Below are 114954 nucleotides of genomic sequence, written 5' to 3'. Positions count from 1 at the left end.
GGATGATCGAGGCGGTGATGTAGGGCATGATGCCCAGCGCGAACACCGACAGCTTCAGCAACGCCCCACCGGAGAACAGGTCCACCAGCCCGTACAGCTGGTTGGACTTCTTCGCCGCGTCGGCGGTGGACTTCAGGACGGACACGTTGACGTTCGGGGTCGGCAGGTTCTGGCCGATCCGGAACACCACGATCATGAAGATCGTGAAGAGCAGTTTCTTGCGCAGGTCCGGGGTTCGGAACGCCCGGGCGAAGGCCGTGAGCACGGATGGGCTCCATACGGATCAAGCCGCGACGCCTCTCCTGGGCGGCCGCGGACGGGGACAGGGCTGCTACAGATCCGTGCTGGACGGCGGGCCGCGCACCGGGTCGGTCGTGCCGGTTCCGGGTCCGGGCGGCGGACGGTGGTCGCGCGGCGGCGGAACGGGTCGTCCGGCCCGCGCGGCGGACGCCGTGACCGGTCCGCTGACGGCCGCGCGTACGGCGGACACCTCGGGCCCGACCGTCGCGTCCGAACCCGTCCGCGCCTGGTGGCGGGACAGGACGGCCGCATAGTACCGGTGGTAGAAGGCCGCGCCCGCCCGCAGGGCCTCGCTGCGCTGGGCGGCGCGCTGCTGGTCGCAGTGCCGCCCCGCGTGGCTCGCGCACTCCTGCCCGGCCAGGCCGGACGCGGTGGCGGAACTCTCTGGCGAGACCCCGGCCATGCCGCCCGGCAGCGCGGACGCGACGGTCGTGACCAGGCCGAACAGGCCCGCCAGGAGCATGAGCAGCCTGCGGTGACGTGGCGTCGTGCCCTCCACGTCCACCTCCGTCCGCTCGCGTGTCGTCCAGCGCACACCTTAGTGGCGGCCGGGAGCACCGTCCACACAGCCGACCCGCCCGGCGCCGCCCCGTTTCCCGCCGCCGGCCGCCCGCCACCCGCGCTACTCATCGGCCCCCGCCCCACCCCGTCCGAGCCACTACCCGTACACGAACGCCGCCCCGGCCCGCCACCCGAACCGAGCGCCCCCTGGACGAGACAGCCGGACTGCGCGGCATCCCTGGACGAGGAGCCAGATCGGGCGACGCCCCTGGACGGGGAAGCCGTCCGGGCGGCGTCCCTGGGCAGGGAGCCGGACCGGGGCGCCCCTTTACGGAAAGATCGCGCTTCGCTACCTTCCGCGCCATGACTCTGACGCGGAAGATCGTCCGGAAACTCCCGATCGCGGGCCTGGCGGCGGCGACCCTGACCGCGGGCCTCGCCGGGACGGCCCACGCCGCGACCCACGGCAAGGCCCCGCACCTCGGCTGGAAGCTCACCGACACCGGCGTGCAGGCCCGGTTCCGGGGCCTCGCGGCCGTGGACCGGCACACCGCCTGGGCCGCGGGCAGCGGCGGAACCGTCCTGCGCACCGTGGACGGCGGGCGCACCTGGGCCAAGGTCGCCCCGGCGGACGCGGCGGGCCTGGAGTTCCGGGACGTCGAGGCGTTCGACGCCGACCACGCCGTCGTCCTGGCCATCGGGGAGGGCGACGCGTCCCGCGTGTACCGGACGTCCGACGGCGGACGCACCTGGACGACCGGATTCACCAACGACGACCCGAAGGCGTTCTACGACTGCCTGACCTTCTTCGACCGCAGGCACGGCCTCGCGGTCAGCGACCCGGTGGACGGCAAGTTCCGGATCATCTCGACCTCCGACGGCGGTCGCAGCTGGAAGGTCCTCCCGAACGCCGGAATGCCCGCCGCGCTGCCCGGCGAGGCCGCGTTCGCCGCCAGCGGCCAGTGCCTCATCTCCCGCGGCTCCCGGGACGCCTGGATCGCGACCGGCGGCGGCGAGCACTCCCGCGTCTTCCACAGCCGGGACCGCGGCCGCACCTGGACGGTGACGAACTCCCCGCTGCCGAGCGGCGCGTCCCAGGGCGTGTTCGGCCTGGCCTTCCGCGACGCCCGGCACGGCGTGGCGGTGGGCGGCGACTACCGGCCGGGCGAACCGTCCCCGAACGCCGCCGCCACCACGACCGACGCCGGCCGCACCTGGCGCCTGGCCCCCCGTCCGCCGGCCGAGTACCGCTCCGGCGTGACGTACTTCGGCCCCCTCCTCCTGGCGGTGGGCCCGACCGGCAGCGACCTGTCCCGCGACAACGGCCGCACCTGGACCCGCTTCGACACCGGCAGCTTCGACACCGTCTCCTGCACCCCCACCACGTGCTGGGCCTCCGGCGAAAAGGGCCGCATAGCCCACCTCACCCACTGACCCACCCCCGTCCGCCCCGTCCCACCACCCCGCCCGGCTGCGCCGCGACGCTCCGGTCGTCCGGCTGTGGCGCCCGTCCGGCTGCGCTGCTCGGTCCGTCCGGCTGGGGTTGGGGCTGGGCGGCTTTCGGGGACTGCGGCTCGAGAGGGAGACTTGATGAGCGGCTGGGGTCTTTGGGGGTCAGCAGCGCTCGCGGGGGTCTAGGGGTTCTTTGCCGGGGGAGTGGTTGCGGTAGGTCTCGGCAAGGAAGGCGAGAAGGCGGTCCACGTCGGCGGTGTTGGAGGCGACGCCTAGGGACGCTCTGACCGCTCCTCCGCTGGGCAGTCCGAGGTGGTCGAGGTATTCGTCCAGCGTGCGGGCTCGGGTGCGGGCGGCGGCGCGGAGCAGGGGCAGGTCGATGCCGAACGCCGCTTCGCCTGCGCCCGGGTTGCAGAAGCAGCCCGTCCGGATGGAGATGCCGTGCGCGGCCGTGTCGCGGGCCACGACGCGCTCGTCCACTATGCGGCCGTCCGGGTTCAGGACGTTGAAAGCGACCGTTCCACCGCGCCGGCGGACGTCCCCGGGGCCGTAGATCTGGATCATGGGGCGTCCTGACGCGTGCCGAAGGGCGGCCAGGCCGTTCAGGAGGCGGGCGGTCAGGCGCGCCACGTGGGCGTGGACGCGGTCCATGCCGAGTTCGCCGATCCACTCCACGCCCTCCGCGACGTCCGGGATGGAGAGGAAGTTCAGCGTCCCGTCCTCGAAGGCGCTTTCGTCGCCGGACATGACGTGCCAGCCGCCGAGGGCGCTGACGGCCTGGATCGTTCCGCCCGCGAACCAGGGGCGGCGCAGCCGGGCGAGCGCCGCGCGCCGCGCGACCAGGCATCCGACGCCGGTGGGGTAGCCGAAGACCTTGTACCAGCTCACGGGCACGTAGTCGGGTTTGACGGCGCTGAGGTCCAGCGGATTGGCCGGGACGAACGCAGCGGCGTCCAGCAGCACGTCGTAGCCGCGTCCTTGCGCGAGAGTGACCCATTCCAGCGGATGCTGGACGCCGGTGAAGTTGCTTTGCGCCGGGTAGACGAAAAGGCCGGGAGAACGCCGGCGGCGGGGGAGCGCCGATCGGACGGTCGCGCCGTCCGCGCGCAGGTCACCGGGTCGCAGCGGGACGTACCGGACGTGCGCGCCGCGCGCTTTCGCGAATTCCCGAATGCCGTTCACCGAATTGTGGTCGTCGAGCAGCATCACCAGCCGCGCGCCGAGCCGAAAGGGGTACGCCTCGCCGACCAGGCGGCACGCTCCGGTCGCGTTGGGCGTGAAGATCACCGCGTACTCGTCGGGGTCGGCGTTGAAGAACCGCAGGACGGCCGCGCGGGCGTGCTCGACCAGGTCCGTGGACGCTCGGGAGGACGGGTTCTCCGAGTGCGGATTGCCGAAGACGCCGTGCAGATTGCGGTCGTGGTGGCCGTCGATCAGCAGGCGCGGCGCGAGGCCGGCCCCGGTGAAGTCGAGATAAGTCTGGCCCGTGTCGTCCAACCGGGCGAACTCGCGCTTGCGTACCTCGTCGAACACGTCCATCTGGAGCACCTCCGGCACACCGGGACCTGCGCACCTTATGACGATAAAACGGCGGAAATTGTTCAGCTCGCGCGACCCGGCCCATCCCCCCATCCCCGACCGCTTTGTCGCCCCGGCCGTCCGCCAGCCGAAACGCATGGTGGACGGAGGCGCCCAGCAGGCAAACAGTCCGACCGTCCGTGAGGGTGGGCGGTCCCTGGGTGGGCGGTCCCTGGGGGCGGGCGGTCGGCGGGCTCGGCCGTCCGGGAGGTGTGGTCGTTCGTTCGCTTGTGGGCCGTTCGGTGGGCGGACGAAGTTAGCTGGGCAGGGGGGTGGAGGTCGTAGGGAGGCGGGGGGCGCGGTGGGTCACCACTGCTATCGCGGCTGCCAGGGAGGCGACGGTCAGGGCGGCCAGGACGGTCCAGTCGACCCAGAGGGCGCGGTCGAAGGTGGAGCCGTATGACGCGAGCAGCGGAGGACCCAGGGGAGACGCGCCTGATGCCCAGAGGGAGCGGACGCCGAGGCTGTGGCCCAGAGCCTCGAAGGCCCAGCGGTTCGACATGGCGTAGCTGATCCAGCGTCCGCCCGCTGCCATGACCGGAACCGGCAGGATCGCGCCCACGAACAGAACTTGCGGGAAACACAGCATCGGTAGCGCCAGCGTCGCCTGCGAGGGATCGGTGACCGCTGCCGAGATGAGCAGGCCGAGGGCCAGCGCTGCCGCCGACGATAGAGACAGGGTGACCATGACCTCGCCGTACGCGGTCCAGCTCGCGGCGGGCAACCGGTCCAGGCCGCGCAGGACGGCCAGCATCAGCGCGTCCACGACGACCAGCAGCGGCAGCAGCACGCCCGCCTTGGAAAGCACGTACGCGGTCGCGCTCAGCCCGGCGAGCCGTTCGCGGCGCAGCACGGCCGCTTCGGTGCAGATCTGGAGCAGGCCGTAGGTGAGGCCGAAGAAGAACCCGCCGAACGCGATCCAGAACAAGATCATCACGGTCGTGCCGGGGTTCGGGTGCGTGGGGGAGAACGCGCCGGGCTTGAACAGCAGCGCGAACATCGCCAGGACCATCACCGGCGATCCGGCCAGGATCGCCAGCGTCAGGCGGTTGCGGACGAGGATGTCCAGCGTGCGCCGGACGAGCAGCCCGCACTGTCGCGCAGCGCCGATCCTCCGCCCGGACGCAGCCCCGGACGCGGACGCGGGCGGGGATGGAGACGGGGATGCGGACCCTGTGTTGGCGGTGTTGTCGGGGAGGGGCAGGTGCTCGTCCCGGGCCGCGGACGCGCCGGTCAGCGCGGTGTAGATGCCGGAGATCGTCGCCGTCCCGAAGTGGGCCAGGGCGTCGGCGGGGGTGCCGGTGAACGCGAGGCGCCCGTCCGGTGAGAGGACCGCGATCCGGTCGCAGAAGTCCACGTCCGGCGGGTTGTGCGTGGTCAGGACGGTCGTGGTCCCGGACGCCGCGAGCCGGCGCAGCAGCCGCATCACCTCGGCGGCGGTCGCCGGGTCCAGCCCTGAGGTCGGCTCGTCGAGGAAGAGCACGGGCGGACGCGTCAGGAGCTCGACCGCGATGCTCGCCCGCTTGCGCTCGCCGCCGCTGAGCGACCCGACGCGCCGCTCGGCCCGGTCGGTGAGGGCGAGCGCGCTGAGCACCCACGCGACGCGGTTTTCGATCTCCGCGCGGCCCGTCCCGGCGGGGAGCCGCAGCCGCGCCTCGTACCGGAGGGTGCGGGCGAGCGGCAGCTCGCGGTGGACGATGTCGTCCTGCGGGACGAAGCCGACCGGCCCCGCCCCGCCGTCCCGAACGATCTCGCCGTCGTCCGGAGGCCGGATCCCGGCGAGCGACTCCAGCAGCGTCGTCTTGCCCGCCCCGCTGCCGCCGATGATCGCGAGCAGCTCGCCCGGCGCGACGTCCAGGCTGATCCCGGAGAGGATCGGCCGGCGCGAGACCGCCCGCGCCGTGATCCGCGCTCCCGTCACCTCGGTGGTCATGCCCACGAACCTAACCGGCGCGCGCCCGCCGAGGGAGACCGCGCGCCGGTGGCGTCCGCGCCGCCCGCACTCGTCTGTCGCAAGGGCCGGCTGAAGAGGGCGGCCCGCGCCCGGCTAATTAGCCGGGCGCGGGCCGAGGCCGAGGGCGGGGACGGAAGGGGAAGGAGTGGGTCAGTCGGGGAGGGCTAGGAGCAGGGCGGCGGACCAGCTGAAGTTGGGGGAGTTGAGGGGGGCGCCGGTCAGCGGGTCGTAGTTCTCCTGGAGCGGACGGTCGCCGAGCATGCCGGACGCGTTGGTGCGGAGGCGGTCGGCGAGGGTGCGGGCGTCGGCGCGGTAGCCGTAGGCGTGCAGGCCGGTGAGGGCGAAGTACGCCTGGTCGATCCAGACGGGTCCGCGCCAGTACTTGGTGGACTGGAAGTACGGCGAGCTCTTCGAGACGGTCGGGAAGGGGACCTTCGTGGCGAACTCGTTCGGGTCGACCAGCTTGCCGCGCACGGACGCGGCCTGCTGCTTCGACGCGACGCCCGCCCACAGCGGGATGGCGCCCTCGATGCCGCGTCCGCGTCCGGTGAGCGTCTTGCCGCCGTCCGCGGACATGGACGAGTCGTAGAAGAAGCCCGTCTTGGCGTCGTACATGCGCGCGCGCACGAGCCCGGCCACCTTGGCGGAGTCCTTCTCGAAGCGCGCCGCGTCCGACCACTTGCCCAGGCGGGACGCGATGAGCGCCAGGTAGTGCTTCTCGGCCGCCAGGTAGGCGTTGAGGTCCACCGACTCCTGGTTGATCGAGTAGCCGACGACCTTGCCGGACGCGTCGGTGTTGGCGAGCATCTTCACGCCGAGGGACGCGTCGAAGCGCGGCGCGTTGTCCATGCCGCTCTCCCAGGCGGCGGCCTGCCGCCGGTCCTCTTCGGTGGCGTTCGCGGGGTCGACGGTCGCGCCGTATTCGGCGAGGCCGTTGTGGTCGTGGTCGCGGGTCCGGTACCACCAGTCGTGGTAGGCGACGAGCTTCGGGTACATCTCGCGCAGGAACGAGGCGTCGCGGTCCTTGAGGTAGACCTGCCAGACCGACCAGGCGGCGAGCGGCGGCTTGCTGTTGCGCTCGTTCCAGTTGCCGCCGCCCTCGGCCGGGGTGTTGTAGAAGACCGCGTCCGGGATCATGCCCGCGTCCTGCGGCCGGTCCTTGGACCTCGGCGTGATCTGGTAGTCGAACATGGAGCGGATCTGGTCGCGGGCGAGCGCCGGGTCGAACGCGGCCGTCCCGACCGCCTGCTTCCAGGTGTCCCAGGCCCACAGCCCGCTGAACCACTTGTAGGTGACGGACGGCGTGATCCCGTTGTGCTTGATCGCGCCCGCCGGGCCGCGCCAGTTCGACACGAGCGTCTCGACCGACTTGACCGCGAGCCGCCGCCGGTCGGCGGGGAGACCGCGCGTCACGCGCGCCACGTATCCGCGCCACCGCTCGTCGCCGCGCGCGGCGACGCGTTCGGGCGAGCGCAGCATTCCCGCGACGGCCGGGGCCTCCGCGCGCCGCTCGGCGTCGTTGAACGTGTAGGTCTCGGCCCAGGTCAGCGCGCTGGTCCCGCGCGGACGGACGGTCACCGGACGCGCCAGGTCGGTGCTGTACGAGTCGCCGTTCACGGTCGTCCGGACCGGCTCGGCGTGGACGATCTGGAACCGTTCCGTCCCGTCGGTCAGGTAGTCCCACGTCTTGCGGACCTTGGCGAAGTCGACCTGGACGCCGTTCCCGGTGGCCTTGAGCGACGGCGCGCTCTTCATCGGCTCGGCGTCCGGACGGAGCAGTTCGCCGGTCCAGCCGACCCGGAGCGTCCGGGCCCGGTGGCCGGTGTTCTCGACGTACGCGCGGACGAGCGCGGTGTGCGCGCTGCCGAAGCGCAGTTCGAGGGTCAGCTTCAGGCCGTCCAGCTCGTACACCTGCCGCAGCAGGCCGGGCAGGGACGACAGCTTCGGCGTCGTCCGCGACAGGTCGATCGGGCGGCCGTTCTCGCTGAGCCGGATGCGGCTGAACGCCTTGCTCAGCCACCACGGGTACTCCTGCGCGATGTACAGCGGCCCGGTGAAGCCGCCGTACGTCGCCGGGTCCTTCGGCAGGGCGTAGGCGTGCCACGCGCCCTGGTCGGAGAACACGCTGATGTCGTTGAACTCCGGCGGTTCCGAGGTGGTCGGCGTTCCGCGCAGGTCCAGCACGTTGGAGTAGTCACCGCGGTGGGCGGGACTCGCGTGCGCGGGGACGGCCGTCAGGGGGAGGAGAGCGACGACACCGATGGCGGCGCTCAGGGACCTGCGCATGGTCACCTTTCCGAGGCGGGGTGGAGGACCGCCGCGCCGAGCGGGCCGAGCTCCAGCCCGCCCTCGACCGGCGCGCCGGACAGTAGATCAATACCGGACAAACCGCTCACACGCGACACGGCGTCCGTGTGGTTCAGCAGGAACAGGTACGGGCCGCGCCGGGTCGCCTCGACGCCCGGCGGCGTCGCGTGCACCGGCTCGACGCCCGCCGCGTCCAGCACCGGGCCGAGCGCGGACGGCAGGTGGCAGCTCAGGTACCAGCCGACGCCGGCGCCGTGCGCGTTGCGGGTGATCGCGGGCCGTCCGGCCAGCGGACCCGCGCCGTAGGACGCGACGGGCTCGGCGGTCGTGACGTCCAGCCACTCGCTCCACAGCGTCGCCGCGCCGAGCGGGCCGTCCGGGCCCTCGACCGGAACGGACGCGTCGTCGGGCACGGGCCAGAACTCGTCCACGACGACGCCGAGCGCGTCGCGCAGCGGGGCCGGGTAGCCGCCGAGGTGGATGTGGTCGTGCTCGTCCACGATCCCGGAGAAGAACCCGCAGGCCAGATGGCCGCCGCCCGCGACGAACCGGGTCAGCCGCTCGGCCGTGTCCGTCCGCAGCAGGTACAGGTTCGGCAGCAGGACGGCCTTGTACCGGCCGAAGTCGGCGTCCGGCGGGACGAAGTCGACCGCGACGTTCCGCAGCCACAGCTCCCGGTACCAGGACGCGACGATCGCCTTCAGGTCGAGCCGCGCGGACGGGTGGTCCTCCTGCTCCAGCGCCCACCAAGAGTCCCACGACAGGACGATCGCGACGTCCGCCTCGGTCCGGGTGCCGGCGACCGGGCCGAGCCTCGCGAGTTCCGCCCCGAACCGGACGGTCTCCGCCCAGCCGCGCGACGACGTCCCGCCGTGCGGGAGCAGCGCGCTGTGGAACTTCTCCGCGCCCGCGCGCGAGGCTCGCCACTGGAAGTACATGACGCCGTCGGCGCCGCGCGCGACCGTCTGCAACGACCACAGCCGGTGCAGCCCCGGACGCTTCGGCACGTTCACCGGACGCCAGCTCACCGCCGACGGCGCCTGCTCCATCAGCAGCCACGGCCGGCCGCCCTTGAGCGAGCGCATCAGGTCGTAGTTCATCGCGGCCGTGACGTGCGCCTCGGGATCGGCCGGGTCGGGGTAGGCGTCGTCGGACACGAAGTCCTCGCGCGACGCCCACTCCCAGTAGTCCAGCGGCTTGAACATCGACATGAAGTTCGTCGTCACCGGGACGCCGGGGGACACCTCGTCCAGCACGTCCTTCTCGGCCTGGTAGCAGGCGAGCAGCGCGTCGGAGCAGAATCGCCGCCAGTCGAGCGTCTGCGTCGGGTTGACCGGTCCGGGCGCGTCGCGCGGCGGCTCGATCTCGTTCCAGGCGCCGTACCGCTGCGACCAGAACGCCGTGCCCCACGCCGCGTTCAGCGCGTCCAGGTCCGTGTACCGGGCCCGCAGCCACCGCCGGAAGTCCGCGGCGGACTCCTCGCAGAAGCACTCGGTCACGTGGTCGCCGTACTCGTTGTGGACGTGCCACAGCGCCAGCGCGGGATGGTCCCGGTACCGCTCGGCGATCTTCCGCGCCAGCCGGACGGCCGCGTCCCGGTACACCGGCGAGGACGGGCAGTAGTGCTGCCGCGACCCGAACTCCAGCCGCACCCCGTCCGCCCGCACGGGCAGCACCTCGGGATGCGCGCGCACGAGCCACGCCGGGGGCGAGGCCGTCGCCGTGGCCAGGTCGACCGCGAGACCGTGCCCGTGCAGGAGGTCGAGCAGCCGGTCCAGCCATCCGAAATCCCATGCGTCCGGGCCGGGCTGGAGCTTGGCCCAGGAGAACACGCCGACCGTGACCAGGTTGACCCCGGCCTCCTTCATCAGCGCCGCGTCCTCGGCCCACACCTCCTCGGGCCACTGCTCGGGGTTGTAGTCCCCGCCGTACAGCAGCCCCTCCACCCGGGTGAGGCCCCGGTCCCGTGCCGGGCTCATCCCTTCACCGCCCCGCCGAGCAGCCCCGCCACGAACTGCCGCTGGAACACGAAGAAGACGATCATGATCGGGACGGTCGCGGCGAACGACCCCAGCATCAGCCCGGAGTAGTCCACGTGGGACAGGCCGATCATCTGGTTGAGCGCGATGGGCACGGTGAACTTGTCCTCGGTGTTGAGCATGAGCAGCGGCCAGATGAAGCTGTTCCACTGGCTCATGAAGGTGAAGATGACCAGCGCGCCGAGCTGCGGGCGGACGCCCGGCAGCACGACCTGGTAGAAGATCCGCAGGTCGCCCGCGCCGTCGATGCGGGCCGACTCGATCAGCTCGTCCGGGAAGGCGAGGAACGCCTGCCGCATCAGGAAGATGCCGAACGCGTTCGCCAGGAACGGCAGGACGACCGCCTGGTAGGTGTCGGTCCAGCCGAGGTTCGCCATCATCTGGAACAGCGGGACCAGCAGCACCTGCATCGGGATCATCATGGTCGCCAGCACCGCGCCGAGCAGGACGCCCCGCCCGCGGAACCGGTACTTCGCGAGGCCGTAGCCGCACATCGCGGAGATCAGCGAGCTGAGCACGGTGTAGACGACCGCGACGCCGAGGCTGTTGGCGACGACGCGTCCGAAATGGTGCTCGCTCTGCAGCCGCGACAGGTTGTCCATCAGCGCGCCGCCCGGCAGGAACGGCGGCGGCGACCCGAACAGGTCGGCGGTGTCGTGCGTCGACGCGACCGCCATCCAGTAGAACGGCACGAGGCTGACGACCGCCCCGGCGAGCAGCGCCAGGTACGCGCCGGCACGGCCCAGAATGCGCGGGTTCACTTCGACCCCCTTCCCAGGAACCGGAACTGGATCAGCGAGACCAGCCCGATGAGCAGCACGACCACCCAGGCGATCGCCGCCGCGTAGCCGAAGTCCATCTGGTCGAACCCGACCTTGTAGAGGTAGAGGACGGGCGTCATCGTCGCGTTGTCCGGGCCGCCGCGCGTCAGCACGTAGTTCTCGTCGAACAGCTGGAGCGTGCCGATCGTGGAGGTGATCGAGCAGAACAGGATCACCGGCCGGAGCTGCGGCACGATCACCCGGACGAACGTGGTGACCGCGCCCGCCCCGTCGATCGAGGCCGCCTCGTACTGCTCGCGGCCGATCGCCTGGAGGCCGGCCAGCAGGATCACCGCGTTGTAGCCGGTCCACCGCCACGTGATCGACAGGATCAGCGAGATCCGCGCCCAGGTCGCGTCGTTCAGCCAGTCCACGCCGCCGATCCCGATGTCCTCCAGGAGCTGGTTGACCGCGCCGCCGTCGGTCTTCAGCAGCACCCGGAACACCACCGAGTAGGCGACGAGCGTGGTGACGGCCGGCAGGAAGTACACCAGCCGCCAGCCGCCGCGGAACCGCAGCCAGGACGCGTTCAGCACCCCGGCCAGCACCAGCGCCAGCCCGATCATGACCGGCACCTGGATCGCCAGCAGCAGCGCGGTGTTGACCAGCGACTCCAGGAACACCGGGTCGCCGGCCATCCGCCGGTACTGGCGGAGCCCGACCCAGACGGTCGCGCCGTCCTGGTCGGCGGTGAAGCTCTGGTAGAGGCTCGCCGCGAGGGGATAGGCGAAGAACGCCACGAACAGGACGGTCGCCGGGCCGGTGAACCACCAGTGGGCGAGCCGGAACCGGCGGCGGCCACGCCGCCGCGCGTCCGCCGCGGCGGGACGCTGGAGCCTCGCGGGCTCGGTCTGCAGTGCGGCCATGGGCTATCCGGCGGTCTGGCGGCCGGTCGCGGACGCGATCTGCTTCGCCGTCGAGTCGAGCGTGCTCTTGGGGTCCCTGCCGCGAAGCATCACGCCCGCGTTGGCCGACCAGACGAGCTGGGTGGCCTTCGCGCCGTCCTTGGTGTATTCGATCGGCGGGACGGACGGGGACAGGTCGGCGAAGACCTTGTTGACCGCCTGCCCGCCGAAGTACGGGTCGGGCTGCGCGACGAACGGGTCCTTCAGCGCGGGCAGGAACGCGGGGAACAGGCCCTCGTCCTTGAGCATCGACACCTGGTTGGCGCTGTTGGCGAGCATGAACTCGGTGAACGCCCACGCCGTCTTCGGGTTCTTGGTCTGCGAGGTGACCGTGAGCACCGAGCCGCCGTTGTTGGACGTCCGCACCCCGCCCGGCTCGAACGCGGGCAGCGGGAAGACGCCGAACTTGCCGCTCAGCTCCTTCATCTCGCCGGTGAGCGTGCCGCCCCACCAGGCCGCCTGCGGCGTGGTCGCGGACTTGCCGGTCTTGGTCGAGGTGACCGTGGCGTCCCAGCCGCGCGCCCAGTCGACCAGGCCCTTGTCGGACAGCTGCTTCAGGACGGTCATCGCCTTCACGGCCTGCGGCGTGTTCACCGCGACCTTGCCGTCCTTGAAGTAGCCCTGGCCCTGCTGCTGGAGCAGCATCAGGAAGGTGTTGTCCTCGGCCGGGTCGAGGGTGATGAACTTGGTCCCGGTCCTGGCCTTGACCTGCTCGCCGGCCTTGACGTAGTCGTCCCAGGTGTTGATCGAGTTCGGGTCGACGCCGGCCTTGGCGAAGAGGTCGCGGCGGTAGAAGACGCCGACCGGCCCCGAGTCCCACGGCAGCGCGAGCACGCGGCCCTTCTCGTCGGTCGCGGTCTTCCACGCGGCCGCGTTGTACTGGCCCTTGTACTTGTCCGCCAGGGACGTCAGGTCGTAGAACCCGTTCGGGAACGAGCCGACGAAGCTCTGGAACCGCGGGCCCTCGACGGTCGTGATGTCGGGCAGTCCCTTGCCCGACTTCAGGCCGACCGTGATCTTGTCGTAGGCGTTGTCGTAGCCGATGTCGACGACGTTGATCTTCGTCCCGGGATGCTGCCTCTCGAACTCGGGGGCGAGCCGCTTGAGCGCGGTCGCCGCGACGTCCCAGGACCAGACCGTCACGTCGCCCTTGATGTCGCCGGACGCCGCGGCGGCCAGGCTCGGCGCGGCCTTCTTTCCGCTCCCGCCGCCCGCCGCGCAGCCGCTGAGGGCCACCGCGGCGGCGATCGCGCCCGCTAGGAGAACGGACCTTCGTGTCTGTTTCATTCGGTTCATCCGGTTGGTATGCACCCTTGCCTCCTGACACCGGCATGCTGAATGCTGTATACAGCACACCGAATGATGATGATTCGTCAAGAGGGGGAGCATGACCGGCCCGTTCGCACACCCGTACATCCCCAACGCGGCACCCGATGTGAAGCGCGCGATGCTCGACGCCGTCGGAGCCGCGTCGGTGGAGGACTTCTACGCCGACGTACCGGCCGGGCTCCGGCTCGGACGCCCGCTCGACCTCCCCGCGCCGATGCGCTCGGAGGCCGCGCTCGTGCGCCACATGAACGGCCTGCTGGGCCGCAACACCAGCACCCGCGACGCGCTGAGCTTCCTCGGCGGCGGCGTGTACCAGCACCACGTCCCCGCCGTCGTGGACGAGGTCGTGGACCGATCCGAGTTCCTCACCGCCTACGCGGGTGAGCCCTACGAGGACCACGGGCGCTTCCAGGCGCTCTGGGAGTACCAGTCGCTCATGGGCGAGCTGCTGGAGCTGGACGTCGTGAACGTCCCGACCTACGACGGCTACCAGGCGGCGGGCACCGCGCTGCGGATGGCGGGCCGCGTCACCGGCGCGCGCCGGCTGCTGGTCGCCTCGTCCGTCGCGCCCGACAAGCTGTCGAAGATCCGCGACTACGTGCGCCCGGACCACGACGTCGTGGTCGTCCCGGTCGTGGACGGCCGGGCCGACGTCGCCGCCGTCCGCGCCGCGCTCGCCGAGGGCGACGTCGCGGCCGTGTACGCCGAGGCGCCGTCCTACCTGGGCATCGTCGACCCGGCCCTGCCCGAGCTGGGCGAGCTCGCGCACGCGAGCGGCGCGCTGTACGTCGTGAACTGCAACCCGATCTCGCTCGGCGTCGTCGCGCCGCCGGCGTCCTACGGCGCGGACATCGTCTGCGGCGACGTCCAGCCGCTCGGCGTGCACATGAGCTACGGCGGCGGCAACGCCGGCTTCATCGCCACCCGCGACGAGGAACGCCTCGTCGCCGAGTTCCCGTCCCGGCTGTTCGGCGTCACGCCGACCACGGTCGAGGGCGAGTACGGCTTCGGCGACGTCGCCTATGAGCGCACGTCCTTCGCGATCCGCGAGGAGGGCAAGGAGTGGGTCGGCACGGCCGCCGCGCTCAACGGCATCGCCGCCGGCGTCTACCTCGCGCTGATGGGCCCGCACGGCATGCGCGAGATCGGCGAGACCATCATGGCGAACACCCGCTACGCCATCACGCGCCTCGCCGCCGTCCCCGGCGTGGAGGTCCCGCACGCGGACGCGCCGCACTTCGCCGACTTCGCCGTCCGCTTCACCGGCGCCCGCGACGTCGCCGAGATCAACGACGCCCTGCTGGAGCGCGGCGTCTTCGGCGGCCACGCCCTGTCCGACCGCGACGCCCTCTACTGCGTCACCGAGGTGCACACCAAGGACGACATCGACCGCCTCGCCGCCCTGCTGGAGGAACTGGCCAAGTGAGCAGCCACGTCAACGCCGGACCCGTCACGACCGACGACGCGCGGATCGCGCCCAAGCCGCCGCTGCGGCGGTTCCACCAGGCCCGCTGGGACGAGCCGCTGATCTTCGAGCTGGGGACGCCCGGGGCGCGCGGCGTGGGCGTGCCCGCGCCCGAGGTGCCGCTGGACGACTCGCTCCCCGGGGCGCTGCGGCGCAAGGACGCGCCCGGCCTGCCCGAGATGTCGCAGCTGCACGTGCTGCGGCACTACCTGCGGCTGTCGCAGGAGAACCTCGGCGTCGACCTCAACATCGACGTCGGCCAGGGCACCTGCACGATGAAGTACAGCCCGAAGGTGAACGACCGGTTCGTCCGGGACCACCGGGTCTCCGAGCTGCACCCGCTGCAGGACCAGCGGACCGTCCAGGGCGTGCTGGAGGTCATGTACCACCTGGAGAGGATGCTCGCGGAGATCTCCGGGATGGACCGGGTGTCGCTCCAGCCGGGCGCCGGGTCGGCCGCGATCTACACCAACATCGCGATGATCCGCGCCTACTTCGCCGCGCGCGGCGAGCTGGAGCAGCGCGACGAGGTCATCACGACGATCTTCTCCCACCCGTCCAACGCGGCCTGCGCGAAGACCGCCGGCTTCAAGGTCATCACCCTCTACCCGGACGCGGACGGCTACCCCGACATCGAGGCGCTGAAGGCGGCCGTCGGGCCGCGCACCGCCGCGCTGATGATCACCAACCCGGAGGACACCGGGATCTTCAACGCGCGGATCGCCGAGTTCGTGGACATCGTGCACGAGGCGGGCGGCCTGTGCGCCTACGACCAGGCGAACGCCAACGGCATCCTCGGCATCACGCGGGCCCGCGACGCCGGGTTCGACCTGTGCCACTTCAACCTGCACAAGACGTTCTCCACGCCGCACGCGTGCGGCGGCCCGGCGGCGGGCGCGTCCGGCGTGAGCGAGAAGCTCGTGCCGTTCCTGCCCCGGCCGACCGTGGAGTTCGACGGCGACCGCTACCACCTGGACGACGACCGGGCCGAGTCGGTCGGCAAGATCCGTCCGTTCTACGGCGTGGTGCCGAACCTCGTGCGCGCGTACGCGTGGATCATGTCGCTGGGCGCGGAGGGCCTGCGCGAGGTCGCGGAGATCGCCGTGCTGAACAACAACTACCTGATGAAGAGGATCCTGGAGATCCGCGGGGTGTCGGCGCCGTACGCCGAGGGCAAGCGGCGCATCGAGCAGGTGCGCTACTCCTGGGAGGAGCTGAACCGGGACACCGGCGTGCACAGCGAGGAGATCGGCGTCCGCGCCGCCGACTTCGGCACCCACTACTGGACGAGCCACCACCCGTACCTGGTGCCCGAGCCGATGACGCTGGAGCCGACCGAGTCCTACTCCCGGCAGGACCTGGACGAGTACGCCGCGATCCTCGCCGAGGTGGCGCGCGAGGCGTACGAGGAGCCGGAGACCGTCCGGACCGCGCCGCACAACGGGCCGATCCACCAGGTGCGGCCCGCGACGCTGGACGACCCGGAGACCTGGGCCGTCACCTGGCGCGCCTACCGCCGGAAGATCCTCGGCCGGTGAGGTACGGACTGGTGGTCAACCCGGTCGCCGGGCTCGGCGGCCGGGTCGGCCTCAAGGGCAGCGACGGACCCGCCGTCCAGGCCCGCGCCCGCGAGCTCGGCGCGGTGCCGCGCGCGTCCGACCGGGCCGCCGAGGCGCTGTCGGAGCTGACGGCGCGGGTCGGCGCGCCGGTCGTGCTGACCGCTGCCGGACCGATGGGCGAGGACGCCGTCCGCGCGGCCGGCCTGGAGCCGGACGTTCGATACGTCCCGGATGGTCTGGACGGCCCGGACGGCCCGGACACGACGGCGGCCGACACGGTCGCCGCCGCGAAGGCCCTCGCCCCGGACGTGGACCTGCTGCTGTTCGCGGGCGGCGACGGGACGGCCCGGGACGTCCTGGACGCCGTCGGGACGTCCGTGCCCGTCCTCGGCGTCCCGACCGGGGTGAAGATGCACTCGGCGGTGTTCGGCGTCGGGCCGCGCGCCGCCGGGGAGGTCGCGGCCCGCGCCGCCGCCTCGCGCGCCTTCACCGAGGCCGAGGTCATGGACCTGGACGAGGAGGCCGTCCGCTCCGGCCGGGTCTCGGCCCGGCTGTACGGGCACCTGCTCGTCCCGGACGCGCCCGTCCGGGTGCAGCAGCGCAAGGTCGGCAGCTCGGCCGCCGACCCGCACGCCGTCGGCGGCATCGCCGCCGAGCTGGCCGCCCGCGCCGGCGTCGACCCGCTCGTCCTCGGGCCGGGCGGGACGACCCGCGCGATCGCGGCGGCGCTCGGCGTGGACGTCCCCGTCATGGGCGTCAACGTGCTGCGCGCCGGACGGCTCGTCGCCGCCGACGTCAACGCCGCCGAACTGGCCGGGATCGTGACCCCGGACACGTGGATCGCGGTCACCCCGATCGGCGGGCAGGGCTTCCTGCTCGGCCGGGGCAACCAGCAGATCTCGCCGGAGGTGCTCCGCGCCGCCGGCCCGGACCGGCTGCTCGCCGTCGCGACCGAGGCCAAGCTCGCCGCGCTCGGCGGACGCCCGCTGCTGCTCGACACCGGCGACCCCGGGCTGGACCGCGCCCTGGCCGGCCACCGCATCGTGATCACCGGCCGCGGCCGGACCGCCCGCTACCCCGTGCAAGGAGCCTGAACATGATCGACCTGACCGGTAAGCGCGCCGTCGTGACCGGGGCGGCGTCCGGGATCGGCCGCGCCACCGCCGGGCTGCTCGCCGAGCTCGGCGCGTCCGTCGTGCTGGCGGACGTGGACGCCGAGGCGGGGGAGGAGGCCGCCAAGGCCATCCCGAACGCGCTGTTCTCCCGCTGCGACGTCTCGAAGGCGGCCGACTGCGAGCGCACGATCGGCCTCGCCCGCGAAGAGTTCGGGGGCGTCGATGTGCTCTTCAACAACGCGGGGATCATCCGCCGCTCGACCGTGTGCGAGATCACCGAGGACGACTGGGACCTGGTGATGGCGGTCAACATCAAGTCGATCATGCTGATGAGCCGGTACGCGGTCCCGCTGATGGAGGCCGCGGGCGGCGGCAGCATCGTCAACACGGGGTCGGGTTGGGGCATCCGGGGCGGCGCGCAGGCCGTATCGTACTGTGCGTCGAAGGGGGCGGTCGTCAACATGACCCGCGCGATGGCGATCGACCACGGTCCGCGGAACATCCGCGTCAACTGCGTGTGTCCGGGCGACACGGCCACCGGGATGCTCGCCGACGAGGCGCGGCAGCTCGGCGCGCCGGTCGAGACGTTCTACGCCGACGCGGCCGACCGTCCGCTCGGCCGCATCGGCAGCCCGCGCGACATCGCGAGCACCGTGGCGTTCCTCGCCAGCGACGCCGCGGCGTTCGTGTCGGGGGCCGTCCTCGCGGTGGACGGCGCGGGCACGGCCTGAGCCCGCGGCCGGGCGCGCGGCGGCGGCGGGGAACGCCGCCGCGGTCGCGCGCCCGGCCGGCACGGCCGGATCCGGGCACTGGGAAGAGGGAGAACATGCCGATCGAGCGCCGCCCGCTGCGCGAGCAGATCAAGGACGAGCTGCTGGAGCGGCTCGGCCGGGGCGAGTTCGCCGCGGACGAGCCGATCAACGAGAACCGGATGGCCGCCGACCTCGGCGTCAGCCGCACCCCGCTGCGCGAGGCGCTGATCGCGCTGGAGCGCGAGGGGGTGATCCGCAGCGAGCGCGGCAAGGGCTTCCGGTTCGCGCCGCTGAGCCGCAAGGAGTTCCTCGACCTCAGCACGATCGTGCGGGAGATGGAGTCCCTGGCGCTGCGGCTGACCGACCCGGCGTTCCTGGTGTCGATCGCGCCGCGGCTGCTGGCCGAGGCGCGCGGGTTCCCCGACCAGCGCGCCGCCTACGCCGTCCTGGAGCGCTACGACGACGAGTGGCACGAGCTGCTGACCTCCGGCTGCCCGAACGAGCGGCTGCTGGACATGATCGGCTCACTGAAGCTCACCATGCACCGCTACGAGCGGGTCGTGGTCGGGGACCAGGACGTCCTGGAGCGCTCGGCCGCCGAGCACGAGCGGATCGCCGAGTGCCTGCTCGAAGGGGACGTCGAGGGCGCGATCGCCGCGCTCAAGACGAACTGGGCGAGCGGCTCGGAGCGCATCATGGAGCGGTTCGACCTCGACCGCCGCCCCGCCGCCGCTGCCGAGCCGTCCCCGTCCTGACCCGCCGCCGGACGCGCGCACCTCACCGCGTCTCACCGCGCGGTGAGTGCGCGGTGAGGGGTCGGTGAGCGCGCCCCGGCACCGTCTCCTCATCGCCGGAACGCACCGGGTTCCGGCCGGGAACGAGGAGCATCAGATGGGCACGCTGAACGGCAGGACGGCACTGGTCACGGGCGGCTCGCGCGGGATCGGCCGGGCGGTGGCGCTGCGGCTGGCGGCCGACGGCGCGTTCGTGGCCGTCCACTACGGGTCGGACGCGGACGCGGCCAAGCGGACGGTCGCCGACATCGAGCGCGCGGGCGGACGTGCCGTCGCGATCCGGGCACGCTTCGGCGAGGACGACGCCGTGGACCGGCTGTTCGAGGCGCTGATCCCCGAGCTGGACGGCCGCGGCCTGGACGTTCTCGTCAACAACGCGGGCATCGCCTCGGCCAGCCCGGCCGCCGCCCTCACGCCCGGCGAGTTCGACCGCCTGATGAAGGTGAACGTCGCCGCGCCGTTCTTCGTCATCCAGCGCGCGCTGCCGCTGCTCAACGACGGCGGGCGGATCGTCAACATGGGGTCGGTCGCGAGCCGGATGGCCGTGGCCGTCCAGATCGGCTACACCGTGACCAAGGCCGCCCTGGAGGCGCTCGCCCCGACCCTCGCCAACGAGCTCGGCCGGCGCGGCATCACCGTCAACACGGTCGCGCCCGGCGCGGTCCGCACCGACATGACCGCCGGGTACACCGGCATCCCCGAGGCCGTCGCCGCGCTGGAGTCGGTCACCGCGCTCGGCCGCCTCGGCGAGCCCGAGGACGTCGCGGACGTGGTCGGCTTCCTCGCCGGCCCGGACGCCCGCCACGTCACCGGCCAGACCCTCGACGTCTCCGGCGGCACCTGGCTCGGCCCGATCTCCCCGTCCTGACCGTCCGGCCGGATCGCCCGCGCCGCGCCGCGCCGCTGCCGGGGCGGCGGGCCGGGCGGCGGGCGCTTCCCCGGCCTGACCTCCGTCGCTCCCGAGCCGCGCCGGCGCGAGTCGAGCACGTTCCACGGCCTCTCCGAACTGGTCGTGCGCCGGAACCCCCCAGCGGAGCGGGGCGTCGTCCGCATAGCCGGGAAGGGGTTTCGGGACGCGCCAGCGGCTCCTCCCGAGGTTGTCGCGAGAATTCCTCACGTTTTTCTTCTCCGTCCGAGCCGTGTTCTGGAGATGACGTAATCACCGGTATCTCCGACCGAAACATATTGCGGACAGGTCGTGTGATCATGTGAATTGGTACGTTCCATTCGGCCCGGGCCAGGGCGGGGACGGCCTTGACCCGATCTGTCAGCCACGCCCGCCGTCCTAAAAGAACGTCCGATAGAGCCGAATGACTCGGGCCAGAACTCGCGGCCCGGCGGCGTTGTCAATTCTTGATCTTTTGCCGCCGGAGGGCGGCACTAAGCTGGCCCGCGTTTTCGTTCGTCCGCCCTGCCCGGCACGTCCCTCGTGTGCCCGCGGCGACGGCGTTCCCCCAGCTTGGAGCATAAATGCGGTTCCCTCGCGCACTTTCGGCCGTGCTCGCCGCGGCCCTTGCGCTGTCCGCCTGCGGCGGTTCCGGCGACAAGAAGTCCAGCGGCCCGAACGGCCTGGAGAAGACCGACCTCAAGGTCGGGATCATCCCGATCGCGGACGCCGCCGCCGTGCCCATCGCGGTGAACAAGGGCTACTTCAAGGCCGAGGGCCTGAACGTGAAGATGGAGCCGATCCAGGGTGGCGCGGTCGGCAACCAGCGGCTGATGGCGGGCTCGCTCGACATCACGATGACCAACTACGTCTCGGCCTTCCTCGCCCGCGAGAAGGGCACGATGATCAAGATCGTGGCCGACGCCGCCGAGGCCCGGCCCGACCTGTTCCCGCTGGTGGTCACCAAGGACTCGCCGATCAAGTCGGTGGCCGACCTCAAGGGCAAGAAGATCGCGGTCAACACGCTGCGCAACGTCGGCGAGCTGGCCGTCGTGTCCACCCTGAAGCTCAACGACGTGGACGCCAAGGACGTCCACTTCGTCGAGTACGGCTTCCCGGAGATGGCGGGCGCGCTCCAGAAGGGCGCGGTGGACGCGGCCTGGATCACCGAGCCGTTCCTGACCAGCGGGCGCGCCAAGTTCGGGCTGCGCACCATCGCCGACACCATGACCGGCGCGACCGCCAACCTCCCGATGGCGGGCTGGGGCGTCACCGAGAAGTTCGCCAAGCAGAACCCGCACACGATCGCGGCGTTCCAGCGCGCGATCGCCAAGGCGCAGCAGCTCGCCGCGTCCAACCGGCCCGAGCTGAACCAGACCATCACCGGCTACGCCAAGATCGACCCGCAGCTCGTGAAGATCATCACGCTGCCCGGCTACCCGATCACCCTCAACCCGGCCCGGATCCAGCGGGTGCCCGACCTGATGGCCCGGTTCGGCTACCTCAAGCAGTCCACGGACGCCAAGTCGGCGCTCGCGACCACGTCCGGATGAGCCCGACCCCCGCGCCCACCGCCGCCGCCCCGGCCGCCGCCGCGCCCCGCGCGCGGCGCGCCCCGGGGACGGCGGCGCGCCGCCGCCGGAGCCCCGACCTGCTGCGGGGCGCGGCCGGCGTGCTGGTCTTCGTCGTCCTGTGGGAGCTCGCCGGACGCGCCGGCCTCCTGGACCGCAAGGTGGTCCCGCTGGCGTCGGCCACTTTGGAACGTGCCGCGCGGCTGGCGGGCGACGGGGAGTTCCTCGGCGACGTCGGCACGACGCTCACCGCCTGGGCGCTCGGCATGCTGCTCACGCTCGCGATCGCCGTCCCGGCCGGGCTGCTGATCGGCTCGGTGCCCGCCGTGCGGATCGCCACCCGCCCGTTCGTGGAGTTCCTGCGCCCGATCCCGTCGGTCGCGGTCATCCCGCTCGCGATGATGATCTTCCCGGCCACGCTGCACCTGAAGCTGGCGGTCATCGCCTACGGCGCGACCTGGCCGATCCTCGTCAACACCGTCTACGGCCTGCGCGAGGTGGACCCGGTCGCCGTGCAGACGCTGCGCGCGTTCGGTTTCGGACGCCTCGCCGTGCTGTTCCGGGTGGCGCTGCCGACCGTCGCGCCGTTCGTCGCCACCGGAACGCGGGTCGCGTCCGGCGTCGCGCTGATCCTCGCGATCAGCGTCGAGCTGGTGAACGGCGGCACCTCCGGCGTCGGCGTCTACCTGATCGAGGCCGGGGGCAGCGCGGACGGCCTGGAGATGATCGTCGCGGCGTCCGTCTGGGCGGGCCTGTTCGGGCTGCTGTTCGACGTGCTGTTCACCCGCGCGGAGCACCACCTGTTCCGCTGGCGAAGGGCGGCCGCATGACGCCGACGAAGGGTGGCCGCGTGACGTCGGCGAAAGGGGGACGCGTGGGGCCTAGCAGATTCGTGCGCGGGCTCGTGTGGGTGCTGCTGCGAGTCGTGCCCGTCCCGCTGGCGGTCTGCCTATGGGAGGTGCTCGCGCGGCGCGCGGAGAACATCAGCTTCCCGCCGCCGACGCAGATCGCGCACTCGATGCGGCTGATGTGGCTGGGCGGGCCGGCGTCCCACCTGTGGCTCGGGCCGGGCGCGCTCGACAACGTGCCGGGCAGCCTGGAGCGGCTGCTCACCGCGTGGGTCGCGGCGGGCGTGATCGGCGTGCTGGGCGGGCTCGCGCTCGGCCGGTCGCGGCGGCTCTACGGATACGTCCGGCCGCTGATCCACTTCGGCTACGCCATCCCGCCGATCATGCTGCTGCCGTTCTTCCTCGCGCTGTTCGGCGGCGGCACCGAGATGCAGCTCGCCACGATCCTGTTCGGGATCGTCTGGCCGGTGCTGCTGAACGCCGCCGAGGGGGCCCGCTCGGTGGACGCGGCGAAGCTGGACATCGCGCGCGTGTTCCGGTTCTCGCCCGCGCAGCGGCTCGGCCGGGTGCTGCTGCCCTCGGCCGCCCCGAAGATCTTCGCCGGGCTGCGGGTGAGCCTCTCGCTGGCCCTGATCCTCATGGTCGTCTCGGAGATGAAGGGCAGCACCTCCGGGATCGGCTTCCAGCTGCTGGACGAGCAGCGCAACTTCGACAACCCCGGCGTCTGGGGCGGGATCGTCCTGCTCGGCGTGCTCGGCACCCTGCTGAACGCCCTGTTCGGGCTGGCCGAACGCCGCGTCCTCGCCTGGCACGACGCCTCCGGAGGAACCTCGTGACCACGCTCCCTGAAACCCCTTCCGAGCCGGACCCCGCGGCGGACGAGCCGACCAGCGCGATCTGGGAGGCCATCGGCGGCCTGTCCCGGTTCGCGGCGCTCTCCGCCTTCGCCGACCTCGGCGCGGCCGACCGGATGGACGGCCCCGTCACCGCGGCGGAGCTCGCCGACCGGTGCGCCGCCGACCCCGCCGGGGTCGCCCGCGTGCTGCGCGAGCTCGCCGGGATGCGGATCGTCGCGTCCGACGGCGAGGGCCGGTACTCGCTGACGCCGGCCGGCGAGACGCTCCGCGCGGACGCCGAGGGCTCGATGCTCGCGGCGGTCCGGATGAACTCGACGCCGGAGTTCCGGTACGCCTTCGGGAACCTCGCGCACACCCTGCGCAAGGGCCGCTCCGCGTTCATCGAGGAGTACGGCATGCTCTACGACTTCCTGGCGGCGCGTCCCGAGCGGTCCAAGCTGTTCGACGACTACATGACGGCCCGGGCCGTCCCGCACCGCCGGGCCGTCGCGACGATGTACGACTTCACCGGCGTCCGGACGCTGGTGGACGTCGGCGGCGGCAAGGGCCACTTCCTCGCCGCGGTCATGGCCGCGAACCCGCACCTGCGCGGCACGCTGTTCGAGCTGCCGCACGTCGCCGAGCACGCCCGCGCCTTCCTGCCGGACGGCGTCGAGGTCGTGTCCGGGAACTTCTTCACCGACCCGGTGCCGCCGGGCGCGGACGCGTACCTGCTGGCCAGCGTGCTGCACAACTGGTCGGACGAGGACGCGGTGCGGATCCTGCGGACCGTCCGGGCGGGCGTGCCGGACGGCGGGCGGGTGCTCGTCCTGGAGTACGCGCTGCCGGACGACGACCGCCCGCACGTCGGCCTGGACGGCGACATCCGGATGCTCGCGCTGTTCGACGCGGGGATGGAGCGCACGCACGCCGAGTACGCCCGCCTGTTCGAGGCGGCGGACCTGCGGCTGGCGTCCGCGCTGGAGCTCCCGGCGGGCACGACCCTGATGGAGGCCCGCCCGGCCCGATGACCGGGCCGGACCGGGGCGGTCGGCGGGAGTGGCCGGTTCGGGCCACGGGGGACCGCCCGGAGACCGGGTGACAAAACCCGGTCTCCGGGCGTATCAATAGGAAACCTTCTTAATTGATGCGCGGCGGGGGAGCGCTCGGACATCCTCGAGGAGGACTTCCGGAATGACCCCGCCAAGCCCGCCGGGCGCCCCGCTCCCGCGCGCCGGACTCGTCCGCGCGCTGGCCGCGCTCGCCGTCGTCGCCCTCGCCGCCGCCCTGGCCGTCGTGCTCCGCCCCGGCGCGGCGCGGGCCGACGTCACCCGCAACTGGTACGGCGCCGCGCCCTACGTGATGCCGCTGGACAACGACGCGCCCGACCTGTCCCAGGTCATGGCGGCGACGTCGCAGAAGACGTTCGAGCTGGCCTTCATCCTCGCCTCGGGCGGCTCGTGCTCGCCCGCGTGGGACGGCACCGCGCCCGTCTCGTCCGACACGGCCGTCGGCGCCGTGGTGAACAGGATCCGGTCGGCCGGGGGAGACGTCTCGGTGTCGGCCGGCGGCTACAACGGGACGAAGCTGGGCGAGGTCTGCTCGGACGCCGCGTCCACGGCCGCCGCCTACCAGCAGGTCATCACCAAGTACGCGCTCAAGGCGATCGACTTCGACCTGGAGGAGCCCGAGTACGAGAACAGCGCGGCGATCTCCAGGGAGCTCGGCGCGGCGCAGATCCTCCAGCGCAACAACCCCGGCCTCTACGTCTCGGTGACCACGGCCGGGACGGCGCAGGGCACCGGCTGGTTCGGGACGCAGCTGCTGAACACCGCCAAGGGGCTCGGCTTCACCCCCGACAACTACTCGATCATGCCGTTCGACGGCGGGTTCAACGGGTCGTCCGCGCAGATCTCGGCGCTGGAGAACCTGCACTCGCTGCTGATGAGCACCTTCGGCTGGGACAGCGCCACCGCCTACCAGCACGAGGGCTTCTCCGGGATGAACGGCCGCTCGGACTCGGGCGAGTACTTCTACCAGTCCGACTTCCAGGCCGTCCTGGACTACGCGACGAGCCACCACCTCAGCCGCTTCACGTTCTGGTCGGTCAACCGCGACCGCCAGTGCAACCCGCCCGACAACAACGGACGGACGTCCGGGACGTGCAGCAGCGTCCCGCAGGGCGCCTGGGACTTCACCAAGTTCACCGCCGCCTTCGCGGGCGCGACGCCGCCCACGACCCCGCCCACGACGCCGCCGACCACCCCGCCGCCCGGCACCTGCACGGCGCCGCCCTGGAGCGCGACCACCGCCTACAACGGCGGCGCGGTCGTGAGCTACCAGAGCCACAGCTGGAAGGCCAAGTGGTGGACCTACGGCGACACCCCCGGCGGCCAGGTCGGGGTCTGGGCCGACCAGGGAGCCTGCTGACCCGACCGGAAAGCCCGTCGACCCGACCGGAAAGCCTGTCGACCCGACCGGGGAGCCTGCTGACCCGATGAGGCGGGCCCGGCGTCCAAAACGCCGGGCCCGCCTTCGCTCAGCCTTCGCGCGCCTCGCGCTCGATCCGCCCGAACTGCGCGCCCATCGCCTCGGCCAGCGCGTTCGCCCCGGACAGCGGGCGCACCATGACGGTGAGGTCGTCGATCCGGCCGTCCTCGTCGAGGTGGACGAAATCGCAGCCGTGCACCTCGCGCCCGTTCACCGTGGCCCGGAAGACGAACGCGTGGTCGCGCCCGCCGGGCTCGGAGATCTCCCGGACGTACCGGAAGTCCTCGAACACCCGCAACGCCCCGCGCAGGATCGCCGCCGTGATCGGCCTGCCGGTGTAGGGCCGGTGCGCGACCGGGCTGGTGAACACCACGTCGTCGGCGAGCAGCGCCTCCAGCGCCGCGGAGTCTCGCGCCTCGACCGCCTTCCGGAACGGATGCACGCCCTCACCCCTATTCAACGAATTGACTATGCCCGCAGGGTAGCACGCGCACCTAATCAACAAATTGAGTACATGTCCGTATGCGGACGCCTCGGGGAACGTGCCGGCTCCGAACGGGAGGTGGAAGCGGCGTCCGGCGGGGCCGCCGCCCGACTCGCCGGAGAAAGTCGCGGTCGCCGCACACGCCGCCTGTCCAGGACGGCACCGGGGGCGACGGAACGGGTGGTGCGAGCCGCGGAGACCGCCCGCGAACGGGGTGGCGCCCCGCCCTGCCGCGACTGGCCCCCGACCCCTCGTTTCGATCACGATGGCTGCGGTGCGGGGACGCCTGCGCGAGCGGATCACCCGGTCACGACGACGGCGAGCTCGGCCGTGAACACCGAGCCGCGCTCGACCCGCAGCGCGTCGGTCCAGACGTCGCTGTACCGCGCGTTCGCGGGCGAAGGGCTCCAGATCTCGTCCGCCGCCGACGTGGGCGGACGGGGCCGGACGCGGCGGAACGACATCACGATGCCGTCGATCCCGCTGCTCACGAACGGGCGGGCGGCGAGGCCGGTCTTGAATTCGGCCCAGGCGAGCCCGCAGCAGCCGCCCAGGTTCACGTTGAGGGAGAAGGTCCCGAGCTCGACGCCGCCGCTCCGCACCGGGACGGACCGGACGGCCTCGGTCCGCCCGCGCTTGTCCCGGCAGTTCGCGTGGATCGCGTCGGTGCCGTCCGGCAAGAACGTGCGGGGGTCCAGATGGTCCGGGACGTCCACCGCCACGGGCGGGATCTCCACGCGGACCGTGCGCGCGCCGGGTTCGCGTCGCGGGTTCGGGCCGGGCGTCCACACCAGGGTCGGCGGGTTGACGGTCAGCGGGCTCGCCGGGACCAACCAGATCCGCGGCCGCGACGTCCCGTCGGCGTTCGCACCGGCCACCGGACGGGACCGTCCGGATCTCGCTCCCGCGTCGCGAAGCTCGGCGGAACGCTCGGGGCGGGGCTCGGCAGGACGCTCGGGGCGGGGCTCGGCGGAGCGTGCCGCGCGGCGCTGCTCGACGCACGCCTTGCGCAGGCCCTCCCAGTACGCCGTGTCGCGAGGCCGGTATCCGGATTCCGGCGCGACCGGTGATCCGGGCTGTGGGCGGCCGTTGCGCGCCGCCGTCCCTTCGAGCACCTCGACGACCACCGCGAACGTCCTCGGGTCGCTCGGGACGGTCAGGCCCTTGAACCAGTTCTGGAGCGTCGCTACGCCGAGGGCCGTGCCGGGCGCCCTGCGCCGCACCGCGCCGATGATCTGCCGAAGCGACGGGTCGCCCGCGGCACGGCGCAGGCGGCCGAGGTCGGCGGCCAGCCGTTCGATCGCCTCCATGCCACCACACCACGTAATGAAGGGATATCAGAGGGCTACGAACACCCAGGCTACCGCCGCCGCACGAACCCGGCCCCTGCGTTCGCCGGAACGCTCGCGGCCCGCCCCGCCGAACAGTCGCCGAACGCGTTCCATCCCCCTGCGACCTGCGCGGACGCTGTTCGGCCGAACGTTCCCGGGTCGCCGGACGGCGCGCCGCCGGTGCCTACTCGGATCGTCGGCCCCTCGCGGGGCTCATCCGATCGAGGAGAACGAACGCATGAAGCATCTTCTGGTGGTCGCGGCGGCGACCGTCACTCTCGTCCCCACATCAGTGTCGTCCGCCCGGGCGTCCGCGCCGTCCGCCGCCCCGGCGCACGCATCCGCAGCGTCTGCGCAGACCGCGCGGACCGCGCAGACCGCGCGGACCGCGCAGACCGCGCGGACCGCGCGGACCGCGCGGACCGGGCAGACCGCGTCGTCCGGGGTGGGCGGGCGGGGCGTCGTTGCGTCGGGGCCTGCCCGGGCGGACGGGGCGGTCGCCGACGACTACCCGTACCGCGACGGGTCCTGGCACGAGAGCGACCCGTGGAGCTTCTACAAGCGCGAGTGCGTGTCGTTCGTCGCGTGGCGGCTCAACCAGCGCCATGGCGTGCCGTTCACGAACCACTACAAGGGCGCGCACTGGGGCAACGCCGCCACCTGGCCGGCCGCGGCCCGCGCCACCGGCGTGCCCGTGGACCACGCGGCGAAGGCGGGCGCGGTCGCGCAGTGGACGACCGGACGGTTCGGCCACGTCGCCTACGTCGCCCGCGTGGACGGCGGCAACGTGACCCTGGAGGAGTACAACCACACGGGAACGCACCGCTACGACACCCGGACGATCCCGTCCGGCCAGGTGGAGAACTACATCCACATCGCGAACTGAACACCGCCGGCGCATCCCCGCGCCGAGCGGTCCAGGACCGCTCGCCCGGCCCCGGCTCCGGGCCGATCGCTTCCCCCTCCCCGCGGTCGGCCCGGCTTCTCGCACCTGGACGCTTCCCGCGGTGGCCCGAAGAGGTCAGCGCGGGGCGGCCGGTGGAGGTGGGCGACGACACTGGGATCACGCCTCAGCCGGCCCGCCCTGGAGGACGCCTTGGAGCTCCAGCAGCTTCGCTACGCCGTCGCCCTGGCGGACCACCGTTCGGCGCCCCGCGCCGCCGCGTCCCTCAAGGTCGCGCAGGGCGCGCTGGTGCGGCAGCTCCGGCGGCTGGAGGACGAGCTCGGCGCCGTCCTCTTCCAGCGCGGCATCGAGCCGGTCGGCCTGACCCCGGCGGGCGAGGAGTTCGTCGCGATGGCGCGCCACGCGGTCCGCGCGGCCGACGAGGCGGCGGCGAAGGCCGCCGCCTTCGCAGGCGCGCCCCGAGGACGCCTGGCGATCGGGAGCTATCCCGAACCACCGCGTCCGCGCGTGCCGGAACTGCTCGCCGAGTTCTCCAAGCGCTTTCCCGAGGCCGAGGTGTCGTTGCGCGAGGAGGCGAGCGATCCGCTGGTCCGGCTCGTCCGGCGGGGTGAGCTCGACGTGGCGATCGTCGGCACGGCGTCCGGCCAGGTGCTGGAGGACGTCGATCATTTCGAGACGTTCCGCGACGACGTGGCCGCGGTCGTCTCGCTCACGCATCCGCTCGCGGCGCGTTACGGCGTCCGCCTCGCGGATCTCGTGCCGGAGACGTTCATCGACGGGACGCCCGCCACCGGCCTCCGCGCGGTGACCGACGAGGCGTTCCGCGTCCTCGGGACGGAGCGGGCCGTCAGGTACGAGGCGAGCGACGCGGCCACCGTGGCGCGGCTCGCGGGGCTCGGCCTGGGGGTCGGCCTGCTGCCGCGGACGGCGGCGGAGCGCGAGCTGAGGGCGGGCGCGCGCTGCCGGGTCGTCCCGATCGAGAACGCGCCCGTCCACTGCACGTGCCTCGTCTACCGCTCCGGGAGCCTCACCCCGCCCGGGCGGGCGTTCCTCGCGCTCGCGAGCCGGTACGCGCTCGGCTGAGCCCGGCTTACGGCGGTCGCGGGCCGGTACGCCCTCGGCTGAGCCCGGCTTACGGCGGTCGCGGGCCGGTACGCGCTCGGCTGAGGCCCGCTTCCGGTGGTCGCGGGCGTCACCGGGTGGCCGCCGTCCGTTCATGCCGCCGTTGCCGCGCTGACCTGGGAGAACAGCACCGGCCCTGCCATGATCGTTTCCGTTTTGTCATGGAAAGAGCAGTTGGAGGTTCGGTGACCACGCTGGACAGGCGGCGGTTCATGCAGCTGATGGGCGCGGGGACGGCCGCGGCCGGGCTGACGGCGTTCCCGCCCGCGGTGACCAGGGCGCTGGCGATGCCCGCGCTCGGCCGCACCGGGACCATCAGGGACGTCGAGCACGTGGTCATCCTGATGCAGGAGAACCGCAGCTTCGACCACTACTTCGGCACCATGCGCGGCGTGCGCGGCTTCGGCGACCCGCGGCCGCACCTGCTGCCGAACGGCAAGCCGGTCTGGCACCAGCCGGCCGCGAAGGTCCGCACGGGCAACTACCACTCGCGCGGGCTGGCCGACAGCGCCGTCGAGGTGCTGCCCTGGTACGTGGACCCGCAGGAGCACACCGAGGCCATCCCCGGCACCAACCACGGCTGGAGCAGCGGCCACCTCGCCTGGAACGAGGGCCGCTACGACGAGTGGGTGAACCAGAAGCAGGACGTCCTCACCATGGGGCACGTCCGGCGGCAGGACATCCAGTACCACTGGGCCCTCGCCGAGGCGTTCACCGTGTGCGACGCCTACTTCTGCTCGGTCCACGCCGACACCGCGCCCAACCGGATCTACCTGTGGACGGGCACGATCGACGCCCAGAACCGCCTCGGCGCCAAGCCGAACGGCCCCGGCCTGTGGGAGCGGAACGGCACCAACGGCTACACCTGGACGACCTACCCCGAGCGCCTGGAGAAGGCGGGGGTGAGCTGGAAGCTGTACCAGGGCGGCACCGGCATCCCCGGCGACGCCACCGACAACTTCACCGACAACTCGCTGGAGTTCTTCCGCAACTACCAGCGGCAGGAGGGCGCGTCCGGCCCGCTGCCGGACAAGGGCGCCTCGACCCACACGCTGATCGAGTTCGCGGACGACGTGAAGGAGGGCCGCCTCCCGCAGGTCTCCTGGATCGTCCCGCCGTCGATGTACTCCGAGCACCCGGCCTCGACGTCCACGAACGGCGCCTACTACCTGAACAAGGTGCTGGAGGCCCTCACCGCCAACCCCGAGGTGTGGGGCCGGACGGTCTTCCTCATCAACTACGACGAGAACGACGGGCTGTTCGACCACGTCGTCCCGCCGATGCCGCCGTCCGCGAGCGCGCCGGACTCCGGCGGCGTGCTGTCCCGGTCGCTCACCGCGCACCTGGACGACGAGTTCATCGACCTCGACAAGTACCCCGGCGAGAAGGGGCCGCTCGTGCCCGGCGCCGATCCGGGCGGCAAGCAGCCGATCGGGCTCGGACCGCGCGTGCCGATGCTGGTCGTGTCGCCCTGGTCGCGCGGCGGCTGGGTGTGCTCCGAGACCTTCGACCACACCTCCGTCCTGCGCTTCCTGGAGAAGCGGTTCGGCATCGCCGAGCCGAACATCAGCCCGTGGCGGCGGGCCGTCTGCGGCGACCTGACCTCGGCGTTCGACTTCCGCAAGGGCGTGGACCCGCGGCCGGTGACCTTCCCGGTGCCGCCGCCGCCCGCGTCCAAGGGCAAGCCGTACCAGGTGTCCAGCCCGCAGGCGATGCCGGAGCAGGAGAAGGGCGTCCGTCCGGCGCGTCCGCTGCCCTACGACCTGGTGGTCAACGAGGTGCCCGGCAGGGACGGCCGGTTCACGCTGGAGTTCGACAACCGCGGCAAGGCCGGCGCGGCGTTCTACGTGTACGACCGGCTCGCCCCGTCGTCCGCGCCGCGCCGCTACGCGGTGTCCGCGCGGGACGCCGTCTCCGACTACTGGACGGTCGGCGAGTCCTACCACCTGGCCTACTACGGTCCGAACGGCTCGCTGTGCGAGTTCGCCGGGGACTCCGGCAACCGCCTGGTGTCCGAGTTCTCCCACGACGGGCACGGCCGCGTCATGGTCCGGGTCCGCAACAACGGCCGCACCCCGGTCGAGATCACGGCCGCCGACGCCTACGACCGCGCCCGCGAGACCAGGAAGCACAGGCTGCACCCGCACGCCACGCACGTCTTCCACTGGAACGTCGCGGACTCCCGGGGCTGGTACGACGTCAGCCTGAAGGCGGGCGGCTACCTCCGCCGGTACGCGGGTCACCTGGAGAACGGGCGTCCCGCCACCAGCGACCCCGGCCCGGCCGTCCGCTGACCGCCGCTGCCGACGCGGGCGGTGCGGACGCTGCGAGCGTCCGCACCGGTCGCTACCGGTTCGCGGTCAGAGTGACGGCCACCGGGAGGTGGTCGGAGTAGGGGACGGCGAGCTTCGTGGCGTCGCGAGCGCCGAAGCCCGGCGTCGTCAGGATGTGGTCGAGCTGATCGGTCGGGTTCGGCCTGGCCGGATAGGTCCTGAACGGCCGGACGGAAGCGAAGGCGTCGTTCAGGCCCGCGCCCTGGAGGACCTGGAAGGCGCGATCGCCGGGCTGCATGTTCAGGTCGCCGCCGAGGACGACCGGGACGCCGCGCGACGCGACCGACCGCGCGAGCTGCGCGAGCTGGGCCGCCTGGCCGAGGTCGGTCCAGCCGTCCGGCGGCTGGGTGTGCGTGGCGATGAAGACGACCGTCCGCCCGCGCCACCGGACGCCCACTTCGAGAGCCTCCGCTCCGGTGGGCCCGCCCGGCACCAGCACGTGGTTGCGGACGGACACGACCGGCAGGTTCGTCAGCAGCGCGTCGCCCCACACCTCGTCCCCGGCGGGCGCCCAGAGCGGCTTCAGGCCGAGCCGGTCGGACACCAGCCGGAGCTGGTCGCGGCCGCCGTTCAGGAACCAGCCGCGATCGACCTCGCTCAGCAGGACGACGTGCGGGCGCAGCGAGCGCAGCGCCTCGGCCTGCTTGCCGGCGGTCATCGTGCCGTTCATGCCGAAACCCATGCGCAGGTTGTAGGCGGCGACGCGCAGACCGTCGCCCGGTGCGGGCGTCCAGGACGGCGCGCCGGGCCACGAAGCCGTGAGCGAGACCAGAAGCGCCGACACCGCCGCGGCGGCGAGCACGATCCACTGCCGTCCTTCCTCGGGACGGTCCGTCCGGACGAACGAGATCGCCGCGACGGCGACGGCCGCCGCCACCGGGACCCAGCGGTTCGGGACACCGAGGTCGTAAGCCGAGTAGTACGCGAAGAAGAGCACGACGAAGACCAGGAAGCCGGTCGCGGTGGCCAGCCCGCGCCGGGTGGGCCGGTCGGGCGCGGACGAGCGGGCGGCCCAGCCGAGGCATCCGGCGAGCGCGAGCTGGCCCGCGACCTGCGCGACGAGCGTCCAGGCAGGGGAGACGCCGTGGACGCCGTCCACCGTCGCGCGGCCGAGGGCGAACCCGAACGCCGACAGGACGAGCACGACGGCGGGGACGACCGGATGCCGGGTCCAGAACGCGGGCCGTTCGGCGACCGCGACCGACAGCACCGCGCCCGTCGCGACGACGGCGGCGGCCCAGACCGCGCCGTGCGCGCTGGCCTGCGCGTGCGACGTACTGCCGGTGTAGAGCCCCCACAACAGAAGCGCCGGCCCGAGCACCCACCAAACCCGCCCGCCCCGAGCCCCCTCCCCATCGAACCCGCGCCCGCCCTGCTCGGACACGTGGATGCGGAGGGGCTTGGCGAAGAGCGTCGTTGCGAAGGCGGCCAGCTCGGCGAGTAGGACGAGCCACGGCCAGGCGCCGTCCCGCCAGACCAGGTCGATGCCGCCGAGCGCCGCGTGCAGGACGCCGGAGACGGCCAGACCCGCGACGAAGCCGTGCGCGACCGGGCGCGCGTCCCGCGCCTTCGCGGCGGTGGCGACGAGCCAGCAGAGCCCGGCGAGCAGTCCGACGCTGGAGAGGGCGGCCTGCGCGGTGCCGCCGTCCGTGAACTGGAGCGCGGCGCGGGACGCCAGCAGCGCGACGGCCGCGCCGGTGCCGATCCGCGCGAAGGGCGCGGCGGCGAACGCGGCGAGGAACCACACCAGCGCGTACAGCCCGATCAGCTCGGCCGGGGTGCTCCCCGCGTCGCCGACCACCGTGATCAGGGAGGGCAGGAAGACCCGGACGACGTCCAGGAGGACGACGACGCCCGCCACGACGTCGGGACGCACTCGCACCACGCACCTCCGGGGACCGGCGAATGCGAGAGAGTTTCACGTATGCGGCCGGGGCCGCGCAAGAGTCCGGACGCCGATTTCGGTCAGGACGGATCGGGCCTCAAGAACGCCCCGGCTCGCGCGGCGAGGACGGCCGTCCTCGCCGCCTGCTCCGGAAGGTCCGGGTCGGCGGGCGCTCGGAGCAGCACGAGGTGGTGGTAGATCGGCGCGGTCGCCGCGAGGAGCAGCGCCCGGGCGTCGGTGCCCGCGGGGATCTCGCCGCGCTCGACGGCCCGCGCGACGATGGCCTCGCAGCGCGCGTAGCGGTCCTCCCAGAGGTGCTGGACGCCCCGCGCCGCCTCCTCCGACCGGAACGACGCGGCGATCAGCGCGGGCACCAGCGGAAGCTGCGCGGTCAGCGACGACTGGCTCTCGTGGTTCAGCGCCGCCAGGTCGCCCTGGAGGGAACCGGTGTCGGCGGGCTGCCAGTCGTCGGCGCTCGCCGCGTCGAACACGTCCGCGAGGAGTCCGCCGAGGTCGCGCCAGCGGCGGTAGACCGTCGCGCGGTGCACCCCCGCGCGAGCGGCGACCGCGTCCATGCTGAGCGCGTCGTACCCGCGCTCGGCGAGCTCCGCCTGGACGGCTTCGAGCACCTGCTTGCGGACGCGCTCGGTACGCCCGCCCGGCCGCCGCCGGCGCTCGTCCGCCACACCGCCGGAAACCTCGCCCGAAGCCGGGCTGGAAGCCTCGACGGAAGGCCCGCCGGACGGCTCGTCGGCGGTCATCGCGAGGCGCTCGGCCGGCGCGGGAACGATGTCATGACCCCATGTTATTGCATCACTTGTCGCATTAAAGGTCGGGCGGGGATTCGAACCGGGCGGAGCCTGCTGGGCGGCCGTCACAGCGAGGGGGCGCGGTGGGTGACGCGGCCGTCCGTCACCGTGAGGACGACCGGCAGCTCGGCGAGGTCGGTGTCGGGGACGGTGAGCGGGTTCTCGGCGAAGACGGTCAGGTCGGCGCGGAAGCCGACGCCGAGCCGTCCGGCCCGGTCCTCCTCACCGGCGATCCAGGCGGGGGTGAGCGTGTAGCCCTGGAGGGCCTGGAGCGGAGTGAGCGCCTGGGCCGGCCCGTTCGGAGGCTGCGACAGGTCGCCGCTCGGGCGGCGGTGGCGCGCGCCCGCCATGATCCCGGTGGGGGAGTAGGGCGCGATCGGCCAGTCCGAGCCGAGGACGACCTTCGCGCCCGCGTCCCACAGGTCGCGGCAGCGGAAGCCGTGGGACGCGCGTTCGTCGCCGAGGCGGCGCGACCAGTTGTCGGTGCGGTCGGCGCGCGTGTACTCGGTGCAGTGCGTCGGCTGCATGGACGCCGCGACGTCGAGCCCGGCGAAGCGGCGGACGGTGTCGTCCGGGACGGTCTCGATGTGCTCGACGCGGTGGCGCGGACCCGCGCCGTGCTCCGCCCGCGCCTTCTCCACGGCGTCGAGCGCGTGCCGGACGGCGGCGTCGCCGATCGCGTGCGTGGCGGTCGGGACGCCCCGCCGGTGCAGGTCCCCGATGACCCGCGTGTAAACGTCGGGGTCGGGCCAGAACGCGTGCGTGGACTCGCCGTGGCAGTCGGGACGCTCCAGCCAGGCCGTCCCGTTGTCGATGGTGCCGTCCATGAAGAGCTTCACGCCGGCGACCTTCCACAGCCCGCCGCCCGTGCCCTGGAGTTCCACCAGGCCGGCGACCGTTTCGTCGTCCGCGCCCGGCTGGCACCAGGGCGCGACGCGGAACCGCATCGTGAGGTCGCCCGCCGACTCCAGCGCGCTGTAGAGGGCGAGGCTGTCGCCGTTGGCGTCCATGGCGTGGGCGGCGGTCAGGCCCGCCGCGGCCATCTCGCGCAGGACGCCCGCGGCCCGCTCCCTGACCTGCTCGGCGGACGGACGCGGCATGACGGCCTCGACGAGCTCGCACGCCGCGTCCTCCAGGAGCAGTCCGGTCGGCCGCCCCTCGGCGTCGCACACGATCTCCGACGCCTGCGCGAAGCGGCGCGGGCCGTCGATGCCCGCGAGTTCGAGGGCGCGCGGGCTGGCCAGCATCGAGTGCGCGTCGAACATGTCGATCGCCGCCGGAATGTCGGCGAGGACGTCCCCGAGCGCCGCCGTCCCGACGGGCTGGTCGCCGAACGCGTTCGGGTCCAGTCCCCAGCCGCGGAGCCACGCGCCGGGCGCGAGCGTGCGCGCTTCCGCGGCCAGGGCCGCGCGGACGGCGTCGAGGTCGGCGCAGCCGGACAGGTCCACGCCCATCGTCCGCTCGGCTCCCGACAGCGGGTGCATGTGCCCGTCCACCAGGCCGGGCGTCACGACGGCCCCGCGCACGTCGATGACCGTCGTCGCCGGACCGGCCAGCGCGCGGATCTCCCGGTCGTCGCCGAGCGCCGTGATCCGCCCGCCGCCCGCGGCGAGCGCGGAGTGCGGCAGGAGGCCGCCGGTCAGCGGGTCGAGCAGCCGGGCGGACAGCAGGATGAGGTCGGGGTGCAAGAAGGTCTCCGTGGGGGCGTCGGGGCTGGTCGCAGGGGTCAGACCGGGGTGGACGGGGGGAGGGTGAGGCGGCCGTCCGGGAGGCCCAGCTCCCGTTCGGCCGTCGCGGCGGCCATGCGCCGGACGGATTCGGGGTGGATCTCGCGGCCGAGGTTGGCGTGCGAGGCGAGGCCGTCCATGACCACGAGGATCCGCATGGCCGTCAGGTCGGGCTCGGCCGCGCGGAACTCCCCGGCGGCGTCGCCCTCGCGGAGCAGGCCGCTCAGCCGCTCGCGCCAGAGCGACTCCTGGTGCGCGACGCGTTCGCGCAGCGTGTCGCGGTAGCGGCTGAGGTGCCGCGCGTTCAGCCACAGCCTGCTCATGCCGTCGTAGCGCGGCCCCGACGTGAGCGCGAAGAACCGCGCGAGACGGCTCACCGCATCCCGCCCCGCGGCGTCGCCGCTCCCGGTGCCGCCGGCGTCGTGGGTCGCGGCGTCGCGTGCGTCGCTGTCGCTGTCGCGGTCCTCGGTGGCGGTGGCGGGGGCGTCGGTGCCGGGGAGCGGGGCGGTCGCCGGGATCAGCTCGTCCAGCTCGCCGGACGCCGCCGCGCCGAACGCCTCGGCCACCAGGTCCTCGGTGACCGGGAAGTAGTGGCTGATCAGCCCGGGCCGGACGGCCAGCTCGTCGGCCACCCGCCGCAGCGTCACGCACTCCAGGCCCTCGGCGAGGGCGATCGCCGAGGCGGCCGCGACGATCTCGGCGCGGCGTGCCTCGGGCGACTTGCGAACGCGTTTCGGCTGTGGTCTTGACAACACGCCTCCCAAGTTATTGGTTATGCGACCAATAGGACAAGCCCCGGAGGACCCGCATGGCATCCACGATTCCAGACCCGCTGGACGGCGCCCTCCCGGGCGGCGCGTTCACCCCGGCGGACCGTCCCGGCCGCGTCGAGACGCGCGGCATCGACCACATCCCCGACGACGAGCGGCACGGCCGGGCGCGCGGGCTCTTCGCCGTCTGGGCCGCGCCGAACGTCAGCTACCTCGCCCTGGTCGTCGGCGGCGCGCTCGTCCTGACGGGCCTGGACCTGTGGCAGTCGCTCGTCCTGATCGTCGCGGGCAACCTGTTCTGGCTGCTGGTCGGGCTGCTCGCCACGAGCGGCCCGGCGGCGGGCGCGCCGAGCGAGGTGATCACGCGGGCGATGTACGGGGTCCGCGGGAACCGGGTGAACGTCCTCGTCAACGGCTGGTTCGTCTCGGTCTGCTACGTCGCGCTGAACTGGGCCGCCGCCGCGATCGCCGCCTTCGCCCTCCTGGACGACGCCGGGGTGCGCGCCGGCACCTTCGTGAAGATCGCGACGACGGTCGTCATCGCGGTCGCGACGCTGGCCATCAGCGTGTACGGGCACGGCACCATCCTGAAGCTCTACCCGCTGCTGACCTGGGCGCTCACCGTCGCGTTCGCCGTCCTCGCCTGGTACGTCGCCGCGCACGCGCACTGGGACTACCGTCCCGCCCAGCCCCTCCACGGCAAGGCGCTGTGGGCCGCGCTCACCGCCGGGCTCGCGCTCATCGCGTCCGCGCCGCTCTCGTACAACAACAGCGCCGACTTCTCCCGCTACCTGCCGCGCTCGACGTCGTCCCGCGCCGTCGCGGCCTGGACGGCCCTGGGCGCGTTCGTCCCGTCGGTGCTGTTCACCGCGCTCGGCACGCTCGCGGGCACGGCCGTCGACATGACCGACCCGCAGACCTCGCTGGGCGCGATCCTGCCGGGCTGGTTCGAGCCGGTGTTCCTGCTGTCGGTCATCGTCGGCACCATCGCCAACAACGCCATGACGGCCTACAGCTCCGGCCTCGCGCTCCAGGCCGTCGGACTGCGGCTGCGCCGGTCGCGCAGCGTCGCGCTGGACGGCGCGCTCGGCCTCGCCCTCACCCTGTTCGCCCTGCTGGTCTGGGACTTCCTCGACACTGTGAGCAACATGCTCCAGGTCATGGTCGTGCTGCTCGGCCCGAGCATGGCGATCTACGCCGCCGACATCCTCGTGCGCCGCAACCGCTACGACGGCCGCGAGCTCGGCGTCGAGACCCGCGACGGCCGCTTCTGGTACACCGGCGGCGTCAACCGCGCCGGGGCCGTCGCGCTGCTCATCGGGGCCGCCGTCGCGTCCCAGTGCGTCCACACCACGGCCTACACCGGCGAGATCGCCCGGGCCATGGACGGTGTTGATCTCTCCCTTCCCGCGGGAATGCTGATCTCCGCGGGCCTCTACGTCCTGCTCGCGCGGCGCGTCCACGCCGACGGTCCCGCCGCCGCCGACGGTCCCGCCGCCGACGGCCGCGCCGCCACCCGCTGATCCCGACCGATCCACAGGAGACCCCGATGCCCTCGCCGGAACGCTACGGCCCGCAGTTCGGCCCCGACATCACCTTCCTCGGCGTGCCGCGCTGCACCTGGACCGACCCGTCCACCTACGCCGACGCGGACGTGGTGATCCTCGGCGCGCCGTTCGACGGCGGCACGTCCCACCGGCCCGGCACCCGGTTCGGCCCGCAGTACATCCGGCAGACCTGCTACCTGCCGCAGGACGGGTCGCGGCCGTCCCTCGCCCTCCGGGTGGACGGCCTGCAAGGCGACCTCACCGTCTACGACGCCGGCGACGTCGAGATGTACTCGGGCGACGCGGAGCGTTCCGTCCGGGATCTCCAGGAGGCCGTCCACACCGTCACGGCGAACGGCGCGATCCCCCTGATCCTCGGCGGTGACCACACGATCGCCTGGCCGGACGCGGCGGGCGTCGCGCAGCACCTCGGCCAGGGCCGCGTCTCGATGATCCACTTCGACGCGCACGCCGACACCGGCGACGTGGAGTTCGGCTCGCTGGTCGGCCACGGCCAGCCGATGCGCCGCCTGATCGAGTCGGGCGCGCTGCGCGGCGACCGGTTCCTCCAGGTCGGCCTGCGCGGCTACTGGCCCGGCCCCGAGACGCTCGCGTGGATGGCCGGGCAGGGCATGCGCTCCTACGAGATGACCGAGATCGTCGCGCGCGGCCTGGACGAGTGCCTCACCGAGGCGTTCGCCATCGCCGTCGACGAGTGCGACGGCGTCTTCCTCTCGGTCGACATCGACGTCTGCGACCCCGGCCACGCCCCCGGCACCGGCACGCCCGAACCGGGCGGCCTCACCGCCCGCCAGCTCCTGGACGCCGTCCGCCGCATCGCCTACGAGCTGCCGGTCGCCGGGATCGACGTGGTGGAGGTCTCCCCGCCCTACGACCACGCCGACATCACGTCCGCCCTGGCCAACCGGGTCGTCCTGGAGGCGCTGTCGGGGATCGCGCGCCGCCGCCGCGACCACCGCGACGGCACGACCTGGGACCCCCGCCAGCCGCTCCTCGCGGACCGTCCCGCTCCTCCGCATCCCGACCTGTAATCCCCCCGGACGTCCCCGCCGGCCGGTGCCGGGCCGCCGCTGCCGACCGCGCGATGCGTCAGTCGAGGCGGCCCACGCCGCCGAGGAGGGAGTCCGTCCGGGGCGAGAGGTCGTCGGACGGCCGCCACCGCCACGGCCGGACCAGGCCCGGCTCGACCAGCTCGTACCCGTCGAAGAGCCGCTCGATCTCGGGCTCGGTGCGCAGCACGAGCGGGACGGTCGCGCCCGAGAACCCGGCGTACCAGCCCTGCCGCTCGGGCTCGCTCATCCCGTCCGCGCACAGGTGCGAGATCGCCACGTAGGAGCCCGGCGCCTGCCGCTTGCGGAACTCGCCGACGATCCGGGCCGGGTCGTCCTCCTCGGTGATGAAGTGGAACACGGCCACGAACAGCACCGCCACCGGCTCGTCGAAGTCGAGCAGCCCGTTCAGCTCCGGGTCGTCCAGGATGGTCTCGGGACGGCGCATGTCGGCGGTGACGATGCGGGTGTTGTCGTCGGCCAGCAGCGCCCGCCCGTGCACGGCCACGATCGGGTCGATGTCCACGTACACGACGCGGGCGTGCGGGTCGGCCTCCTTGGCGATCTGGTGGGTGTTGCGCACCGTGGGCAGGCCCGAGCCGACGTCCAGGAACTGCCGGACGCCGCACTCGCGGGCCAGGTACTCCACCGCGCGGCCGAGGAACCGCCGGTTCTCCATCGCGGTGTCGCGGACGCGCCGCTCGCCGATGGCCTCGTACAGCCGGGAGTTGGCCGCGCGGTCGACGGCGTAGTGGTCCTTGCCGCCGAGCGCCTCGTCGTACATCCGCGCGGCGGTCGGCTTGCCGAGCGGCACCTCGGTGCGGACGGCGGGATCACCGCCGGGTCGCGGCTCGCGTTCCATCGGGGCCCCCTCCGTCGCCGACTTCACTGATCATCTTACCGAGCGTTCTTCGGACATGCAGGAAATGGTCAGTTTTCTCCCGGTGTCCGAGCGGAGAACGACCTGGTCAGCCCCGCGCACCCCACCCACGCCCCGCAGCGGTCACGACCGCGACGGTGGCTCAACCGCGACGGTTGCTCGACCGCGGCGGTCAGGACCGCGACCGTCCGGTCAGCCCGCGGCGGACATGACGGCGCTGATGCCCTCGCCGCTGGTGACGAGCCGCTCGTACTCGGGACGGCGCAGCTCCCCGCCCATGAACGGGTACGGGTTGCGGTGCACCGCGGGGCTCGGCTCCGGCGCGAGCGCGGCGAAGTGGATCTCGCGCGCGCCGGTCTCGGCGACGACCCGCGCCACGTTGCGGTCGGTGATGCCGCCGCCCGGCATGACGACGATCCGGTCGCCCGCGTGCCGCACCAGGTCGGCGATCAGCGGCGCGCCCTCCAGCGCGCTGGCGTCCTGCCCGGACGTCAGCACCCGGTCCACGCCGAGGTCGATGAGCGTGTCCAGCGCGGCGAACGGGTCGGCGGCCATGTCGAAGGCCCGGTGGAAGGTGACCGCCAGGCCGCCCGCCGCCGCCATGAGCCGCTCGGTGACCGCGCGGTCGACCGCGCCGTCCGGGGTGAGCGCGCCGATCACCACGCCGTGCGCCCCGGCCTCGCGGGTCAGGGCGACGTCGTGCTCCATCGCCGCGATCTCGTGCTCGTCGAAGATGAAGTCGCCGCCGCGCGGCCGGATGATCACGTGCACCCGGATCGACGACACCGCGGCGAGCGCGGCGCGGACGGTGCCGAGCGTAGGCGTGAGCCCGCCGTCGAACAGCGCCGCGCACAGCTCCACGCGGTGGGCGCCCGCCTTCTCGGCCGCGATGGCGCCCGCGACGCTGTCGATGCAGATCTCGTGGATGAGGCTCACTGCTGTCCTTCCGGGGTGGTGCGGATCTCGCCGACGGGACGTCCGCCGCCGAGGACGGGGACGGCGCCGAGCGGCGCGGCGGGAGTGGTGTCGGCGCCGAGCGCGGCGAGCGCGCGCAGCGCGATGGCGGTGGTGGCGCGGGGGCTGCCGTCGATGACCTTCACCGCGACGGCCGCGCCGTCCGCGGTCGCGGCGACGAGGACGCCCTCGGCGCCGCCCTTGGCCACGCAGCCGGGCAGCAGCCGCATGAACTCGGTGTTCGCGTGGCCCGTGCCGCCGACGTACTCGGGGTGGGCGCGCATCGCGTCCGCGACGGCGCGGTACGGGCCGTCCGCGCGGACGAGCGTGACCATCGCGCGGGCGAGGCCGGTCAGGGTGAGGCCGAACAGCGGCGCGCCGCAGCCGTCGACCGCGACGGGCGACGGGCGCTCGCCCGCCGCCTCGCCCATGATCCGCGCGACCTCGCGCTGGAGCGGGTGGTCGGGGTCGAGGTAGGCCCCGGTCGGCCAGCCGTTCGCGGCGCAGGCGGCGAGCATCGCGGCGTGCTTGCCCGAGCAGTTCATCCGCACGCGCGACTCGCCCTCGCCGGCGCGGACGAGCGCGGCCCTCGTCGGCTCGTCCTCGGGCCAGGACGGCGGGCAGCGCAGCGCGTCCACGCCGAGCCCGGCGTCCGCGAGGATCGCCTCGACCGTCTTGACGTGGAAGTCCTCGCCGGTGTGGCTTCCGGCGGCGATCGCGAGCCGCTCGCCGGACAGCGGCGCGCCCGCCGCGAGGCAGGCGGCGGCCTGGAACGGCTTGGTCGTCGAGCGCGGCAGGACGGTCTCGTCCACCTCGCCGCGCGCGTAGGCGACCGTCCCGTCCGGGGCGATGCCGACGACGCTGCCGTAGTGACGGCTCTCGACGAAGCCGTTGCGGACGACCTCGGCCAGCACTTCGTACATCGGGTTCCTCATCATGGTTGGGACGCGTCGGAGGCCGGAGGCCCGGCCGGTCCGGCGGTCTCGCCGGTTCCGGCGGCGCTTTCGGCGGGCTCGGCGTTTTCGGCGGACTCGGCGTTTTCGGCGGGCTCGGCGTTTTCGGCGGGCTCAGCGGTCTCGGCGGCGGTCGGCGCGGTCGCGGGAGCCGCCGCCGGGACGGCCCGCCGGACGGCGCGCGACGGACGCGTCCGCTGCCGCGCCTCCAGCGTCCGAGCGAGCTTGGCCAGCGACGCGTTGATGACCAGGTAGATCAGCGCGATCACCAGGTAGGTCTGGATCAGCAGGTGGTTGTAGTTCGCCAGCACCTTGCCGCTGTAGAGCAGCTCGGCGTAGCTGACGACGTAGCCGAGCGAGGTGTCCTTGAGCAGCCCCGCGGACTGGCTGACCAGCGACGGCAGCACGCGCCGCGCCGCCTGCGGCAGGACGACCAGCCGCATCGCCCGGCCGCGGGTGAGGCCGAGCGCGAGGCCCGCCTCCAGCTGCCCGCGCTCCACCGACCGGATGCCCGCCCGGAAGATCTCGGCGAACGCGGCGGCGTTGGACACCGACAGCGGCACCACGAGCTTCCAGAACAGCGGGAGGTCGACGCCGTAGCGGGGGAGCGCGAACAGGACGATGTAGACCAGCAGCAGCGCCGGGACCGTCCGGACGATCTCGACGTACGCGGCGGACGGCAGGCGCAGCCACCGCGACGGGGACACCCGTCCGAGCGCCAGCACGATCCCGGCCGCCGCCGCGAGCGCGATCGACACGGCCGCCGCCTGCACCGTGGACCACAGGCCCTCCAGCAGGTACCGCCACATCGGCCACGTCCCGTACGGACGCCACCGGTCGGCGGCGAGCTGCCCGTTGTCGGCGAACTGGCGCAGCGCGAGCGCCACCAGCACGGCCCCGGCCAGCACCGACACCACCGTGGCGACGCGGATGCGCCGCCGGGCGCGCGGCCCCGGCTCGTCGAACAGCAACCGCGAGGACGGCGCGCTCATCGCGGCATCCCCCGCTCGCGTCCGGCCGCGGTCGGCGGCGCCGTCCGGTCGCGTCGGGCCGCGGTCGGCGGCGCCGTCCGGTCGCGTCGGGCCGCGGTCGGCGGCGCCGTCCGGTCGCGTCGGGCCGCGGTCGGCGGCGCCGTCCGGTCGCGTCGGGCCGCGGTCGGCGGCGTCGTCCGCCTCGGTTCGGGTGCGCTCATCGCAGGATCGCCCACTTCCGTTCCAGGGCGCCCGTCGCGAGGCCGAACACCCCGGACAGCGCCATGTACGCCAGACCCGCCGTCACGAAGATCCAGATCGGCTTCGCCTCGGCCAGGTTGACCCGGTTCGCCGCGGACGTCAGCTCCACCACGCCGACCGCGGCGGCGAGCGCGGTGTTCATCAGCGTCATGATCGCGATGTTGCCGAGCGGCTGCACGACGGTGCGCAGCGCCTGCGGCAGCACCACCAGCCGCAGCGACTGGGTGAAGGTGAGCCCGAGCGCGCGGGCGGCCTCGCCCTGCCCCGCCGGCACCGCGTTGATCCCGGACCGGATCGCCTCGGCCGCGTACGCGCCCTGGTAGAGCACGATGACGGCGACCGAGGTGGTGAACAGGCCGGCGATCACCCCGATCTCCGGCAGCCCGAACACGGCGATGACCAGCCACACCAGCAGCGGGATGTTCTGCAGGACCTCGACGTAGGCCATCCCCGCGGCGCGCAGCACGCGCACCGGGGAGACCCGCATCGCGGCCACCGCGATCCCGGCGACGAGCGCGCCGGCGAGCGACAGCAGCGTCAGCTCGACGGTCAGCAGCAGCCCGTGGCCGAGCTCGGAGAGATGGTCGGTGATGACGTTCATGGCGGGGCGAGACCCCCTCCTACTCGAAGCTCACGCTCACTGCGAGCCCGGCGCGGACCCGATCGCGGGCGGCTGCGGGGCCTCGCCCTCGACGACCGTCCCGATCGAGTTCTTCCAGACCTTCGCCCACAGGCCCGACGCCTGGATCTGCTTCAGCCAGTCGTTGACGAACTGCTTCATCTGCGCGTCGCCGTGCTTGAGGCCGATGCCGTAGGGGTCGCTGGTGAACGGCTTGCCCTGGATCTTGATGGACGGGTCCTGCTTGGCGGTCGCGAGCAGCACCGCCTCGTCCTGGACGTAGGCGTCGCCGCGGCCCTGCTTCAGCGCCTGGACGCACTCGGGGTCGCTGCCGAAGGTGACGATCTTCGCGTCCGGGGCCACCTTCTTGATGGCCGGGATCGCCGGGGTGTTGGCGCCCGCGATGACCGTCTTGCCCTTCAGGTCGGCGGGCAGGGCGATGCCGGTCTTGTCCTTCTTGGTGGCGATGACGAGGCCGGAGCTGTAGTACGGCCCGGCGAACGCGACCTGCTTCGCGCGCTCCGGCGTGATGCTGTAGGTCTGCAGCACGACGTCCACGGTGCCGTTGGACAGCAGCGCCTCGCGCGTCTCGGACGCGGAGTTGACGATCTTCACCTCGGGCTTGCCGATGATGTACTTGGCCAGCAGCCGACCGAAGTCGGCGTCCAGCCCCTCGACCTTCTTCGTCGCCGGGTTCTGCTGGGACAGCAGCGGCGCGTCCAGCGAGCCGCCGACGATCAGCTGCCCGCGCTTGCGGATCTTCTCCATGGTGGAGCCGGCCGGCAGGTTCGCCGCGACCGGCGCCGCGGCGACCAGGTCGTCCTGCTTGCCGCCGCCGCCGGCGCCCGGCACGGCCGAGCCGGAGTCGCCGCCGGACGAGCAGGCCGCCAGGCCCGCCACCGACAGCGCGGCGACCGCGACCGGCACCGCCCACCGCTTCCGCGCAGAGGTACGCACCATGATCAGTAACCTTTCTCGGTTGGCGCGCCGCGCGGCGCGCCGGGGGTGGAACCGGGCCGGGAGCTGGGAGCCCGCGAACGCGGACGGCTGAACGTCCGCGCCCGCGGGCGGCTGGGAGACCGCGCCGCGAACGGCTGGACCCGCACCGCGAACGGCTGGACCCGCGCCGCGAACGGTGAGGTCCGCACCGCGAACGGCGGGGTCCGCGCCGCGAACGGCTGGGGTCTGCGCCCGCGGACGGCTGGGGCCGCGGACCCGGACGGATCGACGTCCGCGAACGCGCCCGTCCGGCGGACCGGGGACGCGACCCTCGTGAGGTCCGCGTCCGCGCGGACGGCTAGTGGCTGAGGACCTTGGCCAGGAAGTCCCGGGCCCGGTCGGTGGCGGGGGAGTCGAAGAACGCGGCCGGCTCGCCGGTCTCGACGATCTCGCCGTCCGCCATGAAGACCACGCGGTCGGCGACCTGGCGGGCGAAGCCCATCTCGTGGGTGACGACCACCATCGTCATCCCGTCGCGGGCGAGCCCGGTCATGACGTCCAGGACCTCGCCGACCATCTCCGGGTCGAGCGCGGACGTCGGCTCGTCGAACAGCATCGCCTTCGGCCGCATCGCCAGGGCGCGCGCGATCGCGGCGCGCTGCTGCTGCCCGCCCGACAGCTGCGCGGGCAGCTTGTCCGCCTGCGACCCGATGCCGACGCGGTCGAGCAGCTCGCGCGCGTTCCGCTCGGCCTCGTCGCGGGACGTCCCCCGCACCCGGACGGGCGCCAGCGTCAGGTTCTGCAGGACGGTCTTGTGCTGGAACAGGTTGAACGACTGGAACACCATCCCGACGTCCGCACGCAACCGGGCGAGCGCGCGGCCCTCGGCGGGCAGCTCCTCGCCGTCGATGCGGACGACGCCCCCGTCCGGGCTCTCCAGCCGGTTGAGGCAGCGGCAGAGCGTGGACTTGCCCGACCCGGACGGGCCGATCACCACGACCACCTCGCCGCGCGCCACGTCCAGGTCCACCTCGCGCAGGGCCGTGTGCGCGCCGAAGCGCTTGTGCAGGCCGCGAACCTCGATCATTCGGTCACCCTCGATCCAACTTCCTTCGAAATCGAAGTCGAGAGGGACATTAGACCTACAAATCGATGCAAGTCAACGCATTGCTGTACCAAGTCGGCGCATGCTATCTATCTGGGGTGCGGAACAGCAGAGACGACCGACCGGCGGCACTCGTGCGCATGGTCGCCACCGGCCAGGCCGAGTCCCGGGCCGAGCTGGCCCGCCTTACCGGCCTCGCCGCCTCGAGCGTCTCGCTCCGGGTCGAGCAGCTCATCGAGGCCGGACTGTTCGCCGAGGAGGGCGCCGGCGCGTCCCGCGGCGGACGCCGTCCGCGGCGGCTGAAGCTCGCGCCCGCCGCGGGCGTCTTCCTCGTCGCCGACCTCGGCGCCCACCACGCCCGGCTCGCCGCCGTCGACCTCAGCGGCGCGCCCCGCGCGCTCGCCGACCTCGCCTGCGACATCTCCGTCGGCCCCGAGCGGACGCTGACGTCCGTCATCGACAGCCTGCGCGCGCTCGCCGGCGAGCACGGCCTGCGGGACGTGCCCGTCCGCGGCCTCGCCATCGGCATGCCCGGCCCCGTCGACCCCGCCACCGGCCAGGTCGTCTCGCCCTCGCGCATGCCGGGCTGGAACGACTTCCCCGTCCGCGAGTTCGCCGCCGCGCACGCGGACCTGCCCGTCCTCGTCGAGAACGACGCGAACCTGATGGCCGTCGGCGAGCACCGGACGTCCTGGCCGGACCTCGACAACCTGATGGTCATCAAGCTCGGCAGCGGCATCGGCTGCGGCGTCATCGTGGACGGCCGCCTGCACCGCGGCCGCGGCGCGGCGGGCGACATCAGCCACGTCCGCATCCGCTCCGACGCGACCGTCGACTGCTCCTGCGGCCACCCCGACTGCCTGGAGGCCCACGCGAGCGGCGCCGCCCTCGCCGCGTCCCTCGCCGCCCAGGGCATCACCGCCGACTCCCCGGGCGCCATCGTCGACCTCGTCACCGACGGCGTCCCGCAGGCCACCGCCGCCGTCCGCAACGCCGGACGCCTCATCGGCGACGTCCTCACCGCGCTGGTGAACTTCTTCAACCCCGACGCGCTCGTCATCGGCGGCAGCCTGTCCAACGCCGAACCGCTCGTCGCCACGATCCGCGGCGCCATCTACGAGCGCTGCCTCCCGCTCGCGACCCGCAACCTGGAGATCAGCACGTCCCGCTCCGGCCGTGACGCGAGCATCCTCGGCGCGGGCCACCTCCTCCTCGACCGCTCCGACGACTGGATCGACCAAGTCCTGGACCGCTGACCAGGCCCGCTGACCAGGCCGCTAAACCCGCCGCGCGAGCAACGCCCGCAACTCCAGATCCTCGCGAATCGCGGAGACGCCTCCCAGATGGCTGTGGCGCCGGTCGTCGGCCAGGACGCCCCTGATGGTGATGATGTAGCCGCCCGGCAGTTCGCGGACATCATCGAGAGCTCGCGCGGCGGCCGTCGCAAGGGGCAGTGGGCGACCTTCGAGGAGCTCCCTCAGAGGACGCATCAGGACGTGGGTTCCCTCGTCCGGATCGCCCGTGATCCTGATGAGGGCGTGGGCGGCGTGGAAGGCCGTCCAGATCTCAGAGGCCTTGGCCATGAGCCGCAGCGTGGGAACGTACGCGGCTGCATGCGATCCGAGGTCACCGAGGCGCCGGGTGACATGGTGGTCGTCGCCGAGCCGGGGACCGAGCACACGCAGCGCGGGTTCCGGATCGCCGGTCATCCGGAAGTGCGCCCAAGCGGTCTCGACACGCGCCCTCGGGCCACCCGAGCCGAACATCCGCTCCACGTCGGGGACGGCCTGCGCCGCTTCGGGCCCGATCGCGCCCAGTACCGCCGCCGCCCGCCCCCACTCGTCGCGGTCGAGCAGCGCGGCCACCTCCGGGACGAGCCGCGCGACTTCAGCGGCCTGCGTTGCGGCCCACGCGGCGAGCGTCTCCAGCAGCGATTGCCGCATCCCGTCGGTGGCGTCGGCACGCAGATACGGCGAGACAGAGGCCACCAGCGAAGCCGCCCAAGGCGCGCACGGTGTCAGCAGTTCCGCGAGTGAGGGCGAGCTCGGCCAGAAGCCGAACCTTTCCGCGCGCCGTCCGTGCCAGGTGAGCCCCGTCCGGCGGCGGGCGAGCAGGTCGAGCAGGCCGGGGAGGGCGCGGTCATCACCGGACCATGCCAGCCCCCACATCGCGAGCTCTCCCGACGGCCCGTCCAGGTGTGGTGCCATGAGGTCGGCGTCGCGGGGTTCCTCGCGCCGGGCATGTGCGGCGAGGATGGCCAGAGCCGGCGCAGGGTTCTCCAAGGTGCCCACGCACTCGCGTAGCGCGGAGAGCAACTCGGGTGCTCGCCTGCGGGCCAGCACATCGCCCGCCGCCTGGACGGCCATGGCCCGCAGGTGTTCTTCCGGCCGCGTGAGCAGGGCGGCGCAAACCGCCTCGCCGGTGCGCCGGTCGAGATCCCGGAGCACGTCGGTCACGTGGACGGAATCACGCGGAGCCAGATTGCTGTGCGGCAGGGCGACGGCCTCCGCGGCGAGCCCGGCGACGATCGACGCCGCGGGAACCGGACGGCCCGGCAGCGCCGCCGCCAGCGCGAGAGCCGCGTACATCGCGTGATGCGCGTCGGCGCCGTCCGCACGATCGCGCAGGAAGACGAGCGTCTCGGGCAGGACGGCCACCGACAGCCGCTCGGCGAGGTCGCCGAGGGCGAGCAGCGTGTCGATCCGGACCGAGACGTCAGGATCGGGCCACCCGTCGATGAGCGTTCTCGCGACCTCGTCGGGATCTGTCACGTCATTGCTGAGCACCCAGATCGCGCCCGTCCGCACAGCCGGGTCCGCATCGTCCAGCAAGGCGAGCAGCCCGGGATGCGCCCGCTTCCACGCCCGAGGCCAGTCGGGCGCGACCAAACGCGGGGCGACCGTCGCGGCCGTCCTCGCGAGACGCGCCAGGATCACGAGGACCAGCGCGCGGCAGGGAACACGCGGCGACCCCGCCGCCTCCACGAGAAAAGGCAAGGCCGCCGGCGCGGCCGTGCAGATGAAACCGCCCTGGTGGTGCAGTTCGTTCAGCAACTCCTCGACGGCCGCGAACGCCTCGCCGTCCACGAGCAGGGAACGGAAGAGCGCCGGCACGTCACAATGCCCCGAATACGCGTAACCGAGCTCGTCCCATGGAACCTCCTCGACACCCTCGAACATCACTCGGACGAACTCCGCCCCGGTCAGGTTGGAAGAGCATGACCCGCCGCGGCTGTCATGCGGGCATGTGAACGTTAACGGGTGCGCCAGAGCGGGTGGGGGTCGGGGCCCTTCGCGGAGCGCCGACGATCGACGCCTCGGCACGGTCTGAGGGAGCGGCACAAAGCGGTCATGTCTTCGGGTGGGGGTGGGCGGAGCATGGGGGTGGCGTCCGGGTGGTGGGCGTCCCGTCCGGTGGTTGAGGAGGCCGTCATGAGCGTGCTGTCCACGAGGTTCACCGAGAAGTACCGGATCGCCCATCCGTTCGCGTGCGCCGGGATGGCGTTCGCGGGCGGGACCGCCGACCTGGCGATCGCGGTCACCGCCGCGGGCGGGATCGGGGCGGTGGGGGCCGCGCTCATGCCCGCCGAGGGGCTGCGGCAGATCATCGGGCAGGTGCGCAAGGCGGTCGGGGACGCTCCGTTCAACATCAACCTGATCAGCTACTTCGACACCGCCGAGAGCGTTCAAGTGTGTGTGGCGGAGCGGGTGCCGGTCGTGTCCTTCCACTGGGGGCATCCGCCGTCCGGGCAGATCGAGCGGTTGCGGGCGGCGGGCGTGTCGGTGTGGGAGCAGGTCGCCTCCGCCGAGGCGGCGCGGACCGCCGTCGAGGACGGGGTGGACGTGGTCGTCGCGCAGGGCTGGGAGGCGGGCGGGCACAACTACGGCGGGCTGCCCACGATGGTGTGCGTCCCGGCCGTGGTGGACGCGGTGGGCGACCGGGCGCTCGTCCTGGCCGCCGGGGGCATCACCGACGGACGCCAGGTCGCCGCCGCGCTGTGCCTCGGCGCGGACGGCGTGTGGGTGGGCACCCGCCTGGTCGCCTCGACCGAGGCGCAGGTGCATCCCGAGCACCACCGCCGGCTGGTCGCCGCGCGCGGCGCGGACACCGTCCGGACGTCGGTCTTCGGCCCGGAGTGGCCGGGGTTCAACCCGATGCGCGTCCAGCGCGACCGCGTGGTCGCCGAGTGGCACGACCGGGTGGACGAGGTGCCGGCCGACCGCGACGTCCTCGGCCAGGTGGGCACCACCGACCTCGGGGGGCGGCGGACGGTCCTGCGCAAGTTCGACGCGCTGCCCCCGACGCCGGCGACCGAGGCCGACTGGGAGGAGATGCCGTGGCTGATGGGCCAGGGCGTCGAGCTGATCCACGACATCAGGCCGGCCGGTGAGATCGTCCGCACGATGATGGACGAGGCCGAACGCGTCCTGACCCGGGGACGGCCGTAGTACTGGGCCGGTGACACGAGCGGGCATGGTGCGGAGTGGCTCGCCGTGGACGCCGTCCCGCCGATCCGCTGGCGCGGAGGAAGCGGTTTGCCGGAATGGGTCCTTTTGGGAGGACTTTGGTCCCTGGAGGCGCGGGCCCGTCCGCTGCAACGTGGACGGATGAACGGTGAGCGGCGGGTGTTCCGGGCGCTGGAAGACCGGCAGTGCTGGATGCTGCTGCGGAACTCCGAGGTCGGCCGGGTCGTGTACACCCAGAACGCGCTGCCGGCGATCGCGCCGGTGAACTACACCCTGCACGGCCGGGACGTCGTCATCCGGACGGCGCCGGGTTCCAAGCTGGACGCCGCGCTGCGCGGCGCGGTGGTGGCCTTCGAGATCGACCAGATCGACGCCGGCGCGCGCTCGGGCTGGTCGGTGGTCGTCGTCGGCCGGGCCCGCGTGGAGACGGACGCGGCGGCCATCGCGGAGCTGGACGGCCTGCGCCTGGTGACCTGGATGCCCGACGAGCGTCCGCACTACGTCCGGATCACGGCCGAGCAGGTCACCGGCCGCCTCCTGGACGGCCGGCTCGAACCGCCTCCCTGGTAGTCGCGCCCCTCGACGGGTCCGTTGAAATGCCGTTGCCGGGCGGTCCTCATTCCGTGTCGTCCGCGGACGTTTAGGACTGGTGTGGAGGGAACCGGGCAGGGCATGGAACGGCCTGGGGGCCGGGCCGGCGCTTCAGGCGGGGCGGGATTGCCTGGAGAGTGCTCGGAGGAGGGGGAGATCCTTCGGTCGCGGCTCCCGGGCCGTTCCGATCCCTGTCTACAGTGGGTGGGGCTGCGGTGGTATGGGCTGAAGTTCCCGGCTGCACGGCCCGTGCGGCCCTGCGGAACCGCCTGTGATCACCCGATGAGCGACCGTAGCCTGGGGTGACGCGCAGGCAGGAGGCGGCCATGCGGCTCTTGATGAGCCTTGCCGACTACGGGCGTTACCGGGTGCTGACCGTGGCCGGCGAGATCGACCTCCTCACCACCGGCAGGTTCCGGGAGACCCTCTTCCGGGCGGTGGAGGGCAAGTCCACCCCCGTCCTCGTGGACATGAGCAACGTGGCGTTCTGCGACTCCTCCTGCCTGAACGCCGTGACGGCGGTCCACAACCGGGTCGCCGCGCGAGGCCAGCAGCTCGCGCTGTTCGCGCCGAGCAGGCACGTCCAGAAGGTCTTCCGCATCACCAGGCTCGACCAGGTGATCCGGATCTACCCGTCCCTGGACGCCGCCATCGCCGGAACCTGCCCCGCCTCCGGCTGACCCCGCCCCACCACCCCACCACCACCCCGCCGACGGTCAGTTCTGGAATGCCGCAAACCTTAATTCGGCCTAAACGCAAAACGGGATCATCGGTTCTCTGTCGAACCACGCGAAAGTGAGGTAACGTCCCTCCTCTCGCCCCGAACTACCGCCTCACGCTGAACTGACAGCGCATGAAAAGCACCTTCTTCAGGAGGCCGCTGGTCATGAGAATCGACGACGACGATCCGATGTGGGACGACCACAGCGGCGGTAGCGGGCACGACGGCCCCGAGTGGGAGCCGGGCGACGAGGATCTTGCGCGGATCTACTGGGAGAAGCTCGGTGACACCCCTGCTCGTGACATCCTTCTCTACCTGATCCGTCGGCCGGGACAGCTCGTCCACCGCGATGAACTGGGAAGGGAACTGCGGCTCGACCCTACGGGCCGGAAGCGGCTGGCGAGCGTGGTCGCCAGCCGGCTACGCCCCACGGGTGCTGCGAACGCCGCCACCGGGCGCAGCTTCCCGTTTCGGTGGTGGAAGAAGCAGGACGGCACGCGTTACGCCGTCAAGCACCAGACCGCCGAAGTTTTCGAGGCTGCTCTGAAGACGCCCGAAAGCTGAGACGTCCGGGCCCGCAGACCGGGATCGACGCGCGAATGCTGGACGCACGGGTGGGCGTTTTGCGGAGGGCGGGGTCAGGTGGTCGGGGGGATGTGGGTGGAGCCGGACGGGGTGAGTTTCTGGAGGGTGTATTCGGGGGAGCGGGTGGGGCGGGCGGAGTCGGTGAGGTGGAAGACGGCGCGGCGGCGTACCACTTCGGTGCGGAGGTCGGCCGGGTTGACGAGTTCGACGCGCTGGGCTTCGGGGGCCCAGGCGAAGCGGACGCATTCGACTGACGTGTGGTCGCCGGTCTTCTGCCTGCGCAGCAGGGCGTAGGCCGCTTCGGTCGCGGGGATGACCGGCTCCTCGACGATGGTGACGTCGAGCTGCGCCACGGCGGGTTCGACCGGTCCCGAGTCGACGTGCAGGACGAGCCGCAGGCGCTCGCCCGGAGTGAAGGGGCCGTTCACGTTCTGGAGCGCGGCCAGGGAGAGCTGGTAGAGCCTCCCCGGGACGAGGGCGCCCGCGGGGTTCGGGACGGTCAGGTCGCGCGGTGTCCGGTCCAGGTCGATCTTCTGGAGCGTCAGCGTGACGTTCGGGGCGCCGGGGGGCGGTTCGTCCCAGTCGAAGCGCAGGGCGAGCGTGCTCGTCGCGTTGCACTCGCGCCGCTCGGCGGAGAGCGTGACGGCGCGCTGGGGGCTGGTGCCGGGGCCGGGGAACTGCACCGAGACGGAGGCGTGGGCGGACGGGGAGGCGAGGCGCCGGTTGTACTCGGGGTCCTCGAAGTGGATATGGCGCGGGACCAGGGGCAGGGACGGCGCGTTCGGGTCGGCCACGCGGAGCGGGAAGAGCAGCTCGTGGCCGTAGCCGTCGTGGTACGCCTCGGCGCCGGGCTGGTGCGGGGCGAACTGCGCGGTCGCGCGCGCGAGGACGGAGGCGCCGGGCGGCAGGGCCGCGATCAGCTGGCGGGCTCGGGCGGCGCGGGCGTTCGGGTCGCCCGGGAGGGCGAACTGGCAGATCGCGAACTTCGCCGGGTCGATGGTGTCGTCGTCCGGCAGGGGCACGCCGACCGCGCCGAGCTGGGCGCGCAGGGCCGGAGTGAGGACGAGGGCCGGGCCGGTGACGTTCTGGAGGGCCGTGACCTGTCCGGCGGCGATGAGGTCCAGGTCCAGGATCCAGTCGAGGATGCCGGATTCCGGGGTCGCCGGCCGCTGCCCGCCGACCAGGGGGACGCTTCCGTCGATCCGGTAGACGAAGGTGAGGACGCCGTCCCATGCGACGTCCAGGGTGTGGCGCTCGCCGGCGGCCAGCTGCATCCGCAGGCGCTGGGCGGTCTGCCGGTAGGTCGGGTTCTGCGGCGGGTCGGAGAAGGCGGCGCGGAACGCCTCGTCGGCGGGGGACGGCGTGACCAGCGCGAGCCGGTCGGGGTCGAAGTGGCTGGCCCAGGTGCGCAGCGCGACCGCCTGCCGTCCGTCGGTGTTGGCGGGCAGCGGAACCGGACGCGGCGCACGGTGCTGGACCGGCAGCCCGCCGGAGAGCAGGCCGAGGCCGCGCGGGCGCACGTGCTCTCCGGTCAGGACGATGCCGCTCTGGCGCAGGAGCTGGTTGCGCAGCGTCACGAAGACGCCGGGACGGGTGCCGGTCATCAGGTACCGCAGTCCGCCCGGCAGGACGGGCTGCCAGCGGTCCAGCGCCGGGCCGTCCGGGGCCCCCGGCGAGGCGAGGGGAGGCTGGTCGAACAGGGCTCCGGTCAGCGCGGGCAGCGGCGGGTCGGGCGGCGCGGGGAGCAGGCCGTGGACGGCGGGCGCCCGGAAGCGGCGCGGCAGGCCGCCGGTGGGCCGGTCGGTGTGCAGCGCGGAGCGGAACTGCACCGTCCGCTGGACGGTCTGCCACCAGAGCGTCCGCCCTGCCGCGCCGGGGGTGGCCGTGCCGATGACGCCCTGCTCGTCCTTGGTGTAGCGGACGCCGACGCGCAGCGCGCTCAGACCCCAGGGCCACGCGGGCAGGTCGGCCCGAGGGCGCTGGGTGAGGTGGAGCGGCTGCACGCCGACCGTCTGCGGCGGGGCGAGCTCGAAGTCGCGCGTGCCGGCGGGCAGCGCCGCGATGTTGCACTGGCCCTCGCGGTAGCGCAGGGCCGCCAGGTCGGGACGGATGCGGAACAGCCGCTTGGCCGCCGGCGACGCGCTCGTCACCCGCACCAGGGCGAAGGCGTGGCCGGTGGTCAGCGCCGCCTCGCCGAGGTCGTCGGGACGGGTGTTGTCGCTGATCGTCCGGTAGCGCAGCACCGCGATCGGCGACTCCGGCGCGAGCAGGCGCTGGGACTGCTCGGCCCAGCTCTGGGCGCGGGCGCGCAGGCGGCTCTCGTCGGCGAGGTCGGGGTCGCCGGGCTGGACGCTCCACATGCGGCTCGCCACCGGCCGGAGCCGTGCGGTGCCGGGCGCCAGGCAGAGCAGCTCGGCCACCAGGAGCCGCGGCGCCAGCGGGGACGGTCCGCCCGCCGGGATCGTCGGGGCCGGACGCCACTGGAGACCCAGGTACGGGCTGACCACGAGGTTCAGCGGACGCGGGTTGGCGGCGCCGTCGAGTGAGAGCGGCGCGGGGATGAGCGTGGCCGCGGGCAGGCGGCGAGTCCCGTCGCCGGGTGACTGGCCGAGCAGACCGCTACTGGCGATGAGCGCCGCGGCCAGCGTCCAGCCGTAGGGCGGCTTGCCGGTGGGCGACAGGCTGCTGACCGACTGGGTCAGCAGCAGCCCGTCCTCGCGCCAGAGCGGGTCGGCGTACGGCGAGGGTTCGGGCAGTTCCGGCAGGCCGGACGGCCGGGGCGGGTAGAACGGACGGCGCGGGTCGAACGCCTGGCGCAGCGCGGCCGGGCGGCTGAGCCGGGCCGGGGTCTCGGGCAGCGCCGCGAGGACGCTCTGGAGCAGGTCGTCCTGCGGTTCGGGGGGCGGGTTCTGCGCGCGGAACCAGCTCTCCTCGAGCGACAGCGGGTCGAGCCGGGCGAAGCCGCGGCCGACCGCGGTGTCCAGGCCGGCGAGGGTGACGGGCAGCGGCGTGCCGTCCGCCCAGCCGCACAGGGCGAGGGCCAGGGCGGGCAGGGCGGTGGTGGGGGCGGCGGCGCGCAGGCGGGAGACGAGCAGCAGCGGGTCGGTCTGGAGCGGGCTGGGCTGCTGCCCGGCGGGCGGCCGGGCCAGGTCGCGGGAGGTGTCCTGCAGGCGTCCGAGGAACGGCAGGGTCAGCAGCAGCCAGCGCGGGTCGGCGGGGTCGCCGGGCGCGTAGTCCGCCGGACTGCTGAGCAGGGCGCCCTGGCTGCCGGTCGGGAGGTATTGCAGCGTCGTGGCCGCGCTGCCCGGGGCGGGCGCGAGCCCGACCAGGTGGTGCCCGCTCGCCTCGATGAGCAGCGTGTCGCCGGGCAGCGCGTCGAGCGCCGCGCCCGGGGCGGCCAGCAGCGCCGACAGGCCGGCGGTCAGGTAGCCGCCGCCCGCGCCGCCGAGCGGGACGACGCCGGTGACGGGGTCGATGGTCTGGAGGCCGGCGAGGCTCCGCAGGAACTGCGCGGCGCGCTGGGGCGCGAGCAGCCGCACCTCCTGGACGGACGTCCAGCGGGCTTCGCGGCCGAGGGTCCCGCCGTTCCCGTCGGCGGCCGGGGTCACCTCGACGAGCTGGTGCTCGACCAGGGCGAGGGGCTGCCAGCTCCGGCCCGGAGCGAAGGTGAACAGCAGCGGGCCGTCCGCGCCGGTCAGGGTGGACGCGGGCAGCTCGTGCTGGTTCAGCAGCACCCGGATCGTGTGGCGCAGGTGGGTCAGGGGCGGGGCTCCGGCGGCGCGGGCCGCGGGCAGGGTGATGCGCGCATTGGACGCGTCGTAGCCGAGCTGCCGCGGCCAGGACACCAGGTCGGTGGCGGTGAGCATCCCGTTGAGCAGGAAGCGCTCGCGCCACTGCCAGCCGTCCAGGCGGGAGGTGTAACCGATCACGAGGTCGCCGGCCGAGGAGCCGTACAGCTGCGCCGCGTCGGCGGTCCGGTTCGGGACCGGATCCTGCAGCGAGCGGCCCCAGTGGGTGACGAGGAGCGCTTCGACGAAGGCGCCGGTGAGGGGGAGCCGGGGCACGTCGTCCGGCCGGGCGACGGCGCGGAAGGTCACCGTGGCGAAGCCGGGAGCGGCGCGTTCGCCGATCCCGGGCGTCGCGGCGTCGGCGAGGCGCATTCCGGGCAGGAACTGGAGGCCCTCCGGGTGCGGGGCGCTGTAGCCGTTCCACCCGAACTGGAGCGTCGTGTCGCCGGCCAGCGCGGCGGGCGAGCCGTCGGGAAGGGTGACGGCGAGGGCGAGGTCGTCGAACAGGTTCGCGCCGTCGAGCGTGAAACTCCCCGCCCCGCCCCCGACGCCGCCCCCGGCCCCGGCCCCGGCCCCGGAGGCCATCAGGTTGAAGGTCAGCGCGGCGGTCAGGGCCTGCCCGCGGGTCGTCATCGGCGCGGACGCCGGGCCGGAGGCGAACCGCGCGGCGACCTCCTCGGCGGTGAGGGCGCGGTCGTAGAGCGCGACCATGCGGTAGGTGCCGAGCCAGGCCCGGCCGCCGGTGATCTCGTCCCCGAGGGCCAGCTCGAACCGGTCGTCCCAGGGGGCCAGGCCGCCGCCGACGGTGTGCTCGGCCCCGAGCCGCCCGTTGAGGTAGATCCGGGTGCGGCCGTCGGCGGAGCGGGTGAAGGCCAGGTGGGTCAGGTCGGGGCCGAGCGATCCGGGCGGGGTGGCCAGGTCGGGGCTGCCGGCGTCGTCGGTGGCGGCGGTGCGCAGCCAGGCGTCGAGGCCGGACGAGTCGAGCAGCCCCTTGCGCTGCTGGAGCGTGACGTTGCGGTGCGCGTCGTCGGACGAGACGGTGAGGATGTCGAACTGCCCGTTGCCCAGCAGCCCGGTCACGGGCTTCACCCACGCCTCGACGCTGATCTCGTCGCTCGCCTTCACCGCCGCGTGGAGCTTGGCCGCGGGCGCGCCCGAGCGGATCAGCGTCGGCTTGATGAGGGTCAGGCCGCCGGCGCTCCAGCTCATCCCCTGGGTCGTGGCGGCGGTCAGGTGCAGCGGCGCGCCGATGCCGGACGAGTCGTGGACGGTCGCGCCGCCGCCCTCGTCGAAGCGGTAGAGGGCCTGCAACCCGGTCGGCGGCCTGCCGACCCGGACGGCGAGGGCGAGGTTCAGGGTGTGCCGGCCGCCGGTCATGTCGAGGCCGAGCGCGACCCGCTGCGGCACGATCGGGTCCTGGGCGGACGCACCGGGCAGGGTGAAGGGCGGCGTGGCGGGATCGGGGAAGGCGATCGCCGGCAGCGCGACCGTCCACTCCACCTGGAACAGGTGGAAGGACAACCGGACCTGGTCGGCGGTCAGGCCGGTGCCACCGGACGCCAGGGCGACACCGCCGACCCGCAGGCGCGGCGCGTCCCCGGCCTCGCCGGCCGCGACGGCCAACGGCCACTCCAGCGCGGGACCGTCGAGCCCGATGGCGCTCAGGGTCAGCGAGGTCCCGGCGGCACCGGGACCGCCACCGCCGGTGCCGGTGAAGGTCAGCCGCACGCAGTTGCTCAGCTCGGTCTGCTCGCCGGCGGAACCGGCCACCGGAAGCTGCAACCGCCCGATCACCTCGACCGCGGTCACACCGTCGCCGGCGAACAGCACGCGGTCGAGCACCAGCGGGAAGAAGCGCAGGCCGAACAGGTCGAGAGCGGGCGCGGGCGCGTCGGGATCGTCGTCGAGCGGGCGCAGCCGCCACTCGTATCCGGTGCGGTGCTCGTAGTCGCTGCTGCGCGCCTCCGGATCGTTGCAGTCCAGATCCAGTTCGACGGATTCAGGCGAGCGGGCGGACGCCTTGGTGAAGCTCGAACCCTGGGCGGGCAGGTCGCGGAACCACAGCCGCCAGGACGCCGTCCCGTGGCCCAGGGTGAGCGGGACGCGGGTCGTGGTCAGCTGCACGTCGCCCGCGGTGGGGTGGCTCAGCGGCGTCCGGATCAGGTTGGACGCGGCCACGCTCGCGCCGCGCACCAGACCGCGCTGGTCGGCGAAGCCGGTGCCGCTCACGGCGCAGGCGGCCATGCTTCCGGCCGTCAACCGGTACCGGGCGGCGCCGGCCGACGCGTCCGCGGGCAGGCGGCGCAGGCCGGCGGCCCCGTCGGCGAAGTCGCCGTCGATCCCGCGCAGCGCCGCCTCGCCGGTCAGCGTCAGCGGGGCGCTCTGCGCGGGGTCGGCGTTGTCCAGGCGCAGCTCGCCCGGGTAGCCGTCCAGGGCGAAGGCCGCGCGGACGGGCCAGGCGCGCGCGGCGGCCAGGAAGCGCAGCACGGTCCGGCCGTCCTGGCGGGCGAAGGCGGTCACGCCGTCGGCGGCGGCGAGGCCGGCGCGCTCGGCGAGGCGCCGCCAGTGCGCGGCGTAGTCCGCGCGGGTGAGCGGACGCGGCGGATCGGGCCGCACGGAGTCCGGCAGCGGCGAGCTCTCCCGCGGGTCCCTGGGGATCCTGGGCAGCTGCGCCAGCGCCTGGATCTCGTCGGTGTACGGCAGGTCGTACCGGTACTGGACGGCCAGCCCGAGCGCGGGGTCGCTCTGCGGCGGGTCGCCGTCGGGGCGCGGGTCGAGGACCAGTCCGGGCAGCGACAGCGCCGCCAGGGGGAGGTCGTACAGCTTGTCCGCGTCCGTGCCGAGCCATTCGCGGGCGGGCGCGAGGGCGCCGGTGTAGCGCGGCCACCCGCCGGCGCCGTCGGCGGCGAAGCGCCAGGAGCCGGGCAGGTCCAGGCCGTCCTGGCGGGTCACCGGCAGCTCGAACGGGACGAGCTGCCGCCCCGCGATCGGCACGTTGGGCGGATCGACGCTCTGGGTGAGCGCCAGGGCCTGCACCATCGGCAGCGTCGGGTGGCGGCGCCACACCAGCGGCAGCGCCGCGCCGAGGGTGTCGGGAGCCAGGACGCCGCCGGTCACCAGGGCGCGCAGCAGGACCGGGTCGATCCCGTACTGGAACGCCCAGGCGCCCAGGGCGGCCGAAGGCGCGGGCGTGCCGCGCCAGGCGAAGCCGATCGCGTCGAAGGTGAGCCGTACCAGCGGCGCGAAAAGCTCGCGTCCGGTCACGGTGCGCAGGGGGACGGTCGCCAGGCCGCCGATCCAGTCGTCCAGGTCGGGCAGGGCGTCGGCCGCGGTGGGCGCGCGGGTGCTCAGCCAGAGCAGGCCGTCGAGCGCCACCTCCGGCGCGTCCAGCGTCAGGTCGGCCGACTGGAGCCGGTACTCGGCGCCGGCCGGGGCGAGCACCCAGGTGCCGGTCATGTGCCGGGCCGCGGCGAGGGTGAGGCTCCAGGGCTGCTCGCCGGGCGCCTGGCCGAGCCCGGACGAGTCGTCGTTGCCGTAGCCGACGGCGCCGCGCAGCAGGTTGTCGGGCGCCGGGACGGGCTGCGCTCGCGCCACGCCCGCGTCGAGGTAGATCTGCTCGGACAGGTTGGGCAGCGGAAGCTGGGCCCAGCCGTCCTCCAAGGGCGTGAACCCCCACAGCACGGGCGGGGTGACGGGGGCGGCGGTCCCCGCCGCCGGGCGCGTCCAGGACGGTTCGGGCTCCCGCAAGGTGGCGCGGAGCCGCCGCGCGGCCTCGTTCGGGTCGAAGGCGAGCGTGGCGGCGGCGAGGGTGACCCGCTCGCTCCAGCCGGAGCCGTCGCGGACGGCGTGGTAGCCGAACGTTCCCGAGGACCCGGCGGGCGGGTCGCCGGCGGCCAGCTCCAGCCGCAGGTTCGCGCCGTCGGCGGAGACCCGCGCGCCCGCGGGCGTGATCCGGGCGAGCGTGTCGGGCTGGACGGCCGGGTCGTAGGGCTGCCGGTCGCTCAGCAGCAGGCTGAACGTCTCGCCCGGGAACCCGATCGGACGCGTGCCGGGCTGCTCCTGCCAGGGCGCGATCTCCCAGAACAGGCGCGGGACGGTGAGCGGGTCGGCGGGTTCCAGCGTGGCCCACTGCGGTGCGGGCGCAGGCAGGCCCGGCCCGTTCAGCGGGTTGCCGGGGTTGAGGTAGCGGTTGAACCGCCGCCAGGACGTGAGCAGCGCCGCCTGCTCGGCGTCGGTCAGCCGCTCGGCCTCGATCGTCATCCGGAAGCCGCGCACCGCCGCGCCCGGCGCCGGAACCGGGTCCGGGACGATCCGGGCGAGCTGGAACACCGCACTGACCGGGGCGCCGTCCCAGAGCAGGCGGATCTGCCCGAAAGCCGACAGCCCCCCGGAGTGGACGGCGAGGGCGCCGAGCAGATGAGCGGCGCCGGTCCGCTGCGCGATCGCCGCCGGGGCCAGTCCCAGCGCGGTGTACAGCCGCTGGACGGCGCCGGCCTGCGGCGTCATCGCGTCGAGGACGATCTCGCCGCCGAGGCAGGTCAGGACGGGAAGGTCGCCGGCGATGCCGGTGGGCCACCCGTCCGCGGGGGCCTGGAGCAGCAGCAGGCCGGCCGCGCCGGCGCTGATCGCCGCGCGGATCGCGGGCGGCGAGAGGTGCCCGTCGGGCTTGGTGCCGCTGCGCGTCCACAGGTACTGCGGCGCGGCGTTGTTCGTCGGGCTGATGGTGACGCTGGTGACGTAGACCAGCGCCAGCAGGGAGCCCGGCAGCAGCACGTCGTCCTCGCCGGCGGCCTGCCGCGGCGTGGTGTCCGTGAACAGGGTCCGGAAGGCGAGGTTCACGGCCGGGTCGGCCAGCCGGATCACCTCGGCCTCGGCCGTCCAGAAGGGGCCCGCGATTCTCACCTTCGGCAGGTCGGGAAGGTTCGCCATCTGCTCCTCCTGGTCCGCTCGTGGCCGGCGGTCAGGTTCCGGCCGTGGACGGGCCGTCACAGGTCGGTGGGGTCGATCGGTCGCGGGTCGATCGGTTGCGGGTCGATCGGTCGCGGGTCGCTCGGGGCGGCGCTGCCGCGCCGGGCCCGGATCACCAGGGACCGGCCGCGCATACCGCCGTCCTGGCTGGTGCGGTGCAGCCGTCCGAGGGCGAGCTGGTCGGGCCGTCCGGGATAGGACGCCGCCAGCGCGGCCGGATCGTCGGCGCGCATCATGCCGTGGTAGCGCATCAGCACCGCGCCGAGCAGCAGCTTGTCGGCCAGGACGCCGCCGAGCGCGGTCTGGATCGGACGCACCGCGACCGCGAACGGGACGGTGACCGACGACGGCGGAGGGGGCGGCGGGGTGCCCGTGCTCGCGTCGTGCACCGCCGCGATCAGCTTCTCGACGGCGTCCGCGAACTCGGGGAAGCGGGCCCAGCGGCGCAGCGCGGCGATGTCGTCGCCGCTCATCGTGCCGCTCCAGGTGATGCCCGCGTACCGGGTTCCGGGTGCGTTGCGGGCGAGCTGCACCTTGTTCTGGAGCTCGTCCGGGATCTGCTCGGGTCCGGCGGGGATCTCCACGCGGGTGACGGCGTCCGGGCCCGCGCCGGTGGCCCGGGTGATGATCTGCGCGATCGCGTCCGTGAAGGCGCTGTCGCCGGGGAGCTGCCGCAGAGCTTCGCCGGCGGCGTCCGAGGGGCCCTGCCAGACCAGCGTCAGGGTCGGCGCGGGCAGGAAGTCGATGAGCGGACGGAGCCGGTCGGGCAGGTCCGCGGCGGGGGCGCTGACCGGCTCGGTGGCGTACCAGGCGTCGAACATGGCCTGGATCTTGGCCGCGTCCGGTTCGTGCATCAGACCGACCAGGGCGTCGCGGTCGCCCTTGGTCATCACTCCGGCGAGCAGCAGCCGTCCGTGCGCGTCGATGGCGACACGGTTGCGGGTGTCGAGCGGCAGGTTGCCGGTGTCGTAGCCGGTGCTGAGCTGCTCCTCGCTCACCTGGACGAGATCGACCGCCAGCGGGAAGTCGCCGAGCGCGCCGGTCGGAGGCGCCAGCGTCGTCTGCGCGACCAGGAAGCGCTTGCCGAGCTGGCGGTGGGTGAACTTCCGCGCGGCCGGGTCGTAGAAGCACTCGGCCTGCACCTCGATGTTGCCGCTGAACAGCTCGACGATCTGGTAGACCACCTCGGGGTCGGGCAGGGCGCTGAGCTTGCGCGCCGTCGCCGCACTCGACGCCGCGTCGGGCGCCTCGGCGGGCCAGCGCTGCTGGGCCTCGTCGGGCAGGCCGTCCCAGAACCGGCGCAGCGGGATCGTGATGGTGCGGACGCGGGTGTCCTGCTGGAACTGCCCGTCGGCGGGCAGCGGCGGGAACGGCGGCAGCCGGTGCCACACGATGTCCGCGCCGCTGGCGGTGGCGCTCGGCAGCGGCGACCGGTAGGTCAGGTCGCGCTGGGTGACGCCGTTGACCGGCGACACGGTGCCGTCGGTCTGCGCGATCACCAGCAGGCGGTGCTCGTAGTAGAACGGCAGGGCCCGCCACTGGAGGGCGAGGACGCCCTGGGAGAAGTCGCCGACGCGCTCGGGCAGGTCGAGGCCGCGCAGCTCGTCCGGGTCCGTCGCGCCGTCCAGGACGAGATGGTCCGGCGCGCTCGGGAGGGCGTCCGGGACGGGCGGGTAGACGTCCTCGACCAGGCGGACGGGCAGCTCGCGCTGGTGGTCCTTGGCGAACCCGCGCACCCACGCGTACCAGTCGGAGTAGCCGAAGCGGCGCAGCAGGGTGAAGGCGACCTGCCGGAACGCGAGCTGCCGGAGCAGCGTCTGGTTGCGCTCGGCCAGGGTCTGCTCGTGGTGCCGGGCGACGATCACCTCCCAGATCGCGCCGGGCGCGGGCGGACGCGCTGGGGTGGCCGGCTCGTCCAGCCGCCGCGAGCCGAGGACGAGCGGGGCGTCCACGGCCTGCGTGCGGTCGAGGACGACGTCCAGCCCGCCCGCGGCGGGATCCACCTGCACCGGCGGGGCGCCGGCCTCGGCGGCCGCGCGGCCGGGGAACAGCGTGGGGGAGCGGCGCAGGCTCTGCCACAGCAGGTCGTAGCGGCCGTACGGCTGGAGGTGGTAGCGCAGCGTGTGCGCCCAGCGGTCCTCGATCAGCTGCGTGTAGGTCAGGCGCCCGTCGGCGTCGGGGGTGGCCGGCGCGGGCGAACCGGCGCGCGGGTAGGCCGTGGCGGTCCAGGGACCGGCGCCGGTCGCGCCGAGGCCGTCCGGTCCCGCGTCCACCGCGCCGCTCGCGTCGAAGAACCGCGCCGTCCAGGCGAGGACGCCGGGCAGCGCCTCGGCGATCCCGGCCGCGTCGGCGGGGAGGGTGACCTTCTGGGAGTCGGGCACCTTGGGATCGTTGCTGTTCAGCGTCTCCAGGTAGTACTTGAGCCGCAACCACTGGACGCGCTCGGGGACGCCGTCGTCCGGCGCGGCGAACGCGGCGGCCAGCGCGCCGGTCGCGACGGTGAAGTGGTGGGCGCGCTCGTCGGTCGGGCCGAAGTCCTCGATGCGGACCGTCCCGGCCAGGTTCTCCGCGGCCGGCAGGTCGGCCGCGGCGAGCGAGGGACGCAGCAGCGCGAGCTGGTCGGCGCTGAGCAGGGTGCGGGCGCTGAGCAGCTTGCGGCCGGCGTCGTAGTCCAGCAGCGGCGCGATCGCCGGGTCGAACGGCGCGGGATCGGCGGTCAGCCGGGCCTGCGGACGGACCTCGACCGTCCCCGGTAGCGTGGCGCCGCGCAGCAGCAGGGCCGCCTCGCCGTTGAGCGGCAGCCGGATCGTGCGGGCGATCGGCGCGGGCTGCGGTTCGAGCTCCTGCTGCCCGGCGCCGTCATCGGGCCGCACGACCAGGCTGCACGGCGCGGACGGGGTGAACCGCACCTCGACGTCGGCGTTGGAGCGTCCGGTAAGCGTGACGGCGCGGTAGCGCAGCCGCTGCCGGACGGCCGGCCGCAAACTGATCTGGACGAGCGCCAGCAGGTCGTCGCCCGCGGCCGGACGCTCGCCGAGCTGGACGCAGCGTCCGGGCTGGAACAGCAGCTCGACGTGCAGGTGCCGACGCAGCGCGGCGAACGCCGCGGCGTCGGGGTCGGCCGGGGTGCCCGTCAGGCGCGCGAAGAGCCCCTTGAGCAGTTCCAGCAGCTTCGGGCCGTGCAGGACGCCGGTGTCGGGGTCGTGGAGGCTGAAGGTCACTGACAGCCCGAGACGTTGCAGCGCGCCCCAGCCGTAGCGGTCGGCGCCGGGTGGGCAACTGGCCAGGAAGTCGGCCAGGCCGTTGGGCAGCGTCGGCGGGCTGAGCTGCAGGGCGGCGGCGTAGCCGCCGGTGACCCGGCCCTGCGGGTCGGTGGCGCTGCCGGGACGCAGCGCGCGCAGCCGCTCCAGCAGGCGCCCCAGCAGCGGATGCAGCGGCGTTTCGCGCTTGCCGCCGGGCTGGGTGACGCCCTGCCATTCGGGCCATTCCAGGTAGGAGTCCTGCCAGGAGTACCAGGGACCGCGCTCGTCCCGCACGCCCCCGGCGGACGGGTCCGGCGGACGGCGCCGCTGGACGGCCCCCGGGTACCACGCCTCCCACTGGCTGGTGTTGAGCGTGTCGCCGGGCACCAGCGGCAGGTCGTCCGGCGGAAGCATCTGGACCTCCTGCCGCAGCCGCAGCTCGGCGGCGAGCCGGGCGGCGCTGGCGAAGGTGTCGGTGGTGGCCGCGTCGATGTCCAGCTCGTACAGCCGGTACCCGGCGTTCAGCTCCAGGGGGTAGGCGGCGTCCCCGCTGGGTCCCTGGTTCCAGCGGAACCGGATCGCCCGGATGCCCAGGGGATGCGGCCGGAACCCGACGCTCGCGCCGATGTCCCCGGTGAACACGAACGGCGGCGGCCCACCGGCCGCGGCGCCGGGGGTGGGGCCGGGGAGGGGCATGGGCGCGTGGGCCAGGCCCGGCTCGGCGCGTTCGTCCTCGGGACGGACCACCGGGAAGCCGGTCGGGCGCGGCAGCCACTCCAGCTCGGCCGGGCGGCGCTCCTCGCGCGGGTTGCCCGAGTGCTCGATGCGGTCGGTCGGCGCGGGCGCGGCGGGCGGCGCGGCGACCGCTTCGGCGGCGAGCCGGAGCTGCACCGGCGCCAGGGCCGACGGCACGTCCCGGTCGGAGACCGTCTGGAAGAACACCCGCCACGCCTCGGGACGCCAGGCGCCGTCCGGCAGCACGCCCGCGGCCCGCAGCGCGGCGACCGGGACCACCGCCGCGCGCGCACCGGGCGGTCCGAAGACGTGGTCGAGGTCGATCGTGACGTCGGTGGGCAGCGGCCGGGCGTTGGAGGTCGGCAGCCCGGCCGTCCGGCCCCGCTGGGTGGTGCCGTCCAGGCCGTAGGAGCCGATCGGGACGGTGCTCTCCCGCCGGAAGATCAGCCGGTAGGTGCGGATCGGCACCGCCGGGCCGTCCTGGCGGGCCGCCTCGGTCCACTCGACGTAGACCTGGCGCGGCTCCATCACCTGCGGGGTCACCGCGCCGGCCGGGGCCAGGTCGGCCGGGGCCAGGTCGGACGGGGCGATGGCGTAGCCGACGGTGAGGTCGCCGTCCACCGGCACCGCCGGGGGCGTGGTCGGGTAGCGGGTCGCGACGAGGGTCAGCGGGCGTCCGGCGTGGCCGGCGAAGTCGACCGGCGTGACGGTGTAGACGTACGTGCGTCCCTTCCGCGGCAGCGCGGCGCGGTCGGCGGCCGTGTCGGGGAAGTGGTCGACCACCTGGAAGCGCGGCTGGAGCAGCGACAGGGTGTCGGTCGGCGTGACCCCGCCCGCCGCGGCGACGTCGGTGGTGTGGCGGTGCAGCACCTTGACCGGTTTGACCGTGGTGGTGCGCTCGGCCTCGTCGCCGTCGAGGGCGCGCCGGCGCACCAGGTAGTGCGCCAGGTGGTGGTCGGGGTCGTTCTGGACGCGGGTGACGCCCGGGAGCGCCCGGCGCGTCCAGCTCAGCTCCCAGGCCAGGGCGATGGTGCTCGCGTTGCTGTACTGGCGCACCTGCTGGAACTCGGGCGGGAACAGGTCGAACCGGGCCTGGGCGACGTTGAAGGTCCGCACGTCCTGGCGGGTGGGGCCGGGATCGGTGGCGTCGGGCCGTTCGCGCTGGCCGATGGACGGCTGGGCGTCCAGGCCGGTGGTCACCTGGTCGAGCCAGGCGGGACGGCCGCCGTCGGCGGCCCGCACCGCGAACACCAGCCCCATCTGGAAGGCCAGCGAGCTCGCGGTGAGCGCGGCGCGCCTGGCCGGGTCGGGTTCGGCGTGGAAGGCGCGCAGGTCGGCGATGATGTCGTGGATGATGACGCCGCGCAGCTGGTGGGCCTGCTGGTCGGCCTGGACGGCGCCGACCGTGCCGGGGTCGCCGCCGTCCCGCGCGGCGCCGTCGGCGGCGTAGATCGTCGTGCCCGGGGCGAACGCGGCCTCCAGCAGCTGCTCGTAGAGCTCCTGCGGGTCGCGCTTGAGGTAGGGCGAGCCGCCGAACTGCTCGTAGGCTCCGCGCACGGCCGCCTCGAAGGAGCTGTCCGAGGGGTTCTGCACGCGGGGGTCGCCGACCGGCGGACGGTAGCCGGGCAGCGCGCCGGGGTCGCCGACCGGGTGCGCGACCGCGGCGTCCCCCGCGCCGGTGTAGGTCTGCTTGAAGGCGCTGCCGAGGTGCTGGGCCAGGCTGAGGCCGTCCTGGAGGGGCGCGGGGTCGCCCGCCTGGCCGGTGGTCGGGTTCACCACGCGGCGCTCGGCCGCGCCGCCGGTGTACAGCCGCGCGGCCCAGTTCACCGCCCACGTGATCGGGTCGCCCGCGGCGACCGCGCCGGTCACGTCGACGAACTGCGGCGTGGGCAGCGGTTCGAAGTGGCGCAGGGTGTATCTCTCGCCGGCCGCCGGCTTCGGGACGCGCAGGAAAAAGTCCTTGCCAACCGTGGTGCCGTCGGCGGGTGGCGGCGGCAGGAAGCCGAGCTCGGGCTCGGCGACCGGGAAGCCGTCCTCGTCCGGGATCAGCCGTCCCTGCGCGTCCCGGTGCAGCCGTTCGGCCTGCGGCAGCAGGACGAAGTAGGTCTGGCGGTCGGCGTCCCAGCTCGGCGCGTCGCGCAGCACGAACAGGACGTAGCCGGGAACGTGGAACACGTCGGCAGCCGGCGCGGCCGTCCGCTCGCCGATCACGGCCGCGAGGGCGCGCGGCGGCAGCCCGGCGGGGCGCGCGGACAGCAGGCGCGTGAACTCCGGCGCGGCGTCCATCGCGCCGCCGGTGCCCGGCACCGGCTCGACCTCGGTGGCCTCCAGCCCCAGCGAGAGGAACTGCTTGGTCCGGTCGAGGGCCGCCTCGACGTTCCCCTCCTCGAACGCGATCTTGACGTTGGCCTGCAGGCTGTGGCCGCAGCAGGAGACGCCGACGGTGCCGCTGCCGCGCACGCCGGGAATGCTCAGCCCCTTCACGCCGATCTCCAGGCCCGCGCTGAAGGTGATCTCCAGGCTGAAGCTGAACGACAGCCGGATGGTCGTGAACACGAGCGGGATCTTGATCCAGAACTCGACGGCGAAGGAGACCTGCACCTCCAGCCCGATCGCGCCGTAGACGGCCGAGCCGTGCAGCGGGTCGCGGAAGTCGACGACGCCGATGTAGCGCGCGCCGAACGCCACCCGTGCGGTGGCGCTGATCCGCATGCCGACCAGCCCGAGGTCCACGCCGGCGCTGAGGTCGAGCCGTCCGCGCGCGAGGAAGCTCGTGCCGAGCACCATCTCGGTGGTGGAGACGCGGAAGATGAAGCCGCCCTCGACCTCCACGGCCAGCGGACCGAGCGTGGTGTGCCAGCGCAGCATGTTCGGCCAGCCGAGCTCGTAGTGGAACAGGCCCGGCTCGATCAGCAGCGTCGCGGAGAAGCGGCTGTTGCCGATCGCGTCGCGGACGAAGTCGGGCAGCGGCGGGTGGACGCCCGGCTTGCCGCCCTCGGGCTTGGAGACGTGGGCGAGGAAGCGCTTCTGCCGCGGGGACAGCAGCACGAAGCCGCTGAGGATGGGGTTCTCGCGGGCGCCGTCCCGGTCGGTGACGTAGTCGGCGTAGTTGGTGTTGAACCAGCCGCGGACCGCCATGAAGAACGTCAGGTCGCTGCGGAACGCGATGATCGCGTCGACGAGGAAGACGCAGGCCAGGTCGGCCTCGGCGAACGCGTCGTAGCGCAGCGGCGAGGCCGAGGCGGAGGTCTGCGAGATCATCGCGCGCAGCACGATCGTCCAGCGCGGGTCCTGGCCGGCGTCCTCCAGGTCCACCGCCCAGCGGTCGCGCCTGGACAGGTCCCCTTGGGTGCGCGAGAGGCCCTCCAGCGTCTTCAGCAGTTTCCGGACGTCGTTCTCGGCGTCCGCGGCCTTGATGGAGGCGATGGTGAAGCGGTAGCCGAAACCCATCCCGATCTCGCGCAGGTAGATCTGGATGACCGGGATCATGAAGCTGACCTGGCGGATCTCCAGGTAGAGGAACCAGGCCCGCAGCCACGGCGAACCCGGACCGCGGCGCACCCGCAGGAACCCGAAGCTGGCCGCGATGGTCGGCAGCCCCTGGATCTGCACGACACCCTCGCCGACCAGCCCCGTCTGGTCGGGCTCGTCGACGAAGTCGACCACGCCGTGCAGCCGGAAGGCGGCGCCGATGGCCAAGTTCACCGGCAGGCGCGCGAAGTGGATGCGCGGTGTGAACTCGCCCGGCAGCGGCAGGCCGATGAACAGCTCGTGGTAGTCGGGCCGCGAGTCCGGGGTGTCGCCGGGGCCCTGCGCGAACTTCAGCTGGCCGGTCACCTGCATGGCGCTGTCGCCGCCGAAGAACTCGCACTGCGGGACGAACCCGATCGCGCGCAGCTCCATCTCGAAGCAGCCGAGGAAGCTGAACGTGACGGCTTTCGGCAGCTCGACCAGGAACTTCACATGCTTGGAGATCACCTTGGCGTCGCCGGTGAGCGGGCACTGGACCAGGTCGATGCGGATCTTGCCGAGCAGCCCCAGCGGCCCGTCCGCGTCGTCGCCGGGGGCGAGGACGAACCGGGCGGAGCCGGTGACGGTGAAGTAGAGGTGGAAGGCGCCGTCGTCGACGAACCGCAGGCCCAGCGCGTCCACCGAGAACTGGAAGCGCGTCCCCTTGCAGTCCAGCAGCTTGACGCCGCGCAGGTTCGCCGCGCCCTGCACCAGGGTCAGGTTGCCGCCGTCGCGCTGGGCGAACTGGAGGGCGATGTCGGCGGTGGCGTCGCCGACCAGGTCGGGCGGCAGCGGACCCGACCCGGCGAGGGTGAAGTCGGCGATCCGGTTCTCGCGGATCGAGAAGCCGCTGTCGGTGAAGCGGAACCGCGTGCGCAGCCCGTTAAGCCGGGCCGGACGGTCGGTGACGGTCGCGGCGAGGTTCACGCCCTTCGGCGTCAGGGCGAAGTCCCGGACGCTGAAGGTGATCGGCTCCTCGCTCGCGCGGGTGAAGTCCAGCTCCAGCACCGCCCCGTCCGGCTGCTGGAGCTGGTAGTGGTAGTCCTTGGTGGCCAGGGTGAAGTAGTGGAAGGTCTTGTCGCCGAGATCCCTGCCCCGGAACCGCCAGCGCAGCCCGAACAGGTCGGGGAACTCCCGCTCGGCCTGCGTCGAGCGCAGCGCGATCCCCTGGTCGTGGTCGACCTTGAGCGCGAAGGTGCCGAGGTCGAACGTCAGCCGGCACAGCAGGTCGAAGCCGATGCTGAGAACCCGCACCCGCACCCCGAGGTCGAAGCTCACCTCGCCCTGCGGCAGCGTGATCGGCAGCCCGGTGAGCGGCGTGTCGGTGTAGAGCTGCAGGAGCTGCGAGTCGGCGCCCTGGCCCTGCTTGAGGAAGGGCAGCGTGAACGCGCCGCCGCCCGCGTCGATGTTGACGCTCAGCTGCGCCGTCCAGCCGGTCCCGAGGTCGGCGGGGTCGAACACCACGGGTCTGCAGAGGCCGGCCGGATCGTTGAGGTCGAGCGGCGGGATCGGCGTGGTGAGCTCGCGGAAGAAGCCGGGCAGCTTCGGCGCGCCGAGCGTGACGTCGAGCAGCACCAGGCTGCGCGGCCCGTCCGGCGGTTTCAGCGAGACGCTGAAGAGGGGCTTGCCGGGCGGCTGGGGCGGCTCGTCGTTGTGCAGCTCGCGGTCGCCGTCGCGGTTCCAGGCGAAGGTGCTGCCCGCCGTCACGGGGTCGGTCCCCGTCAGGGTGACGACGAACGCGGCGCGGCCGAGGCCCGCGCCCTGGCGCATCAGCAGCAGCGAGAACCGGCTGGACGCCGGGACGTCCACGCTGAGCCCGGGCAGCGCGAAAGCGGCGCCGGACGCGGCCGCCCGCCAGTCGAGGCGCGCCTCTTCGAGGCCGTCCGCGCCGATGATCAGGCGCAGGGTGACGTCCTGATCGCCCGCCGGGCTGCGGTCGCCCAGGTTCGGGACGAACCGGCCGAGCAGCCTGCCCAGGGCGCCCTCCTTCCACTGCAGCACCAGGCACGCCTTGCCGCCCGCCTGGTGGAAGCCGACCGTGGCGCTGTCGATCACCACCCCGGTGTCGGCGATCTGGACCGGGTAGGGGAGCGGAGCGCTGAACGGCGTGTCGGAGCGGATGCCGTCCCTGCTGGCGCTCCCGCTGAGCTTCGGCACCGCGAGCTCGACGAACGGGCGTCCGGGGTCGGGCTCGTAGCGGGCGTCGCCGCCGTTGGTCACCTTGCGCATGGGGCGCAGCAGGCTCGGGCCGAACCGCAGCGCCACGGGAGCGTCGGTCACGCGCAGCACCGTTTGCGGGACGAAGTCGAGCTCCAGGCCGATCCCCTCGGGCTCGGCGGAACCACCAGCGTCGCGCTGCAGCACCACGCTCACCGCGTCGAGCCCGGGCAGCCCCAGGACGAGATCCTGCTCCAGGAGCAGGCGGCTCACCAGATTGACCTTGTCCGGCTCGACCGTCGACTGCGGCGGCTCGATCCAGATGTGCGCGAGGACGGCGGGGTCGGACGGCTTGGGCAGGAAGGGCGGCCACTTCTCGCCGAGGTAGTCCTTCAGGGTCATGAATATGGTCATGACGAGCATGCCCCCCATGCCGTGCGCGAGTCGACGTCCGCGAAGAGGTCGTACCTCTCCTGCTCCTTGCCGGTGAGCGTCTTCTCCGAGGTGGGCAGGACCACGGGGGTGACGCCGGACGGCAGGGTGACCCCGCTGCCCGGCGTGCCCCAGGAGGCGTTCCAGACGTTGAGCGCCTTGTCGATGTCGGCGATCTTCTGCTGGTCGGCCGGGGGGAGGCGGAAGGCGTCGCTCCAGAGCCCCACCCGGTACTGCCGCACCAGGGTGTCGTCCTCGTCGAGGACGGCCACCGAGTGCTCGATGTCGGTGTAGAGGCTGCGCCGGGCGAAGTTGGCCGACCCGACGATCGCCCAGTGGTCGTCCACGAGGGTGGTCTTCGAGTGGACGATCACGTCCCGGGAGAACATCGACACCTGGGCGCGCTGCGCGGGGGTCAGCCCCTTCAGCAGGCCCTGGGTCAGCGCGACCAGCCCGTACGGCGGGTAGGCCGGATCGGTCGGGTCGGCGACCCCGACGACCAGGAGCACCTTGAGATCGGGCTTGGCCTTGATCGCGTCCCGCAGCCTGCCCATCAGCTCGATCGACCAGAACGACTGGTCCTCGACGTAGATGTAGCGGTCGGCGGCCTTGATCGCCTTCATCCAGGCCGAGCGGACCTCGAACAGGCCGGCCGGGGCGAACGAGATCTTGTCGTTCGGAGGCAGCTGGTTGAAGCTCTTGAAGTTGAACTGGGGCAAGGTGCGCAGCGACTGGACGTGATGCCGGCCCACCGGCGTGGTCGGCAAGGTTCGCGCGGCCAAGGGGAGGGAGCCCGGCGTGTGGCTGTCGAGGTTCGTGAAGGCGAGCCGCAGGGGCTTCACCGCCCGGCCCCTGACCTCGTTCCACATGTCGCGGAAGTAGTCGTGCATCGCCTGCACCGCCGGCCCCTCGACCTTCGCCTGCACGTCGTGCCACTGCTGGGCGGGGTGCGGCTGGGAGCCGTGGCGGTCGCCCACGAAGTCGAGCCCGCCCGTGTAGCCGACGGCGCCGCCGCCGCTGCCGACGAGCACCAGCTTGGTGTGCGCGGCGCCCGCGGGGTGGGTCAGGATGTTCACCCAGGCCTTCTCGGCGAGGGCGGGTTCGGTGCGTAACTCCTGGATGGAGGCCAGGGTGGCGATGTTGATGTCGCGGATCCAGCCCAGCCCGTGCTTGACCGCCTTCGTCTGGACGAAGTTGTCGGCCATCAGCGCGAACGAGACCCAGCCCAGGATCCGGACGTCGACTCCGGCCCGCGCCTTGGCCTTGAGCAGGTCGATCATGCGGGCCGCGGCCGCGGGCCCGTCCAGGGAGAAGGGTTTCTCCAGCTCGACCGTCGGCAGGTACGTGCCCGACGAACCGGGCGCGGGCAGGATCTTGCCGCCCATCAGATGGAGATGCCAGCCGGCGATGTAGATGAACTGGTTCGCGTTCTCGCTCGGCGTCCCGAGGCCCACGGTCGCGAGCTGCGCCTTGAGATCGTCGAAATAGGTGGTGCCGTCGATCAGCGGGGTGACCCGGCAGCCCCCGAAAGTGAGCGGGAGCGGCTCCGAAGGCGGCACGGTGTCGTCCGGCTGAACGAAGTACTTCTTCATCAGCGCATCGATATCGGCCACCAGAAAGCCCCCGAAGCTGTTCACGCGACTTCCCGGCGAATTCAGCATTCAGGCAGCGGAGGAACGGCGGCCGCTCATCGGTCACGGACGACGGTCGAGCTGGGGAATGATGAAGGTGAAGCCTGCGAGGAGTCAACTTTCACACAGGAGCCTCACTCCGGACAACGGTCCGGCCTCATCCGGACGGCGACCATGCCCTCCCGCGCGGCCACCCCACCGTGACCGCCGGGCCGCTTGCTTTCCCGCGAAACTCGTTCCCGCCGTTCGATGAATGCGACAAACAATTACATAAAGGACTCTTGATCGCGCCCGCCGAAGCCGGAGAGGACGATCAGTTGACGGCGTGGGTGGGGGCCTGTTCGAAGAGGCCCATGGTGCAGCACTTGGGGCCGCCGCCGCCGGCCTGGAGCTGGGGCATCTCGATGGGGACCGGCTCGAAGCCCTGGGCGGTGAGGTCGTCGGCGAGCTGCTCCGCGGTGTGGTGGATCACCACGTGGTGCCCGTCCGACCAGCCGTTGAGGCCGAGCTGGTTCGCGTCGTGGTCGGAGGCGATGATCGCGTCCGGGAAGAGCCGGCGGAGCAGGCGGCGGCTGTCGGGCGAGAACGCGTCCGGGTAGTAGGCGACGGTCACGCCGTCGAGGACGCACAGCGCCGTGTCCAGGTGGTAGAACTTCTCCTGGATCAGCTGGAGGCTGACGACCGGCCGCGCGAAGAATTGCTGCGCCTCGAAATGCGCCCGCTGGTCGGTGCGGAATCCGGTGCCGGCGAGAATGAAGTTCTCCGTCAGGAGAAAGTCGCCCTCACCCTCGCTCGTGGCCTCCGACAATCGGACGTCGTAACCCGCGCTCTCGAACCACTCGGCGTGCGCCGACCGTTCCCCCGCCCGTTCCTCGCTTTTGGGACGCGCGACGAACGCCTGCCGTTCGATCGCCACCGCCCCGTTCGCCGCGAACACCATCTGGGTCAGATCGGGGCGCGCTTCGAGCAGCTCGACCTCGTGGCCGAGCCTTTCGTAGGTCGCTTTGAGGCGGGTCCACTCCTCGACCGCGGCGTCGCGGTCGGTCTCGGCGTCCTTGGGCGCCCACGGGTTGTCGTCGGTGATCTCGTAGAACGTCGGCGGGCACATCAGGACCCGCCGGCGCTCCTCGCGCCGTCCGGTGGCCGGTTCTCCCATGTTCCTGCCCCTTCGTCACAGCTCGTCAGGACGCTCTCGGGCCGAACCCCTCTGGCGCTGCGTCACTCGCGAGTACCTACCGTGCCCGACCTGGATGGCCTCAAACTGGAACAAACCGGCGGCGGCTCAGGCATCGCCGGTCCTGCGCAGGGGTCCCCAGTCGCCGCGCTGCTCGGCGACGGCGCGTTCGGCCTCCTCCAGCACGTCCTCCTCGATCCAGGCGATCGGCCGGCGGCAGGCCACCAGCGGCTCGTTGTCCGGCCCGTGCCCCACGACCTCGCCCTCCAGCACCCAGGGACGGACGCCCGGCCCCTTCTCGTGCGCCAGGTGGCTGTAGTCGTAGAGGCGGCGGGCCACCCACATCCACACCGGCCGGGGCTTCCACCAGTCCTCCACGTCCAGCGCGTTGGCCGACAGGCCCGGCAGCTCCGTCCCGGTCAGGTCGTCCTTGCTGACGCCCCCCTCGTCGACCTCCGGCCCCCGGGACCAGCGCACGAACAGCCCCGACTCGTTCTCCACCAGTTCGGCCAGGTCAGCCAGTGTTTTCACGGATGCCAGCTCCATGCCGCCCGCCTACCCCGAATCACGCGCGGAATTCCTGGCCGGGCCCCGCCACTCCCCGTGGCCCCTTCATCACCACCGACCGGCATCTTTCACGGGAAGAAAATGGACGACCGAGATATGCCGCGCTCGAACGGGATGCGCGGTGGCGTCCTCGGGACGCGCTCGGTGGCGTGCCACCTGACCCTTGACTGTTGTCGCGACTACTGAATATAGTAGTCGCGACAACAGATCGGAGAGCGGCATGTACGTCTTCGGCGACGAGAAGGTCATCAGTGGCGACACCGCCACGGTGTGGGCGGTCTGGTGCGACGTCGAGCGGTTCCCGGACTGGGACCCGCGCGAGGCCGAGAACAGGCTGGACGGACCGTTCGGAGTCGGTACCAGCGGCTACTCCAAGCAGCACGGCAACCCCGGCGGCCCCTACACCATCACGGCCGTCGAGCCGGAGCGGGTCTGGACCGCGCGATCGCCGCTGCCCGGCGGGGAGCTGACCGTCCACCACGGAATGGAGGCCGCCGGCGCCGGGAAGGTCCGCGTCTGGAAGCGGTACGAGGTGCGCGGCCCGCTCGGCCCGCTGTTCCGCTGCTACTACGGCCCCAAGGTGCGCAGGGCGCTGGCGGGCACGTTCGCCGCCCTGGAGCGGGAGGCCGCGCGGCGATGACGCGACCACCGGCCCCCCGGGGCCCGCTGATGAGCCCGGGGTTCTGGCTGCACCACGCGGCCCTGTCCTGGCGGCAGGCGCTGGACGCCGGGCTCCGGCCGCTCGGCCTCACCCACACCCAGTTCAACCTGCTGGCCTCGGTCAACTGGCTGACCGGCCAGGACGGCCCGCCGACCCAGCAGGCGGCGGCCGAACTGTCGGGGGCCGACCGGATGATGACCTCGAAGGTCCTGACCACGCTGGAGGCCCGCGGCCTGCTGACCCGCGTCCCCGACCCGGACGACTCCCGCGCCAAGCGCCTCGTCGTCACCCCCGCCGGCCGCGACCTGGTGAGCCGGGCCGTCCAGGTCGCGGCCGAGGTGGACGCCGCCTTCTTCGGTGCCGGCCCGGACCGCGAGGCCCTGCGCCTACGCCTCCGCGAGATGGCCGAGAACCGCGCCACCTGAACGGCCCGCGCGGGTTTCCCAGCTCTCCGTCCTGAACGAGGCGGCGGCCTCCACGCCCGGACGCAGCCGCGCTGCCCTCGCCGGCGACGGAAGGTCGGCGGCGTCGCTAGGGGACGCCGGTCGCGAGCAGTCCGGGGGACGGGCGGTCTGCCGTCAGAGCGCCAGGCGGAAGCGCTCGCCGAGGCCGGTGAGGCGTTCGACGGGCTCGTTGGCGAAGACCAGCCGCAGGTAGCGGCTTCCGCTCGGGCCCCAGCCGTCCATGGGGGTGGCGGCGATCTTCGCCCGGTCGAACAGGCGCCGGGACAGCTCGGAGGCGGTCAGTCCCAGGGGCCTGGCGTCGAGGAGCAGCGACCAGCCGCCGTGCGGCCGGATGACGGGATAGGCGGACAGCTGGTCCAGAACCGTCTCGCAGCGCCGCCGCCATTCGGCGGTGGCGGCGGCGACGTCGGCCTCGGCGTCGGGCGCGTCCAGCGCGGCGGCCACGGCCTGCTGGGCCAGGCCGACCTGGCAGACGACGTTGGTCAGCCCGACGAGGCGGATGTCGGCCATGATGGGCGCGGGGCCGACGACCCACCCGACGCGCCAGCCGATGAGCCGCAGCTCCTTGGACGCCGAACCGACGCTGATGGTGCGCCGGGCCAGCCCCGGGTGGGCGGCCGGATGGCTGGGTGGGCGGCCGTCGAAGCGGATGCGCTCCATGGCCGCGTCGTAGATCAGCCAGGCGTCGTGGCGTTCGCAGGCGTCGGCGAGGGCGGACCAGTGCCGCTCGTCCAGGACGAGGCCGGTCGGCATCGCCGGTCCCATCATCAGGACCGCCGCGGTGCCGGGTCCGACGGCGGCGGCGAGCCGTCCGGCGTCGACGGTCCAGCCGTCCGCGGTGGGCTGTGCGGGGACGAACCGGGGGATTCCGCCCGCGAGCCGCACCCGGTTGACCAGGCCGGCGTAGATCGGGTCGCACAGCACGACCTCCTGCCCGGGCTCCACGGTGGCCAGCAGCGTGTTGAGGATGCCGTTGAGCCCGCCGGCCACGCTGACGCATTGGGTGCCGGCGTCATAAGCGTGCCCGGAGATGCGGCCGACGTGGGCCGCGGCGGCTTCCCGAAGCGAGCGGTGTCCTTGGAACGGCAGGTAGCTGTTGGCCGAGTCGGTGTCGACGGCGGCGCGGGTCGCGGCGAGGGCGACGGCGGGCGGACGCAGGTCGGTGTCGAGGTTCTCCAGCCGCAGCAGTTCCGGGTCGTTCGCGGCGTCGGCCGCGTCACCCACGGCGTCCACGCCGATGCCCGGGATGTCGCGTAGCCGCGTCACCGTCATGTCGCCTCCACAGCCGAACTTTTTACCGGTACGGGCATACCACTATGCTGATACGCATGGATTTCGCGCAAGTGGTGGGGCAGAACGTGCAACGACTCCGTGCGGCGGCCGGGATATCGCTGGCCGACCTCGCGGCGGCCAGCGGCATCAGCAAGACCACGTTGCACGGGATCGAGCTGGGCCAGGGCAACCCGACCCTCAGCACCCTGTGGTCCCTGGCCACCGCGCTGAAGGCCTCCCTCGGCGAGCTCCTGGACGCCCCCGCCACGACGGTCGAGGTGGTGCGCGCCGATGATCCCCGTCCGCAGGTCCAGGGCGACGCGGTGAGCGCGCGCCTCCTCCACCGCATCAGCCTGCGCGGCACCGTGGAGGTCTACGACATCGCCATCGGCCGAGGCACCCAGCACTCCGACGCGCACCTGCCCGGCGTCGAGGAATGCCTCGTGCTCACCAGCGGACGCGCCACCCTCGGACCCGACGACTCCCTCACCGACCTGGCCGAAGGCGACTCCATCCGGTTCGACGCCGCCCGTCCGCACCAGTACCGGGGACACGGCGCCCACAACCGCGCCGTCCTTCTCATGGTGCATCCCGACAGCTGACCGAGCGTTTTTTGGCTACCTGAACTCCTGGCGCTCCGGGACGTCCGAGTACTACGGCAACCCTCCGGTCGAGGGCGTCAGCCTCTGCTCGTGCCGGGAGCCGTGGGGTGTTGGGTGGTGATGCGGCGGAGCAGGCGCGGGGTGCCGGCGGGGTAGGGCTGGCGGGTGTGGAGCAGCGTGCGGTTGTCGGCGATGACGATGTCGCCGGGCTGCCAGTGATGGGTGTAGAGGTGGCGCGGGTCGTAGAGGCTCGCGTGGAGGTCGGCCATGATCTGGTCGGCGTCGTGTCCGTCCGGCACGGACGGCAGGGTGACGCGGGGCGGGTTGACGATGGTGATGCCGGGCGGGACGGGTTCGCTGTAGCGCAGCGTGTCGTATCCGTGGTGGGGATGCCGGACGACCAAGGGGATGTCCCGCCTCTGCGTCCTGCCGTAGAAGGGGCGCTCGTAGTGGAAGGTGAGGCCGTTCCACAGTGCGCGGGTTTCCGGGGTGGCGTCGGCCAGGACCTCGGTGGTGTCGCAGAACAGGGTGGCGCCGCCGAGGGCGGGGTCGACGGCCTGGACGCAGTGGAAGATCTGCAGGTCGGGGGTGTGGTCGTCGGAGTAGATGCCGTCCCAGTGCAGGGGCATGAAGCCGGTCTCGAACAGGTGGTCGTCGGGGTCGGGTTGGGCCTGGACGTCGAAGCTGGGCCGGTCGGACCACAGGATGGGGTCGCCGAGCCGGTATCCGAACGCCTCGAACTCCTCGACGTCGAGGTCGGGGGAGAGGCCGCGCAGGACGAGAAGGTGTTCGGCGGCGACCAGGTCGAGGACCGTCCGCGGTTCCAGGCCGGTGAGTGCGGCGCGGGGGCCGGCGAGCAGGCGCAGGCCGAACGGGTCCTGGCGTTCGGTCGTCCAGCCGGCGGGGGTGGGCGCTTGCGCGGTCATGGGTGGCTGCCTTCGAGCGGGTGGGGGTGGGCGATGAAGTCGCGGAAGCGTGCGGCGATGTCGATGTCGAAGGCGTCCTGGACGGTTGCGGCGGCCAGGTGGCACAGCAGGCCGCGTTCGATGGGTTTGACGCGCAGGCGGGTCAGCAGCCCGTAGGTGTAGTTGAGCAGCAGGCGGTAGCGCTGGTAGTCGACGGTGTCGCGGAACCGCTGCATGTGCCGGTCGGCGGCCAGCTCGCTGAGCAGGGGAGTCGGGACGATCGGGGTGGTGGGGCGCGGGAGGTCGCGGTCGTTGATCGGCAGGTGGCCGGCGCGTAGGAGTTCGGTGGCGCGGTCCTTGTAGTCGCGCAGCAGCGCGGCCCAGTCCCGGATCAGCGGGTCAGGGGTGGTGCAGGGGTCGTCGAGGGTGGTCAGCACGGTGTGCAGCCGGGCGGCCAGGACGTGTTTGTTGGCGGTGTAGCGGGTGGCGTATTCGCGGGCGCGGACGGCCGGGTCGGGGCTGTTGGCGATGAAGGCCAGGGAGTGGGAGTAGAACGAGGCGGCGCTGCGCTGGATCGGTGGGAAGCCGATGTGGCTGGTGGTCCACATCAGGTCCAGGGCGGTGGCGAAGCGGTCGATCCGTCCGGCGCGTACTTCGTCTTGGATCCGCCACACCAGGTCGGTGGCGTCGGCGTGGAAGTCGGCGTGGAGGTGGCTGCTTTCGAGGGTGCCGAAGATGTGCAGGCGGGGGTCGTGGGGCTGGAAGGTGATGGTGTTGTCGTCGATGTAGGGGGTCAGCGGCCCGTTCTCGTGCTCCAGGCGGGCCAGCAGGGCGTGCTCGCGCAGGGCTCGGGGGTCCAGGACGGCGGTGGAGGGGTGTTCGGCCAGGTGGGCGCCGATGCGGGTGGCGATCTCGGGTTGGATGTGCTCGGTCCAGGCGTCGGGGTGGCAGCGGACGTTGACGCGCAGGTGCGGTCCCTGGCGCCAGTGCGGGAGGACGTAGGCGGCGTCGATGTGCTCGCTCAGCGCGCGCAGGGTGGGCCGGACGGCGTCCAGGGACACATCGTCGTGGCTGGTGTCGTAGTAGTAGATCTGGGCGCTGTGCCAGGTCGCGTTCATCGGGCTCCCTTCATGGCGCGGTCTTCAGGCGACGGGCGGCCGGACGGCCGGACAGTCGGGTGGTCGGGCGGCCAGGCGGTCGGATGGTCGGGTGGTCGGACGGCCAGATCGGTCAGGGCGGATCTGGCCAGGGCGGTGATGTGGTGTTCCTGGCGCGGGCTGATGCCGAGCCGGTTGGCGGCCAGGTGCGCGAGCCGGGCGTAGACGATCGGCAGCGGGCCGGGCGCGATGGCCGCGGCCGGGTGGCGCCGGGCGTGCTCGGGGAGCGCGGGCCGGTAGAGGTCCGGCCTGCTCAAGGTGGTGTGCAGGGTGCGGAGCGAGGCGGCCCATGCGGCCGGCGCGCCGCCGTCCGGCACAGGCCCGGCCGGGTCGTGGCGGGTGAGATGCCAGCAACGCTCGGCTTGCCGGCGCAGCGCGGGCCGGGCCCGGTAATCCTCGTCGTCTGCGAGCGGGTACCGCGTGGGAATGTGCAGGTCCGGGGCCGCCGTGCAGACGGCGGTGACGTGCAGGGCGAAGGCCAGACCGGCGCGGACGGCGATCGGGGCGCCGGCGGCGACGGTCGCGAGCATCGTCCGGCTACAGCGACAGAAATGCTCCTCGACGGCGGCCAGCGCCGCGCCATGGCCGTACCAGTCGTGCTCGGGCCGGTACGGCAGGAACTCCACTTGACCGCGCGTGCGCACGTGCGGGTCGTAGTCGTTGGTGCGGTGTTCGGCGGCGGCGAGCCGGGCCGCTGCCGCGGCATACTCCCGCACGCTTCGCGCGTCGGGCCGACCGGCATCCAGGGCGGATGCCAGTTCCGTCAGGCGGGCGCGCAGGTCGGCTTCCAGTTCCGGTGCGGCGGGTCGCAGACGGAGCCGCAGGTGCGGGCCGCCTTCCCAATAGCGCAGATAGAACGCCTGCTCGACGGTTCCTTCGTCGCGCAGCCGCCGCAGCAGGGGAGCGACCGTGTCGGTCAGGACCACGTCCAGATCGCTCCAGCAGAACAGGTGCGCGCTGATCCAGGGGCCGGGCGGGTCAGCCATAGGTCAGCTCCGGCCCGTTGACCTCGACCACCAGCTCGGTCGTCCGGAAGGCGCGGTCGCCGGACTTCGGCGAGCCGTGGGCGGGGTCGGGCAGCGCCTCGTGGATGACCACCCGCGCGTCCGGCCGGCTCAGCTCCCGCTCGACGGTGCCCAGCAGCAGCGGGCTGGCCAGATCCAGATACAGCGGCTTGCGTTCCTTGCCGGCCCGGCTCTGCTTTGGTCGCCGGCTCTGCTCGCTCAGGATGCGGATGAAGCAGCGTTCGGGGATCGCGTGGGCGGCGAAGAGTTCGGCCCAGCGCAGCATCAGATGCGCATCCGACTCGCCCGTCCCGCGGGATGGTAGGTCACGCGCGCGCATCCACCACGCCGCCCGGGCCAGAGTCAGGCTCCCCAGCTGGGCGCGGGGCGTGTGCCGGACGCCTTGGTGCGCCCACGGGTCATCGTCCTCACCGAGCAGCCACGTCGGCCGGTACGGTGCGGTGAAGTCGCCGAACAACCGGACCAGCGTGCGCAACGCGGGCGGCAGGAAGCCGTCGCCGACGCCGCCCAGATGCACCGGGCGCACCTGCCGGTCGTGCCGCCGGGAGTACAGAACCGGCGGCCCGCCCGCCTCCCACGTGACCACCAGGTCGGCCAGCGGGATCAGCTGCTCGGCGGGACGGCGCGACCGCGTGTAGGGGTAGTCGATGGCGAACGCGGCAGCCGGACGGCGGCGGTTGAGGCCGCTGCCGAACAGGCCGTCCACCTCGGCCACCAGCACCTCACCTCGGTACCGGCTTTCACGCCGGTACCGGCCCCCGTCGCCGTCTCCCTCTCCGCCGCCGTCGCCGTGTCCGTTCACACTCTCGCCGCTGGTGGCCGCGTCGGCGAGCGCTTGGGCTCGGCTGCGGCCACGGCCGTATCCGGTGGCGATCCCGTTCAGCACCGCGCCGGTCGGCGTCCGCTGAACGAAGCAGGACAGCGACGCGGGCGCCGCGATCCAGGACGGCCACGTCCGCGTCATCGCCTCCCACTGCTCGACCCGGGAACCGGTGCCGCCGACCGGCCCGCCCTGAACCGGCGAGGTGACGGCCGATCGGCCGTACAGCAGGTTGCGGGCGTTGCTGCGCAGGAGCGTCAACACGCGCAGGTCGCCCATCGCACCGCCGATGGCCGGGGAGGCGGAATCATTGCCGGAGCCCTCGGCCGAATCACTGCCGGAGCCCTCGGCCGGATCACTGCCGGAGTCCTCGGCCGACTCCAGCACCCCGGCGGCGCACAGCAGGCGGTAGAAGCTCAGGTAGGGCAGGCTGCCGCTGCCGCCGAGCGCCTGGACCGTCCAGGCGGAGACGGCCAGCCGCAGCGGCAGGGACGCCTCGGCCAGGGCCGCCCACGGCCGCAGCGCGTTCAGGTCGCCCCAGACCGGCCGCCAGGACTCTTCGTCGCAGGCCGGCGGCGGCCCGGTCAGGATCGAATCGTGCCGGACCAGCTCACGCCGCGGCCGTGCGGGCGCGTCCTCGTCCAGTTCCAGCAGTCGGCGGACGCGTTCGGCGGCCCGCCGGGCTTCCTGGCACGTGGCCCCTCGGCGCAGCGTGTCGTCCAGGTCGCCGGCGACCTCGCGTAGCTGGGCGGGAGCCTGCGGCCAGCTCCGGATGGCACTCCATGGAGCGATGTCCTGATCGGCGAACGGCAGGCGCTGCTCCAACAGCCCGAGCCCGACCAGCGCGGTGACGAAACGGTGCAACTCACCACGCGGCGGCCCCTTGCCGGACGCGGCGGCGAGCAGCTCGCACAACTCATCCGCCGACACGCCGGGATGAGAACGGGCCGCCGTCAGGCAGGCGTCCACCATCGGCGTCAGACGCAGCTCATGCACCGGCTCACCGGCAGCCGCCCCCAGGAACACCACGGCCTCAGGCGTGACCACCGCACTGGTGTTGAGCCGCAGCGGCAGCCGCGACCCCGGATCGTCCCGTCCCGCCAGCGCCCACGCGCACGTTTGGGTGAACCCGTCGTCGGCCTGGACGATCGAGACGGGCGCCCATGACGGCGTCACCGCCGCGTCCGCCCAGCAGCCCAGCCCCCAGGCGGTGAACGCGGTGAACGGACTGGTCTTGGCCGCCACCCGGGACAGATACCGCGCCAGGCGAAGCACCACCTTGCGTTCGGGCATCACCCCCGGGGCCGAGACCAGCCATTTCTCCAGCTCACCGGCCAGCGCCGGACTGGCATGCCACAGGCCGTGCCGCGCCGCGTCCTCGGCCATCCAGTCCCGCAACGCCTGCGCACAGCCGCCGATCTCGGCCGCCAGCAGCGTCGGCAGCCGCTCGACCTCACCGGCCAGCCGCTCCCGCTCGGCCTGCCAGGCCAGCAGATCCGCCGCCAACCCCCAGGGCAGAGCCGCGCCCAGCCGCGCCGGGGCGATCCGCCCACGCAACGGCCGCCCACCGAACACCGCCCGCCGCAACGCCACCAGCAACCCGCGCCGCTCGCCCGCCTCGATCCCGCCGATGTGCTCTTCCAGGACGTCCACCAGCCGCTGCGTCTCACGCCGCCATGCCGCCCGCCGCTCACGCAACCGCCCGATCCGCCGCCAGGTCCGCTCGGCGCGCAACCCCTCCAGCGACCGCACCGGCAGGCCCGCCACCCGCACACCGACGTCCGGATGAACCCACCAGGACGCGACTTCTCCCACGGGCACCGGCGCCGACGCCGAGCCGGACGGGTCCGCACCGCCTCCTCGATCTCCCTGTGCCACGCTTCCGCTCCGTCCACTGGGCTGCGGGAACCCGCACCGTCCCGCACGGACGGACGGGCTCCCTCGCTCCGGCGGCGGACCATCCCGCCGCCGAAGTCGTCACACCATGTAGCTGCCGTAGGTGTAATAGGAGGACGCCAGCTCGTGGACGCCGTGGCCGGTGGTGAAGCTGCCGTAGTCGGCGTCCTCGCCGGTCTCCAGCGTCTCCACGTCCAGCGCGAGCTCTTCGTCGATGTGCTGCATCTCTGTCTCCTTCTGTGTCGGGGAACGTTCCAGTCAAGAACGTCCCAGCAGTGTGCGTGTGCTTACATCCCTGCCCCATCCATCGATCCACACCGCGTCAACCAGGCAAAACGCAGGGAGATATCTTGACGCCGGCGATCACGGGAGACCGGCGAACCGACTCCGCCGCCGGACGCCGAGGCGTGCCGGGCGGAGCCGGTCATCCGGCTCCTCTGGGCGCGCCGCCGGTCGCGTAGCGGCCCATGCCCGAAACCTCTGTGGCCGCAGACCGTCCCCGGTTGTCGACCGCCGGCCTGTCCTCACCGAGCTGGCGGCCCGACGCTCCGACGTCACTGAGAGTGTTCAACGAAAGGAGCGCACCCGGGCCGCAAGGGGTGAAAAGGAGATGGCCGTTCCCTTGAGGGGCCGTTGCTGGAACGGCAACGCGGTTTGGGTAGGTCGACCTTGATCGCCAAGGATCGGCGGGAGGACGCATCGGGGAGGTGGACGGTGAAGGTCGAGCACCGGATGGTGGCGACGGAGGCCGGGCGGGTCCATGTGGTGGAGCAGGGCAGCGGGCCGCTGGTGCTGCTCGTGCACGGGTTCCCCGAGTCGTGGTACTCCTGGCGGCGGCAGCTCCCGGCGCTGGCGGAGGCGGGCTACCGGGCCGTGGCGCTGGACGTGCGGGGATACGGGCGTTCGTCCAAGCCGCAGGACGTCGCCGCCTACCGGATGCTCGACCTGGTCGCCGACAACGTCGCCGTGGTGCGCGAGCTGGGCGCGGATTCGGCGGTCGTCATCGGCCACGACTGGGGCGCCACGATCGCGGCGCACTCCGCGCTGCTGGCGCCCGAGGTCTTCCGGGCCGTCGGCCTGCTCAGCGTCCCCTACACCCCGCCGGGCGGCCCCCGGCCGAGCGAGGTGTTCGCCGGCATGGGCGGCGACCAGGAGTTCTACGTCTCCTACTTCCAGGAGCCCGGACGGGCCGAGGCCGAGATCGAACCCGACGTCCGCGGCTGGCTCGCCGGCTTCTACCGCGCCCTGTCGGCCGACACGATGCCCCGCCCCGACGAACCCGACCCCCACTTCGTCACCAAGGACGGCGGCACACTCCGCGAACGCTTCCCGACCGGTCCGCTGCCGTCCTGGCTGTCACCGCAGGACCTCGACTTCTACGCCTCCGAGTTCGAACGCACGGGCCTGACCGGCGGCCTCAACCGCTACCGCAACATGGACCGCGACTGGGAAGACCTCACCCCCTACGCCGGAGCACCGATCACCCAGCCGTCGCTGTTCCTGGGCGGCACCAGCGACGCCTCCACGATGTGGCTGGCCGACGCCATCGAGGCCTACCCGCAGACCCTCCCCGGCCTCACCGCAAGCCACCTGCTGGACGGCTGCGGCCACTGGATCCAGCAAGAACGCCCCGACGAGGTCAACCGCCTGCTGACCGAGTTCCTCACCAAATCCTGACCACCCACCGACCTCGCCGGAAGAACCGCTCGCCCCAGCCATAGGCCGGTCGCCGGATCTCCCACCTTGTAGAGGCTGTTGAGCGGCTCAGCGGCCGCATTGTCGAAGGATCTCCCTCGCCGCCGGGCGGACGCGCAGCGTCGCCGACACCGCCCCGCGACCAGATCGCCGTTTCCAGCGCGTCCAGTGCCGACTCGGTGCCCAGGTGATCGGCGACCTGCCGGCCGACGATCGCCCGGGCGGGAGCGTCACACGGCGGCGACGGCGTCGATCTCGACGAGGAACCCGGGTCCCAGGCCGGCCACGACGTGCACGGTGATGGCCGGCGGTGGGTCGGCCCGGTTCCACACCTCCTGGAAGGCGGCCACACCCTCGTCGAAGGTGTGCCCCTCGACCACGGCGATACGCCAGTGCACGATGTTCGCCAGGCTCGCGCCCTCGCTTTCCAGGATGGTCGCGAGGTTGCGGAACGCCTGCCTGGCCTGTTCGCCGACGGTGGGGCCGACGACCTCGCCGTCGGCGCCGACGCCGTTCTGTCCGCCGATGTAGATCGTCTTGGCCGGCTGCTCGACCACGACGGCCTGGCTGAAGGCCGGGCTGCGATGAAGTCCCTCGGGGTTGAGATGCCGCGTGCCCATGTGTCGTCTCCTCCGGTGAAGAAACCAGTAAAAGTGGTTTCGCTGAGACACCAGTTATAGTGGTTTCATGCGAGCGAGGACAACCGGGCGGACGCTGCACGACCCGAAGGGGGGATCGTTCCGGTTCGATGCCGGCGCCCTCTGCCTGGATTTCGCCCACACCGGGGGCGAGGGCCGGTATGCGGTGTTCGAGACCCTCCACGAGCCGACCGACCTGGCTGAATGGCTGGCGCAGCCGCCACTGACCGCCGTCATGACGGTCCCGGTGACCGCCCGCGAACTGACGGCGGCCAAGACCCTGCGCCAGGCGATCTGGGACGCGGCACAGGCCCGGGCGGCGCGGCGGCCCCTCCCGGCCGAGGCGGTCGCGGACCTCAACCGCGCTGCGACGGCGGCGCCGCTGATCCCCGAACTCGCCTTCGACGGCACGACCGCGGGGTGGAGCCGGCCCGTGCGGGCGACGCAGGCGCTGTCGACGCTGGCGCGGGAGATGATCGAGCTGCTGTCCGGACCGCTCGGCGACCGCATCCGCCAATGCGCGGGCGACAACTGCCCGCTGGTGTTCGTCGACACCTCCCGTCCCGGCGCCCGCCGGTGGTGCGCGATGGAACGTTGCGGCAACCGCCACAAGCTCCGGGCGCTGCGCGCCCGGCGCGCCACCGACCCATGACGGTGCAGCCGGCGTTCCGTGGCAGGTGGAACGACCGGCCGCCCCGTGCGGCTCGTCCAGCCTGACGGGACCACCTGCGCCGTCCGGCGAGTGATGGCCGAGTGGCAGCCGCCGGACGCCCCACCGCCGAGTTGCAGGCCAAGTCGTGGCACCTGTGCCTGGCACTGGCCAGCCTCGGCCGCCACGCGCGCCTCGGCGAGCAGGCCTCCGCGGCCCTGACCGCCGAGCACGACCCGCACGCCCGGCGCCGTCCCACCAGCTCGCGACGGAGTTCCTCGTGACGGCCGGATGAAGGCGAGGGGGGCGTCGGGGCGGGCGAGCATCGCGCGGGTGCGGCGGCCACGACGAAGGGAATGAGGCGCGACTCGGAGCGCCGACCAACAAGCCCGTACTCGCGCAGGAGGGAGCCGCAGGGACGTTGGACGGACGTGACCGTCGGGGTGAAAACGACCATTCCAGGGACTGCTGGCATCGCCGGTGCGGTCGGGCAAGCAGCTGTGACCCGTCGAGCCCCGGAGCATGGCGGCGGGGCCGTTCGGGGCGCTGGTTCGGCGGTGGACCGGTCACTGGTCAGGGGGACGGGTGTGCGTGTCCTCCCCGGCGGGACTCCCAGTCGCGCGAGGTGTGCGCCAGCCGGGCGGCCAGCCGGTCGGCCGTGATCGCGATCGCCTCGTGCAGCGAAGTCGCCGTGGCGTGCGCGTGGATCGGGCGGCCGTTGACGTCCGCGCGCAGCGACACTTCAGCCTGACCGGACGGGTCGTGCGCCGGTGCCACCGTCAGCGACGTCCGGACGAACAGGACCGGCTCGTGAGCGTGGGCCAGCACTCGCGAGAACACTTCGCGGGCCCGCCGCACATCACCCTCCTCGACTCGGCCCGACAGCGTGAAGGCCATCGGCGAGGCCGCGGTGTCGTCTGCGGCGGGCTCGGCGGGCTCGGCGGGAGTCGCGTTCTGGCGTGGCATGCGTCCTCCTGGACGGGCGTGGAACGGCGGTGGCCGGGCGGAATTCGCTGGCATGCCGCTCCGTTCGGATGCATCTCCACCATGGCCCCGTGGCCACTCCAGCCCCAGAGACCTTCGTCCCGGACGGCAGGTCGTTCGCCCTTCGCGCAGCGGCGGACGTCATGGGGCCGAGGGTCAGGTCACGTCCGGGGTACGCAGCAGCAGGACGGCGAGGTCGTCGTGGCCGTCGCCGGGCTGGTGGTCGACCAGAGCCCGGCACAGGTCGGGCAGGGACCGGTCGGCGTGCGCGGCGGCGGTGGCGGCCAGGGCTGCGAAGCCCTCTTCGATCGGGTGTCGCCGGTGCTCCACCAGCCCGTCGGTGAACATCACCACGGTGGCGCCGGCGGGCAGGAGGCACGTGTGGTCGGGACGCGGCAAGGCGGTCTCGACTCCGAGCGGCACGCCGGGTTCGGCATCCAGGTAGCGGGCCTTCCCCTCGGGCGAGACCAGGAGCGGGGGCGGATGCCCGGCGTTGCTCCAGTGCAGTCGCCACCGGAGTTCCCTGCTGTCCGGTTCTTCCGCCCGCCCGGTGGACGGAGGGTCCGTGACCGGTTCGATCCGTGCGAGGCAGGCCGTCGTGACGGGGTTGTCAGTGATGGCGTGCAGGGTGTGGTCCAGCTGGGTCAGCACGGAACTGGGCGGGGTGCCGCGGTCGTACAGCAGGGCGCGCAGCATGTTCCGCGTCTGGGCCATCGCCGCCGCGGCGGTGAGGTCATGGCCCACCACGTCGCCGATCACCGCGGCGCAGGATCTGTCGGGCAACAGCAATGCGTCATACCAGTCCCCGCCCACCAGGCCGCGCTCGTCGGCCGCGGCGGGCCGGTACACCGCGGCGGCGGTGAACGGCGCGAGATCGGGCAGCCGGGGCAGCAGCAACCGCTGGAACCGTTCGGCGCCCGCCCGCACCTGCTGGTACAGCCGGGCGTTCTCCACCGTGACGCCGGCGGCGCCCGCCAGCGCGAGCACCACCGCCTCATCGTCGTCGTCGAAGGGCCGCCCGTCCCGGCGGTCGGCCAGGTACAGGTTCCCGTAGATGCGTCCCCGCACGCTGATCGCCACTCCCAGGAGCGTCCGCATCGGGGGATGACCCGGGGGGAACCCGACGGAACGGGGGTGGCGGCCGATCTCCGAGACGCGGAGCGGTTCGGGACGCCGGATCAGTTCTCCGAGCAGTCCGCGGCCGTGCGGCAGGTCCACTCCGGCCAGCGCCGAGATCTCCGCCTCGTCCAGGCCGACCGGGATGAACTCGGACAGCCCGTCGCCGTGCTCGTCCAGGACGCCCATCGCGCCGTAGCGGGCGTCGACCAGCTCCATCGCGGTGGTCACGATCTGGCGCAGCGCCACGGGGAGTTCGAGCTCGCCGCTGATCGCCATGACCGCCGACAGCAGGCCCTCCATCCGCTGCTGGGCGCGTCCGAGCAGCCGCAGCTGCCCGGCTATGTGCTCCAGGTCCCCGCCGTCGGACAGCCTGGGAAGGCGCACCGGTTCCCGCGGCTGATCATTTTGCATGTCGCCCCCGTATCGGCGCCGCCGCCCTCGTCGTCGGCGTGTCGATCGTCTCCGGTGGAGGCTGCTCACTCTAGAGCAGCCGATCAGCCCGATGCCGTGCGCCGCCGCGCGAGGACGCCCTGGGCGTCGGTCCGGCGCGCGGGCCGGGCGTCCGCCCACGGCGGCGGATGCGGTGATCCGTTGCGGTGATCCGTTGAGCTGGCGCCTTGCCACCTGGACGTTGGGCTGTCACGTCCGGGACGTTCAGCCCTACGGACGCCCGCCGCGACACCGTTGGCTGGAGGCGGTGGATCACAGAGCCGTGCCCTGACCAGGGCGGGCCTTGAAGGTGGGAGCGAAAGTGGACGAGCGGCAGAAGACCCGCGGTGTGGTGGTCGGGTACGACGGTTCCGCGCAGAGCGAGATCGCGGTGCGGTGGGCTGCGGCCGAGGCGCGGCTGCGCGGGGTGCCGCTGACGGTGTGCCACGCTTCGGAGGCCTATCTCGCCAACGCCCCGCTCGGGGTGCCGCTCGCCGACCTGGAACGGGCCGCGCAGGACGTGCTGGCGGTGGGGGCGGAACTCGCCCGCAGGGAGGCGCGGGACGTGCACACCGTGCTGGGGCACGGCGCCGCGGCGTCCGTGCTGAAGGACGCGGCGGCGGAGGCGGAGCTCGTGGTCGTCGGCACGCGCGGCCACGGCGGCTTCGCCGAGCTGGTGCTGGGTTCCACGGCGGCGGCGCTGGCCGCGCACTCGCCCTGCCCCGTCGTGGTCACCCGGGAGGCCGCCGACCAGGACGGTCAGGGCCCCGTCGTGGCCGGGGTGGACGGGTCACCGTCCTCACTGGAGGCGCTGGGCCTGGGGTTCGCCGAGGCGTGCCTGCGTGGTACGGAGCTGAGGGTGGTGCTGGCCTGGCCGGCGGGAATCGAGGTCGATGCGCCGCTGGTGGGCGCGGAGGGGCTGCGCGAACTGGCGGCCGAACGGCTCGCCCGGCTCGTCGCGCCGCTGCGGCGGGACCACCCCGAGGTGAAGGTGAAGACGGAGGTGGTGACCGGGTCCCCGCGCGAGGTCCTGCTGGACGCGGCGGCGGACGCCGGGCTCCTGGTCGTCGGGACGCGCGGGCTCGGAGGCTTCCGCGGGCTGGTCATGGGATCGGTCAGTCACGCCCTGCTGCACCACGCGCCCTGCCCCGTCGCCGTGACCCCGCCCACCGCGACGCGCACCGGCACGAGCGAGAGCCGGGCGGGGAAGTAGCGCGGGCCGGCCCGGCCGCGCATGCCCGCGCATGCCCGCGCCGACGAACGGGGTCTCCAGATCCACGCCGTCCCGGTCGGGCAGGTCGCCCCGGGCGTTGAGCATGAACAGCCCGAGGGCGGGAGACGCAACCGAACGATGAAGGAGGCCTGCCATGCGGGCGATGGTGTACCACGGTCCCGGCCGGAAGGCGTGGGAGGAGGTGCCGAAGCCGCGGGTCACCGAGCCGGGGGACGCGGTGGTGCGGATCGACGCGGTCACGATCTGCGGGACGGACCTGCACATCCTCAAGGGGGACGTCCCTGCGGTGACCGACGGGCGCGTCCTCGGGCACGAGGCGGTCGGGACGGTCGAGGAGGTCGGCCCCGGCGTGCGGACGGTGAAGCCCGGCGACCAGGTCCTGGTGTCCTGCGTCACCGCGTGCGGGACCTGCCGGTTCTGCCGGGAGGGCCGCTACGGCCAGTGCCTCGGCGGCGGGGGCTGGATCCTGGGCCACAGGATCGACGGGACGCAGGCGGAGTACGTCCGGGTGCCGTTCGCCGACACCTCCGTGTACCCCGTCCCGGCGGGCGTGGCGGCCGAGGACGTGCTGATGCTGGCCGACATCCTGCCGACCGGGTACGAGGTCGGCGTCCTCAACGGCGGGGTGCGGCCGGGCGACGTCGTCGCCGTGGTCGGCGCCGGACCGATCGGCCTGGCGGCGATCGCGGGCGCCCGCCTGTTCAGCCCGAGCCGGATCGTCGCGATCGACCTGGCCGACAGCAGGCTGGAGGCGGCCGGCCGGTTCGGCGCGGACACCGCGGTGAACAACGGCCGGCAGGACCCGCTGGCGGTCGTCCACGAGCTCACCGGAGGGCTCGGCGCGGACGTGACCATCGAGGCGGTCGGCGTCCCGGAGGCGTTCGAGCTCGCCGTCGAGCTGGCCCGCCCCGGCGGCCGGATCGCCAACGTCGGCGTGCACGGCCGTCCGGCCACGCTGCACCTGGAGAAGCAGTGGATCCGCGACATCACGATCACGACGGGTCTGGTGGACACCTCGTCCACCCCCACGCTGCTGCGCCTGGTCGCCGGCGGCCAGGTCGACGCCGGACGGTTCGTCACCCACCGCTTCGAGCTGGACGAGTTCCCCAAGGCCTACGAGGTGTTCGCCGGCGCCGCCGACACCGGCGCCCTCAAGGTCGTCCTGACCCGCTGAGCGGGACGGTGGCAGCCGCGGCCCCTCGGGGCGGACGACGGACCGGTACGGGAGGGACGATCCATGCCAGCTGAGGTCATCGTGGGGATCGACGGATCCGCGCACGCCTGGCGGGCTCTGGACTGGGCGGCGGACCACGCCGTCCGGCACCGGCTCGGGCTGCGGCTGCTGCACGGCTCGCATGCGCTGTCGCCGGACGGGACGATCCCCGAACGCGCGCTCCGGCGCCTGGCCGCCGAACGCCGGGACCTGCTCGCCGAGGCCCGCGAGTACGTCCTGAAGTCCCATCCCGAACTGGAGGTCGCCACGCGCTTGGTGGCGGCCGATCCCGGGCGCGCCCTCGTGCGGGCGAGCGGCGGCGCCGCGCTGGTGAGCGTGGGGTCGCGGGGCGTGGGCGGCTTCGAGGAGCTGCTGCTGGGCTCGGTCGGCGCTTACGCGGCGGCGCACGCGCGATGCCCCGTCCTGGTGGTTCCGCGCTTCGCGCCCTACCCCGCCGATGCGCCCGCGCGGCTCGTGGTGGGAGTCGACGGCCGGTACGCCGAGAACGACCTGCTGGAGTGGGCGTTCCGGGAGGCGGCCTCGCGCGGAGCCGAACTCGTCGCCCTGCATGCCGTGGGCGTGGAGTTCGGCGCCCCGCGCCGGCGCGTAGCCGAGGACACGGAGCTGGCCGAGGCGCTGGCGGGGACGACGGCGCGTTTCCCCGACCTCCCCGTCAAGCGGGAGCTGACCGAACAGCGGGCCGCGCGGGCCCTGGTGGAGGCGTCCCGCAACGCCGCGCTGGTCGTGGTGGGTGGGCGCCGTCGGCGTGGCTTGGGCAACGTGGTGCCGGGACGGGTCGTCCACGCGGTTCTGCACCATGCGCACTGCCCCGTCGTGGTGGTGCCGCGATCCGATCCTGAGGAGTGAGGGAGCTCCGCGCACCCGGCCGGGCCTCTGGCGGGAGCGGTGACCGCGGAAAGGGCCCGGCCGGGCGGCCGGGCTCTTTCGCTGCGCGGTCTCCTCCGGTGGAGGTCCAGCAGCCGATGGCGTGCTCAGGCTCGCTCCTCCAGCGCGGGTGACGGCCCGGCGGACGCGTCGGCCCCCGCTTCGACGGCGAAACGCCTGCCCGACACCCGGCGGACGGAGATGCGGATGAACGCGTCCCGCCGGCCGGGCGCCCACGGCTGCGGCAGGAGCCGCGACAGCCGTTGCGCCTCGGCTTCGGAGGTCACCGCCCGGGCCGGGCCGACGACGGTGACCGACCAGCCCGTCCGGGCGAGGAGGTCGATCTCGTCGATCTCGAACGCGACGATGGCGCCGCGCAGCGCGGCGTCGAACTTCGATCCGGGCGCGGTCCGGATGATCAGGGCCTGGTCGCCGTCCATCGCATAGTTGACCGGCAGGATCGCCGGCAGCGCCTGGTCGGTGTAGACCACCCTGCCGACGGTGGCCGATCGCAGCCGCGCGAGGCATTCACCCCGGCTGAGCTCCGTCGCATTCGCACCATCGTCCCTCATGTATCCATATTTCACCGCGCGGTGGTGAGGCATCAGAGCCGAACGTCCCCCGGTGAACCGGGCGCAGGCGACCAGAGGTCCCCGGCCGGGCCGACCTGTGGCGCGGCGGGCGGGTCACGCTCGGCCGGTGGGGGCGGCGTGACGGGGGCGTTGCAGCCGTTTGAGGATCTCGACCAGAAGGTAGGAGGCAGCGGCGACGGCGGCGATGCGCAGCCATGCGGTCGCGCTGAGCGGGGCCGAGTCGAACACCGCGTTCATCGCCGGGACGTAGGTGTAGAGCATCTGGATCGCGACGATGGCGAGCGCGCTGACGCCGACCCAGGGGTTGCGGCGCACGCCCCGCCAGAGCACGGGGCGGTCGAGCGACAGGCAGTTGAACAGGTAGGTCAGCAGGGTCAGGGCGAAGACGTCGACCACGATGGTCCGGGCGGTCTCGGGGGAGGCGCCGTGGGCCCGCTCCCAGTGCTGGAGGGCGAAGGATCCGGTGAGCAGGATCGCCGACACGGCCAGGATGCGGACGGTCATGGCCCGGGTGAGCAGGGGCAGGGCGGGGTCGCGGGGCGGGCGCCGCATGATGTGCTCGTCGCGCGGCTCGACGGCGAAGGGCAGCCCGAGCACCAGCACCGCGGTCATGTTCAGCCACAGCACCTGCAGCGGCAGGATCGGCAGGTCGGTGCCGGCGACGATCGCGGCGACCAGGACCAGGCCGAGGCCGATGTTGGACGGCAGCGCCCACACGATGAACTTCACCAGGTTGTCGAAGACGCCGCGGCCCTCCTCGACGGCCTTCTCGATGGAGGCGAAGTCGTCGCCGGTGAGGACCATGTCGGCCGACTCCTTGGCGGCGTCGGTGCCGGTGCGGCCCATGGCGACGCCGATGTCGGCCTGTTTGAGCGCGGGGGCGTCGTTGACGCCGTCGCCGGTCATCGCGATGACGTGCCCGGCGCTCTGGTGGGCCTGGACGAGGCGCAGCTTCTGCTCGGGCGAGACGCGGGCGAAGACCGTGGTGGCCTGGATGCGTTCGGGGGAGACGTCGCCTTCGAGGTCGGCGCCGGTCATGACGTCGCCGTGCAGGCCGACGCGGGCGCCGACGGCGCGGGCGGTCGCGGCGTGGTCACCGGTGATCATCTTGACCAGGACGCCGGCGTCGTGGCAGGTCGCGACCGCCCGCGCGGCGTCGGGGCGCGGCGGGTCGAACATGGCCTGCAGCCCCAGGAAGGTGAGGCGGGGCAGCCCGTCCAGGCCGGACGCCGGCGTGCGGGCGCGGGCGAAGGCCAGCACGCGCAGGGCCTGCTCGCCGTAGGCCTCGGCGCGGGCGGTGACGGCCGTCCGGTCGAGCGGTACGGGCGCGCCGTCGGGCCCGGCGGCGTCGTCGCACAGCTCCAGGATCCGTTCGACCGGGCCCTTCACATAGACGGTGCCGTCGGCGTGCAGGGTGGCCGAGTAGCGGCGTTCGGCGGTGAACGGCAGCGCGGACGTCCGGGGCGGGACGCGGTCCAGCCCGGCCTTGGCGGCGCTGGTCAGCAGCGCGCCCTCGGTCGGATCGCCCACGACGCGCCAGGCGCCGTCCTCGTCCCGGACGAGCCGCGCGTCGTTGCAGCCCCGCCCGGCCAGCAGCGTCTCGCGCAGGGCCGGGTGCGCGGCCGGGTCGATCCGGCGGCCGTCGCGCTCGACGGTTCCGGACGGGGCGTACCCGGTGCCGGTGAGGATGTAGTCGGAGCCGCCGGCGGTGGCGGCGGTGACGGTCATCTCGTTCCGGGTGAGGGTGCCGGTCTTGTCGGTGCAGATCACGGTGGTGCTGCCCAGCGTCTCCACCGCGGGCAGGTGCCGGACGATCGCGCCCCGCCGCACCATCCGCGCCACCCCCAGCGCGAGCGTGATGGTCACGATGGCGGGCAGTCCCTCGGGGATCGCGCCGACCGCCAGGGCGACCGCGGCGGTGAGCATCTCGGCCGCGCCGCGGCCGCGCAGCACACCGATCGCGAAGGTCAGCGCCGCCAGGGCCAGGATCGCGACGGTCACCACCCGCCCGAACCGGTCGATCTTGCGGGTGAGCGGGGTCCGGACGGCGTGCGTGGCGTTCATCAGCCGGTGGATGCCGCCGAGCTCGGTGCCCGCGCCGGTGGCCACCACCACGCCGGTGCCCCTGCCGCGGGTGGCCAGGGTCCCGGAGAACGCCATGCCGGTGCGGTCGGCCGGCGCCGCCGCGGCCGGCGCCGCCGCGGGGTCCTTGGCGACCGGCGCCGACTCGCCGGTCAGCGCCGACTCGTCCACCGCCAGCTCCCGGGTGCGCAGCAGCCGCAGGTCGGCGGGCACCTTGTCGCCGGCCTCCAGTTCCACCAGGTCGCCGGCGACCAGCTCGGCGGCCGGAACCCGCCGGAGCGCGCCGTCCCGGACGACCGCCGCGGTCGTCCGCGACAGCGCGGCCAGGGCGGTCAGCGCCCGCTCGGCCCGCGCCTCCTGCGCGAACCCGACGACCGCGTTCACGATCACCACGCCCAGGATCACCAGCGCGTCCACGTGCTCGCCGAGCAGCGCGGTCACCGCCGCCGACACCAGCAGGACGTAGATCAGCGGGCTGTTGAACTGGAGCAGGAACCGCGCCACCAGGCCGCGCCCGCGCGCCGCGGGCAGCTCGTTGGGTCCCTCCCGCGCCAGCCTCGCGGCCGCCTCGTCCGCGGAGAGACCGCGCTCGGGGTCGGTCCGGAAGGCGCGGACGACCTCGTCGCCGGGCAGCCGGTAGGGCGGGACCGGCGTCCGAACGCCCGTCATGCCGGCGTGGCCCGGACGCGCGCGATCTCCATGATCGAACCTCATAGCAGTCGGTCTTCCGGGGCCGGGACGTTGCTGCGCCGCGGCGCCGCGGCCCCGCCGGGCGGCCGGGCCCGGGGCCGTCTAGAACTCCGGGAACCTCGCCTTGGGACTCTCGGCCTTGAGCTGGGCGGCGTAGGCGGCGGCCTGGGTGCGCCGGGTCATGCCCAGCTTGGCGAAGAGGTGGGAGACGTAGTTCTTGACGGTCTTCTCCGCCAGGAAGAGGCGCTCGCCGATCTGCCGGTTGGTCAGGCCTTCGCCGATGAGCTCGAAGATCTGCCGTTCCTGCCCGGTCAGCTCCTGGAGCGGGTCCTTCCTCTCCTGCCGGGCGCGCAACCGCGCCAGGAGGCGGCCGGTGCTGCGGGGGTCGAGGAGGGACTGGCCGGAGGCGACGGTGCGGACGGCGCCGACCAGGTCGGAGCCGTGGATCTGCTTGAGGACGTAGCCGGCGGCGCCGGCCATGACCGCCTGGAGCAGCGCCTCCTCGTCGTCGAAGGAGGTGAGCATGAGGCATTGCACCTCGGGCATGCGGGAGCGGATCTCCCGGCAGACGGTGACGCCGTCGCCGTCGGGCAGGCGCACGTCGAGCACGGCGACGTCCGGACGCGCCGCCGGGATGCGCGCGAGGGCGTGGTCGGCCGAACCCGCCTCGCCGACGATCTCGATGTCGTCCTCGGCCGAGAGCAGGGCGGCCACGCCGCGGCGGACGACCTCGTGATCGTCCATGAGGAACACGCGGATGGCGCGCTCGCCATCGTGGTCGGTGCTGGTCATCGCCCCATCCTTCGCCGTCCTGGTGTAACCGACGGTACCCGTGGGATCGGTGGCCACTGCACGGAACAAGTCCCGCTGGAACAAGGACCAAAGTCCCATATCTGCCATGGCGGTCATCCACCAGGGACACTGGCGGTATGGCCGAGGAATCGGGGGCCGGTGAGGCACGGACGGCGCCGATCCTCCCCCACTTGCAGCAGGATGACCTGCTGAACGAACTGCAGGCGCGGTTGGAGGCGGCGCGGGCCACCCGCGACCGGGTGCACGCGCTGCTGGAGGCCGTCGTCTCGATCGGCGGGGAGCTGGACCTGGCGTCCGTGCTCCGGCGGATCATCGAGGCCGCCACGACGCTGGTCGACGCCGGGTACGGCGCCCTCGGAGTGATCGGTGTTTTCCAGCGGATCACCCGCCGATGGGGTCGTTCCTGGGCGTGCCGGTGCGGGTACGCGACGAGGTGTTCGGCAACCTGTACCTGACCGAGAAGGCCGGCGGCGAGGACTTCGACGAAGAGGACGAGATCGTGGTCACCGCCCTCGCCACGGCCGCCGGCGTCGCGATCGAGAACGCGCGGTTGTACGAGGAGACGCGGCGGCGGGAGCGGTGGCTGGAGGCGTCGGCGGAGGTCTCCACCGCGCTGCTGTCGGGCACCGATCCGGGCGAGGTGACCGCGCTGGTCGCCGAGCGCGCCCGCCAGATCGCCGAGGCGGATCTGGCGACGGTCGCGCTGGCCGACGAGACCGGGACGGCGTTCGTCGTGGTGGCCGCCGACGGCGCCGATGCCGAACGGCTGCGCGGGATGAGCGTCCCCCTCGACCACTCGGTGGCGGGCCCGGTCTACCGCGAAGGCGTGGCGTTGCGGCTGGCGGACGGGCAGGAGGCCGCTCGCGAGGCCGGCGTGCCCACGCAGGTGGACGTCGGGCCGCTGCTGGTGGTTCCCCTCGGTGAGGGCCCCTCGGCGCGCGGGGTGATCTCGGTGGTGAACGCGCCGGGCGGCAGGCCGTTCTCGCCCGCCACGCAGCGGCTGCTGGAGCCGTTCGCGGCGCAGGCGGCCGTCGCGCTGGAACTGGCGCAGCGCCGCCGCGACACCGAACGGCTGGCACTGCTGGAGGACCGCGACCGGATCGCCAGGGACCTGCACGACACCGTCATCCAGCGGCTGTTCGCCACGGCCATGACCCTGATGAGCGCGATCAAGGTCACGCGGAAGCCGGACGTGGCGGCCCGGGTCCAGCGGGCGGTCGACGACCTCGACGACACCATCCGGCAGATCCGCTCGTCCGAACGTGGCCAGGCACGCCCACGCCACCGAGGCTCGCGTCACCGTCGACGTCGCCGACGACCTGACGCTGCGCGTCGAGGACGACGGCGCCGGCATCCCCGAGGGCGGCCGCCGCAGCGGCCTGAAGAACATGCGGGAGCGCGCGACGTCCCTGGGCGGCTCCTTCGAGACCCGCCCCCGCGACGGCGGCGGCACAGTGCTGCTCTGGTGTGTCCCCGTGCCCGACGCCGAGGCTTGATCGCGCCGTCCCCGCGGCTCGGCCGGACGCTCCACCGCTCCCGATCCCGCGGTCGGGAAGGCGGGGAGCGGCAACCGTCCCGCCAGTGACGGCTGAGGGGACCGAGGCCCTCTGGGCTCGGCCGCTGGTGGGCCAAGATCCCGCTGGTTTGCTGGCTTCCCTTCCTCAAGTTAGCCGCGGCACGAAAAAGAGGGGCGCTCACCACGGTGAGCGCCCCTCTTCCGCGTTTCCCGCACATCCGCGGCCGGTCGAGGACGTCCTGAACGGCCGCGAAGCCGCTACATCGGCTGGTTCCCGAACGCCGGGACGCTGGGGGAGAAGGTGCGCAGCCGGTCGGCGCGTCCCTGGAGAAGCGGCCGCGGCCCCTCCCGGCCGGGGAACCGGTGTCCTGATCCGGTCAGGCCCGGCTCTCCTGGCGGGACCGTCCGGTGTGCTTCGATCATCCTCGCCGCCCGGCTGCGGGGAGCCGGACGCCTTCGCGACAGGGGGATCCGTGATCGAACGCGCTCGGCGTCAGCCTGCCCTCGGCCGTCCCGGCCGCCGCGCCGCGGCGGCCGCCTCGTGACCGCCGCCGGGCAGCCCCTCGCCCTCCTGGCGGCGGCCGTCGCCGCCGCGCCGCCCAAGGCACCGGCGCCTCCTGCCCCGCCGAGCGCCGAGGCCCGGAACGTCGTCATCTGGGGTTACACGCGTCCCGACGGGACGGTGCCGCACACCCCTCCCGACGTGCTGAACGGCACCCTGGGGGCCGAGTCGGGCGACCCCGGCGGCGAGGCCGCCGGGCCGCCCAGGGTGTGCGCCTTCCTGGGCGTCGGCGCGACCGTGCGCGGGCTCGCGGCGGCGATCGAGCCGATCGTCAACAGCGGCGCCCTGGACCCCGAGGACCCCGAGACCCCGCCGGACGCGACCGACCTCAAGCTCGCCCGGGCGGAGCTGGAGCGCGCCCTCGCCCGCTACCTCGGCCTCGACCTCGGCCCGAACCCGCTGCTGGCCGGATGGCGGGCCGGGGCCCGGATCATCCTGCCGATCGAGCTCACCGTCCCGCCCGCCGCCCCCGGCCGATGGACGGTGGGACGCGCCCAGCTGCGCGCCTGGGCCCGGCAGCCGCTGCCGTGGAACGAGGCCCAGACCCACACGCTGCTGAACTGGGCGGCGCTTCCGCTCGACGCACCGACCCGCGCGGCCGCCCTGCCCGGCGACCCGGAGCGGCCCACCTGGGCCGAGGACCTGGAGAACCGCGCCAGGGACCGGCTCGCGCAGCTGACCCGTCCGAACGCCGCGCCCGCCGAACTGGCGCGGCTCGCCGGCGAACTGACCGCGGCGCTGCTCGCCAACCCCTTCGACCCGCTGTTCTACGCCGTGGAGCTGATCCGGCAGGTCCGCCGCGACCGGGCGGGCGACGAGCTGCCGCTCGTCCTCGCCGTCGCGTCCGGGCTCACCGACCACCAGGCGCGGGTGCTCGGCTGGTCGATGGCGGGCAACGCGTGGTTCCGCCGCTGCTGGGACGCCCTGGCCCGCCGGGGCGACGCCGCCGCCGACGGGGCGGGCGTCGCCACCGCCCGCGCCCGGCTCGCCGCCGCGCTCGGCCTCGCCCCGAACGGGACGGGCGCCTGGTTCGGGCCGACCGAGCGCGGCCCGTCCGTGCCGCCGGTGGACCTGGCGCTCACCCCGTCCCAGCACACGGTCGGCCGCGGCCCCAGGCCCGAGCGCTTCGCCTCGGTGTACGGGCGGGTGATCCCGGTCGGCGCGAACGACGAGCGCACCTACCCCAAGCTCGGCCGGACGTTCCGGGGGCCCGCCGCGCGCGGTCGCATGGACCCGGTCGGGTTCGCCGAGGCGCGCACCGGCTTCCTCGGTCCGGCGCCCACCCCGAAGCAGACCGAGTGCTGGGACGTCGCGCGCAAGATCACGCCGAACGAGGGCCTGCTGGACGGCACCCGGCAGGCCGACCACGGCCTGCTGTCCCTCGGCGTCCAGCAGTGGACGATCGAGTTCGACGACGAGCTCACCGTCGTCCTGCACCGCCTCCAGCACGTGGCCCCCGACCACTTCGACCTGTTCTTCGGCATCCGCGGCATCGGGCTGAAGACCTGGACGGAGGCGGACCCGGCGTCCGGCGGCGAGCCCGCCCCGGCCGACGTCGACCGGGCCAACCCTCACCTGCGGCCCCGCGCCAGACCCGACACGCCCGAGACCTGGCGCAGCATCTACGCGGCCCCGCCCGTCACCAAGTGGGGCGACGCGGGCGCCGGGCCGCCCGACGACGGCGTGGCGAGCCGCGTGAAGCTGTACCGGCTCGACTGGAGCACCGGCGGGACCGTCCAGGCGCCGCAGCCGGTGCCGGGCGGCTGGGCCGCCCGCCACGCGATGTTCGGCGGCACGCTGGACGGCTCGGTGATCACCTTCAGCCCGCTGTGGAGCGGCATCTCCCGGCTCGCGGTGACGGCGTCGGAGGACCTCTGCGTCGTCCAGCTCCAGATCGCCGCGTTCCGCATGCAGCGCCTGTACGACGGCGTCGCCGGCCTCTACCCGCTCGTCCCGGACCCGTCCGGCAAGCAGTACCCGCTGCACCGGCTCGCGTCGTCGCAGTTCATGGCCGCCGCGCTGCTGGACTCCCACGTCAACGCGCCCGGCAACGTCAGGAAGGACCTGGACACCGCCTTCAACCGCACCCAGATCGCGCAGAAGCGGGACCTGGACGGCACCTCCGCCGACGACCCGTGGCTGATGCGGATGGCGGTCAACTACCTCGGCGTGCGCCGGGTCGCGCCCGGCGAGCGCGGCAGGCGCGACGACCTGCTGCTCCAGCTGCACGACGGCTTCTTCGAGAAGCTCGACCCCGCGCCCGGCACCTTCCACGGCTGGCCCGAGTCGTGACGCCGCAGGACCTCGCCGCCGAGGCCGCCGCCGTCGCCCGCGCGCTCGGCCTGCTGCGCCGCGACGCCGCCGGACGCCTCGTCCTCGACCCCGCGTTCTTCGCCCGGCCCGGCGAGCGCGTCGCGGCCGTCCTCGCCGACCGGACGCAGCGCGACGCCGCGCTGGAGGCCCTCGACCTGCTGCTGCCGCACACCGCCGAGCTGGACGGCGCGCGCCTGCACCCGATCGTCCCGCCGACCGCGGCGGGCGGGCTGTATCTCGGGGTGACCCGCGCCGGGACCGCCCCGGACGCGCCGGTCCGCATCGACGTGACGGCCGTGGCGCAGCCCGCGCCGGGCGCGCCGCGCGTCACCGCGACCGTCCCGCTCGTCGCGGTGCGCGGCGGCGCGCTCGCCGCCGTCACCGGCGAACCCGTCCATCCGGTGGACCTCGCGGTCGCCGTGGCGCTGCCCGGCGGCGGCGAGGCCGCCGCCTCCCTCGCGGTCGCGGCCGGGACGTCCGCACGGTTCCGCGTCCGGCTGCGGCCCGGCCCCGACGCGCCGCCGCTCGAACTCGACCCGATCGCGCTGCCCGACGGGCTCGCGCGGCTCTGCGTCGCGCTCGCCGACGCGGTGCTGTCGGCGGCTGGGCAGCCCGCCCCGGTGCGGGCGCTCGCCGCGCACCTGGCCGGGCTGCTCGGCCTGGACGGCGCGCTGCCGCCGGTGCCGCTCGGCGACCTCGCGCACGACCCCGCCGCCGGACGGGGCTGGCTCGCCCGCCTCGCCGCGACGGCGCTTCCGGACGGCCGCTCCGCGCTCGCCGCCTGGTTCGGGCACGTCGCCGGGCTGCTCGGCACGTCCCTGGCCGCGCCCGCCGCCGGTCCGCCGACCGAGGCCGATCCGGTCGTGCTGCCGCTGACCTCCGCGGGCCCCGCCGTGGCGCTGCGCGCCTGGCTGCGGCCCGCGCCGGACAGCGGCACGCCGGTGCTGGTACTCGCGGTGTCGGCGGCGCTGCCGGGCGCGGGCGGTGCGGGCGGTGCGGGCGGTGCGGGCGGTGCGGGCGGTGCGGGCGGCGCGGCGGTGCGCGGCGACGCCGTCGTGCTGGCCGTGCCGCTGTCGGGTGCCGCGCCGACCGTCCTCGGCGAGCGGGCCGAACTGACCGTCGAACGGTCCGGGACCGATCCCGTCGTGCCGGTCGGGCCGTCCGGCTTCGGCGTCGGCGGCGTGCGCGCGGGACTGCGCTACAGCGCGGCGGGCCTGGTCCCGGTGCTGGAACTGGAGCGGGTCGTCACGCCCGAGCACACCCTCGCGCGGCTCGACCTGACCGACGCGCGCGGCCTCGGCGCGCAAGCCGCCGCCGAACTCGCCGACGCTCTGGACAAGGGCATCGGCGCCGCCGGACCGACCGCCGCGGCGCTGCGCACGCTGCTCGGGCTCGGCACCGTCCCCGGCGTGGACCCCGGGCTGCTCGCGACCGCGCCGACCCGCGCCCTCGCCGCCTACCACCGCGACCTGCTCGGCACGGCGGACGGCGGTCCGCGCCTGCTCGCCGCGATCGGCGCGCTGCTCGGCGCGTCGACCCCCGGCGGCGGCGCGGGCACCGGCACGTCCGCCGACCCGTGGACCCTGCCCCTGGACGCCTGGCCCGGCGCGGTCCCCGGGTTCACGCTCGCGCTCTGGAACGAGGGGACGGCGAGCGCGCCCCGGCTCCGGATCGGGCCGCGCCTGCGCGTCGCCCCGTCGCCGCACTGGACGGTCGCGGTGCAGGCGGCGCTGTTCGCCGCCGACCTCCCGCCCGCCGGCGTCCCCGCCGGGGCGGTGGTGAGCTGGCTCGGCGGCGTCCGCGCCGACGTGACGGTCGCCCCGCCCGGCTCGGCGCTGGACGAGGAACTCGGCCTCACCGTCCAGGGCGTGCACGGCACCGCGACCTGGACGCCGGGCACGCCCCTCCGAACGGACGTCCGGCTCGACGGCGTGCGGATCGTCCTCGACGGCACGCCGGTCGATCTCGGCACCCTGCGCCTGCCCGCGGACGGGAACGCCGCAGGCGGCGTGCCCGCGGATGGGGACGCCGCAGGCGGCGTGCCCGCGGATGGGGACGCCGCAGGCGGCGCGTTCGGTCTGCCGGTCACGCCCGACGTCGCAGCGGCCGTGCTGCGCGCCGCCCTCGGCCGGGCCTGCCGGTCCTGGAGCGGGCCGGGCACGGCGCTGGCGGCGTCGGTGCTCGGCTTCGGGACCACCGCCGGGCTGCCCGCCGGGGCTCCCGTCCTCGCCGCGCCCGATCCGGCCGACGCCGGGTCGCTGCTGGAGCGCCCCCTGGACGCGCTGCGCGCCTGGGCCGCCGCGCTCGTGTCGGCGGAGGCGGGCGTCACCGCCGAGGGCCTGCCCTACCTCGCCGAGCTGCGCCGCCCGCTCCAGGCGTTCCTGACCGACCGGGCCGGGCTGTACCTCGACACCGGCGCCGCCGGGCCCGCCCCCGCCGGACGCGGCGACGCCGGCGACCCGTGGACGCTGCCGCTCCAGCCGCCCGGCGCGGCCCCCGCCGAACTGCTGGTGTGGGCACTCCCGGACGGCCCGCCCGCGCCGTGGGCGGCGCCGGTCGCCGAGCGCCTCACCGCCGGGCGGCCCGCCCCGGGCGACATCACCGACGCGGCGGCGCGGCTCGCGCCGTACCTGCCCGAGGACGTCGCGCCGCTCGGCGACGGGCCCGCCGCGACCGCGGCCGTCGCGCTCCTCGCCGACGTGCTCGGCGACGGCGACGGGATCGTCCCGGTGGAGGCGGCGGATCCGGGGCCCGGCGGCGGGCCCGTCCGGACCGTCGCCGCCGCGCACCACCTGCTGCCGCGCGCGCCCGGTGCGATCGAAGCCGTGATCGGGACGGTCCGCGCCATGACCGCCGGTCTCGGCGCCGAGCCGTGGGCGCTGGTGCTGGTCGCCCCCGCCTTCGCCGGGGACGGCTGCTGGGACGGCCTCGTCGCCGCCGCCTCCCGGCCCGGCGGGATCCTCCCGCCGTCACCCGCCGTCGTGTCCGTGGACCTGCGTGGCCTGGCCGATCCGCGCACCGCCGACCTGAGCGCCGTGGGCGCCGCCGACGTCTACGTCGTCCGGCCCGCCGAGGACGACCGGTTCACCTTCGCCGACCAGGCCGCGCACCTCGACCGGGTGCTCGCCCGCGCCGCCGATGCGCGGCCCGGCCTGCGCGCCGTGCTCGTCGCGCACTCGGTCGCGGGCGTCGCCGCGCGGCAGCTCGCCGGCACCGACCCGGCGCGGCCGGCGGGGCTCGTCACGCTCGGCGCGCCGTCCGCGCCGGTCGATCTCACCGCGCTGACCGGACCGCAGGTGCGCGCCGCCGCCCGCCTGGTGCGCGGCGCGGCCCCGGACGGGCTCGGCTCGGACGACCTGGACGCCGTGCTCGACCTGCTCGCACCGCCGGACGGCGCGAGCGGTCCGCCGGTCGCCCGGTTCGCCTCCGTCCCCGCCCCGCCCGCTCTCGGCGGCGTACCCGCCGTCGCCGTCGCCGGACGGCTGGCCACCTCCTTCCCCGACCGGCTGGGCGCGCTCGTCGCGGCCGCCGCGGAACCGGCGCGGGCCGGCGCCACCCACCTCGGGCACGGCGTGCGGATCGCCCTCGGCCCGGCGGACGCCGGGCCCGGCGCGGTCACCGTCGCCACGGACCTGCGCCTCGACCTCGGTCGCGTCCCGGTCGTCGTCGGCGCGCCCGAGCCGTCCGGTCCGGCGGGGCGGCTGACCGTCCGCGCCCGGCTCGCCCGCGACGGCGGCCCGCTGCTGGACACCGAGACCGGCGGCGACCGCGAGACCGGCGCGCGCGTCGGCACCGCCGAGATCACCGTCACCGCCGCCGGAACCGCCGCCGGCACAGTCGGCGGCACCGCCGGCGCCGGCGCGGACGCCGCCGTGGACATCGTGCTGCGCGACGCGGCGCTGGACGGCCGCTGGACGCCCGCCGCCCGCCTGGACGACCCGCGCACCGCGCCGCTGCTCGCCCGGCTCCTCACCGCGCTCGCCGCCGAGACCGGTGCGGGGGAGGACCTGACCGCCTTCCTCGGCCTGCTCGCCGACCTCGGCCTCACCACCGGGTCCGGATCCGGGACCGTCCTGGCCGCCGACGCGTTCGCCGCCTTCACCACCGACCCCGCCGGGTACCTCGGCCCCCGGATCGCTGCCCTGCTGGACCGTCCGGGCGGGCTCTACGGGCTGGTCCGCGACGCGGACGCCGGACCCGGCGCGGGCCCGTGGCGGTGGCGCTCCCCGGACCTGCCCGTCGAGGTGGTGGCCGCCGCCGCTCCCTGGCGCGTCAGCGTGCGGACGCTCGGGGACGGCCTGCCCACCTCGGGCGGGGGCCGCTTCTCCGGGTCCGGCGAGATCCGGCTCGACGACCCCGGCGCGAGCGCCGGATGCGCCCTCGACCTGGGCGGCGTCCGCCTGGAACGCGGCGACGGCGGCATCCCGCTGCTCACCGCGCCCGGCCTGGAGCGGCCGGTGCCGCTCGCCCCCGGCGGTCCGGCGCTCCGGGCCGCACTCGGCCCGCTCGTGCCGCGCCTGCTCGCCGACGCCTGCCTGACCGGCCTGCTGGAGCGCGTGATCGGCGGCCCGGTCCCGGTCGGGTCGCTCGCGGCGGCGTTCGCCGATCCGGCGGCCTGGCTGCTCGACGCGCTGCTGCCCGGTGGGGACGGCGCGCCGGGGGCCGGACCGCTGAACGCGCTGCTCGCCCAGCTCGCGTCGGCCGCGGGGCTGCCCACCGGCCCCGCCGCGCCGCTCGCCCTACCGGGCGGCCTGACCGTCCGCGCCACCGCCGGCGGCGACGGCACGACGCTCCGCTTCGGCTCCGACGCCCCGGTGCCGATCGGCGGCCCGGCCGGCGTCCTGCTCGGCCTCGCCGCCTCCGCGACCGTCGCGCGCCGCCACGCCGTGCTCGGCGGCTCCCTCGACCTGACCGTGCCGCTGCCCGGCTCGTGGGGGAGCGTCCGGCTCGTCCTCGCCGCGGACGCGGGCGGGGTCCGGCTCACGGCTGCGCTGCCGGGCGCGGGTGTCACGGTCGGGCTGCTGCCCGCCGTGACCGGCGTCGCCGACCTCGTCACGGCCGCCGCCGCGCGGCTGCTGCCACGGGTGCTCGACGGGCTCACCGCCGCAGCGTCCGCGCCCGCGCCGTCCGCGCCTGCGCCGTCCGCGCCCGCGCCGTCCGCGCCCGCGCCGTCCGCGCCCGCGCCGTCCGCGCCTGCGCCGTCCGCGTCTGCGGCGTCTGCGCCTGCGGGGGCCGCGCCCGTGCCGTCCGCGCTGCTCGGCGACGCGCTCGCGGTCGCCGCCGCCCTCGGCGTCTACGACCCGGCGCAGGGGCCCGGCCACGGCTTCGCCGCCCGCGGCGACCGGCTCGCCCGGCTCGCGACCGCGCGTCCCGGCGACCCCGGCGGGATCACCGCGGCGGCGACGGACGCGGCGGTCGCGCTGCTGCGGCACCTGCTCGGCACCGCGGCGGTGAGCAGCCCCGCGTCCGGGGCGCTGCGGGTGTCGGTCCCGGTCCTCGGCGGGACCCTCGCGTTCGACGCCGCCGCCACCGGTTCGCCCGCCCTGCGGGTCGCGGTGCAGGGGCTCGCGCTGCCGCCCGCCACCGCCGACCTCGCCGTGGGCTGGACGGCCTCGGGTCCCGACGCGTCCGCCCGGCTCGCGCTCCGCCTCGACACCGGGACCGGCGTCGTGCTCGCCCCGCGCCTGGACCTGGCGACCGCCGCGGGCCGCCTGGACCTGCGGTTCCGGCCGCTCGGCGACGACCGCGCGGTGCTGCCGCTCGCGCCCGCGCCCGCCGCGCCCACCGCCGAAGACGTCCTGGCGATCGCCGCCGGCTGGGCCGTCCCGCTCGCCGCGCACCTGATGATCGCGGCCGCCGCGCCCTGGCTGGACCGCCCGCTCTGGTCCGGCGCCGGCGCCCGCACCGCCCGCGACCTGCTGCGCGCCGCCGGGATCATCGACGCCGCGAACGCGCTGCGGCCCGTCCCGGACGCGACGCGGGCGCTGCGGGACCTGCTGCTGTCCCTCGACGGTCTGGCCGTCCCGCTGCCCGGCGGCCTCACGCTGTCGCCGACCCGGCCGCCGGGACGGCTCGGCCTCGCGCTCACCGGCACCGCCGCCCTCACCACCGGCGAGCACACCGTCCACCTGCACGCCGGGCTGCCCGACGGGGCGGGCGTGCAGTGGCCGGACGGCCGGACCGGCCTGGCCGTCCTGCTGCTCGACACCGGCGGCGCGGCCCCCGTCCTCGCCCCGGGCGTGCGGTTCGGCGGCGTCGGCTTCGCCGTCCAGCGCCGCGACGGCGGCGCGCTCATCGACACCGGCGGCCTCCGGCTCGGCGCGGCCGGAGGGTTCGTCCGCGCCGACATCGCCCTGCCCACCGGAGGCGCGCCGCAGCGCTCCGCCGCCCCCGGCGCGTTCGGCGTCGCCGCCGTCCTCGACGGCGTCGGCCTGCCGCTGCTCGCTCCGCCCGGACCGCCCGGCGACCCCGTCGCGGGCGCGATCCTCGCCCCCGACGGCGGCGACCGCGCCCCCGCCAACCCGCCGCTGGACGTGGTCGTCGCGTCGGGACCGGCCGGGCCGCAGGTCGTCCTGGGCGGCAGTGACGCCGCCGACCCGCACTGGCTGCCGGTGCAGCGCACCTTCGGCCCCCTGCACCTGGACCGGCTCGGTCTCGCCCACCGCCGCCGCACCGACGCCGCGCACGCCGCCGCGCCCGACGCCGTCGCGGTGTTCTTCGACGGGGGCGTAGCGCTCGCCGGTCTGGCCGTCCACCCCGACGGGCTGAGCGTCACGATCCCCCTCGCGCACCTCGGCGAGCCCGCCGCGTGGGAGGTCGGGCTGGACGGCCTCGCCGTCGCGCTCGACCTGCCCGCCGTCCGCGTCGCGGGCGGGCTCGTCCGCACCGTGCAGGACGGGATCGCCGAGTACGACGGCGCGGTGTCGGTGGAGGTCGCCGGGCGCGGCCTCACCGCGGTCGGCGGCTTCTCCCGCGGCCCGGACGGCTCCACCTCGCTGTTCGTGTTCGCCGCGCTGCCGTACCCGCTCGGCGGACCGCCCTACCTGTTCGTCGAGGGCCTGGCGGGCGGCGTCGGCTACAACCGCGCCCTCGTCGTCCCCACGGACCCGGTCGCCGCCACGACGTTCCCGCTCGTCCAGGCGATCCAGCAGGGCGACGTCGGCCAGGTCCCCGATCCGGGGACCATGCTCGCCGCGCTCCGCAAGGCCGCCCCGGCGCGGCGCGGGAGCCACTGGGTCGCCGCCGGGGTCCGCTTCACCAGCTTCGAGCTCGTCCACACCACCGCCGTCGCCTACGCCGCCCTCGACCACGGCTTCCAGCTCGGGCTGCTCGGCGTCGCGCGGATGGTGCTGCCGATGGCAGGGCCGAGCATCGCCAACCTCGAGCTGGCCGTCAACGCCCGCTACGACTCGGCCGCCGAACTGCTGTCGCTGCGCGCGCAGCTCACCGACAACTCCTGGCTGCTGTCGCGGGACTGCCAGCTCAACGGCGGGTTCGCGTTCGTGGTCTGGTTCGGCGAGCGGCGGTTCGTGCTCACCCTCGGCGGCTACTCGCCCTGGTTCGACGCCGAGGGGTTCCCCGCCGTCCCGCGCGTCGGGATCCGCTGGGCGGTGTCGGACGAGGTGTCGGTCAAGGGCGAGGCGTACTTCGCGATCGTCCCGGCGTTCATGATGTTCGGCGCGCGGATCGAGGCCGCCTACGACACCGACGCGGTCAAGGTGTGGTTCATCGCCTGGCTGGACGTCCTCGTCGGCTGGGACCCCTTCTACTACCGCCTCGACCTCGGCATCGAGGTCGGCGCGTCCTTCCGGCTCCGGGTCTGCCTGCTCGCCTGCGTCACCGTCGCCATGAGCGTCAGCCTGAGCGCCACCCTCCAGCTCGAAGGGCCGCCGCTGCACGGGACCGCCCGCGTCGACCTGGACGTGGCGTCGGTGACCGTGCACATCGGCGACCCCGTCCCGCCACCGCCCGCCTACCTGGACTGGGCCGGGTTCGCCCACCGCTACCTGGCGGGGGCGTCCGGGCCCGCCGTCGCCGCGATCGCCGCGGGCGCGTCCGCCGACGCCGCCGGGCCGCAGCCGGACGGCACGCAGGACCGGCCCTGGCCCGTCCTGACGTCGTGCCGCGTCCGCACCGAGTCGCGCGTCCCCGCCACCCGGGCCCGCGTCGACGCCGCCGACGTCCCGCTGACCGGCGTCACCGTGGGCGGCGCGTCCCCGATCCACCCCACCCCGTGCGGCACGCGGGTGAAGCCGTACGTCCGCATCACCCACGAGGCCACCGTGACGGCCTCCGACGGCACCGCCCCGGCCTCGCTCACCGCGACGCCGCGCCAGGGCGGATTCCAGGCGGCCCTGTGGCAGCCGGTCCCCGACACCGGAGCCCATCCGCAGCAGACGGCCGGCCTGCCCGCCCTCGGCGGCCTGGACCTGGACTTCTCCGCCACCGTCGCCGGCCCGCCGGTCACCGTCCAGCAGGCGCGCGACGTGTCCGTGGCGGCCCTGCCGTTCGCCCGTCCCGGCGCGACCGCGCCGTCCGCGCCGTCCGCGCCGTCCGCGTGGGCGCCCCACGCGGTCCCGACCACGCTGGCCGGACGCGGGCGAGAGGCATCGGAACCACCCGTGCTGCTCGCCGTCGTCCATCCCGATGCGCCTCGCGTCCGGCGGCCCGGTCCGGGGGACGGACGCGTCGCGCCGGCGGCCGGCGAGGCCACGCCCCTCGCGCCCGGCGCGATCCACGTGTGGCGGGTCGCCCCGAACACCGGCGCGGGCCTGCGCGTCGAGGCGGGACGGGTCCGGATCGTCTGCCTGACCGCCGCCGGGCACCCCGTCGCCGACCGCGTCCTGGACGGCGCGGACGGCCCGCTCGCCGTCCCGCCCGGAACCGTCCGCGTCCTGGCGCACGCCGCCGACGACGGCACCGAAGCCGGATGGCATCTCGGCACGCCGGTCGTGCAGGTCCTTCCCGGCGCGGCCGTCACCGCGACCGCGACCCTGCTGACCGACGGCCCGGTTCCGATGCCGACCGCCGCGCACGGGACGGCGCTCCTCACCGTAGGCGACCTGCTGCGCCGGCGCGCCGCCCACCGGACGCTGCTCCCGGCCGGCACCACCGCCGTGCGGGTCGTCCTGGAACCCGGGTCGGACGCGCCGTCCGACCCGGCGGGCGCCGTCACCATCGACGGCCGGCCGGTGCGGGGCGCCGTCGAGCGCACCGCCACCGGGGTCCGCCTGCTGCTGGACGTGCCGCCGCGAGAACCGGACGGGCCGGTGGAGGTCGCCCTCGCGCCCCCGGCGGGCTGGCGTCCGGTCGCGGTGCACGGCGTCAGCCCCGCCTCCACGGCCGCGACCGCCTCCACGACCGGGACCGCCTCCACGGCCGGGACCGCCTCCACGGCCGGGACCGCCTCCACGGCCGGGACCGCCTCCACGGCCGGGACCGCTTCAACGGCGGGGACCGCCTCCACGGCCGGGACCGCTTCAACGGCGGGGACCGCCTCAACGGCGGGGACCGCTTACGCGGCGGGGACCGCCGCCGGACCCGCCGCGGTGCGGTGGTCCGGCGCGGGGGAGCACGAGAGGGCACGGGCATGACCGAGCAGCCGCCGGCGGGCCGCATCGACTTCCACGACGGCGTCCTGCCGGGCCTGCGGGACGACACCTACCGGATCCGGGTCACCACGACCGTCGAGCACGCCGACGCCCCCGACCTGTCGGGCGCGCAGACCCTCCAGACCTTCACCGAGGACCGCTGGATGCGGGTATCCGGCCCGCAGTACCGGCTGGACCCCGGCGAGGTGCTGTCGGTCTACCCGCCGCCCGACCGCGAGGGCGACCACGCGTCCACGCTGCCGCACGTCGTGCTGCGCCGCCGGACCCTGCCGTGGGAGCGGGCCGCCGGTCCGCTGCCCGACACCACGCCGTGGCTGGCCGTCCTCGTCCTCGGCGAGAGCGAGGCCGTCTGGGACCGCGCCGCCACCGCCCCCGACGGGCGGCCCTGCACCACCGTGACGCTCACCGCCGACGTCCTGCGGCGGGTCCTGCCGCGCCGCGCGGACGTCGCGCTGCTCTGCCACGCCCGCCACGTCGCCCCCGGCGACCGGGCCGACGACGACGGATGGGTCGCGGTCGTGACGGCGGGCCGCCTGCCCGCCGCGGACGAGACGCAGCACGCCTGCCTGGTCTCGCTCGCCGGGCAGGGCGGGCTGCTGGACACCGTCGCGACCGGCGGGGCCGTCCCGGCCTCGGCGGCGCTGACCGTGCTGCACGACTGGACGTTCCGGGTCGGCGCGGGCGGCACGTTCCAGGAGGTCGCGGCGGGCGTCGCGCGCAATGCCGCGGCGCTTGGCATCGCCGCCGACCGGCCCGTCCGGCTGGCGCACGAGCGGCGCGACGGCACGCGCGGCGTCGCCCTCTACCGGGGGCCGCTCGCCGGATGGACCGCCGCGCCCAAGCCCGCCGCCGACGACGAGACCGACGTGGCGCTGTCCGCCGCCACCGAACTCGGCCGCCTGCTCGCCGCCGCCGACCGCCCCCTCGTCCGCGCCCTGTCCGAATGGCGCCGCCGCGACCAGCTCGCCGCGCTCGGCCCGCCCGCCTTCGCGGCCCGCACGCGTCCCTTGGACGTCGCGGCGGAGACGGCCGCCCGCTTGTCCTGCGCCAGGACGGACCCCTGGCGCATACCCGAAGCGCTCCAGAAGACCGCCGCCCCGAAGATCACCCCAAAGACCGCAGAGGCCAATACCGCGGAGACCAGCGCGACGGGGCTCAGCGCCGCGGAGGCCAGCGCGACGGCGGTCAGCGCCGCGGCGGTCAGCGCCGCGGCGGTCAGCGCCGCGGAGGTCAGCGCACCGGAGGTCAGCGCGACGGAGGCCAGCACCGCGCAGATCAGCACCGCGGAGGCCAGCGCCGCGGAGGTCAGCGCGACGGAGGTCAGCGCCGCGGGGGTCAGCGCGACGGAGGTCAGCGCCGCGGGGGTCAGCACCGCGGGGGTCAGCGCGACGGGGGTCAGCGCCGTGGAGGTTGGCGCCGTGGAGGCCGGAACCGTGGCGGCCGGGGTCGCGCGGGGCGGCGTTCTGCCGGGCGACGACGCTTCCCGGGCGCTCGCGCATCCCGCCGTGCGCGGGCCCGCGGCGCTCGCGGCGGCGGAGGCGAGCGAACCGCCGCCGGAGGTCGCCGGCGCGGTCGCGCGGTTCCGGCTGCTGGTCGGCGTGCCGTTCGACCATCTGGTTCCGGACCCGGGCCTGCTGCCCGCCGAGTCGGTGCGCTTCTTCGTCGTCGAGGACGACTGGATCGACGCCCTCGTGCGCGGCGTGCTCGCCGTCGGCGGGACCGGGACGCTGGAGGCCTCGCTCGCCGCCCGGCACGCCGCCGCCCTGAGCGGGCACCGGACGGCGGCGGCCGAGGCGGCTCCGGCCGCGGGGATGCTGCTGCGCTCGTCGCTGGCGGCGCGCTGGCCCACCGCCCGGATCACCGCGTTCGCCGCGCCCGCGCCGCCGCCCGGAGGCGAGGCGTCCCAGGGCGTCCCGATCGCGCCGCTGCGCGCCGAGGCGCTGGCCCCCACGCTCCTGCTCGTGCTGTGGCCCGAGGTCCCGGCGGCGGTGTGGATCGAGGAGCCCGACCGCGAGCTCGGCCAGGGCTTCGACCGCGACGCCTCCGGACGGCCCGTCGTCCCGCCCGTCCCGGCGTCCGGCGGCGCGCCCGTGCCCGTCCCGATGCGCGACGGCCGCGCGGTGGACGCCGCCGCGCTCGCCGCCCTGCTCGCCCACCAGCCCGGACGGCCCGCGCGTACCGGCCCCGGCCCGCTCGCGGCGGCGCTGGTGCGCCGGCCCTACCGACAGGTCTTCCAATGAACGGCTCGCCGCTCTCCGCCACCGCCGCGCCCGACGCCGCGTCCTGGCTGCTCGTGCCGGTCGCGCTCGACGTCCTCGCGCTGCGCGACCCGGCCGCCGAGCCGTCCTGGGCCGAGGTCGCCATGCGCGCGCCCGACCCGCGGGGCGCGCCGGTGCAGCAACTGCTGCCGGACCCGTTCGCCGACCGCGCCGCGCCCCGCGCGCGCGGCGCGTACCTGCACTGGGCCGTGCCCGACGCGCTCACCCACGCCGAGCAGGCGCCGCCCTCCGGCGATGCGCCCGGAGGCGCGGCCGGGGAGGTGGCGTTCCCGGCGCTGCCCGACCGGTGGCTGGTCGTCCGGCTGTCGGCGGGCGCGGATTCCGGCCCGCGCGCCGTCCGGGCCTGGGTGCTGGACGCCGCCGGAAGCGCCGCCGGGCCCCCGGCCGTCACGCCGCTGACCGGCTGGACCGCGCCCGACCCCGGTCCCGCCCCGGACCGGCCGGTCACCGCGCTCGGGCACGGCGACCTCGGCTGGGCCGCCTACTACGACAACGTCGAGGGACGGCTCGGCTTCTTCGACGCCCTCGACGGCGTCCAGGGTCCGGTCGCCTACCTGGTCTGCGGCTGGTACGCCCATCCGGGGCTGGACCCGCTGACCGCCGCCGGGGCCGCCACCTGGACGGCGTTCACCGACCGCCTCGCGGCCGCGCGGTGGCGGCTGCCCGCCGGGCAGTACGACCCGCTCGCCGCCCCGCCGACCCGCCTGCTGCTGCACGGATCGGCGGTGTCGATCGCCTGGCCGGGCACCACCTGGACCGGCGACCTCGGCGGCGCGCTGTCCCGGGAGGCCGACCGCCGCCCCGACCCGGCGGCGGTCCGGCTCGCGCTCGCCGAGTCGCTGGTGGAGGCGCTCACCGCGCTCGCCGCCCGGCCCGGCGAGCCCGCCGAGGCCGTGACCGCGATCCAGGCGTTCCTCGCGCAGGCCGACGGGGAGGCCGAGCCGGACGGCTCGGGCGGGCCGCGCCTCGCCGACGCGCTGCACGCGCTCCGCTTCGGCGCCGCGCCCGATGCGCCCGCCGACGACACCATCTGGGAGGCCGCCGACGAACGCCCTTCCGCGACGCCCGCTGCCGCCCCGGCGGACGCCGCCGGACGGTTCGTCGGCGTGGGCCGCGCCCGGCCGCGCCTGTTCCGGGCGGGCGATCCGGTCCTGGTGGTGGAGGGCGGCGGCCGCTCGTTCAAGCACGGCGGCGACGGCCGCTACGACGACGGCGGGCTGCTCACCGTCCGGCTGGGCGGGACGTCCGTGCAGAGCCTCGGCCCGGCCGCCGACGGCTCCGGCGGCCCGCCCGCGAACCGGCTGGACGGCTCGGTGCTGCACGCCGGGGTGCCCGGCGTCTGCCAGGACCTGCTGGTCGAGCTCGCCGCGCTCGACCCCGGCTCCGCGCCGCCCGCCGGGCCGGGCGAGCGGCCCCCGGCGCTGGCGCGCACCGACTGGTGGACGACCTGGGACCCGTCCCGGCCGCCCGCCGCCGGGGCCGGCGCGCTGCCGTCCCCGCTCGCGCTGCCGTCCCCGCTCGCGCTGCCGTCCCCGCTCGCGCTGCCGTCCCCGCTCGCGGTGACCCCGCCGACCCGTCCGTGGAACCCGCTGCACGCCGACTGGGAGCTGAGCTACGCGCCGCTCCCCACGGCCGGCTGGCGGCTCGGCGACGTCGACCTGGAAGGCGCGCCGCCGCCCGCGCCGCCCCGCGCGTTCCGGGGACGCGCTCCGCTCGCGGCCGGTCCCGCGTCGGTCCTCGCGGGCGCCGCGCTGCGCGCCCGGCGCCGCGCCGAAGCCGCCGGCACGGCCCTCGCCGGGACCGCCGCGCCCGACGCCCTCGCCCTGGTGGACCTGCTCGGCGGCCGGCTGGACGGCCTGACCTCCCTGCTGCGCGGTGAGCAGCAGGGACACGTCGTCGGCGACGGCTCCCGCCCGCTCCCGGCCGACCCGCCGCTGCTGCGCGCGGGCCACGCCACCCTGACCCGCGTCCGGCTCGTGGACTCCTACGGGCAGGTCGTCGAGCTCGGGACCGCGGCCTCCGGCGGCGGCCCGCCCGCCGCGCCGTCCCCGCCGCGCGTCGCCGTGCCGCCGGCGTCGCGGGGCGCCGTGCCGCCGGCGTCGCGGGGCGCCGTG

Annotated in this window: 78 protein-coding genes and 1 pseudogene; 37 read left to right on the top strand and 42 right to left on the bottom strand. The window is 74.2% G+C overall.

Annotation, left to right across the window (positions count from 1 at the left end; all coding sequences use genetic code 11):
* Positions 1-265 (bottom strand): annotated as a pseudogene (locus tag ACFPCY_RS42150) (preprotein translocase subunit SecY); the annotation flags it as partial.
* Between the two features lie 66 nt (positions 266-331).
* Entirely contained in the window at positions 332-799 is a 468-nt protein-coding gene (locus tag ACFPCY_RS42145) for a hypothetical protein (RefSeq protein ID WP_378265373.1), read from the bottom strand.
* Between the two features lie 365 nt (positions 800-1164).
* Here ACFPCY_RS42145 and ACFPCY_RS42140 point away from each other — a divergent pair, with 365 nt between their 5' ends.
* Entirely contained in the window at positions 1165-2235 is a 1071-nt protein-coding gene (locus tag ACFPCY_RS42140) for a WD40/YVTN/BNR-like repeat-containing protein (RefSeq protein ID WP_378265371.1), read from the top strand.
* A gap of 180 nt (positions 2236-2415) precedes the next feature.
* Here the strand turns inward: ACFPCY_RS42140 and ACFPCY_RS42135 are convergent, their stop codons facing one another.
* From ACFPCY_RS42135 to ACFPCY_RS42105, 7 genes are all read right to left on the bottom strand, one after another.
* Entirely contained in the window at positions 2416-3792 is a 1377-nt protein-coding gene (locus ACFPCY_RS42135) for an aminotransferase class V-fold PLP-dependent enzyme (protein ID WP_378265369.1), read from the bottom strand.
* A 295-nt stretch (positions 3793-4087) separates the two neighbouring features.
* Positions 4088-5764 (bottom strand): ATP-binding cassette domain-containing protein, encoded by a 1677-nt coding sequence (locus ACFPCY_RS42130; protein WP_378265367.1) that lies wholly within the window; start codon positions 5762-5764, stop codon positions 4088-4090.
* Positions 5765-5935: 171 nt separating this feature from the next.
* Positions 5936-8071 carry an MGH1-like glycoside hydrolase domain-containing protein gene (locus tag ACFPCY_RS42125; protein WP_378265365.1) on the bottom strand — a complete coding sequence of 712 codons (2136 nt, stop codon included), beginning with the start codon at positions 8069-8071 and terminating at the stop codon, positions 5936-5938.
* A gap of 2 nt (positions 8072-8073) precedes the next feature.
* Positions 8074-10071 carry a beta-galactosidase gene (locus ACFPCY_RS42120; protein ID WP_378265363.1) on the bottom strand — a complete coding sequence of 666 codons (1998 nt, stop codon included), beginning with the start codon at positions 10069-10071 and terminating at the stop codon, positions 8074-8076.
* The gene (locus ACFPCY_RS42115) at positions 10068-10892 is read right to left on the bottom strand and encodes a carbohydrate ABC transporter permease (RefSeq protein ID WP_378265361.1); all 825 of its coding nucleotides are present in this window, start codon (positions 10890-10892) and stop codon (positions 10068-10070) included. Before ACFPCY_RS42115 ends, ACFPCY_RS42120 begins: the two co-directional genes overlap by 4 nt.
* Positions 10889-11818 (bottom strand): carbohydrate ABC transporter permease, encoded by a 930-nt coding sequence (locus ACFPCY_RS42110; protein ID WP_378265359.1) that lies wholly within the window; start codon positions 11816-11818, stop codon positions 10889-10891. The genes ACFPCY_RS42115 and ACFPCY_RS42110 overlap by 4 nt, the downstream gene beginning before the upstream one ends.
* A gap of 3 nt (positions 11819-11821) precedes the next feature.
* Complete coding sequence (locus ACFPCY_RS42105; protein WP_378265357.1) at positions 11822-13144, bottom strand: ABC transporter substrate-binding protein; 1323 nt, start codon at positions 13142-13144, stop codon at positions 11822-11824.
* A 100-nt stretch (positions 13145-13244) separates the two neighbouring features.
* Between ACFPCY_RS42105 and gcvPA the strand changes: the two genes are divergently transcribed.
* From gcvPA to ACFPCY_RS42050, 11 genes are all read left to right on the top strand, one after another.
* A complete protein-coding gene (gcvPA, locus tag ACFPCY_RS42100) occupies positions 13245-14612 on the top strand; it encodes an aminomethyl-transferring glycine dehydrogenase subunit GcvPA (protein ID WP_378265355.1) in 1368 nt (455 codons plus the stop codon).
* Positions 14609-16189 carry an aminomethyl-transferring glycine dehydrogenase subunit GcvPB gene (gcvPB, locus tag ACFPCY_RS42095; protein ID WP_378265353.1) on the top strand — a complete coding sequence of 527 codons (1581 nt, stop codon included), beginning with the start codon at positions 14609-14611 and terminating at the stop codon, positions 16187-16189. Before gcvPA ends, gcvPB begins: the two co-directional genes overlap by 4 nt.
* Positions 16186-17304 (top strand): ATP-NAD kinase family protein, encoded by a 1119-nt coding sequence (locus ACFPCY_RS42090; RefSeq protein ID WP_378265351.1) that lies wholly within the window; start codon positions 16186-16188, stop codon positions 17302-17304. Before gcvPB ends, ACFPCY_RS42090 begins: the two co-directional genes overlap by 4 nt.
* Before the next feature lie 2 nt (positions 17305-17306).
* Complete coding sequence (locus tag ACFPCY_RS42085; RefSeq protein ID WP_378265349.1) at positions 17307-18056, top strand: SDR family NAD(P)-dependent oxidoreductase; 750 nt, start codon at positions 17307-17309, stop codon at positions 18054-18056.
* A gap of 95 nt (positions 18057-18151) precedes the next feature.
* On the top strand, positions 18152-18832 hold the full coding sequence (locus ACFPCY_RS42080) for a GntR family transcriptional regulator (protein WP_378265347.1): 681 nt from the start codon (positions 18152-18154) through the stop codon (positions 18830-18832).
* A gap of 136 nt (positions 18833-18968) precedes the next feature.
* Positions 18969-19739, top strand: a complete 771-nt coding sequence (locus tag ACFPCY_RS42075) for an SDR family NAD(P)-dependent oxidoreductase (RefSeq protein WP_378265344.1) — start codon at positions 18969-18971, stop codon at positions 19737-19739.
* 602 nt (positions 19740-20341) lie between these two features.
* Positions 20342-21310, top strand: a complete 969-nt coding sequence (locus ACFPCY_RS42070) for an ABC transporter substrate-binding protein (protein ID WP_378265342.1) — start codon at positions 20342-20344, stop codon at positions 21308-21310.
* On the top strand, positions 21307-22158 hold the full coding sequence (locus tag ACFPCY_RS42065; protein WP_378265340.1) for an ABC transporter permease: 852 nt from the start codon (positions 21307-21309) through the stop codon (positions 22156-22158). The genes ACFPCY_RS42070 and ACFPCY_RS42065 overlap by 4 nt, the downstream gene beginning before the upstream one ends.
* A 44-nt stretch (positions 22159-22202) precedes the next feature.
* On the top strand, positions 22203-23012 hold the full coding sequence (locus ACFPCY_RS42060) for an ABC transporter permease (RefSeq protein WP_378265338.1): 810 nt from the start codon (positions 22203-22205) through the stop codon (positions 23010-23012).
* Complete coding sequence (locus tag ACFPCY_RS42055; RefSeq protein ID WP_378265336.1) at positions 23009-24043, top strand: methyltransferase; 1035 nt, start codon at positions 23009-23011, stop codon at positions 24041-24043. Before ACFPCY_RS42060 ends, ACFPCY_RS42055 begins: the two co-directional genes overlap by 4 nt.
* A gap of 163 nt (positions 24044-24206) precedes the next feature.
* Positions 24207-25442: a chitinase gene (locus ACFPCY_RS42050; RefSeq protein ID WP_378265334.1), complete on the top strand. Its 1236-nt coding sequence runs from the start codon at positions 24207-24209 to the stop codon at positions 25440-25442.
* Between the two features lie 109 nt (positions 25443-25551).
* Here the strand turns inward: ACFPCY_RS42050 and ACFPCY_RS42045 are convergent, their stop codons facing one another.
* Both ACFPCY_RS42045 and ACFPCY_RS42040 read right to left on the bottom strand, forming a co-directional pair.
* Positions 25552-25944: a nuclear transport factor 2 family protein gene (locus ACFPCY_RS42045; protein ID WP_378265332.1), complete on the bottom strand. Its 393-nt coding sequence runs from the start codon at positions 25942-25944 to the stop codon at positions 25552-25554.
* 341 nt (positions 25945-26285) lie between these two features.
* Positions 26286-27296, bottom strand: a complete 1011-nt coding sequence (locus ACFPCY_RS42040) for a hypothetical protein (protein ID WP_378265330.1) — start codon at positions 27294-27296, stop codon at positions 26286-26288.
* Positions 27297-27555: 259 nt separating this feature from the next.
* Between ACFPCY_RS42040 and ACFPCY_RS42035 the strand changes: the two genes are divergently transcribed.
* The 3 genes from ACFPCY_RS42035 to ACFPCY_RS42025 all read left to right on the top strand — a co-directional run bounded on the left by ACFPCY_RS42035 (position 27556) and on the right by ACFPCY_RS42025 (position 31637).
* Positions 27556-28203 carry a CHAP domain-containing protein gene (locus tag ACFPCY_RS42035; RefSeq protein WP_378265328.1) on the top strand — a complete coding sequence of 216 codons (648 nt, stop codon included), beginning with the start codon at positions 27556-27558 and terminating at the stop codon, positions 28201-28203.
* A 210-nt stretch (positions 28204-28413) separates the two neighbouring features.
* Entirely contained in the window at positions 28414-29304 is an 891-nt protein-coding gene (locus ACFPCY_RS42030) for a LysR family transcriptional regulator (protein WP_378265326.1), read from the top strand.
* 224 nt (positions 29305-29528) lie between these two features.
* Entirely contained in the window at positions 29529-31637 is a 2109-nt protein-coding gene (locus ACFPCY_RS42025; protein WP_378265324.1) for a phosphocholine-specific phospholipase C, read from the top strand.
* A gap of 52 nt (positions 31638-31689) precedes the next feature.
* On the opposite strand, the gene ACFPCY_RS42020 is transcribed toward ACFPCY_RS42025, so the two are convergent.
* From ACFPCY_RS42020 to ACFPCY_RS42005, 4 genes are all read right to left on the bottom strand, one after another.
* Positions 31690-33558 carry an endonuclease/exonuclease/phosphatase family protein gene (locus ACFPCY_RS42020; RefSeq protein ID WP_378265322.1) on the bottom strand — a complete coding sequence of 623 codons (1869 nt, stop codon included), beginning with the start codon at positions 33556-33558 and terminating at the stop codon, positions 31690-31692.
* A gap of 83 nt (positions 33559-33641) precedes the next feature.
* On the bottom strand, positions 33642-34322 hold the full coding sequence (locus ACFPCY_RS42015) for a TetR/AcrR family transcriptional regulator (RefSeq protein WP_378265320.1): 681 nt from the start codon (positions 34320-34322) through the stop codon (positions 33642-33644).
* A gap of 113 nt (positions 34323-34435) precedes the next feature.
* Positions 34436-36058 (bottom strand): amidohydrolase, encoded by a 1623-nt coding sequence (locus tag ACFPCY_RS42010; RefSeq protein ID WP_378265318.1) that lies wholly within the window; start codon positions 36056-36058, stop codon positions 34436-34438.
* 38 nt (positions 36059-36096) lie between these two features.
* The gene (locus tag ACFPCY_RS42005; RefSeq protein WP_378265316.1) at positions 36097-36852 is read right to left on the bottom strand and encodes a TetR family transcriptional regulator C-terminal domain-containing protein; all 756 of its coding nucleotides are present in this window, start codon (positions 36850-36852) and stop codon (positions 36097-36099) included.
* Between the two features lie 53 nt (positions 36853-36905).
* On the opposite strand from ACFPCY_RS42005, the gene ACFPCY_RS42000 reads away from it, so the two are divergent.
* A complete protein-coding gene (locus ACFPCY_RS42000) occupies positions 36906-38390 on the top strand; it encodes a purine-cytosine permease family protein (RefSeq protein WP_378265314.1) in 1485 nt (494 codons plus the stop codon).
* Positions 38391-38416: 26 nt separating this feature from the next.
* On the top strand, positions 38417-39466 hold the full coding sequence (speB, locus tag ACFPCY_RS41995) for an agmatinase (protein WP_378265312.1): 1050 nt from the start codon (positions 38417-38419) through the stop codon (positions 39464-39466).
* 58 nt (positions 39467-39524) lie between these two features.
* Here speB and ACFPCY_RS41990 read toward each other — a convergent pair whose 3' ends face one another.
* The 6 genes from ACFPCY_RS41990 to ACFPCY_RS41965 form a co-directional block, all read right to left on the bottom strand.
* Entirely contained in the window at positions 39525-40346 is an 822-nt protein-coding gene (locus ACFPCY_RS41990) for an SAM-dependent methyltransferase (RefSeq protein ID WP_378265310.1), read from the bottom strand.
* A gap of 210 nt (positions 40347-40556) precedes the next feature.
* Complete coding sequence (locus ACFPCY_RS41985) at positions 40557-41300, bottom strand: copper homeostasis protein CutC (RefSeq protein ID WP_378265308.1); 744 nt, start codon at positions 41298-41300, stop codon at positions 40557-40559.
* The gene (locus ACFPCY_RS41980) at positions 41297-42241 is read right to left on the bottom strand and encodes an asparaginase (RefSeq protein WP_378265306.1); all 945 of its coding nucleotides are present in this window, start codon (positions 42239-42241) and stop codon (positions 41297-41299) included. The genes ACFPCY_RS41985 and ACFPCY_RS41980 overlap by 4 nt, the downstream gene beginning before the upstream one ends.
* 11 nt (positions 42242-42252) lie before the next feature.
* Positions 42253-43263, bottom strand: coding sequence for an amino acid ABC transporter permease (locus ACFPCY_RS41975; RefSeq protein ID WP_378265303.1), 1011 nt, complete (start codon positions 43261-43263; stop codon positions 42253-42255).
* 196 nt (positions 43264-43459) lie between these two features.
* Positions 43460-44104, bottom strand: a complete 645-nt coding sequence (locus ACFPCY_RS41970) for an amino acid ABC transporter permease (protein ID WP_378265301.1) — start codon at positions 44102-44104, stop codon at positions 43460-43462.
* 36 nt (positions 44105-44140) lie between these two features.
* Positions 44141-45082, bottom strand: coding sequence for a glutamate ABC transporter substrate-binding protein (locus ACFPCY_RS41965; protein ID WP_378265299.1), 942 nt, complete (start codon positions 45080-45082; stop codon positions 44141-44143).
* A 45-nt stretch (positions 45083-45127) separates the two neighbouring features.
* Between ACFPCY_RS41965 and ACFPCY_RS41960 the strand changes: the two genes are divergently transcribed.
* Positions 45128-45430, top strand: a complete 303-nt coding sequence (locus ACFPCY_RS41960) for a hypothetical protein (protein WP_378265297.1) — start codon at positions 45128-45130, stop codon at positions 45428-45430.
* Here the strand turns inward: ACFPCY_RS41960 and ACFPCY_RS41955 are convergent.
* Positions 45420-46148, bottom strand: a complete 729-nt coding sequence (locus ACFPCY_RS41955; protein WP_378265295.1) for an amino acid ABC transporter ATP-binding protein — start codon at positions 46146-46148, stop codon at positions 45420-45422. The two genes, ACFPCY_RS41960 and ACFPCY_RS41955, sit on opposite strands and share 11 nt — an antisense overlap.
* 116 nt (positions 46149-46264) lie before the next feature.
* Between ACFPCY_RS41955 and ACFPCY_RS41950 the strand changes: the two genes are divergently transcribed.
* Positions 46265-47422: an ROK family protein gene (locus ACFPCY_RS41950; RefSeq protein ID WP_378265293.1), complete on the top strand. Its 1158-nt coding sequence runs from the start codon at positions 46265-46267 to the stop codon at positions 47420-47422.
* A 21-nt stretch (positions 47423-47443) separates the two neighbouring features.
* On the opposite strand, the gene ACFPCY_RS41945 is transcribed toward ACFPCY_RS41950, so the two are convergent.
* A complete protein-coding gene (locus ACFPCY_RS41945; RefSeq protein WP_378265291.1) occupies positions 47444-49345 on the bottom strand; it encodes a hypothetical protein in 1902 nt (633 codons plus the stop codon).
* A 252-nt stretch (positions 49346-49597) separates the two neighbouring features.
* Here ACFPCY_RS41945 and ACFPCY_RS41940 point away from each other — a divergent pair, with 252 nt between their 5' ends.
* The 4 genes from ACFPCY_RS41940 to ACFPCY_RS41925 all read left to right on the top strand — a co-directional run bounded on the left by ACFPCY_RS41940 (position 49598) and on the right by ACFPCY_RS41925 (position 52508).
* Entirely contained in the window at positions 49598-50614 is a 1017-nt protein-coding gene (locus ACFPCY_RS41940; protein WP_378265289.1) for an NAD(P)H-dependent flavin oxidoreductase, read from the top strand.
* Positions 50615-50773: 159 nt separating this feature from the next.
* Positions 50774-51202 carry a pyridoxamine 5'-phosphate oxidase family protein gene (locus tag ACFPCY_RS41935; protein ID WP_378265287.1) on the top strand — a complete coding sequence of 143 codons (429 nt, stop codon included), beginning with the start codon at positions 50774-50776 and terminating at the stop codon, positions 51200-51202.
* A gap of 347 nt (positions 51203-51549) precedes the next feature.
* On the top strand, positions 51550-51903 hold the full coding sequence (locus ACFPCY_RS41930) for an STAS domain-containing protein (protein WP_378265285.1): 354 nt from the start codon (positions 51550-51552) through the stop codon (positions 51901-51903).
* Positions 51904-52109: 206 nt separating this feature from the next.
* The gene (locus ACFPCY_RS41925) at positions 52110-52508 is read left to right on the top strand and encodes a DUF6416 domain-containing protein (RefSeq protein WP_378265283.1); all 399 of its coding nucleotides are present in this window, start codon (positions 52110-52112) and stop codon (positions 52506-52508) included.
* Positions 52509-52582: 74 nt separating this feature from the next.
* Here ACFPCY_RS41925 and ACFPCY_RS41920 read toward each other — a convergent pair whose 3' ends face one another.
* The 5 genes from ACFPCY_RS41920 to ACFPCY_RS41900 all read right to left on the bottom strand — a co-directional run bounded on the left by ACFPCY_RS41920 (position 52583) and on the right by ACFPCY_RS41900 (position 74697).
* Positions 52583-61246: a LamG-like jellyroll fold domain-containing protein gene (locus tag ACFPCY_RS41920; protein WP_378265281.1), complete on the bottom strand. Its 8664-nt coding sequence runs from the start codon at positions 61244-61246 to the stop codon at positions 52583-52585.
* A gap of 56 nt (positions 61247-61302) precedes the next feature.
* Positions 61303-71343, bottom strand: coding sequence for a hypothetical protein (locus ACFPCY_RS41915; RefSeq protein ID WP_378265279.1), 10041 nt, complete (start codon positions 71341-71343; stop codon positions 61303-61305).
* Complete coding sequence (locus ACFPCY_RS41910; protein WP_378265277.1) at positions 71340-72974, bottom strand: phospholipase D family protein; 1635 nt, start codon at positions 72972-72974, stop codon at positions 71340-71342. Before ACFPCY_RS41910 ends, ACFPCY_RS41915 begins: the two co-directional genes overlap by 4 nt.
* A 331-nt stretch (positions 72975-73305) precedes the next feature.
* Entirely contained in the window at positions 73306-74148 is an 843-nt protein-coding gene (gene ddaH / locus ACFPCY_RS41905; RefSeq protein ID WP_378265275.1) for a dimethylargininase, read from the bottom strand.
* 126 nt (positions 74149-74274) lie between these two features.
* Positions 74275-74697, bottom strand: coding sequence for a DUF6098 family protein (locus tag ACFPCY_RS41900; RefSeq protein ID WP_378265273.1), 423 nt, complete (start codon positions 74695-74697; stop codon positions 74275-74277).
* A gap of 256 nt (positions 74698-74953) precedes the next feature.
* Between ACFPCY_RS41900 and ACFPCY_RS41895 the strand changes: the two genes are divergently transcribed.
* On the top strand, positions 74954-75373 hold the full coding sequence (locus ACFPCY_RS41895; RefSeq protein WP_378265271.1) for an SRPBCC family protein: 420 nt from the start codon (positions 74954-74956) through the stop codon (positions 75371-75373).
* A 29-nt stretch (positions 75374-75402) separates the two neighbouring features.
* Complete coding sequence (locus ACFPCY_RS41890; RefSeq protein ID WP_378265269.1) at positions 75403-75819, top strand: MarR family winged helix-turn-helix transcriptional regulator; 417 nt, start codon at positions 75403-75405, stop codon at positions 75817-75819.
* A gap of 153 nt (positions 75820-75972) precedes the next feature.
* On the opposite strand, the gene ACFPCY_RS41885 is transcribed toward ACFPCY_RS41890, so the two are convergent.
* The gene (locus tag ACFPCY_RS41885) at positions 75973-77130 is read right to left on the bottom strand and encodes a pyridoxal phosphate-dependent aminotransferase (protein WP_378265267.1); all 1158 of its coding nucleotides are present in this window, start codon (positions 77128-77130) and stop codon (positions 75973-75975) included.
* Positions 77131-77186: 56 nt separating this feature from the next.
* Between ACFPCY_RS41885 and ACFPCY_RS41880 the strand changes: the two genes are divergently transcribed.
* Positions 77187-77732, top strand: coding sequence for a helix-turn-helix domain-containing protein (locus tag ACFPCY_RS41880; protein ID WP_378265265.1), 546 nt, complete (start codon positions 77187-77189; stop codon positions 77730-77732).
* Between the two features lie 77 nt (positions 77733-77809).
* Here the strand turns inward: ACFPCY_RS41880 and ACFPCY_RS41875 are convergent, their stop codons facing one another.
* The 5 genes from ACFPCY_RS41875 to ACFPCY_RS41855 form a co-directional block, all read right to left on the bottom strand.
* Positions 77810-78658: a TauD/TfdA dioxygenase family protein gene (locus tag ACFPCY_RS41875; protein WP_378265263.1), complete on the bottom strand. Its 849-nt coding sequence runs from the start codon at positions 78656-78658 to the stop codon at positions 77810-77812.
* Positions 78655-79755, bottom strand: a complete 1101-nt coding sequence (locus ACFPCY_RS41870) for a thiopeptide maturation pyridine synthase (RefSeq protein ID WP_378265260.1) — start codon at positions 79753-79755, stop codon at positions 78655-78657. The genes ACFPCY_RS41875 and ACFPCY_RS41870 overlap by 4 nt, the downstream gene beginning before the upstream one ends.
* Positions 79752-80780, bottom strand: a complete 1029-nt coding sequence (locus ACFPCY_RS41865; protein ID WP_378265258.1) for a lantibiotic dehydratase C-terminal domain-containing protein — start codon at positions 80778-80780, stop codon at positions 79752-79754. Before ACFPCY_RS41865 ends, ACFPCY_RS41870 begins: the two co-directional genes overlap by 4 nt.
* Complete coding sequence (locus ACFPCY_RS41860; protein ID WP_378265256.1) at positions 80773-83517, bottom strand: lantibiotic dehydratase; 2745 nt, start codon at positions 83515-83517, stop codon at positions 80773-80775. The genes ACFPCY_RS41865 and ACFPCY_RS41860 overlap by 8 nt, the downstream gene beginning before the upstream one ends.
* Before the next feature lie 99 nt (positions 83518-83616).
* Positions 83617-83760 carry a hypothetical protein gene (locus ACFPCY_RS41855; protein WP_378265254.1) on the bottom strand — a complete coding sequence of 48 codons (144 nt, stop codon included), beginning with the start codon at positions 83758-83760 and terminating at the stop codon, positions 83617-83619.
* Positions 83761-84249: 489 nt separating this feature from the next.
* Between ACFPCY_RS41855 and ACFPCY_RS41850 the strand changes: the two genes are divergently transcribed.
* A complete protein-coding gene (locus ACFPCY_RS41850; RefSeq protein WP_378265252.1) occupies positions 84250-85212 on the top strand; it encodes an alpha/beta fold hydrolase in 963 nt (320 codons plus the stop codon).
* A 248-nt stretch (positions 85213-85460) separates the two neighbouring features.
* On the opposite strand, the gene ACFPCY_RS41845 is transcribed toward ACFPCY_RS41850, so the two are convergent.
* A complete protein-coding gene (locus ACFPCY_RS41845; protein ID WP_378265250.1) occupies positions 85461-85850 on the bottom strand; it encodes a RidA family protein in 390 nt (129 codons plus the stop codon).
* Positions 85851-85917: 67 nt separating this feature from the next.
* On the opposite strand from ACFPCY_RS41845, the gene ACFPCY_RS41840 reads away from it, so the two are divergent.
* The gene (locus ACFPCY_RS41840; RefSeq protein ID WP_378265248.1) at positions 85918-86520 is read left to right on the top strand and encodes a CGNR zinc finger domain-containing protein; all 603 of its coding nucleotides are present in this window, start codon (positions 85918-85920) and stop codon (positions 86518-86520) included.
* A 101-nt stretch (positions 86521-86621) separates the two neighbouring features.
* Positions 86622-86801 carry a hypothetical protein gene (locus ACFPCY_RS41835; RefSeq protein ID WP_378265246.1) on the top strand — a complete coding sequence of 60 codons (180 nt, stop codon included), beginning with the start codon at positions 86622-86624 and terminating at the stop codon, positions 86799-86801.
* Positions 86802-87090: 289 nt separating this feature from the next.
* On the opposite strand, the gene ACFPCY_RS41830 is transcribed toward ACFPCY_RS41835, so the two are convergent.
* Both ACFPCY_RS41830 and ACFPCY_RS41825 read right to left on the bottom strand, forming a co-directional pair.
* Positions 87091-87483: a hypothetical protein gene (locus tag ACFPCY_RS41830; protein ID WP_378265244.1), complete on the bottom strand. Its 393-nt coding sequence runs from the start codon at positions 87481-87483 to the stop codon at positions 87091-87093.
* Between the two features lie 174 nt (positions 87484-87657).
* The gene (locus tag ACFPCY_RS41825) at positions 87658-89004 is read right to left on the bottom strand and encodes a SpoIIE family protein phosphatase (RefSeq protein WP_378265242.1); all 1347 of its coding nucleotides are present in this window, start codon (positions 89002-89004) and stop codon (positions 87658-87660) included.
* A gap of 367 nt (positions 89005-89371) precedes the next feature.
* Between ACFPCY_RS41825 and ACFPCY_RS41820 the strand changes: the two genes are divergently transcribed.
* The 3 genes from ACFPCY_RS41820 to ACFPCY_RS41810 all read left to right on the top strand — a co-directional run bounded on the left by ACFPCY_RS41820 (position 89372) and on the right by ACFPCY_RS41810 (position 92363).
* The gene (locus ACFPCY_RS41820; RefSeq protein WP_378265240.1) at positions 89372-90262 is read left to right on the top strand and encodes a universal stress protein; all 891 of its coding nucleotides are present in this window, start codon (positions 89372-89374) and stop codon (positions 90260-90262) included.
* 154 nt (positions 90263-90416) lie between these two features.
* On the top strand, positions 90417-91457 hold the full coding sequence (locus tag ACFPCY_RS41815; RefSeq protein ID WP_378265238.1) for a zinc-dependent alcohol dehydrogenase family protein: 1041 nt from the start codon (positions 90417-90419) through the stop codon (positions 91455-91457).
* A 63-nt stretch (positions 91458-91520) separates the two neighbouring features.
* Positions 91521-92363: a universal stress protein gene (locus ACFPCY_RS41810; RefSeq protein ID WP_378265236.1), complete on the top strand. Its 843-nt coding sequence runs from the start codon at positions 91521-91523 to the stop codon at positions 92361-92363.
* A 125-nt stretch (positions 92364-92488) separates the two neighbouring features.
* Here the strand turns inward: ACFPCY_RS41810 and ACFPCY_RS41805 are convergent, their stop codons facing one another.
* From ACFPCY_RS41805 to ACFPCY_RS41795, 3 genes are all read right to left on the bottom strand, one after another.
* Positions 92489-92953, bottom strand: coding sequence for a pyridoxamine 5'-phosphate oxidase family protein (locus tag ACFPCY_RS41805; RefSeq protein WP_378265234.1), 465 nt, complete (start codon positions 92951-92953; stop codon positions 92489-92491).
* A gap of 114 nt (positions 92954-93067) precedes the next feature.
* A complete protein-coding gene (locus tag ACFPCY_RS41800; RefSeq protein WP_378265232.1) occupies positions 93068-95725 on the bottom strand; it encodes a cation-translocating P-type ATPase in 2658 nt (885 codons plus the stop codon).
* Positions 95726-95848: 123 nt separating this feature from the next.
* Positions 95849-96538: a response regulator transcription factor gene (locus ACFPCY_RS41795; protein ID WP_378265230.1), complete on the bottom strand. Its 690-nt coding sequence runs from the start codon at positions 96536-96538 to the stop codon at positions 95849-95851.
* Between the two features lie 191 nt (positions 96539-96729).
* Here ACFPCY_RS41795 and ACFPCY_RS43160 point away from each other — a divergent pair, with 191 nt between their 5' ends.
* A complete protein-coding gene (locus ACFPCY_RS43160) occupies positions 96730-97014 on the top strand; it encodes a hypothetical protein (protein WP_465251257.1) in 285 nt (94 codons plus the stop codon).
* On the top strand, positions 96951-98144 hold the full coding sequence (locus ACFPCY_RS41790) for a GAF domain-containing protein (RefSeq protein ID WP_465251256.1): 1194 nt from the start codon (positions 96951-96953) through the stop codon (positions 98142-98144). Before ACFPCY_RS43160 ends, ACFPCY_RS41790 begins: the two co-directional genes overlap by 64 nt.
* 189 nt (positions 98145-98333) lie before the next feature.
* Here ACFPCY_RS41790 and ACFPCY_RS41785 read toward each other — a convergent pair whose 3' ends face one another.
* A complete protein-coding gene (locus ACFPCY_RS41785; protein WP_378265228.1) occupies positions 98334-98498 on the bottom strand; it encodes a hypothetical protein in 165 nt (54 codons plus the stop codon).
* 118 nt (positions 98499-98616) lie between these two features.
* Here ACFPCY_RS41785 and ACFPCY_RS41780 point away from each other — a divergent pair, with 118 nt between their 5' ends.
* Both ACFPCY_RS41780 and ACFPCY_RS41775 read left to right on the top strand, forming a co-directional pair.
* Positions 98617-100929 carry a hypothetical protein gene (locus tag ACFPCY_RS41780; RefSeq protein WP_378265226.1) on the top strand — a complete coding sequence of 771 codons (2313 nt, stop codon included), beginning with the start codon at positions 98617-98619 and terminating at the stop codon, positions 100927-100929.
* Positions 100926-110543, top strand: a complete 9618-nt coding sequence (locus tag ACFPCY_RS41775; RefSeq protein WP_378265224.1) for a DUF6603 domain-containing protein — start codon at positions 100926-100928, stop codon at positions 110541-110543. Before ACFPCY_RS41780 ends, ACFPCY_RS41775 begins: the two co-directional genes overlap by 4 nt.
* On the opposite strand, the gene ACFPCY_RS41770 is transcribed toward ACFPCY_RS41775, so the two are convergent.
* A complete protein-coding gene (locus ACFPCY_RS41770; protein WP_378265375.1) occupies positions 110465-112060 on the bottom strand; it encodes a pentapeptide repeat-containing protein in 1596 nt (531 codons plus the stop codon). The genes ACFPCY_RS41775 and ACFPCY_RS41770 overlap by 79 nt on opposite strands.
* 737 nt (positions 112061-112797) lie before the next feature.
* Between ACFPCY_RS41770 and ACFPCY_RS41765 the strand changes: the two genes are divergently transcribed.
* The coding region (locus ACFPCY_RS41765; protein WP_378265222.1) for a hypothetical protein at positions 112798-114954 on the top strand (2157 nt) is incomplete at its 3' end.

Source organism: Actinomadura gamaensis (assembly GCF_042652125.1).
In the GTDB taxonomy this organism is placed as follows: domain Bacteria; phylum Actinomycetota; class Actinomycetes; order Streptosporangiales; family Streptosporangiaceae; genus Spirillospora; species Spirillospora gamaensis.
The sequence above is the reverse complement of the archived record's forward strand: the minus strand, read 5'-3'. Positions and strand labels throughout refer to the sequence as shown.

Bases quoted from the DNA above. Each gene is read 5' to 3' on its own strand.
- ACFPCY_RS42140 (WP_378265371.1), top strand. From the start codon at position 1,165: ATGACTCTGACGCGGAAGATCGTCCGGAAACTCCCGATCGCGGGCCTG.
- ACFPCY_RS42135 (WP_378265369.1), bottom strand. From the start codon at position 3,792: ATGGACGTGTTCGACGAGGTACGCAAGCGCGAGTTCGCCCGGTTGGAC.
- ACFPCY_RS42130 (WP_378265367.1), bottom strand. From the start codon at position 5,764: ATGACCACCGAGGTGACGGGAGCGCGGATCACGGCGCGGGCGGTCTCG.
- ACFPCY_RS42125 (WP_378265365.1), bottom strand. From the start codon at position 8,071: ATGCGCAGGTCCCTGAGCGCCGCCATCGGTGTCGTCGCTCTCCTCCCC.
- ACFPCY_RS42120 (WP_378265363.1), bottom strand. From the start codon at position 10,071: ATGAGCCCGGCACGGGACCGGGGCCTCACCCGGGTGGAGGGGCTGCTG.
- ACFPCY_RS42110 (WP_378265359.1), bottom strand. From the start codon at position 11,818: ATGGCCGCACTGCAGACCGAGCCCGCGAGGCTCCAGCGTCCCGCCGCG.
- ACFPCY_RS42105 (WP_378265357.1), bottom strand. From the start codon at position 13,144: ATGAAACAGACACGAAGGTCCGTTCTCCTAGCGGGCGCGATCGCCGCC.
- gcvPA (WP_378265355.1), top strand. From the start codon at position 13,245: ATGACCGGCCCGTTCGCACACCCGTACATCCCCAACGCGGCACCCGAT.
- ACFPCY_RS42085 (WP_378265349.1), top strand. From the start codon at position 17,307: ATGATCGACCTGACCGGTAAGCGCGCCGTCGTGACCGGGGCGGCGTCC.
- ACFPCY_RS42080 (WP_378265347.1), top strand. From the start codon at position 18,152: ATGCCGATCGAGCGCCGCCCGCTGCGCGAGCAGATCAAGGACGAGCTG.
- ACFPCY_RS42075 (WP_378265344.1), top strand. From the start codon at position 18,969: ATGGGCACGCTGAACGGCAGGACGGCACTGGTCACGGGCGGCTCGCGC.
- ACFPCY_RS42070 (WP_378265342.1), top strand. From the start codon at position 20,342: ATGCGGTTCCCTCGCGCACTTTCGGCCGTGCTCGCCGCGGCCCTTGCG.
- ACFPCY_RS42065 (WP_378265340.1), top strand. From the start codon at position 21,307: ATGAGCCCGACCCCCGCGCCCACCGCCGCCGCCCCGGCCGCCGCCGCG.
- ACFPCY_RS42050 (WP_378265334.1), top strand. From the start codon at position 24,207: ATGACCCCGCCAAGCCCGCCGGGCGCCCCGCTCCCGCGCGCCGGACTC.
- ACFPCY_RS42040 (WP_378265330.1), bottom strand. From the start codon at position 27,296: ATGGAGGCGATCGAACGGCTGGCCGCCGACCTCGGCCGCCTGCGCCGT.
- ACFPCY_RS42035 (WP_378265328.1), top strand. From the start codon at position 27,556: ATGAAGCATCTTCTGGTGGTCGCGGCGGCGACCGTCACTCTCGTCCCC.
- ACFPCY_RS42015 (WP_378265320.1), bottom strand. From the start codon at position 34,322: ATGACCGCCGACGAGCCGTCCGGCGGGCCTTCCGTCGAGGCTTCCAGC.
- ACFPCY_RS42000 (WP_378265314.1), top strand. From the start codon at position 36,906: ATGGCATCCACGATTCCAGACCCGCTGGACGGCGCCCTCCCGGGCGGC.
- speB (WP_378265312.1), top strand. From the start codon at position 38,417: ATGCCCTCGCCGGAACGCTACGGCCCGCAGTTCGGCCCCGACATCACC.
- ACFPCY_RS41990 (WP_378265310.1), bottom strand. From the start codon at position 40,346: ATGGAACGCGAGCCGCGACCCGGCGGTGATCCCGCCGTCCGCACCGAG.
- ACFPCY_RS41980 (WP_378265306.1), bottom strand. From the start codon at position 42,241: ATGTACGAAGTGCTGGCCGAGGTCGTCCGCAACGGCTTCGTCGAGAGC.
- ACFPCY_RS41975 (WP_378265303.1), bottom strand. From the start codon at position 43,263: ATGAGCGCGCCGTCCTCGCGGTTGCTGTTCGACGAGCCGGGGCCGCGC.
- ACFPCY_RS41970 (WP_378265301.1), bottom strand. From the start codon at position 44,104: ATGAACGTCATCACCGACCATCTCTCCGAGCTCGGCCACGGGCTGCTG.
- ACFPCY_RS41965 (WP_378265299.1), bottom strand. From the start codon at position 45,082: ATGGTGCGTACCTCTGCGCGGAAGCGGTGGGCGGTGCCGGTCGCGGTC.
- ACFPCY_RS41955 (WP_378265295.1), bottom strand. From the start codon at position 46,148: ATGATCGAGGTTCGCGGCCTGCACAAGCGCTTCGGCGCGCACACGGCC.
- ACFPCY_RS41945 (WP_378265291.1), bottom strand. From the start codon at position 49,345: ATGTTCGAGGGTGTCGAGGAGGTTCCATGGGACGAGCTCGGTTACGCG.
- ACFPCY_RS41940 (WP_378265289.1), top strand. From the start codon at position 49,598: ATGAGCGTGCTGTCCACGAGGTTCACCGAGAAGTACCGGATCGCCCAT.
- ACFPCY_RS41935 (WP_378265287.1), top strand. From the start codon at position 50,774: ATGAACGGTGAGCGGCGGGTGTTCCGGGCGCTGGAAGACCGGCAGTGC.
- ACFPCY_RS41930 (WP_378265285.1), top strand. From the start codon at position 51,550: ATGCGGCTCTTGATGAGCCTTGCCGACTACGGGCGTTACCGGGTGCTG.
- ACFPCY_RS41925 (WP_378265283.1), top strand. From the start codon at position 52,110: ATGAGAATCGACGACGACGATCCGATGTGGGACGACCACAGCGGCGGT.
- ACFPCY_RS41920 (WP_378265281.1), bottom strand. From the start codon at position 61,246: ATGGCGAACCTTCCCGACCTGCCGAAGGTGAGAATCGCGGGCCCCTTC.
- ACFPCY_RS41915 (WP_378265279.1), bottom strand. From the start codon at position 71,343: ATGACCATATTCATGACCCTGAAGGACTACCTCGGCGAGAAGTGGCCG.
- ddaH (WP_378265275.1), bottom strand. From the start codon at position 74,148: ATGGGAGAACCGGCCACCGGACGGCGCGAGGAGCGCCGGCGGGTCCTG.
- ACFPCY_RS41895 (WP_378265271.1), top strand. From the start codon at position 74,954: ATGTACGTCTTCGGCGACGAGAAGGTCATCAGTGGCGACACCGCCACG.
- ACFPCY_RS41890 (WP_378265269.1), top strand. From the start codon at position 75,403: ATGAGCCCGGGGTTCTGGCTGCACCACGCGGCCCTGTCCTGGCGGCAG.
- ACFPCY_RS41885 (WP_378265267.1), bottom strand. From the start codon at position 77,130: ATGACGGTGACGCGGCTACGCGACATCCCGGGCATCGGCGTGGACGCC.
- ACFPCY_RS41880 (WP_378265265.1), top strand. From the start codon at position 77,187: ATGGATTTCGCGCAAGTGGTGGGGCAGAACGTGCAACGACTCCGTGCG.
- ACFPCY_RS41875 (WP_378265263.1), bottom strand. From the start codon at position 78,658: ATGACCGCGCAAGCGCCCACCCCCGCCGGCTGGACGACCGAACGCCAG.
- ACFPCY_RS41870 (WP_378265260.1), bottom strand. From the start codon at position 79,755: ATGAACGCGACCTGGCACAGCGCCCAGATCTACTACTACGACACCAGC.
- ACFPCY_RS41865 (WP_378265258.1), bottom strand. From the start codon at position 80,780: ATGGCTGACCCGCCCGGCCCCTGGATCAGCGCGCACCTGTTCTGCTGG.
- ACFPCY_RS41855 (WP_378265254.1), bottom strand. From the start codon at position 83,760: ATGCAGCACATCGACGAAGAGCTCGCGCTGGACGTGGAGACGCTGGAG.
- ACFPCY_RS41845 (WP_378265250.1), bottom strand. From the start codon at position 85,850: ATGGGCACGCGGCATCTCAACCCCGAGGGACTTCATCGCAGCCCGGCC.
- ACFPCY_RS41840 (WP_378265248.1), top strand. From the start codon at position 85,918: ATGCGAGCGAGGACAACCGGGCGGACGCTGCACGACCCGAAGGGGGGA.
- ACFPCY_RS41830 (WP_378265244.1), bottom strand. From the start codon at position 87,483: ATGCCACGCCAGAACGCGACTCCCGCCGAGCCCGCCGAGCCCGCCGCA.
- ACFPCY_RS41815 (WP_378265238.1), top strand. From the start codon at position 90,417: ATGCGGGCGATGGTGTACCACGGTCCCGGCCGGAAGGCGTGGGAGGAG.
- ACFPCY_RS41810 (WP_378265236.1), top strand. From the start codon at position 91,521: ATGCCAGCTGAGGTCATCGTGGGGATCGACGGATCCGCGCACGCCTGG.
- ACFPCY_RS41805 (WP_378265234.1), bottom strand. From the start codon at position 92,953: ATGAGGGACGATGGTGCGAATGCGACGGAGCTCAGCCGGGGTGAATGC.
- ACFPCY_RS41800 (WP_378265232.1), bottom strand. From the start codon at position 95,725: ATGACGGGCGTTCGGACGCCGGTCCCGCCCTACCGGCTGCCCGGCGAC.
- ACFPCY_RS41795 (WP_378265230.1), bottom strand. From the start codon at position 96,538: ATGACCAGCACCGACCACGATGGCGAGCGCGCCATCCGCGTGTTCCTC.
- ACFPCY_RS41790 (WP_465251256.1), top strand. From the start codon at position 96,951: ATGGGGTCGTTCCTGGGCGTGCCGGTGCGGGTACGCGACGAGGTGTTC.
- ACFPCY_RS41785 (WP_378265228.1), bottom strand. From the start codon at position 98,498: ATGATCGAAGCACACCGGACGGTCCCGCCAGGAGAGCCGGGCCTGACC.
- ACFPCY_RS41770 (WP_378265375.1), bottom strand. From the start codon at position 112,060: ATGCGCGAGCGCCCGGGAAGCGTCGTCGCCCGGCAGAACGCCGCCCCG.